Annotated in this window: 101 protein-coding genes, 3 tRNA genes and 19 pseudogenes (1 of these 123 only partly in view); 76 read left to right on the top strand and 47 right to left on the bottom strand. The window is 35.6% G+C overall.

What is annotated here, in order from left to right:
* Positions 1-52: 52 nt before the first annotated feature.
* The 21 genes and pseudogenes from ltrA to MWH06_06765 all read left to right on the top strand — a co-directional run bounded on the left by ltrA (position 53) and on the right by MWH06_06765 (position 16,636).
* The gene (gene ltrA, locus MWH06_06865) at positions 53-1,300 is read left to right on the top strand and encodes a group II intron reverse transcriptase/maturase (GenBank protein UPA54947.1); all 1,248 of its coding nucleotides are present in this window, start codon (positions 53-55) and stop codon (positions 1,298-1,300) included.
* Positions 1,301-1,439: 139 nt separating this feature from the next.
* The gene (locus MWH06_06860) at positions 1,440-2,198 is read left to right on the top strand and encodes a hypothetical protein (GenBank protein UPA54946.1); all 759 of its coding nucleotides are present in this window, start codon (positions 1,440-1,442) and stop codon (positions 2,196-2,198) included.
* Between the two features lie 194 nt (positions 2,199-2,392).
* Complete coding sequence (locus MWH06_06855; protein UPA54945.1) at positions 2,393-2,698, top strand: hypothetical protein; 306 nt, start codon at positions 2,393-2,395, stop codon at positions 2,696-2,698.
* Between the two features lies 1 nt (position 2,699).
* The gene (locus MWH06_06850) at positions 2,700-3,209 is read left to right on the top strand and encodes a phage tail protein (protein ID UPA54944.1); all 510 of its coding nucleotides are present in this window, start codon (positions 2,700-2,702) and stop codon (positions 3,207-3,209) included.
* Complete coding sequence (locus MWH06_06845) at positions 3,209-3,682, top strand: hypothetical protein (protein UPA54943.1); 474 nt, start codon at positions 3,209-3,211, stop codon at positions 3,680-3,682. The genes MWH06_06850 and MWH06_06845 overlap by 1 nt, the downstream gene beginning before the upstream one ends.
* The gene (locus MWH06_06840) at positions 3,669-4,133 is read left to right on the top strand and encodes a phage baseplate assembly protein V (protein ID UPA54942.1); all 465 of its coding nucleotides are present in this window, start codon (positions 3,669-3,671) and stop codon (positions 4,131-4,133) included. The genes MWH06_06845 and MWH06_06840 overlap by 14 nt, the downstream gene beginning before the upstream one ends.
* Before the next feature lie 3 nt (positions 4,134-4,136).
* Positions 4,137-4,391 carry a hypothetical protein gene (locus tag MWH06_06835; protein UPA54941.1) on the top strand — a complete coding sequence of 85 codons (255 nt, stop codon included), beginning with the start codon at positions 4,137-4,139 and terminating at the stop codon, positions 4,389-4,391.
* Positions 4,375-5,478, top strand: a complete 1,104-nt coding sequence (locus MWH06_06830; protein ID UPA54940.1) for a PDDEXK nuclease domain-containing protein — start codon at positions 4,375-4,377, stop codon at positions 5,476-5,478. Before MWH06_06835 ends, MWH06_06830 begins: the two co-directional genes overlap by 17 nt.
* 19 nt (positions 5,479-5,497) lie before the next feature.
* A complete protein-coding gene (locus tag MWH06_06825; protein UPA54939.1) occupies positions 5,498-5,833 on the top strand; it encodes a GPW/gp25 family protein in 336 nt (111 codons plus the stop codon).
* A gap of 2 nt (positions 5,834-5,835) precedes the next feature.
* Positions 5,836-6,627 (top strand): baseplate J/gp47 family protein, encoded by a 792-nt coding sequence (locus MWH06_06820; GenBank protein ID UPA54938.1) that lies wholly within the window; start codon positions 5,836-5,838, stop codon positions 6,625-6,627.
* Positions 6,627-7,787, top strand: coding sequence for a phage tail protein (locus MWH06_06815; GenBank protein UPA54937.1), 1,161 nt, complete (start codon positions 6,627-6,629; stop codon positions 7,785-7,787). Before MWH06_06820 ends, MWH06_06815 begins: the two co-directional genes overlap by 1 nt.
* A gap of 182 nt (positions 7,788-7,969) precedes the next feature.
* Positions 7,970-8,706, top strand: a pseudogene (locus MWH06_06810) (ankyrin repeat domain-containing protein).
* A 164-nt stretch (positions 8,707-8,870) separates the two neighbouring features.
* Complete coding sequence (locus MWH06_06805; GenBank protein UPA54936.1) at positions 8,871-9,434, top strand: ankyrin repeat domain-containing protein; 564 nt, start codon at positions 8,871-8,873, stop codon at positions 9,432-9,434.
* A gap of 197 nt (positions 9,435-9,631) precedes the next feature.
* A complete protein-coding gene (locus tag MWH06_06800) occupies positions 9,632-9,883 on the top strand; it encodes a hypothetical protein (protein ID UPA54935.1) in 252 nt (83 codons plus the stop codon).
* Positions 9,792-10,184 (top strand): annotated as a pseudogene (locus MWH06_06795) (recombinase family protein). Before MWH06_06800 ends, MWH06_06795 begins: the two are co-directional and overlap by 92 nt.
* 177 nt (positions 10,185-10,361) lie before the next feature.
* Complete coding sequence (locus MWH06_06790; GenBank protein ID UPA55771.1) at positions 10,362-11,408, top strand: recombinase family protein; 1,047 nt, start codon at positions 10,362-10,364, stop codon at positions 11,406-11,408.
* 214 nt (positions 11,409-11,622) lie between these two features.
* A pseudogene (locus tag MWH06_06785) lies at positions 11,623-12,012 on the top strand (recombinase family protein).
* A 180-nt stretch (positions 12,013-12,192) separates the two neighbouring features.
* The gene (locus MWH06_06780; GenBank protein ID UPA55770.1) at positions 12,193-12,732 is read left to right on the top strand and encodes a recombinase family protein; all 540 of its coding nucleotides are present in this window, start codon (positions 12,193-12,195) and stop codon (positions 12,730-12,732) included.
* 53 nt (positions 12,733-12,785) lie between these two features.
* Positions 12,786-13,991 carry a hypothetical protein gene (locus MWH06_06775; GenBank protein UPA54934.1) on the top strand — a complete coding sequence of 402 codons (1,206 nt, stop codon included), beginning with the start codon at positions 12,786-12,788 and terminating at the stop codon, positions 13,989-13,991.
* 150 nt (positions 13,992-14,141) lie between these two features.
* The gene (locus MWH06_06770) at positions 14,142-15,248 is read left to right on the top strand and encodes a hypothetical protein (GenBank protein UPA54933.1); all 1,107 of its coding nucleotides are present in this window, start codon (positions 14,142-14,144) and stop codon (positions 15,246-15,248) included.
* Positions 15,249-15,625: 377 nt separating this feature from the next.
* A complete protein-coding gene (locus MWH06_06765; GenBank protein ID UPA54932.1) occupies positions 15,626-16,636 on the top strand; it encodes a virulence RhuM family protein in 1,011 nt (336 codons plus the stop codon).
* Between the two features lie 1,238 nt (positions 16,637-17,874).
* Here the strand turns inward: MWH06_06765 and MWH06_06760 are convergent.
* The 6 genes and pseudogenes from MWH06_06760 to MWH06_06735 all read right to left on the bottom strand — a co-directional run bounded on the left by MWH06_06760 (position 17,875) and on the right by MWH06_06735 (position 23,916).
* Positions 17,875-19,966: pseudogene (locus tag MWH06_06760) on the bottom strand (AAA family ATPase).
* 39 nt (positions 19,967-20,005) lie between these two features.
* Positions 20,006-21,049 (bottom strand): AAA family ATPase, encoded by a 1,044-nt coding sequence (locus MWH06_06755; GenBank protein UPA54931.1) that lies wholly within the window; start codon positions 21,047-21,049, stop codon positions 20,006-20,008.
* 153 nt (positions 21,050-21,202) lie between these two features.
* Positions 21,203-21,703 carry a hypothetical protein gene (locus tag MWH06_06750; protein ID UPA54930.1) on the bottom strand — a complete coding sequence of 167 codons (501 nt, stop codon included), beginning with the start codon at positions 21,701-21,703 and terminating at the stop codon, positions 21,203-21,205.
* Between the two features lie 25 nt (positions 21,704-21,728).
* Positions 21,729-22,550 (bottom strand): helicase RepA family protein, encoded by an 822-nt coding sequence (locus MWH06_06745; protein UPA54929.1) that lies wholly within the window; start codon positions 22,548-22,550, stop codon positions 21,729-21,731.
* A 12-nt stretch (positions 22,551-22,562) separates the two neighbouring features.
* Positions 22,563-23,366 (bottom strand): ATP-binding protein, encoded by an 804-nt coding sequence (locus MWH06_06740; protein ID UPA54928.1) that lies wholly within the window; start codon positions 23,364-23,366, stop codon positions 22,563-22,565.
* 52 nt (positions 23,367-23,418) lie between these two features.
* Positions 23,419-23,916, bottom strand: a complete 498-nt coding sequence (locus tag MWH06_06735) for a sigma-70 family RNA polymerase sigma factor (protein UPA54927.1) — start codon at positions 23,914-23,916, stop codon at positions 23,419-23,421.
* A gap of 252 nt (positions 23,917-24,168) precedes the next feature.
* Here MWH06_06735 and MWH06_06730 point away from each other — a divergent pair, with 252 nt between their 5' ends.
* From MWH06_06730 to MWH06_06640, 19 genes and pseudogenes are all read left to right on the top strand, one after another.
* Positions 24,169-24,846, top strand: a complete 678-nt coding sequence (locus MWH06_06730) for a hypothetical protein (GenBank protein UPA54926.1) — start codon at positions 24,169-24,171, stop codon at positions 24,844-24,846.
* Positions 24,847-24,859: 13 nt separating this feature from the next.
* Positions 24,860-26,779: pseudogene (locus tag MWH06_06725) on the top strand (DUF4815 domain-containing protein).
* Positions 26,751-27,968 carry a hypothetical protein gene (locus MWH06_06720; GenBank protein UPA55769.1) on the top strand — a complete coding sequence of 406 codons (1,218 nt, stop codon included), beginning with the start codon at positions 26,751-26,753 and terminating at the stop codon, positions 27,966-27,968. The pseudogene MWH06_06725 and the gene MWH06_06720 overlap by 29 nt, the downstream one beginning before the upstream one ends.
* A gap of 2 nt (positions 27,969-27,970) precedes the next feature.
* On the top strand, positions 27,971-28,156 hold the full coding sequence (locus tag MWH06_06715; protein ID UPA54925.1) for a hypothetical protein: 186 nt from the start codon (positions 27,971-27,973) through the stop codon (positions 28,154-28,156).
* A complete protein-coding gene (locus tag MWH06_06710) occupies positions 28,153-29,664 on the top strand; it encodes a hypothetical protein (GenBank protein ID UPA54924.1) in 1,512 nt (503 codons plus the stop codon). The genes MWH06_06715 and MWH06_06710 overlap by 4 nt, the downstream gene beginning before the upstream one ends.
* 6 nt (positions 29,665-29,670) lie before the next feature.
* Positions 29,671-30,225, top strand: a complete 555-nt coding sequence (locus tag MWH06_06705) for a hypothetical protein (protein UPA54923.1) — start codon at positions 29,671-29,673, stop codon at positions 30,223-30,225.
* 13 nt (positions 30,226-30,238) lie between these two features.
* Positions 30,239-31,420 carry a phage tail sheath subtilisin-like domain-containing protein gene (locus MWH06_06700; protein ID UPA54922.1) on the top strand — a complete coding sequence of 394 codons (1,182 nt, stop codon included), beginning with the start codon at positions 30,239-30,241 and terminating at the stop codon, positions 31,418-31,420.
* Positions 31,421-31,461: 41 nt separating this feature from the next.
* A complete protein-coding gene (locus MWH06_06695; protein UPA54921.1) occupies positions 31,462-31,968 on the top strand; it encodes a phage major tail tube protein in 507 nt (168 codons plus the stop codon).
* 52 nt (positions 31,969-32,020) lie between these two features.
* Positions 32,021-32,230, top strand: a complete 210-nt coding sequence (locus tag MWH06_06690; GenBank protein UPA54920.1) for a hypothetical protein — start codon at positions 32,021-32,023, stop codon at positions 32,228-32,230.
* Positions 32,214-32,498, top strand: a complete 285-nt coding sequence (locus MWH06_06685) for a type II toxin-antitoxin system RelE/ParE family toxin (GenBank protein UPA54919.1) — start codon at positions 32,214-32,216, stop codon at positions 32,496-32,498. Before MWH06_06690 ends, MWH06_06685 begins: the two co-directional genes overlap by 17 nt.
* 69 nt (positions 32,499-32,567) lie before the next feature.
* Positions 32,568-32,822, top strand: coding sequence for a phage tail assembly protein (locus MWH06_06680; GenBank protein ID UPA54918.1), 255 nt, complete (start codon positions 32,568-32,570; stop codon positions 32,820-32,822).
* 115 nt (positions 32,823-32,937) lie between these two features.
* A pseudogene (locus tag MWH06_06675) lies at positions 32,938-35,230 on the top strand (phage tail tape measure protein).
* Positions 35,230-35,574, top strand: coding sequence for a phage tail protein (locus tag MWH06_06670; GenBank protein ID UPA54917.1), 345 nt, complete (start codon positions 35,230-35,232; stop codon positions 35,572-35,574). The pseudogene MWH06_06675 and the gene MWH06_06670 overlap by 1 nt, the downstream one beginning before the upstream one ends.
* Positions 35,571-35,780 carry a tail protein X gene (locus MWH06_06665; GenBank protein UPA54916.1) on the top strand — a complete coding sequence of 70 codons (210 nt, stop codon included), beginning with the start codon at positions 35,571-35,573 and terminating at the stop codon, positions 35,778-35,780. The genes MWH06_06670 and MWH06_06665 overlap by 4 nt, the downstream gene beginning before the upstream one ends.
* A gap of 58 nt (positions 35,781-35,838) precedes the next feature.
* Positions 35,839-36,729, top strand: coding sequence for a phage tail protein (locus MWH06_06660; protein UPA54915.1), 891 nt, complete (start codon positions 35,839-35,841; stop codon positions 36,727-36,729).
* Between the two features lie 135 nt (positions 36,730-36,864).
* The gene (locus tag MWH06_06655) at positions 36,865-37,248 is read left to right on the top strand and encodes an ankyrin repeat domain-containing protein (GenBank protein ID UPA54914.1); all 384 of its coding nucleotides are present in this window, start codon (positions 36,865-36,867) and stop codon (positions 37,246-37,248) included.
* Between the two features lie 55 nt (positions 37,249-37,303).
* A complete protein-coding gene (locus tag MWH06_06650) occupies positions 37,304-37,537 on the top strand; it encodes a hypothetical protein (GenBank protein UPA54913.1) in 234 nt (77 codons plus the stop codon).
* A gap of 27 nt (positions 37,538-37,564) precedes the next feature.
* Positions 37,565-37,951, top strand: a pseudogene (locus MWH06_06645) (patatin-like phospholipase family protein).
* Positions 37,952-38,281: 330 nt separating this feature from the next.
* Positions 38,282-39,210 (top strand): annotated as a pseudogene (locus tag MWH06_06640) (patatin-like phospholipase family protein).
* A gap of 45 nt (positions 39,211-39,255) precedes the next feature.
* Here the strand turns inward: MWH06_06640 and MWH06_06635 are convergent.
* A pseudogene (locus MWH06_06635) lies at positions 39,256-40,250 on the bottom strand (IS110 family transposase).
* Positions 40,251-40,472: 222 nt separating this feature from the next.
* On the opposite strand from MWH06_06635, the pseudogene MWH06_06630 reads away from it, so the two are divergent.
* From MWH06_06630 to MWH06_06610, 5 genes and pseudogenes are all read left to right on the top strand, one after another.
* Positions 40,473-41,012: pseudogene (locus tag MWH06_06630) on the top strand (patatin-like phospholipase family protein).
* Positions 40,994-41,644 carry a hypothetical protein gene (locus tag MWH06_06625; GenBank protein ID UPA54912.1) on the top strand — a complete coding sequence of 217 codons (651 nt, stop codon included), beginning with the start codon at positions 40,994-40,996 and terminating at the stop codon, positions 41,642-41,644. The pseudogene MWH06_06630 and the gene MWH06_06625 overlap by 19 nt, the downstream one beginning before the upstream one ends.
* 258 nt (positions 41,645-41,902) lie before the next feature.
* Complete coding sequence (locus tag MWH06_06620) at positions 41,903-42,121, top strand: hypothetical protein (protein ID UPA54911.1); 219 nt, start codon at positions 41,903-41,905, stop codon at positions 42,119-42,121.
* A 684-nt stretch (positions 42,122-42,805) separates the two neighbouring features.
* A complete protein-coding gene (locus tag MWH06_06615) occupies positions 42,806-43,615 on the top strand; it encodes an ankyrin repeat domain-containing protein (GenBank protein UPA54910.1) in 810 nt (269 codons plus the stop codon).
* A gap of 13 nt (positions 43,616-43,628) precedes the next feature.
* Positions 43,629-43,994: a hypothetical protein gene (locus MWH06_06610; GenBank protein ID UPA54909.1), complete on the top strand. Its 366-nt coding sequence runs from the start codon at positions 43,629-43,631 to the stop codon at positions 43,992-43,994.
* Positions 43,995-44,019: 25 nt separating this feature from the next.
* Here MWH06_06610 and MWH06_06605 read toward each other — a convergent pair whose 3' ends face one another.
* Both MWH06_06605 and MWH06_06600 read right to left on the bottom strand, forming a co-directional pair.
* Positions 44,020-44,430, bottom strand: a complete 411-nt coding sequence (locus tag MWH06_06605; protein ID UPA54908.1) for an ankyrin repeat domain-containing protein — start codon at positions 44,428-44,430, stop codon at positions 44,020-44,022.
* Between the two features lie 130 nt (positions 44,431-44,560).
* Positions 44,561-45,301: a transcriptional regulator gene (locus tag MWH06_06600; protein ID UPA54907.1), complete on the bottom strand. Its 741-nt coding sequence runs from the start codon at positions 45,299-45,301 to the stop codon at positions 44,561-44,563.
* A gap of 249 nt (positions 45,302-45,550) precedes the next feature.
* On the opposite strand from MWH06_06600, the pseudogene ligA reads away from it, so the two are divergent.
* Positions 45,551-47,468 (top strand): annotated as a pseudogene (gene ligA, locus MWH06_06595) (NAD-dependent DNA ligase LigA).
* Positions 47,469-47,745: 277 nt separating this feature from the next.
* The gene (locus tag MWH06_06590) at positions 47,746-48,678 is read left to right on the top strand and encodes an Rpn family recombination-promoting nuclease/putative transposase (GenBank protein ID UPA54906.1); all 933 of its coding nucleotides are present in this window, start codon (positions 47,746-47,748) and stop codon (positions 48,676-48,678) included.
* Here MWH06_06590 and MWH06_06585 read toward each other — a convergent pair.
* Positions 48,660-49,124: a hypothetical protein gene (locus tag MWH06_06585; GenBank protein UPA54905.1), complete on the bottom strand. Its 465-nt coding sequence runs from the start codon at positions 49,122-49,124 to the stop codon at positions 48,660-48,662. The two genes, MWH06_06590 and MWH06_06585, sit on opposite strands and share 19 nt — an antisense overlap.
* 609 nt (positions 49,125-49,733) lie before the next feature.
* Here MWH06_06585 and MWH06_06580 point away from each other — a divergent pair.
* Positions 49,734-50,357 (top strand): annotated as a pseudogene (locus MWH06_06580) (hypothetical protein).
* A gap of 339 nt (positions 50,358-50,696) precedes the next feature.
* A pseudogene (gene terL, locus MWH06_06575) lies at positions 50,697-51,609 on the top strand (phage terminase large subunit).
* Positions 51,610-51,690: 81 nt separating this feature from the next.
* Here terL and MWH06_06570 read toward each other — a convergent pair.
* From MWH06_06570 to MWH06_06555, 4 genes are all read right to left on the bottom strand, one after another.
* Complete coding sequence (locus tag MWH06_06570; protein UPA54904.1) at positions 51,691-51,990, bottom strand: hypothetical protein; 300 nt, start codon at positions 51,988-51,990, stop codon at positions 51,691-51,693.
* Complete coding sequence (locus MWH06_06565; GenBank protein UPA54903.1) at positions 51,954-54,260, bottom strand: hypothetical protein; 2,307 nt, start codon at positions 54,258-54,260, stop codon at positions 51,954-51,956. Before MWH06_06565 ends, MWH06_06570 begins: the two co-directional genes overlap by 37 nt.
* 30 nt (positions 54,261-54,290) lie before the next feature.
* On the bottom strand, positions 54,291-54,482 hold the full coding sequence (locus MWH06_06560) for a hypothetical protein (GenBank protein UPA54902.1): 192 nt from the start codon (positions 54,480-54,482) through the stop codon (positions 54,291-54,293).
* Positions 54,483-54,941: 459 nt separating this feature from the next.
* The gene (locus tag MWH06_06555; protein UPA54901.1) at positions 54,942-56,366 is read right to left on the bottom strand and encodes a hypothetical protein; all 1,425 of its coding nucleotides are present in this window, start codon (positions 56,364-56,366) and stop codon (positions 54,942-54,944) included.
* 609 nt (positions 56,367-56,975) lie between these two features.
* On the opposite strand from MWH06_06555, the gene MWH06_06550 reads away from it, so the two are divergent.
* Positions 56,976-57,440, top strand: a complete 465-nt coding sequence (locus MWH06_06550; GenBank protein ID UPA54900.1) for a hypothetical protein — start codon at positions 56,976-56,978, stop codon at positions 57,438-57,440.
* On the opposite strand, the gene MWH06_06545 is transcribed toward MWH06_06550, so the two are convergent.
* The 7 genes and pseudogenes from MWH06_06545 to MWH06_06515 all read right to left on the bottom strand — a co-directional run bounded on the left by MWH06_06545 (position 57,422) and on the right by MWH06_06515 (position 64,398).
* Positions 57,422-58,366: an Rpn family recombination-promoting nuclease/putative transposase gene (locus MWH06_06545; protein UPA54899.1), complete on the bottom strand. Its 945-nt coding sequence runs from the start codon at positions 58,364-58,366 to the stop codon at positions 57,422-57,424. The two genes, MWH06_06550 and MWH06_06545, sit on opposite strands and share 19 nt — an antisense overlap.
* 421 nt (positions 58,367-58,787) lie before the next feature.
* On the bottom strand, positions 58,788-59,645 hold the full coding sequence (locus MWH06_06540; GenBank protein ID UPA54898.1) for a helix-hairpin-helix domain-containing protein: 858 nt from the start codon (positions 59,643-59,645) through the stop codon (positions 58,788-58,790).
* 43 nt (positions 59,646-59,688) lie between these two features.
* Positions 59,689-60,503: pseudogene (locus MWH06_06535) on the bottom strand (transposase).
* A 228-nt stretch (positions 60,504-60,731) separates the two neighbouring features.
* Positions 60,732-62,216: a DegQ family serine endoprotease gene (locus tag MWH06_06530; protein UPA54897.1), complete on the bottom strand. Its 1,485-nt coding sequence runs from the start codon at positions 62,214-62,216 to the stop codon at positions 60,732-60,734.
* 3 nt (positions 62,217-62,219) lie between these two features.
* Positions 62,220-63,092 carry a protease modulator HflC gene (locus MWH06_06525; protein ID UPA54896.1) on the bottom strand — a complete coding sequence of 291 codons (873 nt, stop codon included), beginning with the start codon at positions 63,090-63,092 and terminating at the stop codon, positions 62,220-62,222.
* Positions 63,093-63,094: 2 nt separating this feature from the next.
* Entirely contained in the window at positions 63,095-64,129 is a 1,035-nt protein-coding gene (gene hflK, locus MWH06_06520) for an FtsH protease activity modulator HflK (protein UPA54895.1), read from the bottom strand.
* Positions 64,130-64,212: 83 nt separating this feature from the next.
* Complete coding sequence (locus MWH06_06515) at positions 64,213-64,398, bottom strand: hypothetical protein (GenBank protein UPA54894.1); 186 nt, start codon at positions 64,396-64,398, stop codon at positions 64,213-64,215.
* Between the two features lie 187 nt (positions 64,399-64,585).
* On the opposite strand from MWH06_06515, the gene MWH06_06510 reads away from it, so the two are divergent.
* The 5 genes from MWH06_06510 to MWH06_06490 all read left to right on the top strand — a co-directional run bounded on the left by MWH06_06510 (position 64,586) and on the right by MWH06_06490 (position 67,235).
* Entirely contained in the window at positions 64,586-65,794 is a 1,209-nt protein-coding gene (locus MWH06_06510; protein ID UPA54893.1) for a hypothetical protein, read from the top strand.
* 64 nt (positions 65,795-65,858) lie between these two features.
* Positions 65,859-66,215, top strand: coding sequence for a hypothetical protein (locus MWH06_06505; protein UPA54892.1), 357 nt, complete (start codon positions 65,859-65,861; stop codon positions 66,213-66,215).
* Positions 66,216-66,288: 73 nt separating this feature from the next.
* On the top strand, positions 66,289-66,585 hold the full coding sequence (locus MWH06_06500) for a divalent-cation tolerance protein CutA (GenBank protein UPA54891.1): 297 nt from the start codon (positions 66,289-66,291) through the stop codon (positions 66,583-66,585).
* Positions 66,576-66,650, top strand: a tRNA-Gln gene (locus tag MWH06_06495). Before MWH06_06500 ends, MWH06_06495 begins: the two co-directional genes overlap by 10 nt.
* Before the next feature lie 135 nt (positions 66,651-66,785).
* Positions 66,786-67,235, top strand: coding sequence for a hypothetical protein (locus tag MWH06_06490; GenBank protein ID UPA54890.1), 450 nt, complete (start codon positions 66,786-66,788; stop codon positions 67,233-67,235).
* A gap of 7 nt (positions 67,236-67,242) precedes the next feature.
* Here MWH06_06490 and MWH06_06485 read toward each other — a convergent pair whose 3' ends face one another.
* Positions 67,243-67,530, bottom strand: coding sequence for a hypothetical protein (locus MWH06_06485; protein ID UPA54889.1), 288 nt, complete (start codon positions 67,528-67,530; stop codon positions 67,243-67,245).
* Positions 67,531-67,721: 191 nt separating this feature from the next.
* Here MWH06_06485 and MWH06_06480 point away from each other — a divergent pair, with 191 nt between their 5' ends.
* Complete coding sequence (locus MWH06_06480) at positions 67,722-68,537, top strand: transposase (protein ID UPA54888.1); 816 nt, start codon at positions 67,722-67,724, stop codon at positions 68,535-68,537.
* Positions 68,538-69,018: 481 nt separating this feature from the next.
* On the opposite strand, the gene MWH06_06475 is transcribed toward MWH06_06480, so the two are convergent.
* Positions 69,019-69,666 carry a heme exporter protein CcmB gene (locus MWH06_06475; GenBank protein ID UPA54887.1) on the bottom strand — a complete coding sequence of 216 codons (648 nt, stop codon included), beginning with the start codon at positions 69,664-69,666 and terminating at the stop codon, positions 69,019-69,021.
* Between the two features lie 106 nt (positions 69,667-69,772).
* On the opposite strand from MWH06_06475, the gene MWH06_06470 reads away from it, so the two are divergent.
* Positions 69,773-70,165, top strand: coding sequence for a TraR/DksA family transcriptional regulator (locus tag MWH06_06470; GenBank protein ID UPA54886.1), 393 nt, complete (start codon positions 69,773-69,775; stop codon positions 70,163-70,165).
* 179 nt (positions 70,166-70,344) lie between these two features.
* Here the strand turns inward: MWH06_06470 and ubiB are convergent.
* Together ubiB and MWH06_06460 are read right to left on the bottom strand one after the other, a co-directional pair.
* Positions 70,345-71,776 (bottom strand): annotated as a pseudogene (gene ubiB / locus MWH06_06465) (2-polyprenylphenol 6-hydroxylase).
* Entirely contained in the window at positions 71,773-72,513 is a 741-nt protein-coding gene (locus MWH06_06460; protein UPA54885.1) for a metal ABC transporter ATP-binding protein, read from the bottom strand. Before MWH06_06460 ends, ubiB begins: the two are co-directional and overlap by 4 nt.
* 111 nt (positions 72,514-72,624) lie before the next feature.
* Between MWH06_06460 and MWH06_06455 the strand changes: the two genes are divergently transcribed.
* Positions 72,625-73,386 carry a metal ABC transporter substrate-binding protein gene (locus tag MWH06_06455; protein UPA54884.1) on the top strand — a complete coding sequence of 254 codons (762 nt, stop codon included), beginning with the start codon at positions 72,625-72,627 and terminating at the stop codon, positions 73,384-73,386.
* Between the two features lie 107 nt (positions 73,387-73,493).
* On the opposite strand, the gene MWH06_06450 is transcribed toward MWH06_06455, so the two are convergent.
* Positions 73,494-73,727 (bottom strand): helix-turn-helix domain-containing protein, encoded by a 234-nt coding sequence (locus MWH06_06450; GenBank protein ID UPA54883.1) that lies wholly within the window; start codon positions 73,725-73,727, stop codon positions 73,494-73,496.
* A gap of 25 nt (positions 73,728-73,752) precedes the next feature.
* Complete coding sequence (rpmG, locus tag MWH06_06445) at positions 73,753-73,953, bottom strand: 50S ribosomal protein L33 (protein UPA55768.1); 201 nt, start codon at positions 73,951-73,953, stop codon at positions 73,753-73,755.
* Between the two features lie 149 nt (positions 73,954-74,102).
* Here rpmG and MWH06_06440 point away from each other — a divergent pair, with 149 nt between their 5' ends.
* The 5 genes from MWH06_06440 to MWH06_06420 all read left to right on the top strand — a co-directional run bounded on the left by MWH06_06440 (position 74,103) and on the right by MWH06_06420 (position 80,906).
* On the top strand, positions 74,103-75,866 hold the full coding sequence (locus MWH06_06440; GenBank protein ID UPA54882.1) for an Rne/Rng family ribonuclease: 1,764 nt from the start codon (positions 74,103-74,105) through the stop codon (positions 75,864-75,866).
* Positions 75,867-75,953: 87 nt separating this feature from the next.
* Positions 75,954-77,876, top strand: a complete 1,923-nt coding sequence (gene dnaK, locus MWH06_06435) for a molecular chaperone DnaK (protein ID UPA54881.1) — start codon at positions 75,954-75,956, stop codon at positions 77,874-77,876.
* Positions 77,877-77,964: 88 nt separating this feature from the next.
* The gene (locus MWH06_06430; protein ID UPA54880.1) at positions 77,965-78,249 is read left to right on the top strand and encodes a BolA family transcriptional regulator; all 285 of its coding nucleotides are present in this window, start codon (positions 77,965-77,967) and stop codon (positions 78,247-78,249) included.
* Between the two features lie 7 nt (positions 78,250-78,256).
* Positions 78,257-79,498 carry a cystathionine beta-lyase gene (gene metC / locus MWH06_06425; GenBank protein ID UPA54879.1) on the top strand — a complete coding sequence of 414 codons (1,242 nt, stop codon included), beginning with the start codon at positions 78,257-78,259 and terminating at the stop codon, positions 79,496-79,498.
* Complete coding sequence (locus MWH06_06420; GenBank protein ID UPA54878.1) at positions 79,473-80,906, top strand: UDP-N-acetylmuramoyl-L-alanyl-D-glutamate--2,6-diaminopimelate ligase; 1,434 nt, start codon at positions 79,473-79,475, stop codon at positions 80,904-80,906. The genes metC and MWH06_06420 overlap by 26 nt, the downstream gene beginning before the upstream one ends.
* Here the strand turns inward: MWH06_06420 and MWH06_06415 are convergent.
* Positions 80,888-81,670, bottom strand: coding sequence for a ComF family protein (locus MWH06_06415; protein ID UPA54877.1), 783 nt, complete (start codon positions 81,668-81,670; stop codon positions 80,888-80,890). The two genes, MWH06_06420 and MWH06_06415, sit on opposite strands and share 19 nt — an antisense overlap.
* Positions 81,671-81,799: 129 nt before the next feature.
* Between MWH06_06415 and MWH06_06410 the strand changes: the two genes are divergently transcribed.
* Positions 81,800-82,615, top strand: a complete 816-nt coding sequence (locus tag MWH06_06410; protein ID UPA54876.1) for a transposase — start codon at positions 81,800-81,802, stop codon at positions 82,613-82,615.
* 269 nt (positions 82,616-82,884) lie between these two features.
* On the opposite strand, the gene MWH06_06405 is transcribed toward MWH06_06410, so the two are convergent.
* The 5 genes from MWH06_06405 to MWH06_06385 form a co-directional block, all read right to left on the bottom strand.
* Entirely contained in the window at positions 82,885-83,220 is a 336-nt protein-coding gene (locus MWH06_06405) for a hypothetical protein (GenBank protein UPA54875.1), read from the bottom strand.
* A gap of 120 nt (positions 83,221-83,340) precedes the next feature.
* Positions 83,341-83,487 (bottom strand): hypothetical protein, encoded by a 147-nt coding sequence (locus tag MWH06_06400; GenBank protein UPA54874.1) that lies wholly within the window; start codon positions 83,485-83,487, stop codon positions 83,341-83,343.
* An 83-nt stretch (positions 83,488-83,570) separates the two neighbouring features.
* Positions 83,571-86,366, bottom strand: a complete 2,796-nt coding sequence (gene uvrA, locus MWH06_06395; protein ID UPA54873.1) for an excinuclease ABC subunit UvrA — start codon at positions 86,364-86,366, stop codon at positions 83,571-83,573.
* A gap of 619 nt (positions 86,367-86,985) precedes the next feature.
* Positions 86,986-87,294: a hypothetical protein gene (locus tag MWH06_06390; protein UPA54872.1), complete on the bottom strand. Its 309-nt coding sequence runs from the start codon at positions 87,292-87,294 to the stop codon at positions 86,986-86,988.
* 394 nt (positions 87,295-87,688) lie between these two features.
* On the bottom strand, positions 87,689-90,004 hold the full coding sequence (locus tag MWH06_06385; GenBank protein UPA55767.1) for an AIR synthase-related protein: 2,316 nt from the start codon (positions 90,002-90,004) through the stop codon (positions 87,689-87,691).
* A 145-nt stretch (positions 90,005-90,149) separates the two neighbouring features.
* Here MWH06_06385 and MWH06_06380 point away from each other — a divergent pair, with 145 nt between their 5' ends.
* Together MWH06_06380 and MWH06_06375 are read left to right on the top strand one after the other, a co-directional pair.
* Positions 90,150-90,257 carry a hypothetical protein gene (locus MWH06_06380; protein UPA54871.1) on the top strand — a complete coding sequence of 36 codons (108 nt, stop codon included), beginning with the start codon at positions 90,150-90,152 and terminating at the stop codon, positions 90,255-90,257.
* 676 nt (positions 90,258-90,933) lie between these two features.
* Entirely contained in the window at positions 90,934-93,579 is a 2,646-nt protein-coding gene (locus MWH06_06375) for a PD-(D/E)XK nuclease family protein (protein ID UPA54870.1), read from the top strand.
* 335 nt (positions 93,580-93,914) lie between these two features.
* Here MWH06_06375 and MWH06_06370 read toward each other — a convergent pair.
* Positions 93,915-94,729 (bottom strand): annotated as a pseudogene (locus MWH06_06370) (transposase).
* A 584-nt stretch (positions 94,730-95,313) separates the two neighbouring features.
* The gene (gatA, locus tag MWH06_06365) at positions 95,314-96,783 is read right to left on the bottom strand and encodes an Asp-tRNA(Asn)/Glu-tRNA(Gln) amidotransferase subunit GatA (GenBank protein ID UPA54869.1); all 1,470 of its coding nucleotides are present in this window, start codon (positions 96,781-96,783) and stop codon (positions 95,314-95,316) included.
* A 230-nt stretch (positions 96,784-97,013) separates the two neighbouring features.
* Between gatA and MWH06_06360 the strand changes: the two genes are divergently transcribed.
* The 4 genes from MWH06_06360 to MWH06_06345 all read left to right on the top strand — a co-directional run bounded on the left by MWH06_06360 (position 97,014) and on the right by MWH06_06345 (position 100,290).
* Positions 97,014-97,205, top strand: a complete 192-nt coding sequence (locus MWH06_06360) for a hypothetical protein (protein UPA54868.1) — start codon at positions 97,014-97,016, stop codon at positions 97,203-97,205.
* A 19-nt stretch (positions 97,206-97,224) separates the two neighbouring features.
* Positions 97,225-97,295 (top strand) — tRNA-Asn (locus MWH06_06355).
* A gap of 33 nt (positions 97,296-97,328) precedes the next feature.
* Complete coding sequence (gene gpmI / locus MWH06_06350) at positions 97,329-98,825, top strand: 2,3-bisphosphoglycerate-independent phosphoglycerate mutase (GenBank protein ID UPA54867.1); 1,497 nt, start codon at positions 97,329-97,331, stop codon at positions 98,823-98,825.
* A 376-nt stretch (positions 98,826-99,201) separates the two neighbouring features.
* Positions 99,202-100,290 (top strand): IS481 family transposase, encoded by a 1,089-nt coding sequence (locus MWH06_06345; GenBank protein UPA54866.1) that lies wholly within the window; start codon positions 99,202-99,204, stop codon positions 100,288-100,290.
* A gap of 105 nt (positions 100,291-100,395) precedes the next feature.
* Here the strand turns inward: MWH06_06345 and MWH06_06340 are convergent.
* A pseudogene (locus MWH06_06340) lies at positions 100,396-101,370 on the bottom strand (IS110 family transposase).
* Between the two features lie 279 nt (positions 101,371-101,649).
* Complete coding sequence (gene fabD / locus MWH06_06335) at positions 101,650-102,612, bottom strand: ACP S-malonyltransferase (GenBank protein UPA54865.1); 963 nt, start codon at positions 102,610-102,612, stop codon at positions 101,650-101,652.
* Between the two features lie 127 nt (positions 102,613-102,739).
* On the opposite strand from fabD, the gene rpmE reads away from it, so the two are divergent.
* From rpmE to MWH06_06320, 3 genes are all read left to right on the top strand, one after another.
* A complete protein-coding gene (rpmE, locus tag MWH06_06330; GenBank protein ID UPA54864.1) occupies positions 102,740-102,952 on the top strand; it encodes a 50S ribosomal protein L31 in 213 nt (70 codons plus the stop codon).
* 19 nt (positions 102,953-102,971) lie between these two features.
* Positions 102,972-103,757 (top strand): NAD kinase, encoded by a 786-nt coding sequence (locus MWH06_06325; protein UPA54863.1) that lies wholly within the window; start codon positions 102,972-102,974, stop codon positions 103,755-103,757.
* 83 nt (positions 103,758-103,840) lie between these two features.
* Positions 103,841-105,277, top strand: a complete 1,437-nt coding sequence (locus tag MWH06_06320; GenBank protein UPA54862.1) for a hypothetical protein — start codon at positions 103,841-103,843, stop codon at positions 105,275-105,277.
* A gap of 275 nt (positions 105,278-105,552) precedes the next feature.
* On the opposite strand, the gene MWH06_06315 is transcribed toward MWH06_06320, so the two are convergent.
* The 4 genes and pseudogenes from MWH06_06315 to MWH06_06300 form a co-directional block, all read right to left on the bottom strand.
* Entirely contained in the window at positions 105,553-105,699 is a 147-nt protein-coding gene (locus MWH06_06315; GenBank protein ID UPA54861.1) for a hypothetical protein, read from the bottom strand.
* A gap of 6 nt (positions 105,700-105,705) precedes the next feature.
* Positions 105,706-106,520, bottom strand: a pseudogene (locus MWH06_06310) (transposase).
* Between the two features lie 67 nt (positions 106,521-106,587).
* Positions 106,588-106,914: a helix-turn-helix domain-containing protein gene (locus MWH06_06305; protein UPA54860.1), complete on the bottom strand. Its 327-nt coding sequence runs from the start codon at positions 106,912-106,914 to the stop codon at positions 106,588-106,590.
* A 51-nt stretch (positions 106,915-106,965) separates the two neighbouring features.
* Positions 106,966-107,889, bottom strand: a complete 924-nt coding sequence (locus MWH06_06300) for a hypothetical protein (protein UPA54859.1) — start codon at positions 107,887-107,889, stop codon at positions 106,966-106,968.
* Between the two features lie 198 nt (positions 107,890-108,087).
* Here MWH06_06300 and MWH06_06295 point away from each other — a divergent pair, with 198 nt between their 5' ends.
* Positions 108,088-109,161, top strand: coding sequence for a hypothetical protein (locus MWH06_06295; GenBank protein UPA54858.1), 1,074 nt, complete (start codon positions 108,088-108,090; stop codon positions 109,159-109,161).
* 299 nt (positions 109,162-109,460) lie between these two features.
* Here MWH06_06295 and MWH06_06290 read toward each other — a convergent pair whose 3' ends face one another.
* The 6 genes and pseudogenes from MWH06_06290 to mnmE form a co-directional block, all read right to left on the bottom strand.
* Positions 109,461-109,823 carry a helix-turn-helix domain-containing protein gene (locus MWH06_06290; protein UPA54857.1) on the bottom strand — a complete coding sequence of 121 codons (363 nt, stop codon included), beginning with the start codon at positions 109,821-109,823 and terminating at the stop codon, positions 109,461-109,463.
* A gap of 1 nt (position 109,824) precedes the next feature.
* Entirely contained in the window at positions 109,825-110,118 is a 294-nt protein-coding gene (locus MWH06_06285; GenBank protein UPA54856.1) for a helix-turn-helix domain-containing protein, read from the bottom strand.
* Positions 110,119-110,221: 103 nt separating this feature from the next.
* Positions 110,222-110,881 (bottom strand): DNA repair protein RadC, encoded by a 660-nt coding sequence (radC, locus tag MWH06_06280; GenBank protein ID UPA54855.1) that lies wholly within the window; start codon positions 110,879-110,881, stop codon positions 110,222-110,224.
* A gap of 645 nt (positions 110,882-111,526) precedes the next feature.
* Positions 111,527-112,543, bottom strand: coding sequence for an NAD(P)/FAD-dependent oxidoreductase (locus MWH06_06275; GenBank protein ID UPA54854.1), 1,017 nt, complete (start codon positions 112,541-112,543; stop codon positions 111,527-111,529).
* A 168-nt stretch (positions 112,544-112,711) separates the two neighbouring features.
* Positions 112,712-112,799: transfer RNA gene (locus MWH06_06270), tRNA-Ser, on the bottom strand.
* Between the two features lie 47 nt (positions 112,800-112,846).
* Positions 112,847-114,381, bottom strand: a pseudogene (gene mnmE, locus MWH06_06265) (tRNA uridine-5-carboxymethylaminomethyl(34) synthesis GTPase MnmE).
* A gap of 222 nt (positions 114,382-114,603) precedes the next feature.
* On the opposite strand from mnmE, the gene nuoI reads away from it, so the two are divergent.
* Positions 114,604-115,086, top strand: coding sequence for an NADH-quinone oxidoreductase subunit NuoI (nuoI, locus tag MWH06_06260; GenBank protein UPA54853.1), 483 nt, complete (start codon positions 114,604-114,606; stop codon positions 115,084-115,086).
* 245 nt (positions 115,087-115,331) lie between these two features.
* On the top strand, positions 115,332-115,343 hold the 5' portion of the coding sequence (gene thrS, locus MWH06_06255; GenBank protein UPA54852.1) for a threonine--tRNA ligase. The gene runs 1,890 nt beyond the window's last position; only the first 12 of its 1,902 coding nucleotides appear in the window; the start codon lies at positions 115,332-115,334; the stop codon falls past the right edge of the window.

Below are 115,343 nucleotides of genomic sequence, written 5' to 3'. Positions count from 1 at the left end.
AGGAGCTGAGTTATTTAGTTTTAATTATTTATCAACCGAAAGGGAGGAGTTAATGAATAAAACAAAGTCTTTTGATATGCCGAAGCAACTTGTTTGGAGAGCTTATAAACAAGTATCGAAGAATAAAGGAGCGGCTGGTGTAGACGAGGTTACGATAACAAAGTTTGAAGAAAATCTAAAAGATAATCTATACAAACTATGGAATCGGATGTCATCCGGAAGTTATTTTCCAGAGCCAGTAAAAGCTGTTGCAATACCGAAAGGTACAGGAGGAGGACAAAGAACTTTATGTGTTCCTTCAGTATCAGATAGGATAGCGCAAACAGCAGCTACAATGTATCTTGAACCGTTAGTAGAGCCGATATTTCATAAGGATTCATATGGTTATAGACCAAATAAGTCTGCATTGGATGCGGTATATACAGCACGGAAGAGATGTTGGAAAAATGATTGGACAATAGATCTTGATATATCTGGATTTTTTGACAATCTGGACCACGATTTAGCACTGCAGGCTATCAAGAAACACACAGACTGCAAATGGGTCATATTGTATGTTGAAAGGTGGATGAAAGTCCCGATTCAGCAAGCAGATGGCAACAAGGTAGCTAGGGATAAAGGAGTTCCGCAAGGAGGTTCAATAAGTCCAATCATCTCAAACATATTTATGCACCATGCATTTGATATGTGGATGAAACAAAATTACCCAACGGTACCATTTGAAAGATGTGTGGATGATGCGATAGTACACTGCAGAACTAAAAGACAGGCAGAGTTTATGAAAGCAATGATTGAAGAAAGATTGGCCAAGTGTAAATTGAAGTTGCGTCCTGAAAAGACACAGATTGTGTACAATAAGGACGACGACAGAAAAGAAGAATATCCCATACAAAGCTTTGATTTTCTAGGCTATACTTTCAGACCTAGAATAGCAAAGAATAAGATGAGGAATTATTTTGTCTCATTTCTACCAGCAATTTGTAACAAAGCCAAAAAGAAGATCAAGAAAACCATAAAGTCATGGAGAATACATCGGGTCACGTGGACCACATTAGAGGAAATATCGAAGAGAATAGATCCAATAGTCAGAGGCTGGTTTCAGTACTATGGCAGGTTTTATAAATCAGAGATGTATCCATCTCTCAGAAATATAGAGAGATACCTCATAAGATGGGTCAGAACCAAGTATAAGAAACTTCGAGATCACGGAAGGCTAGCAAAGCAATTTCTAGGAAAAGTGAGAAAGAGGTCTCCAAATATTTTCTATCACTGGACACTTGGGTTAGGATCAAAAGACTAAATAATGGGAGCTGTATAAACCGAGAGGTTTCCGTACAGTTCTGCGAGAGACTGGTGGGGAAGCTCCGCCGGTCTACTCTCCTTGTCATCATACATGAGAGTGAAGAAATTATTCTTAAGGCGAAAGTTCTGGTTGAAGAATGGTTAAAAACCATAGGTCTAGAGCTAAAGCCATCAAAAACAAGATAACTCATACTCTAAAGGGAGAAAAGCCAGGTTTTGACTTTCTGGGGTTTACGGTAAGACAATATCCAGTAAATCGTGGTAAGAGAAGCCATAAAACAATAATTATGCCAAGTCGCGAATCCGTGAAACAGCATACATGGGTCATCAAACACAAACTGAAGAAATTGCGTGGTGAATCGCAGGGAGCAGTAATAAAACACATTAACCCAATTATTAAAGGATGGTGTCAATATTACACTTCAGTAGTATCATGTAAGATATTTAGTTTGTTAGATCACATTATGTTTGGAAAACTTTGGAAATGGGCAGTATATAAACACCATAACAAAGGAAACCGCTGGATCAAGGAAAAATACTTTAAAAAGTATGGTAACGATAATTGGCGATTTATGACAAGTAATGGAGTAAATCTTACCAGACATGGAGATTACGTTATTAAACGGCATACCAAGGTGAAAGGAACCAAGACACCATATGATGGTGATTGGGTATACTGGAGTAATCGTCTGAAGAGAGTACCAGATAAGCCAACAAGAGTAACAAATTTATTGAAGTTACAACAAGGTAAGTGTGATTATTGTCAACTTTGGTTTAAAAATGATGATATTTTGGAAGTACATCACAAAGACCAAAATAAGAAAAACAATATAACCAAAAACTTATCTTTGTTACATGGACATTGCCATGATAATTTACACAGAAAGTGTGCATGACAAGCACTAAATTGCAGGGGAGCCGTATGACGGTAACCTGTCACGTACGGTTCTGCAGTCGAGTGGGGAGAGGTGACTTTCTCCACTTAGATAACGTCGTTGCAGCATAACAATACTAACTATAAAAGTAGTGAGGCTGAGACTGCTCTACCAGTATGCCCCTTCTTAGCGTGCATAGTGCATAAAGGTAAAATATGCAAGGAAAAATAGAAAGATTATTTGCAGATTGTTTTACACATCTGGGAGAGCAAGCATTGTATGAATCAAAGGATAAGTCATACATGGTTCAGGTGCTGAAACAACAACCAGATAAATTATATGGAATTGGTGAAGGCCAATTTGTCGGGGAGATGTTGATTTTGGAGGTGAGTGTGTTTGATGTATTGCAGCCAGTAGTAGGAGATACTTTTTCCATAGGTAGTTGTAGATACAGAGTACACACACCGCCACTTAGGGACAATTCGGGAATGATCTGGAAAATTCAAGCACCGGGGGTGTAAAATGTCTATTAATATAGAAGTTACCGATAATATTAATAAGGTAATTAAAAGTGTAAATGCTGAAAGGAAAAAAGTGGAAAAAGCGACGGTGAGGGCATTAAACAAAACAGCGCTGTGGGTAAGGTCACAAACTGTCAAACAAGTTAGCGAAGAAAAACAAATACCAAAGAAAGCGATGAGAAAAAAGTTAAGTGTGGATAAAGCAAATAGAAAGCGTTTGTGGTCTATAATAAAGCTGAGTTCGCAGTGGATAGGAGTAGCAAAATTTGGGAGTATAAAACAGACAAAGATAGGAGCAAAGGTAGGAAGCCGTACGTATGAAGGAGCATTCATAGCAACGATGAAAAATGGTCACATAGGAATATTCAGGCGAAGGTATACCACGTCTTTGCCAATAGATGAAATTAAAATAAATACCCATGCTCGGGAAACAATGAAAGAGTTAGTTGATAATGAAGTAGAGAGAGTATTTGAGAAGTATTTTGATCAGCAAATGAGTTATATGAAATAATGTTCTGGGGAAATTTACATCAGGCAATCTGTAATAAGCTCAGGGAAGAGATACCAGCAATACAGACATGTGAAGTGTATCCAACAATAAGAAGGGAAATAGTAGCGCCAGCGGTATTTGTAGAGCTTGTGAGTTTAGAAACGGGAAAAGATCCGGGAACAGAAGAATTAGCCCTGAAAGCAAGATTTGAGGCGAGAGTGGTAGTTGATGGAACAGTCGAGGATTCCTCGGTAGTTGTGAGAGAATTAGCAGCAGAAGTAGCAAGAGTAGTGAATAAAAATACTTGGGACGTGGAAAATGTTTCACCAGGAGAATTTATATCAGCAGGAGGGGATGATTTTAAACCAGAGTTGGATGCATATTTGGTGTGGTTGGTCGAATGGGTTCACGAGGTACATACAGGTCAATCAATGTGGTCAGAAACTGGTATTATACCGCATATAATAAGCGTGGGAGAAAATGTTGGAGCATAATTTTGCAATTTCAGAGCTGAATAGAAAATTAGCGAACATTGTCCGTATAGGAGTTGTAAAAGAAATAGATTATGAAAAGGCAAGAGTAAGAGTGAAAATAGGAGAAATTTTAACAGATTATTTGCCGTGGATAACGAGTAAAGCAGGAAAAGATAGAGATTGGTCTCCGCCAGATATCGATGAACAAGTTATGGTATTTTCTCCTCTTGGTGAAATATCATTAGGAGTGGTGTTAGCAGGAATATATCAGGAAAAATACCCTGCACCGGAGAATAAAAAGGAAATAAATAGTGTAAAATTTCAAGATGGGACAAAGTTATCATATAACCAAGAAAAGCACCATCTTAAGATAGATGTAGTAGATAAAATAACGTTGAAAGTAGGAGAATCAAGCATAGAGATGACAAAGGAAGGAATAAAACTCAAAGCAAAAAGAATAGATTTAAACTAAAATATGGGTAAAGCAATCGTTTGTATAGGGGATTATTGCAGTGGAATACCGGCACATGTTTGTATGAGTGGTAGTAACGACGTTTTTGTAAACGGTAGATCTGTTAGTCGAAAAGGAGATATCTTAACTCTAGGTGAGAAACTAACGCAAGGGTCAAACAGCGTATTTGTGAACGGTATGGGAGTAACGAGAACAGGAGACTTGGTATCGTGTGGTTTTAAAGCGATAAGTGGAAGTAGTAATGTTTTTTCAGAATAAAAATAAACCATGTGCTATACTTACCAAAAGTAAAATTATGAACATGGATATAACTACTAGCCTATTAGGAGACGTTAGTAATTTAATAGATAGAGCAAAGAATCATCTTTCTGTTCAATTCAATTATACTCTAGTATTGTTAAACTGGGAAATTGGCTCCAGAATTGATCAAGATATCCTAAAGCACAAACGTGCAGATTATGGGAAGCAAATCATCTCCCAACTTGCAAAAGAACTTCAGATGAAATATGGACGTGGATTTGATAGAGCTTCATTATTTCGGATGGTGCAATTTTCCAAATTCTTTCCCGATCAAGAAATTGTCGCGACACTGTCACAACAATTGAGTTGGTCACATTTTGTAGAAATTATTGCAATTTCTGATGAGCTGAAGCGTAATTATTATATAGAAATGTGTCGTATTGAAAGATGGAGTGTTAGAGCACTACGTAGTAGAATCGATACCATGTTGTATGAACGTACAGCACTAGCAAAAAAGCCTGAGGACTTCATAAGACAAAGCATCAAACAGTTACGTGAAGAAAATACGTTAGCCCCCGAATTCATTTTTCACGATCCATACTTCCTTAACTTTGTGGAATTGCCATCAAGTCATAGTGAGACTGATCTAGAAAATACGATTTTGGATGAATTGGTAAAATTTTTACAAGAGTTTGGTAATGATTTTTGTTTTGTGACACGTCAAAAAAGGATGAGTACCGAAAGAATTGATAGGTATTTAGACTTGCTATTTTTTCATAGGGGATTAAGGCGCCTTATTGCAATAGAACTAAAAATTGGTCGATTTGAACCATCTTATAAAGGGCAGATGGAATGGTATTTAAATTGGTTGGATAAAAATGAACGAAAACCAGGTGAAGAAAAACCGTTAGGGATTATTTTATGTGCTGATAAGGATCAAGAGGATATAGAATATCTTGAACTCGAAGGCTCTAATATTCATGTTGCACAGTATTTAACACAGTTGCCACCTAAGGAAATCCTTGAGGAGAAGTTGAGAAAAGCTATCTCTATAGCTCGTGAAAAATACGCAAGTACTAAGAAGAAAATGATTAAACAGATATAACACAAAAGGCAACGTGTTTATGCGAGGAATGGACGTTAATACTGGAAAAGAGCTTGAAGGAATAGAACATTTGAAACAATCAATAATTGATATATTAACCACACCGATAGGATCACGTATTATGCGGAGAAATTATGGGTCACGACTATTTGAATTAGTGGATAAGCCAATCAATAGGGACTTTACGCTGGAAATTTATGCGGCAACAGCAGAAGCACTGGAAAAATGGGAAACAAGATTTAAATTAGAAAAAGTAAAAATAACAGAAGTGAAAGAAGGAAAGGTCAATATTGCATTAGATGGTATTTATCTACCAAATGGGAAAAATATTCATTTTGAAGGAATTGTAGTATAAAGATGGAGCAGCCAAATATTATCGAACCACTGAACTTCGAAGAAATCTTTTCGCGAATGAAAGAGGAGTTGATACGTCGAGATGAAAGTTTTACAGCATTGGTAGAAAGTGATCCAGCAATAAAGATTTTAGAAGTAGCAGCATGGCGAGAACTTTTGCTCAGAGAAAGAATAAATGAAGCAGTAAAAAGTAATTTACTGAAGTTTGCAATGGGAAATGATCTTGATAATTTAGCTGAATTTTACGGAGTGGAAAGGGAGAACGGGGAAAATGATGAAAGTTTTAGGAAAAGAATCAAGGCAAAAATAGTTGGCTGGAGCACGGGAGGAAATTATCGGTTTCAAGCACTCTCAGCAGATAGTAGAGTAAAGGATGCGCTAGTTGAATCAAAAGTGCCAGGAAGTGTAGAGATCTCGATTTTATCCACGGAGTTATCCACAAATGGCATAGCGTCTGAAGAACTACTTGATATTGTAAGAAAGCGAGTCACCAGGGATGATATAAGGGTATTGACAGATACGATAACAGTAGTTGGTTGCAATATTATTGAAATAGATATCCACAGCAGAATTAGCATTAAAAGACCAGATATTATTGAAACGGTGAAGAAGAAATTTATCGAAAAATTTGAAACAACGAAAAGATTAGGATGGAAAGTAACGAAATCGTGGATTATAGCAAATTTGTTTGTGGAAGGAGTGGAAAACGTGGAATTAATCGAGCCAAGAGAGGATGTTGTGGTACTGGGGAATGAGTGCGCTTTCTTAAAAAGTTTAAATGTTGAGTTAAATTAATGCTATTACCGCCAAACGCAACAAAGCAAGAAAAAGCGCTGGTTGATGCAGTAGATTACAAAGTAGATCCTGGTTGTATCAGAGGGTTTAAATTTAGCCCAGGGGAAAAAGTATTACCATGGATAATAGAGGAATATGGGTTAGAAGAGATTCTACGTTGGGCAAAAGACAAAAGAAAAGCCGTAGAGGAAGGAATAAAATTTCAGCGTTTAAGAGGAACACTGGAATCACTGAAAATAGCATTAAAATGGGCAAATATAGAAGATATTACAATTATTGAAGAGCCACCCGGTAAACACTTTTTTGAGTTGCAGGTAGGGATAAGAGACGTACCAAATGATTTCTTTGTTGATGCAGTAGTAGAATTAGCAAAACTATCACTACCTGCAAGATCGAGACTAATGAGGATTTTTAACGATTATTATAATGCGCAGAGATTTATATTGGATGAGAGTTTATTTGGAGATCTTCTTTCTGACTATTCGGGGGTAAAAATAGAAAAAGATGGCCCAGTGTTATCATTTGGAAGAGTAAATTTTTTCATGTCTCATGGTCCAGTTATTAGGATTGTAGAAAACTATCTACGCGATCATTATGAACGAGCTTTAAGCAATGATATATATCGGTTGGATGTAGCAATCCTTGGAGAAACTGAGCCTCACACAAAGAATTATGACGGTATTTATGAAAGAAATCATGTGTGGTATAACTTCAAAGCGCTATATCCGCTACCACAGAGCTTATTACCTGAGATTAAGTTTGCGAAAGCGCAGATAGTATTATTGGACAGTTGGAGTTTAGGGGAAATAAATGCATGTTTTCCAGTAAGTAGTATAGAAGAGAGGGGAAAAAGGTTTTTACTAGGAAGTGATAAGCTATCTGAACAAGTGTGGAATTTAAAATATAAACCAATTTTAGAAAGATTTTTTGCCGTTCACCACTATCAAGTAAAGAATTTCTCTACCCCCAAAATAATAAGATTTAGCGTAGCAGAACACTACATTCATTTTGAAAACGAATTGGATTCAAAGCAAAAAAATGCAACATACGAGCTAGAAAATTACATTTTAGTATTGTACGGAGGTGTCTTAACTTGGCATGAACATCGTCATTTGAACAGGTCTTGGAAAGAAAGACAGCCCATATGCTTAATATACTAAATATATATATTTATATCTTCATATACTATATTAGTATTTAGTTAAAAAAGGTGTACTACGCAAAAAAGACTTGCCTTTTTATACTAAAACAGCTATAAATTAGGTAGGTGTAGGTAAACATAAGAAATAGATCTTGCACTGAAGTGAGCCAAATTGGCGTATGTTTTTATAGTGAGGTATGTATGAGGTTTAGCAAGGAAAAGAGAGAAGCTTTTAATAAGTCATTTTATGAATTATTAGAGAACTCGTTTAAGAATATTAACGAAAAAGATGAAAAAGGAGAAACAGTATTGCACCATGCAGTAGAAATCTCTGATCGCAAAACAGTGAGGTTATTAATACAAAAAGGAGCGGAGGTCAATGCAAGAGATAAAAATGGTTATACACCACTACACTGTGCAGTATTTGCGAAAAGCTTAGAAAATGTAAAGGTGCTGATAAGGTCGGGAGCGGAAGTAAATGCTACTCAATATGTCACTGGATGTACGCCACTGCACTCTGCGTGCAAAATAGGAGGAGCAGGAGTTGAAATAATAAAAGAGCTAGTAAAGGCAGGGGCTGAAGTTAATCAACTGAATAAGTATGGTGCAACACCAATGTACTATATCTGGGAAAGTGAAAAGTATCGTCTATGTGAGATAGCAAAGAGAGTGAAAAGGCGAGTAAATTCTTAAGAGAACAAGGAGGAATAACAAAAAGTAGAAAACTGACGTGCTATGGAATAGAGGGTCTAGTGGGAGAAATAGCAGATATGTTGGATAGGAGCTATTTACCTGAGTTAAAAATAATAGAGATAGAAGAAATAAGGAAGAGAGACAAATCATCAATAAAGAAAGAATGTCAAAATTTAGCAAGCAAGATAATGAGCCGAGTGAACGAAATGATAAATGAAGTGGTGGAGGCAGACTTAAGATATTAAGTATATAAATATATATTTTAATATAATATACGAAAAAATGTATATATTTTGTAAAAAAAACTTGCTTTTGATGGTAAAACAGGCATAGCTGAAATAGTGTTAGGTAAACAAAAAAAATTTACCAAGCACTAAAATTTTGTGGTTTTTATAGTGGGGTAACTAAAATGTTCAATTTAAATAAAAGAGTGGAAAAATTAAAGGAGAATTCATTTCATGGAATAAATGAAAAAGACGCAGAAGGTTGCACAATATTGCACCGAGCAGCACAAGTGTCAGAGCCAGAAGTGATAAAGTTACTGATAGAAAAGGGAGCGAAAACAAATATAGAAAACAAAAGCGGAGAAACACCATTACACCTAGCAGCATTCTATGGAAAGGTAGAGAATGTAAAAGTACTGTTGGAAAAAGAAGCAGATGTAAATGCTAGAAACGGTAAAAGAAATACGGCATTACATTATGCGAGCCTAATGGGGTATGAAGAAACGGTAAGGGAGCTAATAAAAGGAGGGTCAAATATTAATACTGGGAACTACATAGGAAGGACCCCCCTGCATGAAGCAGTATTTATGAGGGAAATAGGGAACGTGAGGGCAATATTAGAAGCGGGAGGTAATGTAAATGCGAGAGATCATAAAGGATATACACCAATAGATCTGGCATATATGGCAAAGACTAAGGAGATAATAAGAGAGTTAGTGGCGAAGCAGAAGGTTATGGAAGTTGATTGAGAAAAGGAAGGAAATGGTATTAGAGAGAAAACCGTTGAGGGAAAAGGGACAATTATTTGGAAGAGAGCTTAATGGATGAAAGATAGCGCTATGTGTTTCCAAAATTGTGCATAAAAGTAAAACAAAGGTTAACAGTTGCGTCTTTTTCGCAAGAGTAATGGATTTATGGAAAAAGGGAGTAGTAAGGCTCCTGAACTATGAAAACATTTACAGGAGAAACTATGAGAAAAAGAACGTTAACTGTGATCTGTCGATATGAGCCTGATGAGTTAGCAGATAAACGCTTATCGGATGTATACGGGCAACTGATAGAGAGATTAATAAAGAGAAAAAAAGAAAATAGAGAGAAAGAAAGAAATGAAAGTAGTGAGTTTATATGCGAGAGTATCATCAGAAAAGCAAGCACAGAAGGGAACAATAGAGAGTCAAATAGCGGAGTTGGAGCGTAGAATTAGTGAAGATGAGCACAAGCTACTAAATGAGTATAGATTCATAGACAATGGGTATAGTGGATCAGATTTAGAGCGTCCCGATTTAGATAGGTTACGCGATAAAGTAGGAAAAGGAGAAATTGATAAAATTTATATTCATTCACCAGATAGGTTATCACGAAAAACTGTATATTAAATGATCTTGCTCGAAGAATTTGAAAAAGCAGGAGTAGAGGTAATCTTTTTAAACTATAAAACGGATAAAAGTCCGGAGTCAAACTTACTATTGCAAATGCAGGGAGCAGTAGCGGAGTATGAACGAGCGAAGATGATGGAACGGTATCGGCGGGGAAAACTCCATGCGGCAAGAAGAGGCAGTGTCAGTGTAATAGGCAAAGCATCTTATGGTTATCGATACATAAAGAAGGGCACAATAGGTGAAGAAGGGAAACTTGAAATTAATGAAGAGGAAGCAAAAGTAGTGAGAGAATTGTTCATGTGGGTAGGGAAAGAAAGAATAGGAACTATAGAGGTAATATGTAGACTAAAAGAAAGGTCAATAAGGACACAAACAGGAGAAGAGAGGTGGAACAGAAGCACCATCAGTCAGATATTAAAAAATCCTGTATACAAAGGGCAAGCAGTGTATGGCAGGACTAAGGCAGGCCAAGTAAAACCAGAAATAAGGCCACAACGGAATGCTGGTAGGCAGAAAAGTTGTTCTAGGTACTCCCAAGATAAAGAGAATTGGATTTATATTGCAGTACCAAGAATAGTTGATGAAGAATTGTTTAATACAGTACAAGAGCAACTGGCTGAAAATAGAGAAAGAGTGAAAAGACAGAAAAGGAAAGTAGCGTACCTGCTACAAGGTTTAACTGTGTGTCAACGCTGTAGATATGCTTATTGCGGTGCATCTACTATAAATAGGAGGGGAACCTACTATCATTCTTATTATTGTTGTATTGCTCCAAGTTATAAGGAAGCATGCGGCAACAGACCGGTGCAAGCAGATGCATTAGAAACAACTATATGGAAAAAAGTAAAAGGTATATTGAAGAAACCAGAAAGGTTGATAAATGAATATCAACGGCACCTGCTAGGAAGTAAAGAGTTGCTATTGGAGGAAGGTCTTGAGAGGGAAGAAAGCAAATTAAAACGAGGTATTTCTGGGCTGATTGATAGTTATGCAAGTGGGTATATAAATCAAGAGGAATTCGAGTTAAGAATCAAAGGAATGAAACAGCGATTAAAAGAAAAGGAAGAGGAAAAGAAAAGGATAAAAGATAAGAAAGAGGTACAGGAAGAGTTGACTAATATAATAGGTAACATAAAGGAGTTTTATTCTGGGATAAAATTAGAGCTAGATCAATTGGATTGGTTAGATAAACGTAGTGTAATAAGGAAGTTAATTGAGAGAATAGAGATTAACGTTGATAATATAACTATAGTATTTCGAATAAAAGAATTTGTTACCCAAAATAAACAAAATCAAGATATACAAGCTATCAGAGAAAGAATTGCACGACCAGAAAGCGAGTAAGGTGCAGCAATTTATGATAGAAATAGGCGAGGTCAATAAAAAAGAATTGATATAGTAGACGGGGAAAACAAAAGGTGAATTTGTAGGAAAAATTGTAAGACAGAATGAGAATAGGTAGTTTTTCACAGAAGAGCTACTAACTGTAAGAACAACAAACTGTAAAAAGCTGTTATGAGTTTAGTGTGAGAAGTTAAAGGAGGAAAGAAAGGTGCAAATGAAAGTAGTGAGCTTATATGCAAGAGTTTCATCGAAGAGGCAAGTACAAGAAGGAACAATAGAAAGTCAAGTAGCTGAGTTGGAGCGTAGAATTAATGAGGATAAGCAAGAGCTACTAAATGAGCATAAATTCATAGATAATGGGTATAGTGGATCGAAATTAGAGTGACCTGGTTTAGATGAATTAAGAGATAAAGTAGCAGAAGGAAAAATTGATAAAGTGTATATTCACTCACCAGATAGGTTATCACGTAATTACGTACATCAGATGATATTGCTGGAAGAATTTCAAAAAGCAGGAGCCGAGGTGATCTTTTTAAACCATCAGGTTGGTAATAGTCCAGAATCTAATTTACTACTACAAATGCAAGGAGCAATAGCAGAGTATGAACGAGCAAAGATTATGGAGAGGAATCGCCGAGGAAGACTGCATGCGGCAAGAAAAGGCTGTATAAGTGTAATGGCTGTAGCGCCTTATGGTTATCGATATATAAAGAGTGGCACAACAGGTGAAGAAAGGAGATTTGAAATTAATGAAGAAGAGGCGAGAATAGTAAAAAAACTGTTCATGTGGATAGGTGAAGAAAGAGTAAGCATTAATGAAACAATACGTAGGCTAAAAGAAAGGTCAGTAAGGACACAAAAAGGAAGAGAGATGTGGAACCGAAGCACCATCCAGCAGATATTAAAAAATCCTGCGTATAAAGGGCAAGCAGCATTTGGTAAAACAAAGTCAAATCCAGCAAAACCAAGAATAAGACCACAAAGAAATGCTGGCAGCCAGCAAAAGCGTTCTCTTACTTATCCAAGTAAAGAGAATTGGATTTACATTCCAATACCAAGGATAGTAGATGAGGCATTATTTAATGCAGTGGAAGAACAACTGGCTGAAAATAGAGAAAGAGCGAGAATACAGAAAAGGAAAGCAGCGTACCTGCTACAAGGTTTAATTGTGTGTCAACACTGTAGATATGCTTATTGCGGTGTGCGTGGTGGGAGTAAAAAAAAGGAGGGATTAACTACTATTATCGTTGTAGCACCATATATGCTTTTAGCAGTAGTGTTAGGGGAATATGTAACAGTAAACCGGTCCATGCAGATGTATTAGAGATGGCTATATGGGAAAAAGTAAGAAGCATATTGAATGAGCCGGAAGGGATGATGAATGAATACCAACAAAGACTGGAGGGAAGCAAAGAGTCACCATTGGAGCAAGATCTTGAGAGGCAAGAAAGCAAATTAAAACGAGGCATTTCAAGGTTGATTGATAGTTATACTAACGAGTACATAAATCAAGAGGAATTTGAGTCAAGAATCACAGAAATGAAAGGACACTTAAAAGAAGTGGAAGAGGAAAAAGAAAGGATGAAAGATCAGAAAGAGACACAGCAAGAGTTTGCAATGATCATAAGCAGCATAAGGAAGTTTTCTTCTGGAATCGAGTCAGAGATTGATCAATATGATTGGTTAGAAAAGCGTAGTGTAATAAGGAAATTAGTTGAGAGGATAGAGGTTAACGTTGATGATATAACTATAGTATTTCGAATAAAGGAATTTGTTGCTCAGAGTAGGCAAAATCAAAATATGCAACATTGTCCTAGGGTTCCAAAGCTTGAAGCTACTGTCAGTGAAATTGCAAGATCTGCATTGACTGAGGAACTCATGAAATCCTACCTTCTAAAAGGTAACAATAAATACGACAAAAAGTCTTTGTTATTTCTATTGTTTCATGTAGATCACAACCTTTTAAAGTCTGTCTATCACTTTGAAAAAATACAAAGAAAAGGTTCTGTATCATTTGCTCTTCAAAAGACACCACGACAACCAAATGTTCCATTTAAAGACTTCATCTCTCAGGAAACCATAGTGCAGATACTGAAAGAAGACGACATTAAACGCAATGACGGTTTTGAAAATCAATTACAAGGTTTCTTCTACCATCAAAATCGTTTATATGTATTAGTTCGTAGAGCTAGTGGTATAGATTTACTACTAAACTCAAACAAGGTTATTCATGGTCATAAGCCAGATTGGATGATTTTGGATTTTCTAGTTAATGGTACTCAAGTAGATCTTACTGCCAAAAATATTGATCAAGCTACAGAGATAGCAAATAGCATTGCGAGTCGTTATTTTAGCTCTGAATGTGTTTTTGTAAACGCGCAGGATAAAAACTTTGCAGAGCAAGTATATAAATTCATTAAAGTTTGTGTTGATGGCTCTGATTCAAATATATTCACTTTTGAGTTAAAATTTCAGTCAAATCGTTTTAAATATAGCAACACTTGCATTACTTTACCGTTATACCACATGATCCTATTGCATCTGAGCTTTATATTTTACACCCTTCTATTGGTGATATACTAAAATCTATTGAATTGATGAAGATAATATTTCAAGGCAAAAAGATAGGATTATTTTTTAAGCAAAGTGATGAGTACATAGCAATTTACTACTCTGAACATCCGTTGAATAAAAAGGAAAGAGAGGATTTTAAAGCATACATGAAACAATTTTATGGTCTTACAATCTTGCCAAGAGCAAATTTCTGACATTTTTAGTTCTGGTAGTTCCTGGGTTAATTCAAATCAAAATTATATCAAAGCAGCAAAGTATTTGTCGAATCTTGAATTAATTAAGATGCAAGAGAGGGCCTATATTATCTGCTCTCATAGACAAGATAAATTAGATTGGCCAAATGTAGTTGATCCATACTGTAACAATGAGATTTTCATTGATAAGGATTTTGATGAAGTATGCGATAATATAATTTGTGAAAATTGCAACCGTGATATTTTACCTAATACCTACAGGAAACAAAGATTTCATCGCTTATCTGTATATTTAAACCCAGAGAAAATCATGCATTGGTTTGAAGGTCAGCTAAGTACTACGCATTTCATGTGGCAAAAGGTGGAAAGAGGAGTTTATTATATTGGTGGCCAAGGTGAATTTGTAAATCTCATTATTCTTGATTTTTGCACCAATCCAACATTCTTAACCATAGATAGGCTAAGAGTCAATCCAACCGTATTAGTAATACTGAGAAAAAATATACCAAACATACCTCTTGATTTGCCTATAGTAGAAATGGTTGACCTTTTCTGTCAGCGTAGGACTCTAATTGCAGTATTTCAAGAAGCAGTACAAAGAGGAGTACCAGAGTTAATACCAAATACTTCAATGCAAATTTTACATACTTCACTTGAGCAAATTGAACCTGCTAGAGAGAAAGAATTACTAGAGTTACAATTGGTAGAAGGCTCACTTTACGTAAACAATATAGAGATTCTGAATAAGAAAGCTGTAGCATGTATGAAAGTTTTTCGCATATTATTTGAACAATTTTTGCATGATTGTAAAAAAGAATTACCTCCTGAAAAACACACATTGCTTAGCATAACTCAAATAGAAAAACATCTAAATCTTGATCAAGAAGCAGATCCAGAACATCACATCAGAAAACCATTAAACACAATTCAAAGGACAATAAAAACCACCTTAGCTAAAAAGTTAGGACTAAACATCGAACGTAATGATGTGATTCAAACAGTTGGTTGGCCTGGATCATCGCGTAGAGATTATGGTTACCGTATTAACCCTTTTACTGTGGTAGTTCGTTAACTGTGTTGACGAAAAGTAAAAGTAGTATATTTTACCCTAAAGTCACATCTAGCTTTAAAATACAGTTTTTGTCTTATTTAAAAAAATATAAATTCTCAATTACGTAACTCACCAAAAACCTATCTCGTTTCTTTTGCTTTCTTCAATCTTTTCTACTCTGTTCGTTTGCCGGCTTTTGTGTTTGAAGCACATCTACACTCAATGCCCCTATACTAATATATACCGGATTTCTTACTACTTTTTCCGGGATTTTCTCAAAAAAAAGTTAAAATAATTTCAAAACTGCTTATCAGCTAAAGCTCTATTTTTAATGTTTCACATTTGCTTGTCTCTTTCACAAATAACCTATATACTACTTGAAGTAAGGTAGAGTAGATATGATAATAAATGGAAACGAAATTTTATTATATACAACTCCAGACGGAGACGTGAGAATTGATGTTTTGTATCAAGATGAAAACATCTGGCTTGCACAGAAAAAAATGGCAGAGTTGTTTGATGTTAATATCAGAACAATTAGTGAGCATTTACAGAACATATTTGCCAGTCAAGAGTTAGATAAAGATTCAGTTGTCCGGATTTTCCGGAATACTGCTGAAGATGGTAAACAGTATCCTACACAACTTTACAACTTAGATGCAATTATAGCTGTTGGTTATCGAGTTAATTCTAAAAAGGCTACATCTTTCAGAGTATGGGCTACAAAAGTTTTGAGGGATTTTATCATCAAAGGATTTGCATTGAATAGTGAACGGCTAAAAAACGGCCCAAAGTTTGGCAAAGACTACTTCAATGAATTACTTGAAAAAATCAGGGAAATACGAGCATCTGAACGTAGGTTCTACCAGAAGATTACCGACATTTATGCTGAATGCTCTGCAGATTATGATCCAAATTCGGATATAACAAGACAATTTTACGCAAAAGTACAAAATAAATTATATTGGGCAATTTATGGTTTAACTGCAGCAGAGTTGATATGTTCTCGAGTTGATCACGAAAAACCACATATGGGGCTAACTACATGGAAAGATGGTCCAGGTAACAAAATTCATAAGAGTGATGTAAGTATTGCGAAAAACTACTTGACTGAAAAAGAGTTAAGTGAACTAAATCACATTGTTTCGATGTATCTAGATTATGCAGAACTTCAAGCAAGAAAGCATCGGCTAATGAAAATGCAGGATTGGGTTGAAAAATTGGATGCATTTCTATTGTTCAATGATTATGAAGTACTTAAAGATGCTGGTAAAGTTAGTGCTGAAGTTGCAAAAGCCCTAGCCGAAGGAGAATACGAAAAGTACAGAGTTATACAGGACAAATTACATGAATCTGATTTTGATGAATTGATTAAAGCAAGTAAAGAAAGTGAGAAAATAACTATCTGACATAAAAATGAGCTACCGCAATGACATCCACTTTTTGCCTTTTTTAGAGAAGATTCACTACCCTTGGAGCCCTATATCTTTACTTTTTCAGTGCTGTCCGTCATATCACCTCTATGCACCATTTTCTGTTACATTGCAAACACAGTAGTTCCTACTTCCAAAGTCCAATAAAGGACACTATTTTTTAAATCAGAGTAAAGGAGAAGTAAATAAATAAATTTTGATCTTTGTCTCCATTTTAAGCGGGTTTTGTAGCTTATGTTTATGGCAGCAACTTCAAACTTTTTTTCTTTAGCTTCATCTATAAATTATTTATAGAGATTACCTAAACTTAGGAGTTTTAGATAAAAGTCGTTATATTTCCATAAGACCTCTAAAATAACCAGCTCTTGTTGCACCAAAATTACAAAAACTGTTCACTTTTTTTGAAAAAATATTTTACAACAAATAAAAAACGTGACAGACTAGACCAGGGTTTCTTCTACAAAGATAAAAGTTTGGAGTAGAGAATGACTTAGAGGTGCATCATAATCGAATTTTAAGGGCTATTATAAGCATTCTTTAGGTCGAGGGGGTTAATTGTACCCTGAAGTCACAGAATCGTCTCAAAACGCAATTATGAGCCATTTGTTCTTTCTTATTCAATTTAAATATCTTAATAAGTTTTGTAGTGGTCTTTTTGATCTTCTTTCTTTTTGATAAGTTTTATTTTTTGTAGTTTATATATTTATTAATTTATATTTATTACTATTGTTATTATATATATATAATATATAAGGGTTTTAGGAATAGCGAAATCAGCCATAATGGCTAACTTTAGATACATACCTTCTAGGAACACTGTTAGGAACGTAGGTAAAAAAGCTAGGTTTCATGCGTGGTTTAGCTTCCTTGATTTCTAACTATTTAGCTGATAACCTAGGAATTAGGAATATAATGCTACCTATAATAGATATCAATTTTTAATCAAGAGATTAATATCTGTTTGTAAAAATATTCTTGCATAGCTGTTGAAAAACCAATAGCCCATCTGGTATGGTTTTAGCTATTTCTAGTTGTTTCTCCATTCTACTATATATCTATCTATTGTAGTATTCAACGTAAACTAGCAACTGAATATTGTATATATCCACATATAGAAAAAGTATGGTTAGGAGCAGTGCAACAAAGCCTACAGAACAAGTATTTGAATAAGAGATCTATTAAAAATAGCTGTAAAGAATTTACCTACAGAAGTTTTATTTGCAGTTAAGATCTTCAGCTCCAGGGGTGAATTTTCCTATACCACAAGCAAAGGGGGCCTGTTGTAACGTCAAGCCACTTATCCTCTCTTGAACCTTTAGACATTCCTTTTACTAACTGTTTTACCTGTAAAAGTTCCTGTATCATACGTTCTAATTTATCTCTTCCCATATTGTGAAAAATTTCAGGCAGTCTATGCCGTTGTTTATATACTCCTGCACTTCCTGTATGAGTAAATGGATGCCCTGCAATAGCAGATCGTTTAATTGCATCGATAAGATATATCTTAAGACTTTTATCGCTAATGTTTTTAACTTTCAATTGTGCTGTTATATCTTCTAGTAGCCCTGTTTCTTGATTTCTTAGGTAAGTACGTACAGTGCGATCAGCTAACCCATTTGCCTTAACAACCGCCCCATAAAATAAAGCATTTTGTCTTGGAATCTCCCCCATTGACCTAAAGATCTCTGGCTTAGCTGTATCTTCCACTGGCCAAAAAGCATAGGAACATCTGACACCATTAACAAGAGCAGAGGTACCACGGATGGCATCTCGTGCTTGTTCAGCAGTTAATATAGGTTTCTCACTCTTTGGCTTTCTCATATGATGTGCAGTAATTACTGAAGCTCCAGTGCTATTTGCTAAATCAGATAATAAACACATTAAATAATCTCCTACAGCAGGATCAGCATTTATGTCTGCATGGATAAACGATGAAAGAGGATCAAATACAACTAACTTCAAATCTTTAATTTCCTCAAGCTGTTTCATTACAGATTCGAATTCAAGAGAGACTTCAACAATTTTACCACGAACATTTCTGAGTATTGTAAGTGATCCTCTAACGTTTGGCAGTGGTACAATAAATAGTTTGTCTTTATATTTTAATCTTTCACACTTAGGGTCAAGTCGTTCTAAGCGGCGGTGTACCTCACCTGCATCATCTTCTGCTGAAAAAATTACAACTGACCCATGCTCAGTAACAAACGAACCAAAGCCACACATCTGATCTTTGTCACTTACAACTTTAAGTGCAAGATCAAGAAGAAGCATACCCTTACCTGTATCGCTCATAGCAGCTACTATTGAGGTAACACCCAAGGGAAATAAACCCTCAACAAGAAACTTTTGTTCTGGTACTGGGCCTATAAAGCGCTCTGCAGTCCAGTCTAAAATATTTAGTGGTGGTTTGATAATTACTTTTTTTGCATTATTCTTGATAAAGTCAGAGACGTTTGTATTTTCTTGTAAATAATCAGCAGCATCCCAGCCTTTCGGTTTACCCTCTGGAATTTTAACCATAGAAAGTGATGCAATACCTAAGCTGATGAGTTTTGTAATAACATTTTCAGCATACTTCTGACCTGCCTCATCATTATCAGGCCAAATAGTAATATTTTTACCCTTTAGGGGTGACCAGTCTATTTTATCAGTTGGTGCATTTGCTCCAAACATCCCTGTTGTTGCAGTGATCCCCTGTTCTATAAGTGCCTCAGCGCATTTTTCTCCTTCAACCAGAACAACTTTATCGGACTTCAAAATACCTGGAATATTGTACAAAGGTCTGATTTCTGGTGCAGTAAAAGTAGATTTTTTCACATCAAAAGGACGATATTCTTTTCCTTCGGGAAGATCATAACGGTTGACTATGACAATAACTTGATTGTTTTCATCATAGTAGTTCCAACTGCATGTTAAAAATTGTTCTAGATTTTTATATTTCCTAGTATGTTTTTTTCCAAGCCATTCAGCTATAGAAGCCATTACTTCAGGAAACTCTGTTCTGACACTTCTTCCATGTACTGCTGCCCAAAGATCAATGATATCACCACCTTCATCTTTTTCGAAATCCTTCCAAAGTCCGGCTTTACTACCAGTTAATTCTACTACCGTACTTTTGCCTCTATTACCTTGTACATCACCCACATAAAACTTATCACCACGAAAAGTTCCCCTTGGTAATAGGTATGAAAGACAAGATCTGATATCTAGTAAAAGTTGATCTTTTAACTGCTCTTTCTCCTCTAATGGCTTATAATGTCCATTCTTTAGTGGAGCTGCAGTATTAAAATCACAATAGATATCCATAAAATCCTCTAAATATATTTTAAATTTAATTAATTGAAACTAAGCAGTAGCTATAGTTTTCCAACACCCATCAGTCCTGCTAATAAATTTTGCTGGTATTGGTTTTCTATTCCCAAGCTCATATGCCACCTGTAGGATATTTTTACCTCTATTTGGTTGAAACATCACTATACCAGATGTATAGAAACTTCTGAGCGCATTAGCTCCAACTAAAGCTTGAAATGGATTTTTTTCCAGTGTAGACGTGGATACTTTTTTAGTGTGATGGGTCATGATTATTCCACTGCTGATAGAGCGTAATTTTTCAATTCCATTCTGTAAAAACGACAGCATCATAAAGTGTGTTGTAAGCGAGTCTATTGCAATAAGGTCAACCGTCTTTGTTCCAAATTTTTTCATGATAGTATCTTTGATCCACTCTATTCCTTCATCATTTAACGTTATCTTGATTTCTGCAGTAATAACTAGGTTTTCTTTCACTAAGTCCATGAGCTTTTGGTTAATCTTGAGTTGCTGTACACGCCTTCTCACACCGTCACGATTCATTTCGTCCTGTAAATATAGTATCTTTAGTGGCTTTGCAGGCTTCATATTAAGAAATGATATTCCTCCTGCCATATGTGCTAACAGAGAGAGTAGAAAACTGGTTTTGCCAACCTTTGGAGTACCGCCTATAACTAAAAGCCCTCCTGATGTTAAGATCTCTGGACCTATGACATCTTTCGGCATTGGAGATTGATCACTTAAATACTGTCCTACAGAAAACGCCTTTCCCCCTTTTTTTATTGTCCCCTTTGCTTCTTTATTTTGTAATTTCTCAGTATTTTTAGTATTTAACCACTCCTTGGCAGAATCTATATTACCTTTAATTAAAGTCCAAAGATCAATAATGTCACCACTAGTCCCTGTGGTAAAATTACGCCAATTACCAGCTTTTTTACCTACTATTTTGACCATAATGGTATCTCCATTTAAGCTGCCAACATAAGTCTTCTCTTGGTAAAACTTACCATCTGGAATTAGATGAGATACACATCCCTTAATATTATCAATTAATAACGCTCTTATTTCCTTTTTAGACATAAAACCCCCATACATGTTTTTCATACGTTTAGAGCTTAGCTCACAAACAGTTTCAAAAGACTCCGCATTCAATTGCTTCTTTCTTTAGCTCTGCTGCTGCATCTTTGATAGCTCTCTCAATTACAGCAATCCAGAGCTTCTCTTCATCGTACTTCAAAACGGGATCCAATCAGACTCAATGCTATTGTTTTGTTCTAGAGTAACAACTGCAGTAATTCTGTTCCTGTCTCCGTATCTACTATCAGCTTCAATACCAACTTTTGCAGTAAACTCTAAACCGTTGAAATCAGCTATAGAGTTAATTTTTCTAGCAATAACTGCTTTTTCTGAAGTGTCATGTGGATGAATATTTCGGGCTGACTCCAAAATACTTCTAAGCATAGAACGCCCAGATTCTCCCCAGACATCTTCTTTTTCAACGTTTGCTTTACCACTTTTTATCCCAATTACTTGATAAATCTTGCGTTTTGCATATGGCCCTTCAGTGACAGTAAATTCAGCATTTAAATAGATGCTGCCAGTAGAAAGACTCCTAGTGAACCAACTTTCATATCCTTCCGGCTTTATTGCCATTTTTACCTTGACTATTGTACCTTTCGGTATTAAACTGCTTTGCAGTTTCACGTTGTTAAAATCAGTTAAATCCTGTAACATAAGTACTCCTATAATAAAGTTGAAATCAGTTATTCCATTGGTCAACAAACTGCCAGCGGCCATCTATCTTATCGACAGTCTTGCGCAGAACACGTTTTCCATTGCGTAACTCAAATACTATTTGACATGCGGTTTTTTCATCGTCACTTTCTTCATCCTTTCGGAACATCACCATTCCTGTGGTGTAAAACCCTCTTAAAGGTCCAGCACCACTTAAACCTTGAAATGGATCTTCTTCCAACATCTTTTTGGACAATTTTTTCGTGTGGTGAGTGAGTATTATACCGGCATCTGGATTGACAACATTACGAAGTCTTTCAAGTGTTTTTTGTAAAAAGAATAGCATAGCGCTGTTATCATTTTCGTTGCCATATTCACTGCTAAAGATGTTACGAAGAGGATCTATGGCGATAATATCAGGCTTAAAACATTTGTCCTCTAGAGAGTTTTTTATTTCATCTATCTCCTCACTACTAAACGATAGTTGTACTCTTGGCGTGATCATGAAGTTGTTTGCGCCAATATCCAAAAGCTCTTTATCGAGTTTTAACTCTTGTAGACGCTCTTTTAAATATCCATCATCAATTTCGGTCTGCAGACAGAGAACTTTCATAGGCTGATTGGGAATCATACCCAGAAATGAAACGCCTGCTGCCATGTGCATGAGCCATGAAATTAAAAAATCGCTTTTACCAATTTTAGGTGGCCCGCCAAATACCAACAAACCCCTTGGAGTTAATATTCTTGGGTAGATGATGTCTTCTGGGATTGGTGCTTTGTCACTTAAATACTCTTTTACGCTGAAAAAAGGGATTTTTTGACCAGTAGTAAAAATGTTTTGTAGCATAGTTATTCTCCATTAAGCAGCAGTAGAAAAGGCTTTAGCTTTGATTTTCGTTAGTAATTTACCCAGATGCGGTTCTTCAACCATATCAAGGCAACCACTTCGATCTTTAGCCGGGTATCCCCAGGAATTAATCGTCTGACAGACAAATGAACGCACCTCTGTTCCATCATCTTTCTTGAGGCCAACCATGCTGATTACTTCATCAACAATGCCGGGAATCTCACTGGCAGTTTTAGCCCCTTCACATTGAGGTAGCCAGGTCGGACGATTGAAGTCATCTAAATATTGACCTAAAGTACCAACGGTAATGATATCTTTATTTGGAATGTGCTGAAACTGATTGAGCCAAGCCATCATCTCTTGCGCAAGTAATCCATATGCAGCTCTCATATCCTGTTTTCCCGATCTCTCAGAAAAAGCTTCGGGTTGCATTTTTGCCCATAAGAGACACAAACGAGATGCAACAGTAATGCTATCAATGAAAATACATCGATATTTAGAAAACTCTTCATTGTATTTACTTGATACGTGCTCATAGTGTTTTTGACTATATGCTGAATCAGATTTTAGTGCAGGGTTTGGACCACCAATTAGGCAAGCAATATCACGAGCTTGATTCCAAGTACGAACACTAATAGAATCTCCCTGCCAATCTTGAACAGCAAGCAGACCTGCTTCAAAGTCAAGACAAAGTGTTGGTTCACTTATAGTCTTTAAGAGGCTGGTTTTACCAATACCGTAAGGACCAAAAATTACTACTTTTATGCCTGTGGTTGTTTTCAGTCTTTCATTATTGTTTAAAATTTTAAAAGTCATTTATTCACCTCAATGTTATATGTTATATATTCAGGAAAGGTAGAATTTATGTTCAATTTTTCTTTTTGCCCTTGTAGTAAATGGAAGAGAGTTTTGTACGTATTTTTCTTATCATAGTATTTAAAGTAGTTCTTGATATGTTGTTCATCTTAGCAACTTCATATAAGTTAAAGTGCTTGAGTTGCTCACATATCTTTTGCATCTTTCTTGGTAGCGTTGAAATCATGTAATCTACATCAGTACGTTTCGCTACTTCATCTTCAAAAGCTTCTATTTTCTCAATATTGATGTGGTTATTAATATTGCGTTTTATACATAGTTGTTTCTCTAATAAGTTGTTAGCACGACGTTCAGTTAATCTTGCTACAAAAGTGTTAAAGCTACCTTTACTTTCATCATATCTATCAAGATAAGTCCAAATTTCACAGAAGAGTTCTTGCTCAAGATCTTGATGAGTCTCATGAGTAAAGCATTCAAAAAATTTTAACCTTTTAACTTGGTACTGTATGTTTTGAACAACTATAGGATCAACACCTGAATAACGTTTCATAACTTCTCCTTAAAACAATGAATAGCTTTAAGGATGAGAACTTATAGGTACACTTTGTAGGACAGGAACAAAAATAAATAATACAGATGTGATTTTTAACCTATTGATATTCTATTGTTTTTTTTCGAGAATAATACAGTTCGATTTTTAAATAATACTGCAACAAAAAATTAGGCAAAAATTCATTTTTTTTGGACAAAAATTTTCCAAATCCTGAATATATATTATATAAGCCTTTCAAACTTATCACAGGTGTCAATTCTCACACAATCAGGTCGAGCAGCAATAGCAGCAAGTATAAAAGAGCAAGTTATACATCTTGCTTGGGGAAGTGGTGATGCAGGCTGGGAAAGTCACCATAAAGTAGAAAAATTTTTTACCCTTGATGGCGAAATAAAACTTGATCACACCACCATTAAAAACGTAAAAGTTTTTACAGGAGAGACAACTTATCAGCCGAGTACAGACTATACGGTTGCTGGTGTCATTAAACGAGTAGAAAATGGCTCAATTGCAGAAAGTGATGTAGTGACTATAGAGTACATTCAAAGCACACCACCTGAACCTATAAATTCTATAAAGCTCTTGAATGAAGTTGGCAGACGTATTGTTGATGAGATGCTCTTCTGCAGCGGAGACGAGAACGGTGAGCTTATTACTCCCTCCGGAAGGTTTAAATCTTCCGCTGTACCAACCAATAATTTGTACCTTAAATTTACTTTCGATTTCACGGACGCAGCAAATCAAGTGATCAGGGAACTAGGGGTTATGGTTGGTACTAAAGTAAAAGAAGGATTACCTACAGGACAGAGATATTTCGAGCCAAAAGATATAGAAGATCCGGGAATCTTGTTAGTTTTAGAACACACGGTACCACTTATCAGAACTGCAGCAACTCGGGAAACTTTTTCATTTGTGGTTACATTCTGAAGAGGGGAAAAGAATGACTTTGAATAACTATTACAATCGCTTTAATCCCGATAAAGAATATGAAAAAAGCTTGTTCCTTGCAGGAAGGGGTTTGCAGTCAGCAGAATTAAATGAGATTCAAGATTATGCTCTTTTGAGGCTCAAAGGCATAGGAGATGCGATATTCCGCGATGGTGATATCATAACTGGAGCTGATTGTATCATAGATGGGGAAAAAGTCACGCTTGAAGCTGGAAAAATCTATCTTCGTGGTGCGGTTAGAAAGGTCGAGGGGCAAAAGTTTATTATTCCACTAAATACTACAGTTCGCATAGGTGTTTTTTTTGCCCTTTCCACCATTACGGAACTTGAGGACGAAAATCTTCGTGATCCTGCAGTTGATACGCGTAATTACCAGGAAGTAGGGGCAGCAAGGCTTAAAGTTTCCACCATTTGGGGTTATCAAGCAGAGAGTGTTTCTTCCCCTTTTTCTGCAAGTGGAGAATTTTATCCAATTTATAACATTGAAAACGGTGTTCTTGTTCAGTATTCACCGCCACCACAAGCAAATATAGTAACCACTGCACTTGCTCGTTATGACAAGGAGGCAAATGGTTCCTACGTCGTAAACGGTCTAGAAGTAATGTGTTTGCAGAGAGAAGAAGGGGACGAAAAGGGATTTGTGATTAATGAGGGAAAAGCTCATGTTGACGGCTATGAGATTGAGCTACCTCACAGTATTCGTGTTTCTTTTGATGAAGATCCAGATATAAAAACAGTTGCATCAGAACCCCATACTTTTCAGCCAAACAGCCAAAGAGTAATGGAACTAAAAGTTAATGATTTTCCAATAAGTGAAATCAAAAAAGTAGATATAACTGTTCAAAAAACAATTGCCGTTACTCACGGTTCATACTCTGGAGCTATTGATCCGATACCTGACTCTGCAGTACTTGAGATTATTCAGATGAAGCAAGGAGACGTTATTTATGAAAATAGTGTAGATTATAAACTAAACGCAGGAAACGTTGATTGGTCATTGGCAGGGAAAGAACCAGCGCCTGGGAGTAGTTATCAAATAACTTATCGCTGTCGTACTCAGGTGAGCCCTGAAGATATAAGTGAAGAGGGATGCAAAGTAAAAGGAGCAGTTGATAATAGTCTGGTTTTGATAGATTACACCTGGAAGATGCCCCGCTTTGATTTAATTACTCTAGATGCAAAAGGGGTGGTAAGAAGAATCAAGGGAATTGCCCACCCTTGGAAACCATCAATGCCAAAAGCACCTAGCGGACAACTTTTGCTCTGCTACATTCATTAGACGTGGAAAAACGGGGAAAAGGTGAAAGTAATGAATAATGCTATCCATGTAGTACCGATGAATGAACTCGAAGCAATGAAGAGTGGAATAAGAGATCTTTATGCGCTAGTTGCAGAGGAGCGTCTACGCAATGATGCAAATTCAAGAGAGCCAACCACGAAAAAAGGAGTATTTGTTGATCCATTCTTTGATGATGATATGCGTGATCAGGGTGTTTCCCAAACTGCAGCAATAGTAAATAAGGAACTAATTTTACCAATAGACGTGGAAATTATTGATGTTGAAAGAGGCAAAGGACCTTATTTATTGCCGTATGAACTTGAGCCGGTATTGGAGCAGCTTTTACAGACTAAAAGTGAAAAAATTAATCCTTATCAAGCATTTGATCCGATACCTGCAAAAGTTACCATGAACAAAAACATCGATCACTGGCCCGAGGTTACCACGATTTGGAAAAGTCCAGTGACAGGACAATTTAATACTAGAGAAACAACAGAGCTACTGTCAAGTAATTCATATGAAGCTGAATTTATGAGAGAAGCAGTACAAGATTTTGAGATCGAAGGTTTTGAGCCGGGTGAAAGGCTTAAGGAAGTAAAATTTGATGGCATTTCTATTACACCTATGGCATAGAGAAAAAAAAGTGGAAAATCAAGGACGAATAAGTGGAAAAATAAAAATCCCAGCAAATATTCCAGCAGGTACTAAATTAGTACAGTTTTACGGGGATAAAGGAAGCTACGGAGAAGCAACATATACTGGTAAAAAAACTATTACCATAGAAGAGCGAAGAAGAGTTTTTTCCAGCAAACGTGTTGATCCTTTAGCGCAAACATTTACTTTAAATGAGAGTAGGCACATAGGAGGTGTAGAGCTATGGTTTGTAAATAAAGGCAAAAAACGTGTTGTTGTGCAGATTAGGGAAACAACAGTTGGAGTGCCTTCTCAGATTGTCATTGCTGAAAATTCCATCGAGCCAGCTAAGATCAATACTGATAGCACAGCAACACGTATAATTTGGTCGCCAGTATTTTGCCATGCAGGGCAGGAATATGCAATAGTATTACTTACCGATGACGGGGAAAATGCGGTCAAAGTAGCAGAACTTGGCAAATATGATGCAGTAAATAGCCGTTGGGTAACCAGTCAGCCTTATCAAGTAGGAGTATTACTCTCATCGAGCAATGCAAGTACGTGGACTCCACATCAAAATTTAGATTTAACGTTTCGACTACTAGCTGCAAAATTTAGCGAAAATTCTCACGTTGTTGATCTTGGTAAAGTTACTGCAAATAACGTATCAGATTTAATAGTTTTGACAAATGTTGAAAAGGTAGCATTTGATACCAATGTAGAATTTATCTTAACAGATAAAGAGGGAAAAGAAAATTTTCTGTCTGATAATTTGCCATTAGCTTTGCGCGCAAGAATAAGTGGGGAATTAACGGTAAAAGTAGCGCTCAAAGGATCGGGGGAAAAAAGTCCAGTGCTATATCCTGGGTTACAGCTAGTTATGGGTAATCTTTCAGAGTCCGGAGATTATGTAACTAGAAGCATTACCGCAGGGGCTAACACTAAAATTACCATAACATATGATGCGCTGATACCCGGCACTGCAGATGTTAAAGCGTATGTGCAAAAAAGCGTGGAAGAATGGCAGTTAGTTAATTTAACATCAGGAAAACCAATCGGAGACAATTGGGTAGAGGGAACTCACGTGCTATCAAATTTTAATGGTAATGAGACAAGGATAAAATTGGTTTTAAGCGGAACGGTTGTCTATCGGCCAAAAGTCAAAAATCTACGAGTTATTGTAACGTAGAAATGCCAGATGACCAAACCAAAAGAGGATATCCTTTGCCACATCCAGAGAACATCGCTGCACAAGATGTAGTACGTATCCGCACAAGCATAGAAAAAATAGATGAAGATATGAGTGAAAGAGAAGATGAACTTAAAAATAATTTTGAACGATTTAGATTTGAAACTTTTTTGAATTTTTGGGAATGAAAGAAGCAATAGAAGCATTACACCAAAGGATAAAGGATTTAGCAGCAAGTAGCACACCTGATCAACTGGCGTATCTTGCGAAATCGCTGGAATTAATAATAGATAAAAAAGTTATTTCCAACGTTGTGCAAATGACTAAAGTAAAAGAAATAATTGATGCAATACAAAAGAGACTTAAGGATTTAGCAGCAAATAGTACACCAGATCAACTAGCATATCTTGCTAAAGCATTGGAATCAATAGTTGACAAAAGTGCAGTGTCTGATATTGTACAGATGACAGATGGTAAGCTAAAAGAACTTCTTGATAGTGCAAAAAAACACTTGAATGAGATAAACAGCAATAAGGAAGATTCAATATCGGCGATAACTGCAGCAAAGACAGAGTCTGTAAATGAGATCAATACGCTAAAAACTAATACCTTGGATACTTTAAAAGCGTCATCAGATTCACATATATCACTACTTGACACGAGAAAGGATGCCAATATTGCGGCAATAAACAGTATTAGCAACAGTCATAAAGATGGTCTTAAAGGTTTAGTAGAAGATTTTCGTGCTATTAATAATGTACCACCTGGTTCATCAATTATAGGAGAAATAGAAACTCGAGATGAGCAATTAAAAGCATCCCTTACAAACGAGATAAAAATTAGGGAAAATCAGCTAAGAACACTGACAACCAAATTTAACTCCATCAATGATGTGCCTAGCAGTTCATCAATTATGAAAGAAGTGAAAAAGAGGAATATGGTTGAACCAGGGTCATTACCTTTCTTGTTTGGAGTACTAAGTAGAAAAAATAATTACCTTGGCCACGGAACTTTTATGACAGAGCTTGGAAAGTGGAGTAGCGATATAACAAAAACCGACTGTATGTTGCAACTACTAGCAGGTAGCCATACATACGATACAGATTACGTTAGTTTTTATCGGGCAAGACAACTGAGTTTTATAGAGGGAAATAAAGGAACATTTATTTACGGAGAGTCATATACAAGCAGTGATTCCGTGAGTCGTGATCAGATATATTACTACCCGTATGCTGCACTTGGAGTGATGTTTGTAAAAAACACCACAAGTAGTGATATAACAAGAACATTAAACTTTGTTGGTACATCTTATTGGAGTTCAGGATACGAAGGAGCAGGAGCATTTGTGGGAACCCCTGATAATACCAATAAATCGAGGATTTCAAAAATAACATGGAAAAATGTTTACCAATACACGAGTTCGAGTAGAGGATTTGCTGCATCAGGGAATGTAGAAATTCCAGCAGGAAAAACAGTTGCAGTGTTACTGTATACATCATCTTATCTAGATAGCAGAGGAAAAGTTAGTGAAGGTATGCTTTCAGGTGACGTATATATCTATGGTCAGTTTATCCAGTGGGGAATTTATAACATACGTAACAACTTTTTAACTGCAGGGCTTGAAATCGATGTAGAGAGAACGCTAAAAGCTTGGCAATGTCCAGGATTATCTAACACGTATGAGCTCTGGAGGTAACAAACAATGTCTATCTACATTAGATTTGAGAATGATAAACAAGTAGAAACAACAACACTTGAAAGCAAGCCAAAAGGTAAAAACTGGTATGAAGCGCCAGAAGATTTTGAATGGCAAAAGAGTTATTGTTTAACAGAAGGAGGGAAAATTGTTGAAAGGAGTCAAGAAGATATTGAGCTGGAATTACTGGAAACTGCGAAACTTTCTGCATTTTCTAGTCTTCGTGCTTATTATGATAACTATACTCACGAATACGCAGGATATTCTCATCAGAAGTCTAAGTCGTACGAAATACAAGCAAAAGCCGCAGAAAGCATTTTAGCAGCACCAGAATCGATAGATGAAAAAGATGCAGAAATTATAGAGCCATTAGCAAAAGTCCGTGATATTACGGTTATTGAAATGGCAAAGATAATCGAGGAAAAAGCCAAAAAAGCAGTAAAAGCAATAATCAAATGCGAAGAATTGGTGGATATAGCTGAAAGGGAAATCGGTGAAGCTAAAAGTAAAGAAGAGCTGCAAACTTTGCTAGATAACAAAAAATGCAAGAGAGCTAAATAAGGGGCAAAAAGAAATGACAGAACAGTTTCTACATGGAGTAAATGTTATCGAGGTTACCTCAGGAGCAAGGACGGTACGCACAGCTAAATCATCAGTGATAGGAGTAATTGGTACTGCACCTGATGCTGACGGGCAAAAATTTCCACTGAGTAGTCCAGTATTAATAGCAGGGAGTTTAAAAGAAGCAGCAAAGCTTGGGAAAAGAGGAACTTTGCCTTCTGCAGTAAATGGAATATTTTCCCAGGTTGGTGCAACAGTAGTAGTTATTCGAGTTGAAGAAAGTGAAAACAGCGATCCAAAGCTTAAAGAAAGTGAAACTATTCAAAATATAATTGGTGGAGTTAACGAAGAAACTGGGGAATATCAGGGAATTCAAGCGTTCTTAAGCAGTGAAAGCATAGTACATGTTGCGCCAAGAATACTAATTGCCCCTCAATTTACTCATCAATTGCCCGAAGGGTCTGTGAATCCAGTGGTTAGCGCTTTAATTCCTATAGCAGAAAAGCTGAGAAGCATAATAGTAGCAGATGGGCCAAATACCAATGATGAAGAAGCAATAAAGTGGAGAAAAAGTGTAGGCAGTAGCAGAGTTTACGTCGTTGATCCATGGGTAAAGGTATTTACTGAAGGGAAAGAAGAAACTTTGCCGTCTAGCCCATTTGTAGCTGGTTTAATAGCCAAAGTAGATAGCGAACAAGGATTTTGGCATTCGCCCTCAAATAAAGAGATAAACGGTATTGTTGGGACAAGTAGAGCTATTGATTTTACGCTCGGTGATACAAGTTGTAGAGCAAATTACTTAAATGAGAATGAAGTCACGACAATCATTCATCAAAATGGCTACAGACTCTGGGGAAATAGAACATGTTCAAACGATGAAAGGTGGGCTTTTCTGCCTGTTAGGCGTACTGCAGATCTAATCAATGATAGTCTACTTCGGGCTCATCTATGGGCAGTTGATCGAAATATCACCAAAACTTATATAGATGAAGTGATAGAGAGTGTTAATTCCTACCTAGCAAGTTTAAAAGCACAAGGAGCGATTATCAGTGGAAAATGTTATGCAACTCCAGAACTCAATACACCGGCAAATATTGCAAACGGCAAAGTGTATTTTGACTTTGAGTTTACACCACCATATCCAGCAGAACAGATTACTTTCAGATCTCACTTAGTGAACAACCAAATACTTTAAAAGGCTTCTAAACAAAATTCAACAGATAAACGAGGAGAAAAATGCTGCCAAAAATCTTAAAGAATTTCAATGTATTTGTAGACGGTAGAGGTTACGCAGGAAAAATAGATGAAGTAACCTTGCCAAAACTTACCATAAAAACAGAGGAATACAGAGCTGGTGGTATGGATATTCCAATAAATATTGATATGGGGATGGAAAAGCTTGAAGCTGATTTTACTTTTGCCGAATATGATTCAGAGCTATTTAGGCTGTTTGGTTTAATAGATGGAAATTCGGTATCTTTGACGCTCAGGGGCGGATTACAAGGCAGTGGAAGCAATGATATCGAAGGAGTAATTATCAACCTTAGGGGCATATTCAGAGAATTTGATTTTGGTAGCTGGAAACCTGCTGAGAAAGCAACGCTGAAGTGTACCGTAGCTGCGCATTATTATAAACTTACTATCGGTGCTAGAGAACTTATCGAAATCGATGCTGAAAATATGATTCGCAAGATTAATGGTGTTGATCAGATGGCTTTGTTACAAACGATTTTAGGTATTTGATGTAGTTGACAAAGTTACATAAAAATGTTAGAATGTAATAAGTTGTAGGTATATGGCTGCTATGGATTCTAAAGCTCATGTAAATTCTGAAGATCAGTTGACTAGTTTACTCACTAGTGTAGCTCAATCTCAAAACAAGTCCGTTTTAAAACTATTAGCTGAGTTAATGGAAGAAGAAATTGAAGATATGGAATTATCTAAGATTGCTGACGAACGCTACAAAGAAAAGAGGGTTAAACATCAAGATGCCTTCTGGGTATAATATAGAATATTCAGAATCTGTCATAGAAAGAGACATTCCAGCACTTCCAGTCAAAGTGAAGTCAATGGTCAAAAAGGCGATACTCGAGCGTTTAACAGTAGATCCAATTGGACTTGGCAAGCCATTAAAGCACAACTTAAGTGGGCAACGTAGTCTACGCGTAAGGTATACTTTATTACATAGATGTACCAGAACATACAGTAGTTATTACCTCCATAGAACACAGAAAAGATTCTTATCAAAGCTAATCCTATTTATAGCACCATAATCATAATAAAAAAATTAGTTATGTAAAAGCCGATACAGACTTTTATTTAATTAACTTTTAGGGGGAAACATGACAACAGTAAAACTTGATAATCCAATAACAGTAGATGGTATTTCTGTTTCAGAATTACCTATGCGTGAGCCTACAGTGGGAGACCTGCTGGCTATTGAATGTGTAGAAGGTGAAGCGAGAAAAGAAGTAGCTTTAGCTGCTAACCTGACATCTATGCCAAGGGAGGAAATAGAGAAATTACTTATCAAAGATTATGTAAAAATACAAAAGGTACTCAAAGATTTTTTGTCGCCTTTAGAACAGAGGACTTAAGATTCAATGTTTTAAAGCTTAGTTCAATAACAGGAAGTGGAATTGAGCAGATTATTAATATGGGTATAAAAGAATTTCTAAAATGGTTAGAAGTAAGTAAAGGAGTAACAAACAAATGTCAATGCTTTCAATAAAGATAGGTGCTGCATTAGATGGTAGCTTTAATAGCGCAATGATAGGTAGTACAGCTAAGCTTTCTAAGCTGGGTGATAGTATAAGGCAGCTTGATTCGTCAATGAAATCAGTTTCCAAATTTAAGCAATTAAATCATGATGCCCTTGAAGCCATGAAGAATTGGAAGGAAGCAGAGAAGAAAGCAAAAGAATCAGCTACAGCAATTGCTAAAGAGAAGAAGGAAAAAAAGAACCAAGCAAAGCATTGAAAAATGAATTTGAAAAATTGAAAGCATTGGCATCAAAGGCAAAAGAGGCTTATATCAAAAAGAGAGATGCACTTCACATATTAAATGAAGAAGTAAGGAAAAGTGGAAAGGATATTAAATCCTTAGTGAGAGATCAAACTAAACTTGGTTCATCTATTGAAGCACTAAAAGGGAAATACAGTAAACTAGGATCTGTAATACAAAAACAGCAAAATGCTTTAGCAAGAAAAGCACATTATAAATCACAAGTAATGGAGACTATAGGGCTAGGGCTTTCACTTGCAGCTCCAATTAAAGTTGCGATTGACTTTGAATCTGCCATGGCTGATGTTAAAAAAGTAGTGAGATTTGCTAAGGATGATGCAGCCCATAACCAAGGAGCCGCAGAATTTGGCCAGAAATTAAAGGAATTATCCCGTACGATACCACTATCGGCTGCTGAGTTAGCTCAAATTGCTGCAAGTGGTGGCCAACTTGGTATTAAAAAAGAGAAACTGCTTTCATTCACAGAAACAGTAGCTAAAATGTCTACAGCATTCGATATGTCTGCAGAAGAAGCAGGTGATTCTATAGCTAAGCTTGCCAATGTTTATGGAATTGAAGTAGCAGGCATGGAAAGGGTAGGTAATATTATAAATCACCTTTCAGATAATAGTGCTGCTAAAGCAGGAGATATGGTTAAAGCACTTGCTATAGTGGGTGGTAGTGCAAAACAGTTTGGTCTTGATATTAAGGAAACAAGTAGTTTAGTAAATGCCTTTATTAGTTTAGGTAAGCAACCAGCAAAAGCTGCTACTGCAATAAATGCTCTACTTAGCAAACTTCAAACCGCAGAGGGACAGAGCAAAGAGTTCAAAGCAGCATTGGAAGACATGGGAATAACTGCAGAAGAGATGACACAAAGGATTAGCGAAAATGGCCAAGACACACTACTTTATTTTTTTGAAACTCTGGAGAAGGTAGATAAACAGGAACGTTCGCAAATCCTTCTTGATCTGTTTGGTCAAGAGTATCAAGATGATATTGCATTACTAGTTGGAAGCTTAAAGAATTATAAAGATGCCATAAATAATTTAGCTGATGAGGAAGAATTTAAACAGTCTATGCAAGAAGAGTTTAACAATCGTGCAGCAACTACAGCAAATAATTTACGACTACTGAGAAATGCGATAGCAGAAGTAGGAATGAACCTGGGCTCAGTAATGCTACCTCCTTTAAAGTGGATAAGTAGTCTTTTAAGAGAGATAACTAACCCCATAGCTCGGTTTGCAGAAAAGTTTCCAGTTATCACTACAGGAATAATGAGTATAATTTCAGCTCTTATTATTGGTAAGATTGCAGTAGTAGGTTTTGGTTATGCATTTGCATTAGTTGGAGGTGGAATACTAACTTTTAAGGCTATTTTGCATGGAACACTTTTGCCAGTATTAACTTCATTATCAGCACGGGTAATTCCAGCAGTAATTATGGGACTGAAGGCTTTAACGCTAACTAATCCTATAGGAGCTGTTGTTGCTGGACTATCAGTTGGTGCAGCGCTTGTAATCGCTAATTGGCAAAAGGTAAAGGACTTTTTTCTAGCATCTGGAAATCAATTGTAAAACCTATAGGAGAATTTTTCAATTGGATTGGTATAGGAAAATTGTTTAATGATAGTCCGCTAAAAGCATTTGAAACACCATTAGAAACAAAAATTGGCAAGGTAGTTGCTGAAAGTAATGTTTTGAGTAACGAAAACCCTTTATTAAGTAATAAGGAAATTTCTGAAAGCGGAAAGAGTATTATTGGAAATACTAAAATTGGTAGCGTTGTTGAGGAAAAAAGTTCTGTAGCAGATGACTTAGAGAAAGTTTTAAAAGACTGTGAAAAGTGTGAACAAAAAATTTTCAATCAAACTTTCACATTTAATATAAGCATAAAAGCAGAACCTAACCAAGATGTCCGTAGCCTTGCAGATGAAGTAATAAAAAGGATAAGAGAAAAATCAAGAGATGTTATGTTTGATACGGTAGATTACATATACTAATGTTATCATTTGGTCCATATAAAATTTCCCCAACAAGCTTAAAGTACAGCAAGGAGAAGCGTTGGAGTGTGGTCGAATGTATTGGCAAACCATTGCTACAGAATATTGGTCAAGGGGCAGAAAATATAGATATAGAAGGGGTTATTTATCTCAATAATTTAAGTGAATTAAAGAATATGAAAGAAGCAGAAGCAAATCAAATACCCCGCACTTTAGTTGATGGCATGGGAAATATTTGGGGACAATTTGTAATTACTCGTTTTGAAGAAAAGCTAACGTCATTTTTCCCTTGCGGGTTGCCAAAAAAAGTTGAATTTAATTTAAGTTTAAGGTGCTATTCATGACTATATATTACTTGACAAAAGAGAAGGACATGTTGGACTATATTTGCTGGCAACACTATGGATTTACTTCAGGAGCAGTAGAAATAGTATTAGAAGAAAACCCTGGACTTGCAGAATATGGCAGTTTTTTGCCTGCAGGGTTGAAAATTAAGTTGCCTGTAATTGAGAAACCTCTACAAAAATCAACTTTAAAGATTTGGGGATAAGATACAACCAGAGTTTATCATTGAAGGATATGAACTAGCAAAAGATCGCTTGGTGTCAATGCATATTACTGATGAATCAGGGACTATAGAAGATATAGCTGAAATATGTGTTGATTACAGGGATGATAACATAAAAGTTCCAAAAGAGCTGAAGATTGCTTTGGGATATAGAGAAACAGGAATACTACCCATAGGTGTATATACAGTCAATGAAATTACAGTACAAAGTCCACCAAAAACCCTAACAATCAAAGCTCATGCAACAAATTTGATGATCTCACTAAAGGAAAAAGTATCTAAAGAATGGCATCAGATTACACTAGGTGATTTAGTCAAAGAAATAGCAAATAAACATGGGTATGGGTACAAAGTTGCTGAAGAATTTAAAGACATATTGATATCACATATTGATCAGACTGAGGAAAGTGATATAAATTTATTAACTAGGATAGCTATAGAGCGCGAAGCTATGGCAAAATTAGCAGGAGGATATATATTATTTATTCCAAAAGGTGCAGCAAAATCAGCAACAGGAAAAGCTTTAGGAACAACGACTATTAGACCTCAAGATACAATCAATTGGAAAGTGCATTTTACTGTACGTGATAAATATAATTCAGTGATAGCAAAATGGCATAGCTATGAGAAGGGAGAACCAATATCAGAAACAGTAGGTAGCGGTGAACCAAGTTACCCTATACAAACAATTTACCCAAATGCAGAATCAGCAATTAGTGCAGCAAAAGCAAGATTTAAACAACTACAGCGTAACAATGAGACTTTAGAGGTAACAATACCAGGAAATCCAGAGTTATGTGCAGAGGCAAAACTTAATCTTGTAGGGTTCAATCAAGACATAGATGGTGAATGGGTGGTTGATAAAGCAGAACATACTTTAAATAGTTCAGGTTATCTTACTACATTATCAGCGTCTTTGAGTAAGTATTAAGAGAAAATAAGTAAATTGCTGATTTAATGCTGAACATGAGCAAGAAACAAGTTTTTGTGGTGTATAATAGCAATAGTATTTATTGTTATTACGTATTACTATCAAAAATCTAAGGCTGCTGAAGATCATCAGAAAATGTTGGAAGTGTCAGCTAAGAACTGTGACTTAGACACTCTGAAATTATTAATAAAAAAGAGTAGAGGTGATTCAAGAGTTAGTGAAAGAGCATTATATGATGCCGCAGAGAAAGGATGCTTAGAAGTTGTCAAATTTCTGCTCGATGAAGGAGTAGATATAAATACTAGTTTAGCGCTACTTAGTGCTGCTGACAGTGGCCAATTAGAGGTTGTGAAACTTTTACTAGAAAGAGGAGCTAACCCTCATGTTGAAGGCCGGAAAAGAAGAACTGCAAAAACTATAGCAATGAAGAGGTCATCTTATAGTGGAAATAAGAAGTCTTATAGAGAAATCGTAGACTTACTTGATGAAGCAGAAAAGCAATACAAGCCAGAGCAATAAACCGCACGCGTACAACATACAGTTTCAACAATTATCCACAATAAATCATTACATTATGCAAAATCAAAAGATCCCAATTGCAGTAATATTAACGATGGTAATACAGACTGTGGCAGCGATATGGTGGCTTGCCAAGCTAGATTTACGGGTTCACATGCATGATAAATTTATAGAGCAGAACAACGGATTGACCGTTACGGTATACCGGCTTGAGGAGAGAATAAAAAATCTTTCTGAGGAGTTAGATGAGTTTAAATTACAAGTTTTAAGCGGAAAAATTAAACCTTAATATCTTTATCTAAATTTTCATTTCACAATGACTAAATATATCTTGTCCGTTGACGGCGGAGGCATAAGAGGAATAATACCAGCCATAATATTAGCAGAAATAGAAAAAAGAACAAGAAAACCGATAGCTGAAATCTTTGATCTAATGGCTGGTACTTCAACCGGTGGAATTGTTGTAGCAGGACTCTGTAAGAAAGATGAGCGGGGAAATCCTCAATACTCTGCAAATGATTTAGTTGAGCTTTACCAAGAGTACGGAGCATATATTTTCAAGTCTTCGTTTTTTAGGCGATCAATATTATCTTGGTTTAACTGCGCACAATACCCACACAAAAACATCGAATCGATATTGGAAAAATATTTTGGTGAAGATATTCTAAAAAACACTTTAAGTAAGGTGTTGGTTACAAGACACCGTTTTTATTGTCAACAAATTATTTAGCTAAAAAGAATAAAAAATAACAAAAAGTTTTAATTTAGGCTGATACCTTCTATAAATTAGTGTAACTGTGTATAAGTACTTTCAGTTTGTGTGGCGTACTTATACACAGTTACACCAATTTTTTACTGTGCCTTCTTATTTTATGAGAATTGTTTTACAAAGTTACTAAGCAACTCTGTTAAAGTCAATGTGAGAGGCAGTGCATCAGTTATACGTTCAGCGAATCTATCTCTTATAAAACAAGCAGCAATTTTGAGTAACCAGGTAATAAAGATACTCAAAAACATCTAAAGTTTAGTACAAATGACAAAATATATTCTCTCAATTGATGGTGGTGGAATAAGAGGAATTATTCCAGCAATGATATTATCCAGAATAGAGCAAAAAACGGGTAAACCTATTTCTCAAATTTTTGATTTATTGGTGGGTACTTCAACTGGTGCTACTATTGTAGCAGGACTATGTAAAAAAGATAGCAAAGGAAAGCTACAATATTCAGCTGATGACTTGGTTAATCTTTATCAGGAGTACGGACCTTATATTTTTAAGTCTTCATTTCTAAGAAGATCAATATTTTCTTGGATTAACGGTGCACAATACCCCAGTAAAAATATTGAGTATGTACTTCATAAATATTTTGGCGATGATATCCTTAAAAACACTTTAAGTAATGTGTTGATTACGAGTTACGATATTCACAATAACTGCCCATTTTTCTTCAAAAGCTGGAAAGAGGATAGAAATTTTATTAAATTAAGGGATGTATTGAGAGCAGCAACTGCAGCACCTACTTACTTTGCACCTAAATATTTAAAAGTCAACCAAAAGGAAATGGTATTAATAGATGGAGGAGTTTTTGCCAATAATCCAGCAGCATGTAGCTATGCAAGCAGCAGAAAGCTATTTCCTAACGATGATGTAGTACTTCTTTCCATCGGTACTGGCAGATCGTCTCATTCCATTAAATACCTCAGATCGAAAAGATTTGGCAAAATATCCTGGATTAAGCCATTGATAAACGTAATGTTTGCCTCTGGACTAGATTGTGTAAATTATCAGTTAGACCAGATTATTAACAATAGCTATATCAGAATTCAATCGCAGCTAAAAGTAGCATCAACGGAGATGGACAATACAACATACGAAAATATCAAGTGTTAAAAAAAGAAGCACAAACGATGATTGAATGTAATCAAAAAGCAATAGATAAATTCTGTACAGTAGTATCATAAACTTTAACCTTTTAATCTAGAACTTGCATTTTTGAACGTTTCCTTTTAAGCTTCAGTAAACCTCCTAACTCTATAGTTCTTGATATGATCTGGATTAAAAGCCTTCCTTGAACTTAAAACACCAAAAACTATATGGAGTAATTTACGCATTGCAGCTCCCACAACGGCCATATTATGCTTGCCTTTTTCCTTTAATCTTTCGCAGTAAGTCTTAATAATAGAGTTGTGATTTTTAGCTACTATAGCAGGAAAATAAAGAGCCTTACGCAATGTCCGTGAACCTGATTTACTTAGCTTAGGCTTGGCATATACAGATGAACCTGATGTAATATTTTTTGGTATAGTTCCTGCATATGCTGCTAATTGTCTAGCATTTATAAAGGCTTTTATATCAGGAATTTCAGCTAAAATAGCTATTGCTGATTCCTCTCCTATTCCTGGAATAGTCAATAGGAGTTGAAAATCTTCCAACAATTCTTTGTGTTGTTTTAATAGTTCACACGTGGAGTTTTTTATTGTTTCTATTGATTGTTCTATAGTCATTGCTAGATTTTCCCAAACATTTACAACTTCTTCAGGCAGTCTCTCTTTCTTTTCCAAATGATTATTTACTAATGTTAATTCATCTTTTAACGCATCTGAACAACGATAAAGATGTTTTAATTTTCTCTTTTCAGGAGGAGGTGGTGCCCAATGAGAAGGTTCCTGTCTTTGACAATAATCTCTGCATCAGACTGGTCATTCTTTTGCCGTGCGAGCTTACTTTTTGCATAAAAATTTATGCGAGCTGGACTAACAAAATATCCAGCCTTGTAAAGGAATTCAGCTAAAGCTTCACTATAACAACCGGTGGATTCCATGCAAGCTTTTACTTCTTCTACGTTATGTTTTTGTAGAAAGTCCAGCAGACCTTGAAATCCAGTATCATCATTTTTAAATTTCCTTTTCCTAGCTTCACGTTTTCCTTTTTTACTTATAAACGAAAGAAAAACATCAAAGCGTTCTTTTGAAACATCTATACCAAGAAAGTTGTTGATCATATATAACTCCATACGTTACTATTTAAAATGAAAAGTAAGGCTTACCTTATGAATACAGAATTAGAACCATTGAGGTCTTTCTATGATACCGTCCAGCCTAAACTTTTGAGAAGGGGGCTCTTATCTTGTAAACAGATTTTATATCTAAGTTACGATTCAGAGTTCTTCCCTTCTCCACCTAATGCTTAAGCTTAAAACACTAGATGCTTTTTACAAGATATAAGTTATGATATTCACAATAATTGCCCATTTTTCTTTAAGAGCTGGAAGAAAGATAAAAATTTTATCAAGTTGAAAGACGCACTAAGAGCCACAACAGCAGCCCCAACATACTTTGCACCTAAGTACTTAGAAGTTAACCAAGAAAAAAGAGTATTAGTCGATGGAGGAGTATTTGCCAATAATCCAGCAGCTTGTGCGTATGCAAATAGTAAGAAACTTTTCCCTAATGAAGAAATCGTTCTGGTGTCAATTGGCACAGGTCGGTTATCTAATCGAATAAAGTACAGAAAATTAGGAAAGATAGCATGGATAAAGCCCCTATTAAATGTGATGTTTGCATCGAGCCTTGATGTAGTGAATTATCAACTAGGTAATGTAATGGACGACAGATACATCAGGATACAATCACAACTGACAATAGCGTCGGCTGAGATGGATAATGTAACACCTAAAAATATCAAATGTCTTCAGCAGGAGGCAAATGCAATGATAGAAGGTAATCAAAAAGTAATCGATAAATTTTGCGATATCGTATCTTAATTTACATAAAAATGCCAAGCAAACTAAAGAAATTATACCACAAAGCAAAGAAAGGTTTAAAAAACATAGTTTCGCCCAAAAAACATACTAAGGGGCAAGAAGCTAAAATTTCAAACGATAAGCCAAAACCGCTCTCTGAAATTGTGGCACTAGAACAGAAAACCTCTAAAGTAAAAAAAGATAAAAAAGGGATAAAAGAAAAAATAAAAAGCTTAAAAACAAAACCCGTAGAAAAAGAGCTGAAAAAGGGTAGCATATTCAAAAAAGGCTTCAAAAAGCTAAAAGGGAAAATAAAAAAATTAAACCCAATAAAGGTTAAGAAGAATAAAATAATCGGGAGCAAGAAGTTAGCGTTTTTACTGACATCTGGCACGATTGTGGCAATTTTGCCGATGTTCAATTTAGCTCCTCTTTCAGCATTAGCCATAACTTCGGCATGTGTTTTCAGTATTAATTTTATTGCAGTCAAGACATTAAAGAAGTTTATCAAACAACGCAAATTAGCAGCAGAATCTAAAGAGGTAGCAATTCAAGAAGAAGCTATAGCTGAAGCAGGAAAGCCGGAAGAAGAAATTCAAGATGTATCGATTCAGCAAGTAGCGGAAAATTCTAAACAAAATTCCAGAGAATAAATTATAACCTCTAATGCTTGCTAGTGTAGAAAAAAATCCAAAAAAAGGGAGCAAGTTTCGTTTGTAAAGTCTCCTCTTCGTTACCCTGGCGGTAAGAGTCGCGCCGTTTCTCAAATTATTAATAAATATATTCCAAAAGGGTTATCTACGCTTTGCTCTCCCTTTATAGGTGGAGGATCAATAGAATTAGCGTTAGCCAGCAGAGGAACAAAAGTTTATGGCTATGACGCCTTTGAACCATTAGTAAGCTTTTGGCAGGTGCTTTTAAAAGATGCTTCTTACCTTGCAGAGGTAGTGCGGAAATACCAAAATATGACATCTACCATGTTCTATAGCCTACAAAAAACATTTTTCACCCTAAGAGATAGAATTGAAATCGCTGCAGCATTTTTTGCATTAAATCGTTCATCTTTCAATGGCACAACATTGTCTGGGGGTATGTCTCCAGCCACCCACGTTTTACGCCAAGTTCAATAGAAAGATTAGCAAAGTTTTCAATTAAAAATCTTACTGTAGATTTAGCCGACTTCAAAAAAAGCATTCCTAAACACGCAAATGATTTCTTATACTGTGATCCTCCTTACTTGATTGACCAAAAACTATATGGAAAAAGAGGTACAGATTTTGACCATGAAGGACTTGCCAAACTTTTAGCGACTCGTGATGGATGGGTTTTATCGTATAATGATTGTGAGGAAATACGGGACATATATACAGGGTATCGTATCATTACACCCAAGTGGACGTATGGAATGGGTAACTCTAAAAAATCAAATGAGATTTTAATCTTGAGTAAAGACTATAGGAATTTCAGTATCGCAGTCAAAACACTAAAGAAATTAACGTAAATTAGCAGCAGAATCTAAAGAAGTAGCAATTCAAGAAGAAGCTATAGCTGAAGCAGGAAAGCCGGAAGAAGAAATTCAAAGTCGAATCAATAAAAGAAGAATCCAAGCAAGTTTCCAAAGAATAGATTTCTATATTAATATATTTGCTTAAATATCTTTTTATTTCTATTTAAATATTATATATTTAATAAAAAACACTAGCAAAGCGGAAATTTTGTTCGTAAAATAACACAAAAGTGAGTGCGCGAGTTAATAATTTAAAAATGTTTGTCGCTGCATACTTATATACAAACACATTTTTTGTGAGGTTGTTATGACAATAGAAAAGATGTTAAAAAAGACTGCAAAGAAAATTTATCACTTCAGACATCCTAGTCTCCTTTCATTGATCGTTTTCGAGACTATCAAAACTATTATTAATACTAGACTTGGTACTAAAATCTTATATTTCTCTGCAAAACACAATCTTTACAACTTATTTCTATCCTTCGTTAGATACGATGCTAATGTTGATTTAGCAGATAGAAAAGGTAATACAGTACTACACGTTGCCTCTCAATATGGATCCACAGCAATAGCAGAGGTTATTATAGCAATAAGCAAAAATGTTAATGCTCAGAATATCGATGGCGACACTCCTTTGCATTATTCAGTAAAGCATGGATGTATGGACGTTATGCAAAAGTTATTACAATCTGGTGCAGACATCAATTGCCAAAATCATCTAGGTGAATCACCGCTACATATTGCAGCTCAATGCTCTGATGGTGTAATATTGGGATTACTAGCAAAAGGAGGATCTTGTATCAACATTGAAAATAAAGATGGATATACACCTTTGCACCTTGCAGCTTCATCCAATTGTAAAGATTTTGTGGAGATCTTATTGCGAAACGGGGCAAATATTAACACAATCGGAAAAGGTGGTTGTACACCTCTACATCTTGCTGTTATGAATGGCAATAAAGAAATTGTTGAGTTATTACTACGTCATAAGGCAAACGCTCATCTGGAATGTTCTTATAACTCTAATGAAGGTTATACAGCACTAGAAATCGCTGTAGCAAATCGAAACAAAAAAATTGTAGCATTGTTTCTGCTTCATGGAATAACCTTAGAATAGTGGAATACGAAAAATGTCTATCGTTATATATGGTATAATATTAATTGTTGCTATTAAAATATTCCTCTTTTTTAGGAGAATATACACAAACTTCGTCAGAAGAAGGTATCTGAGAGAGAGTGAAAAGAAAACAGAACATATATATCAAGAAAACAAACTTCACCTTGAGAATCAAAGCCAGGTTTATAAAGAGAATCTGGAAATAGTTGCTATTGCAAAACCAGTGGGTAAGTGGACAAAAATGGTTATACTGAGTGATGGATTGATGCAGCGTTTGGCGCAATTGATACAGAAAGAAGGCGATGAGAAGGGATACTGGCAGTTATTTGTGAAAGCTCAAGCTTCAACTCAAGGTAAGTATAAGGGAAGAGGGCGGTAGCTCCGTTTGGTAGCAAATTCCCGAATTACATACGGTTATTTCGGGAATCCATATCATGTTTCAATCCCTGTGTAACAACTTGTACTCCAACTTCTCTTTCGTTGGCAAATAGCCTTTGCACTGAAGCTTTATCTTTAGACAAATCGTATGCTGTTTCGCCTTTTTTATTTTTTATAAAAAGCTTTGCACAGTTGGTTAGTAATAATCTCACAACAGGTATATTTTCCAACATGATAGCTTTGTGCAAAGGTGTATTGCCATTACTGCTGCATTCATTAAGATCAACACCACTTTCTACCAATGACTTTATTTTTTCCAAATCACAATCTTTGCTTGAAACAGCTTGGTATAATTCAGGTTCACAAAATAACGTATCACTGAATCTGCCTATGGAGACACCCTTTATAGCCCTTGTTATTTTCCATAACTTCCTCATCTTTATCCCCTCTCTATTTACAGAAAAAAGTTTCCTTAAATTTAAGGCATATATATAAAGTTTTTGTTAAAAATGCTACATATAATGCTTATAAAGGTATACCTTGTCTATAAAAATATTGAATAAAGTTTCAAGCCTTCTCTTCACTAATCTTTACAACCTCAGACAAAAACGAATACCATAAATCTTTTAACTTTTGATTATCAATTTTTTGGTATTCCCTCATTATACTCAATATCTTCTTTTCTCCTTCACCATCCTCATCTTCACAATACCTCTCTGCTTTTGATGTAGGCAGTAGAACTCCATAATGCAATGATAATCCCTCTGCAATTTTGGGTGCTATTTTGAACGATACCTCCCCTTGCTCATACCTGACTACTTGTCCATGGGGCATTCCACTTTTATCCGCTAATTCCATCTGTGTACGCCCTCTTGCAAACCGCCAATCTTTTGCCTTTTGCACCATTTGGTAGCTTATAGGTCTTATCTCTTCTGTAACCTTACTAATTTGAATTCCTTCTGACAAAAATCTAGTTAGTACACACACCGCATCACGAACCTTCCAGTCCTTAATTCTTTTTAGGGTTTGCACTAAATCAAATGACTTCTTATCTTCGCTACTAATACAATTTGTTGATTCAGGGAAGAATTTTTCGATATCTTTCGATAATTTTTTTGCCATCTCCTCGAGCGTTTTAGGTGGAATACTGTGTACCCCTCGCTCATACTTTTCTATTAGTGACTTTGCTACACCAGTTTTTTCTGCGAAATCCGCTTGAGTGCATTTTAGCTCTAGCCTAACATCTTTTACCTTTTGAATTATATGGTAGCATAAAGAATCAGTATCTATCTTCTTTTCAGTACTCATGTTTTTATTCAATTGCAGTACAAATATATATATACCATTTTATAAAATTTTATTAAAGTCCTTCACAGAAAGTTCAATCTAAGTCAGCTACATAAAATTCTGTTAATATTAAATACTTTTCTATCTTTACTTAAATATTATCTTTTTAATAAAAAACACTAGTAAAGCGGGAATTTTGTTTGTAAAATACCACGAAAGTGAGTGCGCGAGTCAATAATTTATTTACAATTGACGCTGTATACTGAAACAGTGGTTGAGGTAAAAATTATGACTGAAAATACATTAAAACTACAAAAGGAAATAAAACGCCACAACGAGCTATACTATCGGAAAAATAAACCAGAAATCACTGATGCAGAATACGATGAGCTGGTGAAAAAAGTAGATATTCAAACCATTGGTACTGCGCCTGATAGAAGATTTTTAGAGGTGGGTACCAATGCTCTCGTTGGACAAGGCTCACGGACGAGATGAAGTTGAAGAGTTTCTTAAAAAACTTCTGAATGTGCATGAGTTGGAAATCATATGTGAGCCAAAAATTGATGGATTGTCGTTTTCTGCAATTTATGAAGATGGAAGGTTTGTTAGAGCCGCAACTCGGGGAGATGGCTTTGTGGGGGAAGACGTCACTCACAATGTTGCAACAATAAAAGGCTTTCCTAAATTTTTGCAAGGTGTGCAAGGAAGGCTGGAAGTAAGAGGTGAGGTATACATAAGTAATGACGACTTTTTAAAATTAAATAAGAATTTCTCAAATCCACGCAACACAGTGTCAGGTTCATTAAGGCAATTGGACCCAGAAGTTACCGCTAGTAGACCACTTAGGTATTTCGCATATTCTTTAATTGGTGGAAGAGAGAATACCCAATTTGAAGTATTAAATAGACTGAAAGAACTTGGCTTTTGTGTTAATGAGTATAAATTTTTAGCAAACAATACAGATGAAATGTTGGAGTTCTACAATCAAATCTATAGTAATCGTCATAATTTAGGCTATGATACCGATGGCATAGTTTACAAGGTTAATGATTTGAAACTACATGATAAATTAGGAAACACCAACAAAGCACCACGTTGGGCAATGGCACATAAATTCCCTGCAGCGCGTGGAAAAACCAAGATAAAGAAGATATCAGTACAAGTGGGCAAAACTGGTGTACTCACTCCAATCGCTGAATTAGTGCCAATAAACATAGGTGGTGTGGTCGTTACTAGAGCAACTTTACATAATAAGGATGAAATTGAACGTAAGGACATAAGAGAAGGAGACGTAGTGGTAGTAGAGCGGGCAGGAGACGTCATTCCAAAGATTGTAGAAGTTGATAAAAGTTCTCGCCCTGAAAACACACCTAAATTTAAATTTCCTAAGATTTGTCCAGAGTGTGGCAGTTCAGTATACAAAGTTCCAGAAGAAGCAGCAATAAGATGTTCAAGGGTTACCTGTAAAGCTCAAATCATAGAAAGGTTAAAATATTTTGTTTCCAATGATGCTTTTGACATTACTGGCTTTGGTGACAAACAACTGGAATCTCTCTATAATCTTGGTTTAGTAAAACAGATCCCTGATATTTTTACTCTGGAAGAAAAACTAAAAAATTTCAACTTAAGTGAACAAAAGGGGTGGGATGAAAAATTAATATCTAATTTATTGAATTCTATCAATAGTAGAAAAACCATAACCCTTGACAGATTTATATCTTCTCTAGGGATTCGATACGTCGGACCACATGTAGCAAAATTACTAGCAAAGCATTATGGCTCATATGAAAATTGGTATTCTGCTGATGAAGAAGAATTAATGAGCATAATAGGTGTAGGAGAAAAGATTATAGATTCATTAATATCCTTCTTCTCTGAAAAGGATAATGTTGAAATGGTAAAGAATCTCGCCTCTCAACTAAAGATTGAGCCTGTAAGTGCTAATACTAGTAATTCCCCTCTTAGCGGAAAAATAGTGGTTTTTACTGGAACCCTATTAAAAATGGATAGGAAGACAGCACAAGCAGAAGCAGAATCTTTAGGCGGAATTGTGAGTTCAAGTGTATCGCCTAAAACAGACTTTTTGATTGTCGGCGAAAAACCTGGGTCAAAGTATAAAAAAGCGATGGAACTGGGCATTAGAATTTTAACTGAAGAAGAATGGGTCGCTGCTTTGCCTTCATTTTAACCAAGCTGTAGCTAAAAGGTTTCCCCATAGGTGTTTTTAGGTCATAATTACGCGGGAAATTTGCTATATCCATTCAGGGGGGTTTTGAGGTGTATTATAGAAGTATTCACAAAAAGATGACCTAAGAGACGCCCAACATCTCAAATGCCTTTGTAAGCTCTTCTGTGGAGGTCGGTTTTTATATTCAAAATTTAAAAAAATAGACCTAAAATATAAAAACGTTGAATATTTCTTCAGAATTGTGTATAATTATTAATGCTTTTTAGGTTGACTTCTTATGGCTTTATCTAAATTCCTTGATCCAAAAAATGATATATCGTTCAAGCGCATCTTTGGTACTGAAAAGAATAAAGACATCCTCATTCACTTCCTTAATGATATCCTCGGCTTCACTGGCAAAAGTACAATAAAGGATATAGAGTTCTTAAGTACTATTCAAGACCCTGATATTGCTTCTAAAAAACAAAGCATTGTTGATGTTCTTTGTAGAGATAAAAATGGGCTGCAAGTGATAGTTGAAATGCAGGTCGCTAAAACCAAAGGCTTCGAAAAACGTGCCCAATACTATGCTGCTAAAGCCTATTCAAGACAAGCTGATAAGGGTGATCAATATCACGACCTTAAAGAAATTATCTTTATTGCTATAGCAGATTGTGTCCTATTTCCAAATAAGCCTGAGTATAAATCAAAGCATACTATTCGGGATGAAGATACTAATGAGCATGATTTAAAAGATTTTTACTTCATATTTATTGAATTGCCAAAATTTCCAAAAACTAAGGAAGATCAGTTGGAGAATATAGTTGAAAAGTGGGCCTATTTCTTTAGGTATGCAGAGGAAACCAGTGAAGAGAAGCTGGAAAAAATAATAGGGAGTGATTTTATAATCAAAAAAGCCTATGAAGAGCTAAATAGATTTAACTGGTCAGAGAAAGAATTTATTGCCTACGAACAGGAAATAAAACGTATTCTTGATGAACAGGCTGTCCTCGCTCAAAAACTTGATGATGCTGCTGCAAAAGGTAGGGAAGAAGGTAGAGAAGAAGGTATCCAAATCGGCCATGAAAAAGGCAGAGAAGAGGGTCGAAAAGAAGAAAAAATTGAAGTCGCAAAAAACCTACTTAAAGCTGGTGTATCTGTCGATTTAATAGCTGAATCTACTGGTCTCCCTCAAGCTAAAATTAAACAACTTCAGAAGGAAATAGCCTGAAATAGTGGTTGGCTGTCCACTGTTGGATCATTTAAACAGGTTCTAGGTTTGTCGTCTGCTTTTCCTGGCAAATGACTTTTTAATCGACTAGCGTTAGTAAGAAAAACAGCAGCAAGTATAGAATTAATTGTTCCTTTAGCCAACTCTAATAAAGATTGTTTCGGCCTGCGTGTTTGCTCTGCTTCTTCAATTTCACGGTTTGAACCTATAAAAGGAATTAATTTGGTTGCTTGTACCACTTCTTCTACATTTTTGCTATTTCTCAAGCTATCAAGATATTCTCTAGCTGTCATGCTTACTTCTTTTTTACCTAGATAATCTTGGAACTTTTTGCTACTTAAATTCATATCAGCGTTAATAAGTAACGGTACACTACCTTCCACATTAATTTTAGTTCCAAAGTCATACAACTGTACTCTGTTGACCATTAATCTTAATGAGACCAAGCTCATTATCTTGTTCTGCTAGAAGTTGACGTTCTGTTTTAATTTCTTTTGTGAAAATTTGCTTATCTTCATCAGATAGTAATTTATTAGCTTTAGCAATATTAAAGTGTTCAACAAGAAAACCTTTCTCATCTATTTTATAGCCAGCAAGCGCGAGAAGAGTTTTTCTTGGAATCTTATGGTCTAGAGTTAAGATCTTGGATATTTTTGAGCACCTTTAGTAAGTAAGCGTTTCCTCCATTTTCAAGTTCGAGGTTTAGTCACTATTTGTATTCTCTGCCTCTGGTGCTCTCTCCTTTGATGGTAATTTTTATATCATTACACTCCAAGTATAATATGTTGTGTTGCACAATGTTATGCAAAAGAGTATAATAAACAAATACTTTATAAGAAAAAGTGGTAGTAGAGGCAAAAGTGAACATTAAAAGGAAAGCGCATGCTAGAGCTTGAAAAAGCAGCAAGAATAAAAAATATTATTGAAAGGTTAAATGGTGCGTGATATAATATAGTGTAAAAATGTAAATAATTTTATTGACATCTTTACGTTAACACTTCTTAAATGTTTAGTACTGTAGAATTAAATTATTAAGTTTTATGAGTGGAGTAAAAATGGTAGAAAGCTTTTTAGGTCAAGATAAAGACAATAATTTAATTGAGGAGGAAAAAATAATGGAAGATTTTTTAAATAATAACGGAAACGGTAGCTCAATCTTCCAAGGAAAAATCAGAGAGGAAGATTTCTCTGCGGAGCAGAAGTTAAATGAACTGAAAGCCGCCATAGAAGAGCTTGACAGACAAGATTTGCTCAGAAGGCTCGAGTGTGAGCGTCAGGCCTCTAGTTGTGTCAATGAAATATCATCTCAAGCAGAGCTACATATCGGAGAAGGAGATAATGAGGATTACTTCAATGGTGAAAGAGAAAGAGTACTCGGAGATTTCTGGAATTTCTTTGAATCTCTCTTCAACCTCTTTGAAGTAAATGTAGATGATCCGAAAATCTACAAAATGCTCAAGGAGAAGAAAGAAAAGAACCTGATTGCTGCGATAATGAAGTTCTTGCGTGACAAGCTTAAGGAGTTAATCAAGAAGATTTTCACAAGTAATTTAGATTTGAGTTGGGACAAGAGGTTGGACAAAGAGATAAAAGAATTGCAGGAGAAATTAGGCAGTGGTGAGTTGTCAGAAGAAGAGTTTGCAAGGATGTTCGAAAGGCTCAGTTTGTTGCAGGATCTAACGCCTACGACAATGTTACAAAAAATAATATAGAGTTCAAAAGCGTGATTTCTAGGGGGTTTCTGTGCTCAAAGACAAATTGAAAGATTGAACCTAGAAGCTATACGAAAAGCCTCAAAAACTTATTTTCGGATCTTATACATAAAAAGGAGTCGGCCCAATTTCTCAGCTATTTTTATTGCAACAATTGTAGATATTTTCGTAAACCCAAAAACTCACCGCTTATTTCAGAGTTGTATCGCGAGCTCCTCAATCCAATCAAATTGGAAGAATTTTTATATTCTTCAAAATATTCACAGATTTTACAAGATTTAAGTTTTTTACTGCACAACTATCATAGGAGTAATTGTGCTTGTGATGCATAGGCTCCACCTGGAAGACTTAACTGGGCACCTCTTATCCAAGCCAAAAAACATATGGCATCACATTTGTTTGCCAATGATTTCTGAAAATAAGGAGGTTATTTATTCAATTAATAACCATACTGGTGTCATTCCAACCCCCCTCCTGTCATCCCAGTGCCCAGACACTGGGATCCAGAAAATTCAACCGCAAAAGACTGGATTCCAGCATCAAGTGCTGGAATGACACTACCTGCAAGAGTATTATACTCAAGAGAAGAGAATGAGTTATTATATCCCCTGGAGGGAGGAAGAGAAGAAGTTGAGATGATAAAAGTTGAACTCGGGAGTTACGCTTTTGCTGCTCAGTATCAACAAAACCCCCTGCCGCTTTCAAGTGGTATAATTAAACAAGAGTGGTTGAAGCGCTATAAAAATCTCCCTGATAATCTCTCACATGTAACTCAAAGCTGGGACACTGCAGTTTCAACAAACGATTCCAGCGACTTTAGCGTCTGCACCACCTGGGCAAAAATAGATAATAAATTCTATCTACTTGATGTATATCGAGCAAAGCTTGAGTATCCAAAGCTTAAAGAGCAAGTTCTGTCACTAGCTGCAAGATGGGCACCACATGCAATTTTGATTGAAGCAAAAATGAGTGGTCAACAATTAATACAAGAGCTAAAGGCAAATAGCGATCTACCCATTATTGAAATTGTGCCACACAATGACAAACTCACTCGATTTTACCAAATTGTTCCAATTATAGAGTCTGGCAGGGTTTTTTTGCCGCATCAAGCGGTATGGCTCAATGATTTGAGTATGAGATTTTAATGTTCCCAGAAGCCCGTTATGATGATCAGGTGGATAGTATGGTACAATATTTACAATGGACAAGAAAAACCACCGACAGCATCCCCAGGATCAGGGACTTTGGCCCCAACCCTAATAAAACACTTGGGTGGCTGAGAGCAGTGAAATTAATAAGCCTAACACTTACCTATTTGATGAGAGGAACTACTCAAACTTAACGACTCCAGCCTTGAAAGTGGTAAAGAATCTCTTTTCGGAGATTTTCTTGGATTACCTCCATCTTCAGGCGATGGAGACTTACGTTTTGGCGATCCTCCTCTAGTATTCTCACAATCCGTAGACTCATAACCACTTGTTGTTGCCTCAGCTTTAGAGCTTACGTTTTCAGCATCAGTTACGAACCCGGAAGAGTAACCGCTATCTTTATTATCTTCGGACTTCACCTTTCCAGCTTTTGATTTACCTTTAGCAGCCATCGCTCTTCCCTAAACGACTTTACTTCCGAAGCATCATAATTACGGTCAATCCAGTGTCCACCTTCGCCTTTTGTAATTGAAATATATCCTAATGCGCTTTCATCGGGACAACAGGTTTCAATTGCTGTTTTAGGGGATAACCCATGTTCTCGCACATAAAAATTTACCCATTTGTCCTTTTTAGATTTCACTGCCTTTTTGACGATGTTAATGTCGATATCTTTTATTTCTACTTTTCCCTCATGCTCCTGACTAAAAAGTTCTTTTAAGTTAAGTAAGGCACCACGACTTATATTAGCAACAACTGTTGTTTCTTGGTTTTTCTCACAATTAGAAAGAAACTTAAATGGAAACTCATTGAGATCATAGGCCTCTTTCTTATTGACACAATACCCTTCTTTCGTTCTATCTATTATCTCCTGTAAATATTCTTTTACATCAACACTATCATCAATTAAACTAGCAATCTTCCCATTTTTTACAATAAAGTTAGTATGAGGAGGATCCAAAGCATAATTATTTAAGTTAAACCAATAAAGCAATGCTTTAGACAACTTTTCTTCTTCCTCGGTAAGAGGTTTATCACTAGTTCTCCGTTCACTAGCACCTTTCCATGATGAAGGTCCACTCTGTGGCAATGACCATAATCCTGCACTTGGAGCCGGTGATGACCAATAGCCTATTGGCTGACTAGTCCATGCTGATCCACTTTCATTAGCACCTTTCCTTGATAAAGGTCTACTCGGTTGCCATAACGAGGGTTCTGCACTTGGAGTCGGTGATGACCAAAAGCCTATTAGCTGAAACGAAGCACTAGTACCTGCTTGCACATTTTGAACAGCACCTACACATTTCGATGAATGTGGATTAGTCACAGAAGAACTCAGATGTGACCGTGGCAGGAACTCTCTACTCGCTCCAGAAACATCCAACTGATTTACCGGAAGCAACACAGGGAACTTTTCCGACTCTCGCCTGGGAGAATCCTTTAATACTACATTCTGATCCCGTGTGGGAAACTCCTGTGTCGGTGATAATGATTCAGTGAAGTAAGAACTTGGACCACCACTTGAAGAACCAGAATCCTTAGGTTTCGGAGGTGACTCACCAATACCACTATCTCTGTTTCTTTTTCTTGGGTTGGGCGGTGTTCTTAGTCCACTCGGTTCTGCATGTGTAGGAGAATTGAGTGGCGACTGTGCAGGCGACAATGCTAGCTCAGGGTCAATGGCCAGTTCATGTTTTGCATTGATTACAGAGCTTTCTATTATTTTGGTTATCATACAATGAGAAATTTCTGGATTAGAAAAGTCTATGCCATATATCCCACTGCTTCCATTTACTTTGAATGTTGCTTGAGTTTTATTACTAATATCAGCAAGTACAGCACTATTAAATTTATGATTTATATCACATGCTTCTTTCTTTGTTAAAAACCTAGCTCCTCTATTACTTAGTATAACAGGTATAAGAATTGAGGCTTCCTCTCTATTTAAAGGAGGGGCACATAAAAAGGCATTTGTCACCACACGTGTTGATGGATCAAGAATTTCCATTATCAAATCTTTAAATGCTTTTACATCATCACGAACTTTGCTATCAGCCTGGAGACCCATACCTTTAAGCCATGCAATATATCGCGTTACGCTATCAATAAAACGAGCGTCATCAAAAACATCTTTGATATATACACTATTGCCTTCAATCTTCAGAGGGTTCTTAGGAGCATTTTCATATCTTTCTCTCATCCTGAATAAAAACTCACTCTCAAATTGCTTACGTAATTCTTTATTATCAAATTCACCGCGCCACAAATACTTTTTCTTGCCAAACGGTTGAGAAGTTATATAAGTTAACATATCTTCTTGGACATCTTTTTTAAGTGAAAAAGCCAAATGAGACTTTAGATTAAAAATTACACCTTTATCTACAGGTGTTACAAACTTAAGCCCATGCTGTTTATCCCAAGACCAGTCTCTATCACTGATATCAAACGGGAAAGAATTAACATCAAAAATTAGCTTAGCTGTATCCAATATTTCTGCATCATTACTTTCTTCAATGCCGTAGAACTCACGTATTATCTTCCTCTTTATACTGTCCAGATATTCGCTACACTGATACGTATCCATACTCTTATCAAATGAGACTACGATATAGTTCTTCTTGCCCTCGCTTCGCAGCGTAAAATTAGTTTTAACTGTATCACGAGCATAATTATGTACATTAAAAGCACTAACCAATGCTCTTACTGTTTTTGTATTAGGCATACCACCCTCCCTATTTTTAAATTACAACAATTACCTTTTACTTACAGAACTACCAGATTGCTCAGACTGACGCCTCCTTTTTTCTTCTATCTCCTTGCCTTTTTCACGATGATCATCAAGCCTTGCTCCTTTAACCCCCAGCAATTGTCCACCACCTGGGCCTGGATTCTCACGCTTCCACTTTTCAGCATCAAAACCTTTTTTATCATTACCACTATGCATGTTGACTCCCAAGTAAAAATATTATGTAACTAATATACTAAAAATAAATTGTAGTGCAAGTACTTTTTTTATATTTTTTAGCATAAAATTTTATTCATTCTTTATTCATAAAATTCAATTTTCTAGATTCCGCTAACACGTAGCGGAATGACGAACTGTCGACATCTATCTATATGTCCCTGGATTCCAGTGTCACGCACTGGAATGACAAGTCATTGGCAACCCTAAGTTCCCTACGTCATACCGCCGCGGATAGATTCCGCTAACACGTAGCGGAATGACGAACTGTCGACACCTATCTATATGCCCCTGGATTCCAGTGTCACGCACTGGAATGACAAGGTCATGGGTGTTCATCCCATGCCTCCTCTTCCTGTCATCCCAGTGCCCAGACACTGGGATCTATGAACCCTAGACACATGACAAAAAGAAATCACTGTAATCTAACTATTTTCATGATTATGTCTTCCCTACTGACGGACCTTCTACACATTTCTCAACTTTTACATCATTAGTCAATCCTTTTGGTGGTTGAGCATCACCCACAGAACCTTCATTCTCAGCACCATTCCAAACACCAACTGCAAAATCGTATTCATAATCAGCAATAGAACTTTTAACGGATTGTTTTGTTGCAGATTCCTGAACAAATTTTCCTGGAGCACTTCCGTTAAGTTGCCCTAGAGTTTCTCCATTAGCGACAGGACTCCCAGCAGATTGCTTTAAAGTAGATGGGTTTGGATATAAGTTTTTATCACTTTCCCAATTACTACCGCATCCATAAACCTCTTTTCTCCCCATTCCCGCTGTATTCGTTGCAGTCTTTGGAGCAGGTGAATACCCAGCCACCTTCGGCTCCTTAGGCTCCGCTTTTCCCTTTTCTTTGTCCACTTTTTCTAGTTTTTGTGAATTTTCATGAGATTTTCTTTCAAGCTCAGTAAGACGCAATAGATGTTTCAAAGGATCTGACATAATTTCAAGTTCCAGTTTGCTCAGAACAACCGGTCTTACAAATCCAGGTGAAACGTCAAAAAGGGAAACTGGCACTTTAGGTTTTTCTCTTTCATCCACTTTTATTTCTACGTCTTTACGAACTTCTTTATTTTCTTCTTCCTTTAATGATGTTTTTTCTGCTTTTTTATCTTCTGCTTTAGCTGTTTCTTCTGTAGATGCCTCTACTATAGCTGCTAGCTCAACTCCAAACATCTCTGCAAACATTGTAATAATCCATCCGGTAACGGCGAGCTGTAACTTGAATTTGAGATCCTGCAACAAACTGAGCCTTTCGAACATCCTTGCAAACTCTTCTTCTGACAACTCACCACTGCCTAATTTCTCCTGCAATTCTTTTATCTCTTTGTCCAACCTCTTGTCCCAACTCAAATCTAAATTACTTGTGAAAATCTTCTTGATTAACTCCTTAAGCTTGTCACGCAAGAACTTCATTATCGCAGCAATCAGGTTCTTTTCTTTCTTCTCCTTGAGCATTTTGTAGATTTTCGGATCATCTACATTTACTTCAAAGAGGTTGAAGAGAGATTCAAAGAAATTCCAGAAATCTCCGAGTACTCTTTCTCTTTCACCATTGAAGTAATCCTCATTATCTCCTTCTCCGATATGTAGCTCTGCTTGAGATGATATTTCATTGACACAACTAGAGGCCTGACGCTCACACTCGAGCCTTCTGAGCAAATCTTGTCTGTCAAGCTCTTCTATGGCGGCTTTCAGTTCATTTAACTTCTGCTCCGCAGAGAAATCTTCCTCTCTGATTTTTCCTTGGAAGATTGAGCTACCGTTTCCGTTATTATTTAAAAAATCTTCCATTATTTTTTCCTCCTCAATTAAATTATTGTCTTTATCTTGACCTAAAAAGCTTTCTACCATTTTTACTCCACTCATAAAACTTAATAATTTAATTCTACAGTACTAAACATTTAAGAAGTGTTAACGTAAAGATGTCAATAAAATTATTTACATTTTTACACTATATTATATCACGCACCATTTAACCTTTCAATAATATTTTTTATTCTTGCTGCTTTTTCAAGCTCTAGCATGCGCTTTCCTTTTAATGTTCACTTTTGCCTCTACTACCACTTTTTCTTATAAAGTATTTGTTTATTATACTCTTTTGCATAACATTGTGCAACACAACATATTATACTTGGAGTGTAATGATATAAAAATTACCATCAAAGGAGAGAGCACCAGAGGCAGAGAATACAAATAGTGACTAAACCTCGAACTTGAAAATGGAGGAAACGCTTACTTACTAAAGGTGCTCAAAAATATCCAAGATCTTAACTCTAGACCATAAGATTCCAAGAAAAACTCTTCTCGCGCTTGCTGGCTATAAAATAGATGAGAAAGGTTTTCTTGTTGAACACTTTAATATTGCTAAAGCTAATAAATTACTATCTGATGAAGATAAGCAAATTTTCACAAAAGAAATTAAAACAGAACGTCAACTTCTAGCAGAACAAGATAATGAGCTTGGTCTCATTAAGATTAATGGTCAACAGAGTACAGTTGTATGACTTTGGAACTAAAATTAATGTGGAAGGTAGTGTACCGTTACTTATTAACGCTGATATGAATTTAAGTAGCAAAAAGTTCCAAGATTATCTAGGTAAAAAAGAAGTAAGCATGACAGCTAGAGAATATCTTGATAGCTTGAGAAATAGCAAAAATGTAGAAGAAGTGGTACAAGCAACCAAATTAATTCCTTTTATAGGTTCAAACCGTGAAATTGAAGAAGCAGAGCAAACACGCAGGCCGAAACAATCTTTATTAGAGTTGGCTAAAGGAACAATTAATTCTATACTTGCTGCTGTTTTTCTTACTAACGCTAGTCGATTAAAAAGTCATTTGCCAGGAAAAGCAGACGACAAACCTAGAACCTGTTTAAATGATCCAACAGTGGACAGCCAACCACTATTTCAGGCTATTTCCTTCTGAAGTTGTTTAATTTTAGCTTGAGGGAGACCAGTAGATTCAGCTATTAAATCGACAGATACACCAGCTTTAAGTAGGTTTTTTGCGACTTCAATTTTTTCTTCTTTTCGACCCTCTTCTCTGCCTTTTTCATGGCCGATTTGGATACCCTCTTCTCTACCTTCTTCTCTACCTTCTTCCCTACCTTTTGCAGCAGCATCATCAAGTTTTTGAGCGAGGACAGCCTGTTCATCAAGAATACGTTTTATTTCCTGTTCGTAGGCAATAAATTCTTTCTCTGACCAGTTAAATCTATTTAGCTCTTCATAGGCTTTTTTGATTATAAAATCACTCCCTATTATTTTTTCCAGCTTCTCTTCACTGGTTTCCTCTGCATACCTAAAGAAATAGGCCCACTTTTCAACTATATTCTCCAACTGATCTTCCTTAGTTTTTGGAAATTTTGGCAATTCAATAAATATGAAGTAAAAATCTTTTAAATCATGCTCATTAGTATCTTCATCCCGAATAGTATGCTTTGATTTATACTCAGGCTTATTTGGAAATAGGACACAATCTGCTATAGCAATAAAGATAATTTCTTTAAGGTCGTGATATTGATCACCCTTATCAGCTTGTCTTGAATAGGCTTTAGCAGCATAGTATTGGGCACGTTTTTCGAAGCCTTTGGTTTTAGCGACCTGCATTTCAACTATCACTTGCAGCCCATTTTTATCTCTACAAAGAACATCAACAATGCTTTGTTTTTTAGAAGCAATATCAGGGTCTTGAATAGTACTTAAGAACTCTATATCCTTTATTGTACTTTTGCCAGTGAAGCCGAGGATATCATTAAGGAAGTGAATGAGGATGTCTTTATTCTTTTCAGTACCAAAGATGCGCTTGAACGATATATCATTTTTTGGATCAAGGAATTTAGATAAAGCCATAAGAAGTCAACCTAAAAAGCATTAATAATTATACACAATTCTGAAGAAATATTCAACGTTTTTATATTGGGTTTACTAAATCTTGTTTTTTTAGCTTCGAGAAAAAATGACCTTCATAGATGGCCTAAGAATAGCATCCTCTGCTTTAGACGTCCTTTTCTAAGTAAGTATAGAAAAGCTGAGGATCAAAAATCAGTAGCTATATTAGATGGGTTAGTAAAATCTTTATCTGAAAGTATAGAAATTGACAAAGAAAAGGTTAAAAAAGCAGAAGGTTGCAAAAAGTCTACTTAGATTAGGCATTTCTACCGATGTTATCACCAAAATAACTGGTATATCTGGCGATGAAATTTCAAGTGATTAAGAAAGTTATGCTGCCGATGAAATTATGCAGTAGATACAAGAATTGATCGAGAAGGGCTTATTCTTCTCCAAAGATTAATTTATTAAATTTTTCCTCGGTTAAAATTTTAATACTCAGCTTTTTAGCCTTTTCGAGCTTTGACCCAGGTTTTTCGCCGACAACCAAGAAGGCCGTTTTAGGCGATACACTTGAACTCACAATTCCGCCTAAAGATTCTGCTTCTGCTTGTGCTGTCTTCCTATCCATTTTTAATAGGGTTCCAGTAAAAAGCACTATTTTTCCGCTAAGAGGGGGATTACTAGTATTAGCACTTACAGGCTCAATCTTTAATTGAGAGGCGAGATTCTTTACCATTTCAACATTATCCTTTTCAGAGAAGAAGGATATTAATGAATCTATAATCTTTTCTCCTACACCTATTATGCTCATTAATTCTTCTTCATTAGCAGAATACCAATTTTCATATGAGCCATAATGTTTTGCTAGTAATTTTGCTGCATGTGGTCCGACGTGTAGAATCCCTAAAGAAGATATAAGTGTGTCGAGAGTTATGGTTCTTCTGCTATTGATAGCGTTCAATAAGTTAGATACGGATTTTTTATCCCACCCCTTGAGCTGACTTAAGTCAAAATTTTCAAGTTTTTCTTCGAGAGTAAAAATGTCAGGAATTTGTTTTATCAGTCCAAGGTCGTAAAAGAACTCTATTTGCTTATTGCCAAGACCTTTAATGTCAAGAGCTTTTGCAGAATATTTTAATTTTGCTATTTGCTGTGCTGGGCAATCATTTCCTCCAGAACATATAGCCCAGTCATCAATACTACTCCCGCATTCGTAGCAAGTGTCAGGAAAAACAAACTTTGGTGCATTGCGAGAACGGGCACTTTTATCAACATCTATAGACCTGCTGCGAATCAAGCGATAAAAAAAAGGAAAGGAGGGTGACTAAAATCAAGGTTAACTAAAAGGCGTGCTTAAGATTTACAATACCAGCAATAATATTGAACCTCAGGTTATATTTTTTCTGAAAATTGCGATAAACATTCGACATAATCTTAAATATCTTTATCTCTCGGATCTTGTTTTCTACTCTCATTCTAAATGATGCTAATCTTCTATTATGCTCTGGAGTTAATGGCTTTTTACGATACTTTTTATATGGAATTATAACATTGCTTTGCAATTTTTGCCAACCTTGATATCCAGAATCGGCATGTTTTATGCTATCAAGTGGTAAATATTTTTCTTGTTTCCTTATGCGGAAATTACTAATTCTACCACGGTATGACTTTGACACTGATAAAATTCTTCCTCCTTCTTCGATAATAATCTCAGTTTTCATAGTGTTGGTTCTTTTTTTCCTGAATATGATTTCTTCCGTTTTTTACTATCTTCTGGTCTCTGTATTTGCTGTTCTGTAACATCAGCCAAAATCTTCAGTATTTTTTCTGGCGTCATACTTCTATCTTTTGTTATAGTCACTTTTTTGGCGAGTAATGGCTCTATTCTCTTAAGTAACCTACATACATTTGCGTTGTGTACATTGAATAGGCATCCTAAAAATCTATGTGTTATGTAAGTGCGATAGTACAAAATTACGCAAAACAACTTATCTTCCAGAGTTGGTAGTTTTGATCTTCTACCATGACACTTTTTCTGTTTTTCGCATCCAGACCTCACTTTTTCCACTACTTTTTCGAACTCCTCTATAGTTAAACCTGTTATATTACGAAAGTTTCTTGGGTATTTTTTCATATTATAGTAACTAAAGCTCATTTTTTTTCCTTACTTGATCTGCTTATTCTTCTTCTACCTCTCTCACATCATTTTTTTAATCACCTTTTGCAGCAGGTCTATTGAATTTTAGAAAATTTATATTATCCATATGTATATTTTAGTGAATGGAATGTAGACTTTAATAGTTTTGATTTGTCTTATAAGATTGAGGTGTTACAATGGCAGGCTTACAATGCTGCTAATTTAGTAAATAACCTACGAAAAGTGCTATTTCTTTAACTTTATTGAAGTAAAAAACTGATTTCCATTGCGGTAAATGAGCAACATTATTGAATCTTTACCGTTTTTCTTTACTGCTGAATCAACTTGTTTTTGAAAATCATTAGTATTTTCTATATCGGTTCCATCTAATTGGATAATGATGTCTCCTTTTTTGATACCACGCAGCGTTGCGTTACTGTTACTATCTACATTAGTAACTATCACACCTTTTGTAGGATTACTTTCTTTTGATTCTTTTGGCAGGTTTGAAACAGTTAAACCGGTTATGTAACCGGATGTTGATTTATTTTCTTCTTGATTATTACCTTGACCATCATTTGCAGATTCTTCAATCACAACCTTAATATTGACCTCTTTGCCTTTTCTAAGTAACTTAACTTGTACTTTTTTCTCAGGTTCAGTTCTTGAAACCATTTGAGGCAGTTGTGTCATCCTATCGATTTTTTTACCATCGAATTCTAATAATATATCACCTACTTTAATACCACCTTTTTCTGCAGGGCTATCCTTTACTATACTTGCAACCAGTGCACCTTTTGTATCTTTTAAACCCAAAGACTCAGCAAATTCTTTCGTTATAGGCTGAACTTGCACACCAAGCCAACCATGTTTTATTTTTTTGCCACTTTTTAATGTGTCAATAATTGACATAGCTAAATTAGATGGTATAGCAAAGCCTATACCCACGTTACCGCAAGACTCAGATGGGGAATAGATAGCGGTGTTAATGCCTATAACTTTTCCATTTAAATCAAATAATGGCCCTCCAGAGTTGCCTCTATTAATTGCAGCGTCGGTTTGAATAAATTCATTCATAGTGCCGATACTAATGTCCCTGGACCTTGCAGATATAATTCCTGTGCTTACAGAGCTACCCAAACCAAATGGGTTACCTATTGCAATAACTGTATCGCCAACCCTTGCTGTATCAGAATTGCCAAATGCAACAAAAGGAAGATCTTTATTAGAATGAACCTTAAGCACAGCAAGATCAGTTCTTGCATCATAGCCTAAAACTTCTGCTTTGAAATAAGTATTATCGTTCATAGTAACTGTGATATCTTGGGCGTTTTTAATAACGTGATAATTGGTTACTATAGTTCCACCTTTATCTATAATAAACCCAGAACCAAGCAACACCACCTCTCTGTTAACACTAGGGCCCCTATCCATAAAAAACTGATCAAAATGCTCAAAAAATTCTCTAAAATCATCAAAGAAATTATTTCTTGGCATAAAAGGGATTTTAGTTCTATTGTTACTTTCTTGTTTGATTATTTGTTCGCTTGAAATATTTACAACCGCAGGAATGAGTTCTTCCACTAAATCGGCAAGTCCTTGATTACAGTTACATGCAGTAGTGCTAGCATCAACGACCTTTTTTGCATTCCAATCAAACATATTAGCGTATGAAGAAAACGCAATTAGAAAATATGCAAATATAGATAAAATAAATGCCTTACTTTTCATAAATTATTTCCATCCTTTGTTTAAAATATCTAAAAAGTTATTGTTTGATGAAAGTACAAATTTAGTATTATTTTCGGCAAATGATTTACTGTAAGCGCTCATAGAGCGATAAAAGTTAAAAAACTCTTCATCAACCTTAAATGCCTCATTATAAATTCTAGTTGCTTCAGCATAACCACGGCCCCTTATTTCATATGATTCTTTTACTGCACTGGAGATAATTTCCCTTTTTAATTTATCAGCTTTTGATCTAACTTCCTGCCCAGCTTGCTCTCCTTCTGCTCTAATTTCTTTTGCTTCTTTTTCCCTTTCAGTTTGCATACGGCGAAATATTGCAGAACTATTTTCTTCTGGTAAATCTGCTCTCTTAATTCTTACGTCTATTATTTCTATGCCAAATTTTTCAGCTTCAGAATAAACTCCACGCTGAATCAATTGCATAACCTCTGATCTTTTTTCGTTCAACAAACTAATCAACGAAAATCTGCCTATATTTTCTCTTATGTGTGCTTCTATAACCGGATATAACCTTCTAACCAGCCCTGATTCATTCCTCACAGCCTGGTAAAAAGTAACAGGATTTGTTATTTTATATTTTGCATACGCATCTACTATAATACGTTTTTGATCCGCTGTTATCACTTCCCTTGGGATCTTATCAGGACTTAAATCTAAAACTCTTTTATCAAGAAACTCTACACTATTTATGAATGGTAACTTAAAATATAAGCCACTTTCCCTAACATCTCTTACAACTTTACCGAGTTGTATAACTATCGCTTGCTTTGTTTCTTGCACAACAAATATTGAATTAAATAAAACAATCAATAAAACAACAAATACAGAAACAAAAACAATTTTAATATTACTACTCATGGTTATTTCCCTAAATTTGTAAGAGGTAAATAAGAAAACATACCTTTCAGATCATCAGTTACAACAACTTTGTCTACCTTACTGAAAATATTTTCCATAGTTTCAAGATAAATACGATTCTTAACGAGAGAAGGATTCTGTCTATATTCCTCATAAAGAGATAAAAAGCGATTTGCATTACCTTTTGCTTCATTTATTACTTCATTCTCATATGCCTCTGCATCTAATTTTATCTTTATCGCTTCACCCTTTGCTCGAGGTATAATATCGTTATTATAAGCATATGCTTCGTTTATAGTACGCTCTTTGTCTGCACGAGCACTTTGTACATCTCTAAACGAACTGATTACTTTTTCTGGTGGATCAATTTTTTTCATTTGAACAGATAAAATCTCTATGCCCATTTGGTATCCATCAAGAATCTGCTGCAATAGAATTCTAGTATCTCTAGAAATTTCTGGTCTGCCTTGACCAAGTGCAAAAGAGATCGTGTTTTTACCTATTATTTCTCTCATGGCACTTTCAGCAGCATTTTTAACACTGAAACCGGGTTTGTAATCCCGCACTTTGAATAAATAGTCCTTAGCATCTCTAACGCGCCACTGAACCTCGAAGTTAACGTTGACTATATTTTCATCTCCAGTTAGCATCACACCTTCACCGCGATCTGTATCTCGCCCATAAGAACTACTTACCCCAATTTCTTCACGGTTTACTTCCTTAACGTTCACTTTAAAAACCTTGCCAATAGGGTAGGGGAAGTGATAACGCAAACCAGGTGTTTCTGTATTAGAATATTTACCAAAAGTAAGTTCTATACTTTCCTCACTAGGATGGACAATATAAAAGCCAGTGCAAGCATAGAGTAGCAAAATAATGAAAATGATAAAATAAGGTTTTTTGCCCCTATTCCTGGTTAAGCCAGTAAAAAAACACCTTATATCAGACATGGCTTTACTTAAAATATCTTCACTATTGGGAGTTTTGCTCCCTACCGGTTTCTTTCCCAAATTCCAAGGATTATTATCATCAAACATAATGATTGGTTCTATAATTAATACGCTAATATTACTTATTTAAATAAGAAAATGCAAATATAAATTACTATTTCATTTACAAATTAATTGTCAGAGTGAAAAACATGATCATACACTTCCTTTTCTCTATGTAATATCGTTGACTCTATGGAATTTTCTGGCTTTTTTTTGAATTCTTTATTGTCACTCTTTAAGTGCACTACGTCTTCGTGAAAATGGGAATTATACCTAAATAGTAAAGCTATTATTATTAAAGTTATAACAGCCAAAAAGATGAGTGCCCTTTTTCTATACCTCATAAATTGCTGCAGCTTCTTAACCTAATTTTCTATGTTACCAAAAAACACGTCAAGCAAAATTATTCTCAAATAAATAAACGTTAGCAGTCAAATTAACACTAACTTAAGGATCGAGGGTGTACAATATGAATATATTTAATTAATAGTGAGGTTTAAAATGTTAGCCAGTGAACAAACAAATTCAAGTCCTGTTAAAAAAAATTCTCCTTTCATGGAAACTGTGCAGGATAAACTAAAAGATATAAAAAATTTCTCTAATTGGTCTGCAAAAGAGCAAATGATTGCAGTAGGTGCAGTAGGTGTGATGGTTGGTGCATTACTTCCATTTGTGGCAGTTGCTTTACCGGTTGCTGCAACAGGTGCAATAGTTGCCCTTACTCTATTTTTTGCTGTGAAAGCAGTTGAATACACATTCAAAGGGCTCAAATGGTCAGCAGAAAAGACAGTTGATGGGGCGAAATATACTGCCGGGAAAGTTAAGGATGCGTCAACATACGCTGCAGAAAAAGCAAGAGAAGGTTATTATTCAGTAAAAGGAGCTATAAGTTCTGTGGGACGAGCAGCAAGAGAGGGAACTGGTGCTACGTTAGGAAAAATGGGGCGCAGTTTAAGTAATTTAAGTGAAAGTATGTCTAGTTTAGACGCCATTCCATATTCAATAGGTAACGAAGGTCAAACTGTTGTTTTGAAAACAGAAGAAAAAACAAGGAATTTCAATAGTGTAAAGGAGATGTTTATTGAGGAAGTTCTTAAAGGCGAAGCCGTGAATAGCTCTGCTTTAACTAAGGAAATATTTTCTAAGCTGGGAGAAAAAATATTAGAGAAAGCTTATTCTGTTGGTGGTCCACAAGGTGCCAAAAAGGACCAGTTGATCAATCAGTTGAAACAGCAAGCAGATTTTGTCAATAAATTATACGCTAAGAAGTTGCAAAATTTGTTAGCTGAAGATAATAACAGCCTCTATGAAATTTTCTCTGACCATCATGATGAAATTAAGAAGATTATTAAAGAGTGCAAAATTAGAGCGAGTAACGTAGAAAAACAACTTCACGAACCTTGTAGTTCTGATCTTGGGGTGCTTGACAAAACTGCAACAATAGGACAAAAACCTTCTGGTAAGCAGTCTATTCCAGTTGCTCTACCAAAAGTACCTGAAAGTCCAACTCGCAGTGGTTCTCCTGATGGTGGCATAAGTTCTGGTCCTTCTACGCCAACAAAAGAACAAAGCCCCTTTATTAATTTGGACCCCTTCGGCAGTATTGATAGTAGAGGTTTATCTGATCCTCTTATACCAAAGAAGCCTCGTACTTATAAGTCTGAGGTTCACATTAGTCCACAGCAGCCTGGAGTTACAGCTAGTAAGTAGCATAAACAAAACTACTTGCTTTCTCCAAAGGATGTTACTCATTGAGTAACATCCTTTTTTGTTTTTGACTATAGTCGACTTAAATTTACAATTAGACTTTTTACATTATCCTCTGTTATCCCAGCACCCTCTCTTGTCATCCCAGTGCCCTCTCTTGTCATCCCAGTGCGTGACACTGGGATCTAGCCATTTCACACAATCCCATCGAAAACGCTGTGTTTTAAAAAATGTTAGCCACTTTCATGTTTACCAACTTAGTAAAATTCCTAGATCCCAGTGTCTGGGCACTGGGATGGCAGGGGAAGGAAGCACTGGAATGACAGAAGAGGGTGCTGGGATGACATGGGAAGGAGGTACTGAAATGACAGAAGAGAGTGCTGGAATAACAGAAAAATCTCATCTATTTTCTCTTGATGAATAAATCTCGGTAGAGTATAGTAGCAATGTGTTTATGTAAATTCTAATGAATAGTTTAGTTTTTAACTTTTTCAAATTTGAAGGAGGCTAAAACTGTTTCTGAAGAATTGTTAAACGAGAAGTTAATTGTATGTGTAAATATATTTCCCGAAGTGAATTCTCTGTATTTATGGGAAGGTAAAATTAGTAATAGTTGTGAAGTAGTGGCAATTATGAAGAGCAGAAATGATCAAGTTGATAAAATTGTAGAAAAAATCGAAGCAATGCATTCTTATGATCAGCCAGCTATTGCTGTGATGCCCATAGAAAAAGCAAATAAATCTTTTACTAATTGGGCTAATAGTGTTATTGATGTAAGTAGTATTGGGGTGTAGCCAAGTGGTAAGGCAGCGGTTTTTGATACCGCCACGCGAAGGTTCGAATCCTTCCACCCCAGCCATATTGAAGTGGGTGTGAAATGATATCACTTTTCTATAAATTAAGATTATTGAATTATATATTAGGTAGTCTAAAAGATATAGTTGTAAAGCTGTTTCTCTGCACAATGTATCTTTACACGTTCAGCATTGTGCTCATGTTTCTCAGCAATGGTTTTTGGTATGCTGTAGAATTTGGCTCTTTCAAAAATGCGTTTTACCATTTATTTCAATATTGCAAGTGGTATTATGAAAATAGGGAAGACCTCGGTTACGGAATTTCTATTCGAATATTAGTAGCATTCCTTACTCCGCATTTTCTCTATAAGTTGTTCCTTAGCACAGGCTGGAAGTCTTTTTTAAAGGAAAAGATAGTGCAGATACTCAGCACAAGAAGAAAAAAGGGTAGTGAGTTCAGTAACAGTAGTAAACCAAGTGGCGATAGTTATAGTGATAAGAATAATTACAGCAATAACAGTGAGCATCACGCTCAAGATGCAAAGCGGAAAGTAAACATGATAAAGCAGCTATTAATCAAAGATATAGAGGAAACTATAGATAGGAGATTGCATGATATTTTTTTCGGTAAAAGGAGTAAACCTCATTAAAAAGGCTTTATCTAGTAAGGCTTTTTAAAATTGGCTGTATTTTGTTTTTTACGTATACCGGATCACAGTCAGCCAATATACATGTGTGCACAAAATCTTGACTAAAGTCTGACAACCAAGAAATCGCCTTACGTTTTTCTACCAAGCTTTCTGTTTTTTTGCAGTGACTTGCTGCATCAATCATTGCCTGCGCTATTACTGATTTCCACAGCAAATAATACCTTTGTATATCATCTGACGTACTATTTGTTTCATAGTGGTTAAAAAATTCTTTAAAATTGAAGTTGTTTGACATAATGATACCTCTTTGGATTGAAATTTGAAGTGATTTGAGTTTATGCCGCCACAGCAGATCCCGCTAACAAGTAGCGGAATGACGAGTTACTTAACCGTCATACCTTAACATAAGACCTGCTGAAAAAGGTGATTGAAAAAATGATGTGAGAGAGGTAGAAGAAGAATAAGCAGATCAAGTAAGGAAAAAAAATGAGCTTTAGTTACTATAATATGAAAAAACACCCAAGAAACTTTCGTAATATAACAGGTTTAACTATAGAGGAGTTCGAAAAAGTAGTGGAAAAAGTGAGGTCTGGATGGGAAAAACAGAAAAAGTGTCATGGTAGAAGATCAAAACTACCAACTCTGGAAGATAAGTTGTTTTGCGTAATTTTGTACTATCGCACTTACATAACACATAGATTTTTAGGATGCCTATTCAATGTACACAACGCAAATGTATGTAGGTTACTTAAGAGAATAGAGCCATTACTCGCCAAAAAAGTGACTATAACAAAAGATAGAAGTATGACGCCAGAAAAAATACTGAAGATTTTGGCTGATGTTACAGAACAGCAAATACAGAGACCAGAAGATAGTAAAAAACGGAAGAAATCATATTCAGGAAAAAAAAGAACCAACACTATGAAAACTGAGATTATTATCGAAGAAGGAGGAAGAATTTTATCAGTGTCAAAGTCATACCGTGGTAGAATTAGTGATTTCCGCATAAGGAAACAAGAAAAATATTTACCACTTGATAGCATAAAACATGCCGATTCTGGATATCAAGGTTGGCAAAAATTGCAAAGCAATGTTATAATTCCATATAAAAAGTATCGTAAAAAGCCATTAACTCCAGAGCATAATAGAAGATTAGCATCATTTAGAATGAGAGTAGAAAACAAGATCCGAGAGATAAAGATATTTAAGATTATGTCGAATGTTTATCGCAATTTTCAGAAAAAATATAACCTGAGGTTCAATATTATTGCTGGTATTGTAAATCTTAAGCACGCCTTTTAGTTAACCTTGATTGCAGCGGGATGACGGTTGTCGTTTAGTTACAAATATTAAGAAATTTACCAAACGAAAAAAAGGCAAAAGAAGCCCCGAGTAGCGAGTTTTGACTCTATATTACTGTAAGTGGCGCTGTAATAATGTGCTAACGCTTAAAATAAGCGCGATTTGGCTGAATGTAGAAAAAATAAAAAAGACATGCAGCCACTATAATTTTATGTAATCCGCCAATAAATACCTGAGTTTTTTACTGAATTTTGTCATTGAGCCTGCAGGTCAAAAACAAGTTTTTCGTCATAAATACCCTTACTACCATAATAAGTGGGCTGGCGGAGTTTGTCAAGTAAGTTTTTTCGTTTCTGTGTTGTCAGCTACTTGCATGACACCATTTGTTGTAAACTCACTTTTTCTTGATTTTTTGGTTTATCTTGTCTACCTGTTTTGCCACTCTGCGAAACGGATACCTACTGAATAACAGTAAGATTTTTCAATCCTGTTCCACAGCAAATTTTAATGCCATGTGAGTAGTTATAGTGCTGTTAACAATCAAAACGACAAAAATTAACATGGTGATTAGTAGTGTATAAATATTCAAGGACAAATTTTCAAATTGAGTTAGCATTTTAAAATACACAAAGGTTGGCATTATCATTGGCAAAACAAGAATTTGCGATACTCCTGATGCTAAGTTGTTTCGACCAATCATCAATGCATTTCCAGTAGCTGAAATATTAATGATTATCAGCGTATTAAATAATAAAGACACTCCAACTGCTATTGAGTGTTCAACACTATTGCCTAGAATTGCAAAGCTGAATATGGAAGAAATTACTGAAATCGGTAACCCAAATAATAACCAGTGAGCGAAAATTTTATAAGCAACTGTAAGCCTAGAAGAGAGTGGCTGTACAAAGATTTGCTCTAATATTCCATCATGATAATCAGATGTAAACAAATTATTTGTAGAGATCTGCAAAACAAATGTAGCACATATCCATGTTAATGTTAACATAACTTCTTGTTTATTGTTGTTTTCAAGTGTAAATGAAGATAAACTTAACATTATGATAAAAATACATACTATATAGGTAAAGTTCTTATCATCTGTTACTAATTTTTTTACTGAGTCGATCATACTAGGCTTTTAAATGTTTATTATAAATTATAGTGTTTACTTTGAGGTAGTATAATTTTTTGTTCATAAGTTATATAGGTTTTATTATTTTTTTGATAATGCAATTATGGAAAAGTTACCAAAAATAAAGTCACCAGAAGATTACACTCCTTCAAAAGATGAAGAATATATGAGCGTAAAACAACTGGAATACTTCAGCTTAAAGTTACAGTCAATACTTGCTGAGTTGGAGAAACAAGAACTAGAAGAGAATAGTATTGATACATACTATTCTGATGGAGATAGTGGAAACGAGGAATTAATCAAGCGTCGAAAAGATAGAAAAGAAAAAATTAAGGAGGCGTTAGAAAAAATAAAATTAGGCACTTATGGTTACTGCGATGGAACAGGAGAAGAAATAGGAGTCGAAAGACTTAAAGCTAATCCGCTTGCTATATATTGTATTGAAGAGCAAGAGAGAGTAGAAAAAGAAAAGAACGTGTACAACATTAACGATTAATTTACACATAAGTGGTGAGCCATGATTTATTAGACTTCAGGGTATTCTTAAAGAGCAAGAGGCGCTGAAGTATGTTATGCTATAAAGAAAGTGGAAAATTGGACATTCTCAACTCGACTCCTGCAGATTAAAAATTAAGTTGAATAAAAATTGGGTTTGACGAGTTTTTTTTCCATAGTTTAAGAAATTAAAAATTTAATGATTAGAATTATAATTACAAACCACAATAAAAAATAGACTTTTCCATTTGATTTATTTTTAACTTGGATGTTTTCTAATTTTTTATCAGCTATTAGGTTTAATTTTTCTATAAGGCTAAATATCCCTTGGATTGTTTTTACAGGATAAGAATTTCTAATTTTTTCCCTATACCCTATTTTACTTTCATGTTGACTGCTTATCCACGCTTCAACTACTTTCCACATATTGATTTCTGGGTAGATCTTTCTACATGTCCCTTCTAGTAAAATCATAGTTTTCTGCAGCAATAACAATTGTGTTTGAACTTTCATATCAAAATCACCAGTTATTTTTAATAGCTGAGCAAGTAAACTAGCAAATGAAATCTTCTGTATAGGCTGCCCAATAACAGGTTCACCTATTGCTCTGCAAGCTGTGACAAAATTTCTATGCTGTGATGAAACGTAACCAGCTTTAAAGTGCATTTTTGCAACGTGATCATAATCCCGATTTAAAAAGCCTTTGAGTATCTCTATAACGTAATAGCATGTCTCACGATCTATTCTACCCATGATTCCACAATCCAGGGCAATAATATTGTTATTACTATCAACCATTAGATTTCCAGGATGCATATCAGCATGAAAAAAACAATCCCTGTATACCTGATGACAAAACGATTCTATAAGGTTGATAGCTATTTGCTTATGATTATTCAGTTTTTCAACTTCGTATATTGGAGTTGCTTCTATCCATTCTAATGTTAAAACCTTTTTTGCAGTTCTATTCCAATCTATTTCAGGTACATAAAAACCTCTGTCATTTTTTGTGTTTTCCTTTAGTTCTGAAGAGTGAGCAGCTTCAAAACGTAGATCTAACTCTAATCGGCAAATTTCAGCAAAAGTTTTGACTAATTCAATTGGCTCTCAGCCTTTTTGATTGTTCGCTAAATTTTTCTGCAATTTCTGCAAGCCAAGAAAGCATTTTTATATCCCTTGAGAATGTTTTCTCAATATTTGGCCTTAAAACCTTCACAGCAACTTCCTTACCCTCAGTTGTAACCGCTCTATGCACCTGAGAAATCGATGCTGCTGCAATTGGCTTTTCAAAAAAGCTTGAAAAAATGTCGCTCAATTTACAATTAAACTCACTTTCTATAGTTTTAACTGCTATTTTATGTGAAAATGATGGCAATCTATCACATATCAATAACAAGTTATTTGTTATATCCTCATTTAAAACATCAGTACGTGATGAGATAGACTGCCCAAACTTAATGAACACCGGACCTAATTTTTCAAGAGCACACTTTAGCTTATGGCCTTGTATTTTATTTATTGATTTCTTTGATGGTGGAAGTAAATAAGGTAATATATTGTAACGTGTCAGCACTGTAGTTATGTGCAGAAGACGCAAAATATTTTGAATCATTTTGCTGCGTAACTGCTAAATATTTCATTTAGGGTTCTATTTTTCATAATCTCATCGGGCTTGCCTTGGCAATAGATAGTATTATTTATACAAATTACGTAATCTGAGGATGGTAGAGCAGAGTTAAGATCATGAGAAGTCATAAGAATCGATACCAATCGTTTTTTTGCTATTTTATTTATAATATCATAAAATTTAGCCCGCGCGTTAATATCCATTGCACTGACTGGTTCATCTAAAATGATCAAGTCAGGCTCTGCAATTAAACAACGTGCAAGCAGTAGTAGTTGTGTTTGCCCTGCAGAAATTTCTAACACTTGATTCTTCAAAATGTTACCGATACCAACCAACTCTATCGCTTCTGTAATAATGGATTGATTTTTCTTTAGTCTTTTCAAGGAGCTATTTAAAAGGAAATATTCAACTGTTATTGGCATCAAATTACTAATACTAAAATTTTGCGGCATATAGCCAATTTTTATGTTGTCAGCAAATACGATACTACCGGTACAGCTTTTATTTATGCCAGCAATTGCTTTCACTAAAGAGGTTTTACCTCCACCATTTGGACCAAGTATTGTAATTACGTCTCCTCTTTCCATGAACATATTGATATTGTCAAGAATTCTTTTACCATCATATGTGAGAGCAAGATTTTCTATTTTTAGAACACGATTATTGACATTATTTAACTTTTTGGCAAAATTTAACTTCTTCTCAACGTTTATATGAGACATTTACTGGCTTTTTTTCTATTACTTTCATTTACACTATACTATAATATTGCCTTTTCATCCAATTTAAAAGTTGTAGCTACAATTAAACCTATCCACTCACTTGTAGCTTCTGTGACAGAAGGGATTTTAGAACCGGGATTGCTTGGCTATGCAACATCTGCGCATAATTATATATTAAAGCCGTCTGATGCGAGTAATTTGGAATCAAGTGATGTCATATTTTACACTGACGATAACTTAGAGACGTTTGTTCAAACTTTCGCCAAAAATAATAAAGAACTAGTGCAGTTGTCACAGGTAATCAACCTACTTCCTGCTCGGCCACATTCATTTTCTAGAAAAATTACCAATACTCAAGATGAAAAAGACCTACACATTTGGCTGAGTCCCGAAAATGCAAAGAGCATGATACTTTTTATAAGTGCAACGTTGTCTAACATAGATAAAGAAAATTCCCATCGATACAACTCTAATGCAACAAAAGCTATAAAAAAAATAGACCAAGAAGTAAAAGAAATCGTGAAAGAACTGAATGATTTTAAAAATCAAAAATACATCGTCACTCACGATGCTTATCAATATTTTGAAAAATATTTCGGTCTAAATCACCCAAACGCCATTCTTTCTATAGAAGAGGATTCTTACATAGGTATGAAGAGTTTTATGAAGCTAAAAAAGATAATGAAGGAAGAAAACGTTAAATGTATATTTGCTCATTCACAGGAAGATAGCATAAAGCCTAATGCTCTTTCTAATGACGCAAAAATGGTAGTTCTTGATCCTATTGGATCAGACATAGAGCCTGGAAAAGATGCATATCTAGCCATAATCAATAGCATTGCACAAAATTTTAAGTCTTGTTTTGTTGAGTAATAAGCTCCCTTTTAGCTTACTGTTTTATTGTTCTGCAATTTAAATTACCATTTGTCCTTTACATATTATGCAGGTTTAGAATTATGCTTTATTCTTACGTTTATGTCTTAGCCCAATGCAATCAATAAGTTAAGCAAGTATTCTAAGGAGAACCCTTCGATTTTTGACCTATTGATTTGAGATACTTTAGGTTGATCAATCTTTAGAGCGTTTGCTGCTTTTTTCTGTGTTTTGTACCTCTTACTTATTAATTGTGCAATGACCTTTATTAATTTCAGTTTTGTATCTTTTACATCCTCCAACTCTACTATTATAGGATAACTTAATTGTAAATTTTGCATAATAATAAAATTCCTTATAAAAAAACTACTTTAATTTTTCTTCTTTAAATAATACGTGCCTTCTGACTACTGGGTCATACTTCCTAAACTCCAGTTTTCTGGTGAGCTTTTTTGGATTACGCTTTTTTACATAAAAATAGCCAGTTGATTTTTCTTCACCAGTTTTTGTTATCTTGATTGCAGTGCTGACTAACTTAACGAGCAAAGAAGCATTTTTTTTCGCCATACTTATAATGATATAATAGATTCTATGCGAGTTTATTACGCAAAACACTAAAAGTCAACCGAATAATGCAGATCGTAAAATTCTTGACAATCAACAGTGCATTAAGTAGCATGAAGTTAACTTCAGAATGAAAAGCAAACGGTAAATAAGTGGCAAATAGTGGCAAAAGGTTATTATTGATAGAAAATTCTGCCTGTTCTAATGAGGTAAGAGTTGCCTTATCAGTTAATAATAAGGTTGTAGAATTTGAACAAGAATTCAAGGAAAAAAAACAATTAAGAGGTAATATATACGTTGCTTATGTAAAGCGTATAGAGCCTTCTTTGCAAGCTGTATTTATTGAATATGGAAAAAACAAGCAAGGTTTTTTATCTTTTTCCGAGATATCTCTAGATTACTTCAATATTTCAGAAAAAGAAAAGGAAACTATCTTTGAGGGCTACTCAAATGACGATTGTACAGAAGAAGCACCAGCAAATGTTTCTTCAGATTTTGCAGCTAGTAAGAATGTTAACGAGTCAGGTAGTGGTTTTGTAAGAGAGGTACCTTTATATAAAAAATACAAATTACAAGATGTTATTTCAGTAAATCAAAAAGTATTGGTTCAGCTAACTAAAGAGGAACGAGGCAATAAAGGAGCTTCATTTACAACATATATAACTTTAGTGGGTAGATACTGTGTTTTCATGCCAAATTCCATGAGTAAAGGTGGGGTGTCTCGCAGAATTGAAGATGCTAATGTCAGAAAGCAGTTAAAGGATATACTGAGTTCAATAAACTTGCCAAAAAGATCAGGTTTAATAGTAAGAACTGTTGGTTCAGGAAAAGATAAGAAAGAAATTGAGCAGGATTACAATTACTTATCCTCATTATGGCAGAGCATTCAAAAAAATGCCTTCTCTGTAAATGCTCCATCATTAATTTACAACGAAGCAGATGTAATTATGAGATCTGTTCGTGATTTTTGTAGCGATGGTATAGAAGTCATAGTATCTGGGAAGGAAGCTTTTGAAGCAGTGAGACAATATACTAAAAATGCATTAAAAGGTAGTAAGTTGCGTTACAGATTGTATAGAGGTTCTATCCCAATCTTTACTTACTATGGAATCGAAGATCAAATTTCTGAGTTATATAGCAATAGGGTAGAGTTGCCATCTGGTGGGTCTTTGGTAATAACTTTAACTGAGGCGTTTGTTTCAATAGACGTAAATTCAGGAAAGATGACAGGAGAAGATAGCATAGAAGAAACAGCTTATAGAACCAATATGGAAGCAGTACCTGAAATATCAAGACAGGTGAATCTTAGGGGCCTATCAGGATTAATAGTAGTCGATTTTATTGACATGTTGAAATATCAGTATTGCAGAGCTGTTGAGTCTGCTATAAAGCAAGCGTTTAAAGACGATAAAGCTAAAGTTCAATTTAGCTACATAAATGACTTTGGTTTAATGGTATTTTCAAGACAAAGAATTAAACCAAACATACAAGAAATTAATACTACAGAGTGTTTACACTGCAAGGGTATTGGAAGAGTAAAATCGAACGAAGTAATTGTTGCATCGATACTAAGGGATTTACAACACATTGCTCATAGGAACCAAAATAAGTCTTTTGATTTAATAGCGCATAGTGCGGTTATAGCGCATATTTTTAATAATAAACGGAATACAGTTTCTACAATCGAAAAAGAGTTTAATATTACATTGAACATTAGTACTGATAACAGTTTAGATGTAAATACATTTGTTTTAAAACAAGGAGATGATGTTAATTCAAACGGTTATAAGCCGTTACAGAACTCTGGATACCAAATTGAGGATAGCAGCAATGAAGAAGTTGATAATTCAAATAAACTACGAGGCAATTTTTGGCTGACTAAGTGGCTTTCGCGCTTTTTAAGTTCTAATAACTAATTAGAAACCCTAAATTGGGCTTGTAATTAATAAGTCCTATACTTATATATTCTTATATCAGATAATATTTACAATGGGGTATTCATTATGGGAAGAGCAATAGGCATAGATCTCGGAACAACAAATTCTTGTGTTGCAATAATGCAGGGCAAGGATACAAAGGTAATAGAAAATAAAGAAGGGGCAAGAACTACTCCATCTATAGTTGCATTTACTTCGTCAGGAGAAAGGTTGATTGGCGCTCCAGCAAAAAGGCAAGCAACCACCAATGCAAGTAATACCTTTTTTGCTACTAAGAGATTAATAGGCCGTCAATACGGTGATTCTGAAATGAAAAATCTAAACGTGCCGTATAAAGTGTTTGCAGCAAAAAATGGTGACGCATGGGTTAAAACCACTGATAATAAAGAATACTCTCCTAGTCAAATTGGTGCATTCATACTACAAAACATGAAAGAAGCAGCAGAAGCTTATCTTGGAGAGGAAGTAAAAGATGCTGTGATAACAGTGCCAGCATACTTCAACGACTCTCAACGTCAAGCAACAAAAGATGCAGGAAAAATCGCCGGATTAAATGTACTCAGAATAGTAAATGAACCGACTGCTGCAGCGCTTGCTTATGGTCTTGATAAGAAACATGGGCACACAATAGTGGTATATGACCTTGGTGGTGGTACATTTGATGTCTCAATACTTGAAATAGGTGAAGGGGTTTTTGAAGTAAAGGCTACAAATGGTGACACTCATCTTGGAGGTGAAGACTTTGATAACGCAATAGTGAGTTATTTACTAGATGAATTCAAGAAAAGTAATGGCATTGATTTGAAAAATGATCCAATGGCTATGCAAAGAATCAAAGAAGCTGCTGAAAAAGCGAAAATTGAATTATCAAGTGCAATGGAAACGGAAATAAATCTACCGTTTATTACAGCTGATGCAAGTGGTCCAAAACACTTAAATATGAAATTAACGAGAGCAAAACTTGAAAGCTTAGTGAATGGTTTAATCGAAAGAACTATGGCTCCTTGTAAAAAAGCTCTTGAGGATGCTGGTTTGTCTGCTAGTCAAATTGGCGAAGTGGTTCTCGTTGGTGGCATGACTCGTATGCCAAAAGTCATAGAGAAAGTTAAAGAATTCTTTGGCAAAGATCCACATAGAGGAGTGAATCCTGATGAAGTTGTAGCAATTGGAGCTGCAATACAGGCGGGAATCATTCAAGGTGATGTAAGAGATGTGTTACTACTTGACGTGACTCCACTTTCTCTTGGTATTGAGACTCTAGGAGGAGTATTCACTCCACTTATTGAACGTAATACTACTATTCCCACTAAAAAATCTCAGGTGTTTTCAACTGCAGAAGATAACCAAACAGCCGTTACAATTAAGGTACATCAAGGTGAAAGAAAATTGGCGGTTGATAACAAGCTACTTGGTCAGTTTAGTTTGGAAGGGATACCTCCTGCTCCTCGTGGAGTTCCTCAGATCGAAGTAACATTTGACATAGATGCAAATGGAATAGCACATGTTTCTGCAAAAGATAAAGCTACTGGAAAAGAGCAAAAAATACGCATTCAATCTTCAGGTGGTCTATCTGATGATGAAATAAATCGCATGGTGAAAGAAGCTGAAGAAAAAGCACAAGAAGATGAGAAGCGCAAAAAGTTTATTGAGGTGAAAAACCAAGCAGATAGTTTAGTTCATTCTACAGAAAAGTCTCTGACAGAGTATGGTGATAAAGTTTCACCAGAAGATAAATCTGCTATTGAAAATGCAGTTAACGAATTAAAAGAAGTTAGTAAATCTGATAACATTGATGACACTGATTCAATCCAGCAGAAAGTTACTAATCTTTCTCAATTATCTATGAAACTTGGAGAAGCTATGTATAATGCCTCACAACAAAATAGTGCTGGAAATGGCTTTTCATCAGAAGGGAATCCAAATGATAAAGAAGAAAAAGTAGTAGATTCTGATTATCAAGACATAGATAATAAGGAAGAGAATAAGTAATTGTGTATTGTTATATCACTTTTCCTGTCATTCCAGTATCAGCTACTTGGATGACAAGAGGAGCATATTGTTGCTTAAAGAAACCATTATGGATATTATTAAAACGATAGAAGAAAAGATACGCGATTCGATAGATGTAATTGATATCAACATTATCGATGAATCAGTAAAGCATGCTGATCATTATTTTGCTTCATCTTCAACATTACCTTCGCACATTAAATTAATATTAATATCTGACGGCTTTATTAGAATGAGCATTCTAAAAAGACATAAGTTAATTTATGAGTTATTGAAGGGTGAGATAGAGCTAATACATGCAATTTCTCTTCACTTGTATACGCAAAACGAGTACAATTTAAAAAATAAATAATAAAAATGTGAAGGAAGAGTCTATATTAGTTAAAGCAGGAAGAAAATTTAATGACTATAAAGGTTCTATGAACCCGCCAGTTTATCATTCTTCTACCATATTATTTCCTACTTACAAGGACTACTTAAATGCAGCAAATGGAGAAAGTATATACGATGTAATCAACGATGGTGTTGCAAGGGATTATAGCTACAGTAATGTTGGTACTCCTACTGTTCATTATCTTTCAAATGCACTTGCTGAAATTGAAGGGAGTGGACAAGCGCTTATTTATCCTTCCGGACTATTTGCACTTACTTTTGCTATTTTGACTTTCACTAAAGCGGGTTCGCATGTCTTGATACAAGATAATAGTTATTACCGACTTAAGAGATTTGCCGAAAATGAGCTACCAAAAAGAGGAACAGAAGTAACTTTTTATGATCCAACACAGGATATAGCTGATTTAATTCAGAGTAATACTTCATTGATAATGATCGAGACTCCTGGTTCTGTAGCGTTTGAGATTTCGAATGTAGAGCATATAGTAAAAGTTGCTAAAGAACGTGGAATCGTAACCGTTTGCGACAATTCATGGGCCACACCTTTGTTATTTAAGCCGCTTGATTATGGAATTGATGTTGCACTATATGCGGTGACAAAGTATCTAGCCGGTCACTCAGACTTATTGATGGGGGCTATTATTGCTGAAGGTGAAATTTTTAAATTGCTTTATGAGAGCTATAAAAATTATGGAGTAACCATTCAATCGCACGACTGCTACCTTGTACACAGGGGACTAAGAACACTGCACACACGTATGAAAAGGCACCAAAATACAGCAATGGAAGTGGCAAAGTGGCTAGAAAAACATTCAAAAATCAAAAAAGTTTTGTATCCAGCACTTCCCTCCCATCCTCAACACGAATTATGGAAAAGTTATTTCAAAGGAGCAAGCGGCACATTCAGTATAGTACTAGATAGAGAATATTCATGTGAAGAACTAAGCTGCATGGTTGATCATATGAAAATTTTTAGTATTGGTGCTTCTTGGGGAGGGTGCGATAGTTTAATATTACCAATAGATCGTAGATCTATGTCAAGATCTGTAATGAATTCAGATTATGGTGGAAGTTTTATACGGATATTTTGTGGACTGGAAGATCCTGAAGATTTAATCTTTGACCTTAATGATGCACTAAAAAGGTTATCATGCTTAGACTTTCAAAACGATGAAGTAGGACATGAAACTGAGAGAATTACTGCATGATGTTGTTGATGTTAACTTTGGCGTTGAAATCAAGGGCGTTACATGTAATCCCAAAAGAGTCAAGGGAGGTTATCTTTTCGTTTGTGTGTCAGAAAGGGATAGGATTTACATAGATCAGATATTATCTTGTGGAGCTAAAGCGATAATTGCAAGTGATTGCATAACAAATGGTATCATTCCAGCGCGTGACGCTGGAATTCATATTTTCCACCCAAACCCTCAAGAAATATACAGCGAAATAGTCAGCAGATTTTATCAGTTCAAACAGCCCAAATATGTTGCTGCTGTAACTGGTACGAATGGTAAAACTTCAGTAGTAGAATTTTGCCGTCAGATCTGGCAGAATGCTGGCTATAATGCTGCGTCTATTGGAACACTTGGAACATGCATCAATAATGGTAGAAAAGGTAATAGCAACAGTCTTACCACTCCAGGTGCAGATGACCTTTACGCAGCATTACGTGATATAGATAATAAAAACGTAGAGCACTTAGTGTTAGAAGCATCAAGTCATGGGGTTGATCAATATAGAATCCATGGACTTAGGCTCACTGCTGCAGTTTTTACCAACTTCTCACAAGACCATTTAGATTATCATAAGGATATCAACAAGTATTTTGAAGTTAAAAAAAAGTTATTTTATGAGGTATTACCAAAAGGGGAAACAGCAGTGTTAAATGCAGACATAAGTGAGTATGATGCGCTGCTTAAAATAGCTGAAAAACGCAGCAACAAAGTTATCACCTATGGGAAAAAAGGCTCTGATATTACTTTGTTAAAGCAAACACCAGCACCAAACGGTCAACACCTGACAATTAAAATTGGTGATGAAATTTATGAGACGTTTTTTCCGATTCTGGGGCAATTCCAAGCATATAATCTGTTGTGTGCAATGGGTATAGTTACCTCGTCTGGACTGAATTACAGAGAAATATGCGTAGATAAACTCATTTTTCCAGCAGGAAGAATGGAAAAAGTGAAACCTTTTGCATTTGTGGATTACGCTCATACTCCAAGTGCGCTTAAACAAGCCCTATTGTCTTTAAAATGGCACTTCAATAAAAAAATAATTCTAGTTTTTGGTTGTGGTGGCAATCGTGATCAAACAAAACGCGCAGAAATGGGTAAAGTAGCACAAATGTATGCAGACAGAGTGATAATCACGGATGACAATCCGCGTGATGAGAATCCTGCAGAAATTCGTCGTGGTATTTTACTACATTGCCCTAATGCGCTAGAGATAGAAGATAGAAGAGAAGCTATAGAGAAAGGAGTAGATATTGCCTATAACAAGGGTATGATTCTGCTAGTTGCAGGAAAGGGGCACGAAAGATTTCAAATCATAGGGAATCAAACCTTTGAGTTTAGTGATGTTGAGGTTATTAAAAATCACGTTTTAACATGCTGATTTTTACAATCATTCACCGTTCTTGCAAGCGATAGCACTCTCACTTCTTTTGCACCGGAGTTTAAAATTTCTTGAGAGCAAGATCTTACAGTTGCTCCGGTTGTTACCACATCATCAACTAATATCACGATTTTATTTTTGATAATTTCTTTGTTGCTTGTTTTAAAAGCCTTCTTTAAGTTTTTTTCACGCTGTTTAAGTGAAAGACCAGCTTGAGGCGCAGTATGGCGAAGACGTTTTATTGCAAATGGCGTATAGGATAAATTGGACAACTTACTCAACTCTTTTGCAAGTAGTGCTGCTTGATTATATTTACGTTTAAACAAACGCATTTTATGTAACGGTATAGGAATTATGGCCTCTGCGTTCTGAAACGTATCCTGATTAGCTTGGTGTATCCACTTTGCATAGATTTTTACGTAATTCAAATTATCAAAAAATTTGAAATTTATAATCATGTTTCTACTATGTTGATCATAAGCAAAAACTGATCTTAATACTTTAAACGGTGGAGGATTGGTAATGCACTTACCACACGTATGAATATTGTCTGAGATTACTACTCCACAAACATTGCAGTAATGCTTAGTTAGAAAATTGATTTTTTTATTGCATTCACTACACAGATAATGCTTAGTTAGAAAATTGATTTTTTTATTGCATTCACTACACAGATTAAGATTTTCATCAATGATACACTCGCAACTTACGCATACGTTTGGAAATATGAGATTTGTAGCTTTTTTTAGTAAGAGAAGATTCACAATTCATTAGATATATTATAAAATTTATATAGTATAGCTAAAGTAACATAAGACCTGCTGAAAAAGGTGATTGAAAAAATGATGTGAGAGAGGTAGAAGAAGAATAAGCAGATCAAGTAAGGAAAAAAAATGAGCTTTAGTTACTATAATATGAAAAAACACCCAAGAAACTTTCGTAATATAACAGGTTTAACTATAGAGGAGTTCGAAAAAGTAGTGGAAAAAGTGAGGTCTGGATGGGAAAAACAGAAAAAGTGTCATGGTAGAAGATCAAAACTACCAACTCTGGAAGATAAGTTGTTTTGCGTAATTTTGTACTATCGCACTTACATAACACATAGATTTTTAGGATGCCTATTCAATGTACACAACGCAAATGTATGTAGGTTACTTAAGAGAATAGAGCCATTACTCGCCAAAAAAGTGACTATAACAAAAGATAGAAGTATGACGCCAGAAAAAATACTGAAGATTTTGGCTGATGTTACAGAACAGCAAATACAGAGACCAGAAGATAGTAAAAAACGGAAGAAATCATATTCAGGAAAAAAAAGAACCAACACTATGAAAACTGAGATTATTATCGAAGAAGGAGGAAGAATTTTATCAGTGTCAAAGTCATACCGTGGTAGAATTAGTGATTTCCGCATAAGGAAACAAGAAAAATATTTACCACTTGATAGCATAAAACATGCCGATTCTGGATATCAAGGTTGGCAAAAATTGCAAAGCAATGTTATAATTCCATATAAAAAGTATCGTAAAAAGCCATTAACTCCAGAGCATAATAGAAGATTAGCATCATTTAGAATGAGAGTAGAAAACAAGATCCGAGAGATAAAGATATTTAAGATTATGTCGAATGTTTATCGCAATTTTCAGAAAAAATATAACCTGAGGTTCAATATTATTGCTGGTATTGTAAATCTTAAGCACGCCTTTTAGTTAACCTTGATTTTAGTCACCCTCCTTTCCTTTTTTTTATCGCTTGATTCGCAGCAGGTCTTTAAGCTTACACCCTTTCACTTTTTATTTCATTTCAATATAGTTCATACTGCTGAGTGCTGTAGCTAGTGCAAGTCAGGTTTTCCTACGTCATACCGCGATTTATTTGCGGTATCTCTAGATCCCGCTAACAAGCAGCGGGATGACGAATTTGTCGTTTATCAAATCGTCGGTAAACCTAAGTTACTTTAGCTATATAAAAGCAGAACTTATAACTCAGTTTGCGGTATACTATTGGCTAAAGTAGCCTCCGAATCACTCCAATGAGATAAACGCTGATATTTTTCTGGCTCCTGTATTTCACTTAACTTACTTTGCACTTTGTTGCAAGCCCACACAAGTGGCGTTATCATTGACGCGGCAGCCAAAATGATAGCAGCGCAAGCATAACTTACAATCTTGTTGAATACTTCAGCTACTGCACTAGCACAATCTTGCCCAGCACTTAAAAATGCATTTGAATGATCAACTAATGATTTTGTACTTGCTTTTAAACAATAGTCCCCTGTTATTTTTGACAATAACTTGGCTGGAAAGTATGACAAATATGCCACCATCAAAAATAAAGGTTGCAATATTATGTTGGCTGCTAAAGTAGCACCCAGTGCACACAATGAATACACTTTCTCTGCTCTGTAACCTACATACTCACAATTTTTTATATATTAATCATTATAACCGTTCTTACTCTCAACTCCGCAAATTATATCTTTCACAGGGCCTAATATATTATCAACATAATGTACAGACTTATAGAAACTATTTTCTGGAACTAGTGTAATCTCCTGTTCTCTTAGCAGGTACAACTCCATATTCAACGTACCTTCTAAAGTATCGATATTCTTATCTCCAAACCATAAATATGCAACCTAGCCTAATATAATTAAGAAATAGTTTATAATAAATATGTTTTAAGATGCCTGCCTGTAACACTTTCTGGAATTTTTACCACTTCTTCTGGAGTTCCAGTAGCAATCACTTCTCCGCCTTTTATTCCGCCCTCTGGTCCGATGTCTATTATATAATCTGCAGTTTTTATAACATGCAAATTGTGCTCAATAACTATAACAGTGTTTCCCAGATCGACTAATCTATGGAGTATTTTTAGTAAGTTATTTATATCTTCAAAGTGTAATCCAGTTGTTGGCTCATCAAGAATATACAATGTTCTTCCGGTAAATCGTTTTGATAGCTCTTTGGACAGCTTTATTCGTTGTGCTTCACCCCCAGACAACGTTGTTGACGACTGTCCGAGTTTTATATAGCCAAGCCCCACTTCCTGCAAAGAAACCAACTTTTCTTTTACCATTGGAAGGTTTTCAAAAAAATCACAAGCCTGATCTATCGTCATATCAAGCACATCAGAGATTGATTTTCCTTTATAAGTAACTTCCAATGTTTCACGATTATACCTTCGCCCTTTACACTGCTCACACTTCACATAAACGTCCGATAGAAAATGCATCTCTATCTTTAAGTGCCCATCACCTTTACAAGCCTCACACCTTCCCCCTCTGGTGTTAAATGAAAACCGGCCTATATTGTATCCCCTTGCTTTTGACTCCGAAAGACCTGCAAACCAATTTCTTATATGAGTAAACATACCGACATATGTTGCTGGATTTGACGCAGGAGTTCTACCAATTGGCAACTGATCAACTTCTATAATTTTATCTACATATTCAAGACCTTCTATTCTATCACACCGACCATACCGTGCAGACGAATGATGTATCTTATGTGCTGAATATTTATATAACGTTTCTATGACTAAACTTGATTTTCCCCCTCCTGATATTCCAGTAACACAAATAAGATTCCCTATAGGAAATTTAACGTTCACATTTTTTAAGTTATTTTCACATGCATTTATTACTTTTATGAACTGAGTTGCTTGCTTTCTTCTCCTTGGAATTAAAATTTTTTTCTCTCCACTCAAATATTGCCCTGTTATGCTCCCTGAATTTCTTTGCACCTGGTCTGGTGTTCCTTCTGCAACAACTTTTCCACCATTTACACCAGCTCCAGGACCAATATCAATCGCGTAATCAGCAGACATTATTGTATCTTCATCATGCTCAACAACGATTACAGTGTTACCCATGTCTCTCAAGTCTTTCAGTGTAGCAATTAACTGATCATTATCGCATTGATGAAGGCCTATCGAGGGTTCATCAAGCACATACAGCACTCCTGTTAAACCAGAGCCAATTTGCGAAGCAAGTCTGATCCTCTGACTCTCACCGCCAGAGAGAGTGCTAGATTCTCGATCGAGCGTTAGGTAATTCAACCCTACATTCTTTAGAAATGCTAGCCTCTTGATTATTTCATTTAATATTTTACTTGAGATCTGCTTCTGTTGTTCTGTGAGCTTGTCTGGCAAATTTTCAAACCACTTAAGGGATTTATCGATGCTGAGCCCTGATATTTCACCTATATGGTTGCTATCAATTTTTACTGTAAGTGCTTCTTTTTTCAATCTATAGCCAGTGCATTCCTTACAGTGAGTGACAGAGCAATATCGCTCGACAAGTGTTTCATCATAATCCATCTGACGTTCTAGGATACTGACCAAACCTTGAAATTTATCGGAGCCAAAGAGTATCATATCTTTTATTTCTTGATCTATGTTCTTCCACGGAACATCAAGACTGAATTTACAATTTTCAGCCAGTGATAGAATTGCACTTTTTAGAAATCCATAACTTGTGTGCACTTGACGGAACATTGGTCCTACTGGCTTTAAAGCACCCTCAGATATTGAAAGAGTTTCATCTGGCACTATTAGCTTTACATCAACAGCCAGCTTTTTACCAAGCCCATTACACGAACCACATGCACCGTAAGGGCTGTTAAAAGAAAATAATCTTGGTTCTATTTCCTCAAGAGTGAAACCAGACTCTGGGCATGCAAAATTCTCTGAAAAAGTCAGAATTTGACCATTTTTATATTCGGAATTATGGTTGTCAGGTAGGTTTACTACTTCTACATACATTAGACCATTACCAAGTTTTAGTGCGGATTCTATACTACTTGGCAGTCGATTTCCTATATCGCCCGATATTGATATTCTATCTGCAACCACAAAAATGTCGTGTTTTTTGTTCTTATCGAGTTTAGGCAAGTCATCTACATTGTACACTTCACCATCTATTTTGAACCTTACGTAACCTTGTCTTTTAATTTCCAATATCTCTTTGAGATGTTCTCCCTTTCTACCACGCACAACAGGGGCAAGTATATATATTTTAGTTTCTAAAGGTAACGCAATTATAGTATCTACAATTTGAGATACAGTTTGCTTTGTTATCGGTAACCCAGTTGCAGGTGAATAAGGAACCCCTATTCGTGCATATACTAAGCGCAAGTAATCGTAAATTTCGGTAACAGTTCCAACTGTTGACCTTGGATTTTTTGAGATCGATTTCTGGTTGATAGATATTGCAGGGGAAAGACCTGTAATCGACTCAACATCTGGTTTATCCTGAATGTTGAGAAATTGACGCGCGTAAGCTGATAGGCTTTCAACGTATCGGCGTTGGCCTTCTGCATAAATCGTATCAAATGCGAGACTAGATTTACCAGAACCACTTAGCCCAGTTATAACAATTAGCTTATTTTTCGGTATATTGACATCTACACCTTGCAGATTATGTTCCCTTGCACCCTTAACTCTTATAAAATCGTCCATATTATACTATATAACGTATTTTAACTATTATAGCCTTAAAATACATGAATTTACAGTGATATGTTGATTTTCTATTGATTTTTCAACTGTTACGGAAAATTAGGCAGCGTTTGATAAATCGTCATTCCGCTACTTGTTAGCGGCTGAGATACCGCGACGGTATGACGGTTAAGTAGACCAGTGCCCCTATGATGTCATCCCAGTGTCAAGCACACAACTGTACGAACGTTGTAGTTTGGGCCATCAGTGGGACAGTGCCCAGACTACTTGGATCCAGCTTCTATGCAACTTAATTAAAAGCGTTTGTTTTAGCGTAAGACAACTACCTTTAGCTCATCAGCTCAGTTATAAGCAAAATTTCTGGATTCCAGACTGGAATGACACCATTTGCTGTCTTCAAAAATGAATGTTCGTACAGCTATGTGTCAAGCACTGGGATGACACCATTCTTTTTTCTGGATTCCAGTGTCTGGGCACTGGAATGACACCCCCCTGATAGGCTCAAATCATAATGTTTGTACAGTTGTGGGTTTAGGCTACCTATAAATTCTAAACTTGTTGTTACGCACCAAATACATCCCCAGGACCCAAAGTCAGTTTAGCTATATCAGAAAACAGGTTATGTGGAAATCTTAAAATACTTCTTGTTCGCCAAGCAAAATAAATACATTCCTACAAACAAGCAGATGCTTAATACTGACGCATAAGAAAACTTAAAAATTAAATCTCTAATATATATTGATAAGCATTTACCTGCAGAAAATTTGTATAGTAATCCAACACATACAACGGCACTATCAATTACTGATGCAATAATTAAAGTAATGAAATTTGCCATATGAAAATTCAACTTGGACTTCAATTTTTCAAAAACAATTATGCTTGAGAGAAGAGATACTAAAATTGCAGTATATGAAATCAATATCATCAAATTAAAAATTTGCCATTTAAAAACATAACATAGCGCTGTACACACTATTAAGCTGTACTTAGCTTTGCTTTTGCCATAAAATTCAACCATTGAATTTATAACTAAAGCAGCTCCCACAAATAAGGCAGCACATATCATTAATTTATTTGAAGTGTTGAGTAAAGAAAGACTTATAAACAGGAGTATCGATAAAATAGACATAATCAAATTTAATAACATACATTTATTTTAAGTAAATATTGCACATAGTGAAAGAGTTATTTAACCTAATGGAAAACAAAAAACATTTTGAACTGACATGCTATAGCTACCCAAGAAAGGTTTTCCTACGTCATACCGCCGCGGCCGCTAACAAGCAGCGGGATGACGGTTTATCAAATCGTCTGTAAACCTAAGTTACTTTAGCTATATAATAACTATTTCCCAAATCTTTCAGATTTACTTTTAAAACATCCTTTATGTTTAGCACCTTTTTCTCTGTTACTTTGCCAATACATGAATAAGCAGCATCTTCAAACAACGCTTCAAACCTCTGCTGATTTTGTGGTGCAATAGTAACCAAAATTCTACTTTGCGACTCAGAAAACATTATTATCTTGTTTATTATGTCTGTATTTTGTGTTTTTCCTATTGGTACTAGTGAAAGATCGATTTCAGCACCAAGGTCTCCTGCAATTAGCGATTTTGCCAGAGCAATAATTAAGCCGCCTAAGTTTGGTGCAATTGCAGAGGCAATTATGCCATCTTTTATTGCCTGGTTGTAACGCTCATACAACTTCCTAGCGCTCTTTGCATCAACTTTTGGCACGTTGTTATTATCTATTCCACTATATAACTGATATTCAGATCTGCCAAGCTCATCGTGGGTTGTACCAAGCACATATATCAAGTCTCCTGGCATCTTTACGTCAAGCGATACCGCATTTTCAATATTGTCTATAACTCCAATTGCTGAAATGAGTAATGAAGGTGGTGCAGATATCATCACTTTCTCGCCATTTTCGTCATATCCCTTGAAGTCATTGAACATACTGTCTTTTCCGGATATGAATGGTGTTTTAAATGCAGTTGCAAAGTCATAACAAGTTTCTGCAGCTCTCTTTAGTTGCCACAACCTTTCTGGATTATAAGCATCGCACCAGCAAAAATTGTCGAGCAACGCTAGATGATTTATATTTCCTCCTGCAGCTACGTAGTTGCGTATGGCAGTGTCAATTGCACATGCTGCCATGTGATAAGTGTCAATTTCTCCATAACTTGAGCCAAATCCCTGCGATTTTACAACACCTTTGTTTGAAGAAAGAACTGGCCTTGAGACGATAGCTTCGCTGCATACTCTTCCCTTGCCTTGCAGTGGTTTCAGTATTGACGATCCTTGAACCTCATGGTCATATTGCACCACTATAAACTCTTTGCTGCGTATGTTTGGTCTGCTTAGCATTTCTTTTAGCTCGACTTCTAAAAAAGACGGATTTCTAGCGCATGACGCTGGCTGGTCAGCTACTTGAATGAAAGGGGAGGGGGCTTTAGACCATGGCTTTGTTTGTAAATGCACTGTGGGATTACCGTCATGCAAAAATTCAGTTTCCATATCCATTATTACTGTCCCTTCAGGACATTTAACAACAGCTTTACCACTTTCGTTAAACTCTCCAATCACACAAACCTCCACATCATGTTTTTTCATGATTTGCTTAAACATAGGAAGATTTTCTTCTGGCACTGCTAAGGTCATTCTCTCTTGTGATTCTGATATCCATATTTCCCACGGAGCCATACCATCGTTTTTAAGGAGAACCTTGCTCAAATCAACTTCAAATCCGTCTTTTCCCATTTCACCAATGGACGATGATAGACCGCCTGCTCCATTATCCGTTATTGCATTATAAAGACCAAGATCTCTTGCTTTTATGACGGCATTGGATAGTTTTTTTTGTGTTATGGGGTCGCCAATTTGCACAATCGTTGAAGGGCTGTTTCCCGACAAAGCCTCTGAAGAAACCGTTGCGCCGTGAATTCCATCTCTTCCAACTCTTCCGCCAATAATTACGATCTTATCGCCATTTTTTGGTCCTTTAATGTGTGAAGGTGCGTTATTTATGTTGCGTGGAATAATTCCAACGCTTCCGACAAAAACTAATGGCTTGCCACAAAATCTATCGTCAAAATATACTGATCCAAGTTGCGTTGGAATACCAGAGCAGTTACCAGCAACATTAACGCCATGAATCACTTCTTTCATTATATATTTTGGCGGTAAGATCTCATTAGTACGCTCTTTATCCCTATAGAATTTGCCTTTTGCTTCTTTGGCAAAGCAAAAGTAATAGGTATTCATTATAGGCTCCGCGCCTTTCCCGAAACCCACTATATCACGATTAACTCCAAGCACTCCGGTCATTGCTCCACCAAATGGATCAAGAGCTGAAGGGCTATTGTGAGTTTCAACTTTATCTACAATCAAGTAATCGTCATCAAAAATTATTCCTCCTGCGTTGTCGGAGAAAACTGACACGCATATGTCAGAATTTATCTCACGCGTTGCACGCTTAATATAATGAGCATATAGACCGTCTTTTATTTCATCAATAGGGGAGCAAAAAATATTGTGTTTACAATGTTCAGACCAAGTCTGTGCCAGAGACTCAAGTTCAATATCATATGGATTTCTACCGAGTTTTTTAAAGTAATCCTTTATAGCTTTCATTGCTGCCAGCGAGAGCCCTAAAGTGCCATTACCATTGATTCCATCTCTGCTGATCTTTTCAAGCTCTTGGTCACTCACATTGAGGTCAACAGATTTCGCCCCATTACTACCTGATGTCATCCCAGTGCCCTCTTCTGTCATCCCAGTGCCCCGACACTGGGATCCAGAAAATTTCAAGCAGTTGTATAATGAAAACTGGATTCCAGTGTCAAGCACTGGAATGACACCAGGTGTTGTATTCGATTTACCATAATATTTCCAGCTATAGTTCTTACAGATAAGTGTGCAATACTCAGTGATAGGGTTGAATTCTTGTTTTATATCATCTTCAGTTGGCAAATTCCCTTGACTTAGAATCAATTTTGAACTTCTTGCTTTTATCTCAATTGATGTCATTCCAGTCCTTTCGTCCGTCATCCCAGTGCCCTGACACTGGGATCTATAGATTCCAGCGTCACGCGCTGGAATGACAGAGGGGGAAATTTGCATGACAGATGGATCGATATAGCCTTTGCTTATTAAATATTCTGTAATAATTTGTTTTGCTGTGTTGCCTACATTGTCGGTCATGCCAGGTAAAAAGCTTATCTCCAAGCCCCACTTTGCTTGTGGTTCTATGAAGTTATATTGAACTTCTTCAAGGTTTTCATTATAGAAATAATAACGGCAATCTTGTATGATCTTATTATAAAATAGCCCACAAATTTCTTCATATAACTTTGGTGGTAATTCTTTGTGTATATAAATCGAGTAAACGTTGACTAACCATCTGCGGCCAACTTGTTCACATTTATTAAAAACTTCTATTCTGATGTTTGCCATGTAATATTGTGAAAGACTTTAATATATCATAGCATAAGAAACTGCAAGCACATTTATATTTTGAGTGATTTCTATATAATAAAATATTGTATTAATTGTTACTGTTAGTGGGAAGAGTTTTTACCGTTAACGTGGATGAGTCCTTTTTCAATGTATTGGTTCAGCACATATTTTCTGAATATGAAAGAGAAAAAATTCCCGAGATAAAGATCATACTTCCCTGCAAAAGGGATGTAATAGCGTTGCTGAGTGCGTTCAAGAATTATAACGCTAAAAAATGCATAATTTTGCCAGAGATAGTTTCGCTAGAGAACATCGATGAGGAGGATTTAATATTAAATCTTGATAGAGTTAAGGTTATCAATCCAACAAAGAGGATGCTGCTACTCATTCAATTCATATTGGAGTGGAATAGAAAAAATAATGATAATTTCCCAATTGATTTAGCTTATAGCCTGCCATCATTGCTTCAATCTACCCAAACAATGAATTGTTATCAATTCGATGAACATTCAAAAAAAATAGAGAATTTCATAAGCTTACTCATTGAGAGTTGGAATAAAATTTTAAAAGATTTAGGAGTAGTAGATATATTAGAACATAAGAGTGATTACATAAACAATATGATAATCTCTTTACAAAAAGACCAACATATAATCTTTGTTGGAATTGGAAGGGATAAGTCGTTAATTAAGGCTATATATGACCTGCCGTTTGGAAAAATAATTTTGCCTAATCTGAATTTGAAAATTAAAGAGAAAGATTGGCAATCACTTGATAAAAAACATTATCAATATTGCCTGAAAGATCTGCTCGATTATTTAAAAGTGGATAGAAGGGATGTTAGCTGCTTGAACACTATAGAGAGTGAAGTAACTGACTATGTTTTTGATACAACTGCCGAACTGAGCAAAGTTGGTGATAGATCAATTGGCAATATTGAAGTCATCACTTGTGATTCCAGAGAGGAAGAAGCACAAGTGACATCATTAATTATAGAGAATGAAGGTTATGAAAACGTTTCTTTGGTTGTCTTTGATAAATTACTTGCAGCTCGTATAGCATGTTTATCAAGGCAACACAGTGCCATACCGGAAAATTATCCTTATATAACACTCCTACTTTATAGTATCGAAGTTTTGACCTCAAATTGGAGCAGTGTGTCATTACTTTCGCTCCTTAAACATAGGCTAGTGACTTTTGATTACACTCAAGAAGAGTACTCTCAGATTTTATCTGAATTTGAAATAGAGATATTACGCAACTTTAGTACAAATGGCCTTAAAGATATTATAGATGCTATCAATGCCCATAAAAAGCTAAAATATAAAGAAGATATATTACTTATTATCAGTAAGTTAGAGGCTATACTTAATCTTTTGCTTAACTCTATAAATTGCCCTATTTCTGATGTGGTGGCAACTCATTTGCAGTGTATTAATATATTATCTGGTATAAATTTTTCAGAGCTAAATAGTGAAATAGGTAATTTTACCTGTAATTTCTCAAATGCATGTGAAGGTATAGAAATTAAGTGCTCCTTAGAGTTATATAGCCAAATTCTGACCTTATTTTTAGAGAAAGAGTTTTTCTCTGTAGCAAATGACTTGAATAAATTCAGCTTATATCACAACAAGGTTGTAATACTCGCTGGATTTAATGAAGCGCCAAGCTTTCAAGGGCCGCTTTTGAATGCACTTACGAGAGAAAAATTTAACCTTCCTTCTGCGCAAGAAGAGCAGGGGTATTTTTTTTATACTTTACACAATTTGTTTTGTGCAAGTAAGGTTTATATTACAAGATCGCTAAGCCATAGAAAACCAATTCTATTGCAGCGTTTGGAAATTCTGCTTAAGGAGGGGAAACAGCCGTATCGTGATTGGTTGAGGGTATTAAATACGCCTGAATGTACTGTTCCATATACTCAGCCTATGCCAAAACCTCAAACCGAAGTTAGAAAAGAAAAAATGCAGGTGATGTCTTGCAGTGCAATAGAAAAGCTAATTCGTAATCCTTATTCATTTTACGTTGAATATATACTGGGCCTTAAACAATTAAGAGACTTGAATTTTAAGCCATCGATATTGGAATTTGGCACTATGGTACACAACATTCTTGCAAGATATTTACGCAACAAAAAGTCGCTGATGAGCATTGTACGAGAAGCATTCTCGACTAGTCAGTTTAATTTTTCAAATATGTGGTGGGTAAGACTGCAAAGGATAATTCAATCTTTTGTCGAATTTGATAAGACTCGAAGCAATTATGTTGAGTTGGAAAAGAGCTTTTCCTGTCCGATATTTCATATTCCAGCGCGTGACGCTAGTTCTTGTGATCAGTATGAAACTGCTTGGATGACGAATAGGCCACAAGAAATTTTACTGACAGCAAGATGTGATAGAGTTGAGTATCTACCAAGTGGGCAAATAGCAATTATAGACTATAAACTTGGTTCACCACCTTCCAATGAAGAAGTGATGTCGGGGTTTTTTCCGCAATTAATTTTACAAGCCTTAGCGGTAGAACATATAACAAAAAGAAAAGTCTCAGAACTTGCTTATTGGAAACTTGATTATGATAAAATAAAAGTTGTTTCTATACAAAATTATAGATACAAAATGCAAGAATTAAAAAATGATCTGCCTGGTTTTTTATCTAATTATTTAAGTAATTCCACACCTTTTATTGCCTCTCCATATTTTCTGAGATTTAACAGCTATAAACAGCTAGAAAGGGTAGGGGAGTGGTTGTAAATCTAAGTAGCTGACACTGGTTCCTTTATGACGGCAGTGCCACTATGATGTCATTCCAGTCTGGAATCCAGCCTTTCCATCCAAGACGGTGTCATCCGAGTAGCCCCTTTTTTGTCATCCCAGTGCTCCTAATAATGTCATCCCAGTGCGTGACACTGGGATCTAGTCTTTATCGTACAGCCACTTATTTAAAGTTAAGTTTTCTGGATTCCAGACTGGAATGACAAGTTCTCGGCAACCCCTACATCATACCACCGCGGTATCTCTTAACATAAGACCTGCTGCGAATCAAGCGATAAAAAAAAGGAAAGGAGGGTGACTAAAATCAAGGTTAACTAAAAGGCGTGCTTAAGATTTACAATACCAGCAATAATATTGAACCTCAGGTTATATTTTTTCTGAAAATTGCGATAAACATTCGACATAATCTTAAATATCTTTATCTCTCGGATCTTGTTTTCTACTCTCATTCTAAATGATGCTAATCTTCTATTATGCTCTGGAGTTAATGGCTTTTTACGATACTTTTTATATGGAATTATAACATTGCTTTGCAATTTTTGCCAACCTTGATATCCAGAATCGGCATGTTTTATGCTATCAAGTGGTAAATATTTTTCTTGTTTCCTTATGCGGAAATCACTAATTCTACCACGGTATGACTTTGACACTGATAAAATTCTTCCTCCTTCTTCGATAATAATCTCAGTTTTCATAGTGTTGGTTCTTTTTTTCCTGAATATGATTTCTTCCGTTTTTTACTATCTTCTGGTCTCTGTATTTGCTGTTCTGTAACATCAGCCAAAATCTTCAGTATTTTTTCTGGCGTCATACTTCTATCTTTTGTTATAGTCACTTTTTTGGCGAGTAATGGCTCTATTCTCTTAAGTAACCTACATACATTTGCGTTGTGTACATTGAATAGGCATCCTAAAAATCTATGTGTTATGTAAGTGCGATAGTACAAAATTACGCAAAACAACTTATCTTCCAGAGTTGGTAGTTTTGATCTTCTACCATGACACTTTTTCTGTTTTTCCCATCCAGACCTCACTTTTTCCACTACTTTTTCGAACTCCTCTATAGTTAAACCTGTTATATTACGAAAGTTTCTTGGGTATTTTTTCATATTATAGTAACTAAAGCTCATTTTTTTTCCTTACTTGATCTGCTTATTCTTCTTCTACCTCTCTCACATCATTTTTTCAATCACCTTTTTCAGCAGGTCTTAAGTTACTTTAGCTACAAACATTAAGAAATTTATCAAACGAAAAAAAAGGCAAAAGAAGCCCTAGTCATTGTCTATTTTCAGTATTGGCGTTTTTTAAGTCTTAAACGCTGCAATTTAGCTGCTTTTAAACGGCAACTAACCTTAGCTTTAATATTTAAGAAATTTACTAGGCAGAAAAAAAAGGCATAGAAAACCCGTGGTAGCTAGTCATTACACTCTCTATTTTAAAATTTGACGTTGGGTGATGTCTTGAACGCTTTATAAGCGCGTTTCAGCTTATGTAGGTAAAAACCTAGAAATTTTATAAAGACATACGGTGCACATAGTGCAAAAAATTAAACAATAGTACGCCAAATACAAGTTTTCTTGTCATTTTAATCTGCTGCAGAGATTGCGAAGTTAAATAAAATAGCTTCACTTTCATGATAAGGGGGCTGGCGGGGTTTGTCAAGGAAGTTTTTTCGTTAGCAAATTTTAATGTAAAATTACTATCAGAAAACAGATTATGTAAGAGAGCTAATTGTTCTGCCACAATTTTGCTCTATCACACTTGCCACATTTAATATTCCAGCTTCGTCATAATAATTTCCAATCACTTGCAAGGCAAGTGGTAAACCCTCATTGGAAAGCCCAACAGGAACAGAAATAGCAGGCAATCCTGCAAGACTTGCTGGCACGGTAAACACATCATTGATGCACATAATTAGCGGATCTGGCTTTTCATTTAAGCCAAAAGCTTCTGTTGGAGCAGATGGCACAAGTATGTAATCTATTTTTTCAAACGCTTTTATAAAATCATTTCTGATTAATGCTCTAATGCACTGCGCTTTTTCGTAATATTCATTATAATGACCTGAAGAAAGCGCATAAGCGCCAATTAAAATTCTTCTTTTCACCTCTTTACCAAAACCTTCTGCTCTTGTTAGTGAATACATTTCTTCAAGGGTATCAGTATCAACCCTTAATCCATAACGCACACCATCGTAACGAGCAAGATTGGATGAAGTTTCAGCAGAACAGATTAAATAATAAACCGGTATTGCATATTTAGTATGTGGCAGAGTAATGTCAACAACTTCAGCGCCATTTTCTTTTAAATAGGAAGCAACTCTTTCCCAATTATGAACTATTTCCTCTGAAATTCCATCCATCCTATATTCTTTTGGTATACCAATACACTTACCCTTGACATCACCATTTATAAAGCTAGAAAATTCAGGTACTGGCTTTTTGCTCGATATTGAATCTTTTTTATCATAGCCACAAATTACTTCCAGCATTAATGCTGAATCAGAGACAGAACGAGTAATGACTCCTGCTTGATCCAGAGAACTCGCAAATGCAATCATACCAAAACGCGAGCACCTTCCATAAGTTGGTTTTATTCCAACTACTCCACAATAAGCTGCTGGTTGGCGTACAGATCCACCGGTGTCGCTTCCTAACGCTCCAGCGCATAAAAATCCAGCAACCGATGCTGCAGATCCACCAGATGATCCACCAGGAACAACTTTTTCTTCGTCACTTTTTCTAACCCACACATTTTCAACAGGACCAAAATAGCTATTGGTGTTCGCAGAACCCATAGCAAATTCATCCATATTAAGCTTACCGAGCATGGCTGCTCCACTTTTTAAAAGCAAGTCAGACACTGTAGATTCGTAAGTCGGAACAAAATTTTCCAGCATTCTTGAGCATGCTGTTGTTTTGATTCCTTTTGTACAGAATAGATCTTTGATGCCAACTGGTATACCCATGAGCGGCAAGATTAAATCATCTTTTTGCCTAGAGAAATATTCATCTGCAACTTTAGCAGCTTTCATTGCTATCTCTGGGGTTTTTGTTATAAATGCATTTAACTCTTCATTTTCAACTGCATCGATGTGTGCTTCTATAAGCTCAACAGCAGAAAAATTCCTCTTTTTAAGCCCATCATGCATTTGTGTAATGCTTAACTTTCTTAATTCATTCATCAATATTTAATTTTTAGCAAGACATTAATTATAACATGGCACGATAAAAAATCCATACATTTATAGTTACAGCTAAATCTGTACATAATTGATGCTCAGAGTGTAAAGAACGCAGATACTGCTGAAGAAAAAGGCTAGACGCTAGTAAAAAAATCTCAGGGCCATATCGCAGTTGATACTCAAGACATGCAATTTATGTAGCAACTGCAGGAACAACTAGTGCTGTGAGAATGGTCAACAATGCAAAAGAAAACCTTTCTGGAGTTAAGAATATACTGGTTGATGCGGGCTATACAGGAGGGAATTTTGCAACGCAAATAAAAGATATTATTGGTGCAACTGTTGAAGTAATAAAGCGAAGTGAATTTGAACAGGCTCTTACAAAGTATACAAAAAACGTTTACAATCAACGTTCAACGTGATAAATTAAAGACGGTTTATTCCTCGGTAGCTCAGTGGTAGAGCAGTTGGCTGTTAACCAATTGGTCGCTGGTTCGAATCCGGCTCGGGAGCTCTTCTCTATGAAATTCTAGTGTTAATCTTATATGGGCATTAAATCAATCGTTTTATGCATACTAGATGGCTGGGGAAATGGAGTAGAAAGCAGTAAATATAATGCTATTAGCAACGCAAATCCACCCTGTTGGCAATATATTAGCTCTAATTATCCAAAATGCAGTTTGTCCGCCTGTGGAACTGATGTTGGGTTACCTGGTGGTCAAATAGGTAATTCAGAAGTTGGCCATATGAATATTGGCAGTGGTAGAGTAGTAATGCAAAGCCTTCAGTGCATTAATCAAGAGATTGGAACAATAGAAAACAATGTAAATCTACAAAGTTTTATTAGTAATCTAAAAAGTAAGAACGGAGTATGCCATATAATGGGATTAGTGTCAGATGGCGGTGTTCATTCGCATCAAAAGCATATTTCGACTTTAGCAAATAAAATATCACAGCATGGAATCAAAGTGGTGATACATGCATTTTTAGATGGCAGAGACACATTACCAAATTCAGGAAAAAAATGCATTCAAGAATTTATAAAGAGTATAAAGGGAAATGACATAAGAATTGCTACTGTTTCTGGGCGTTACTATGCTATGGACCGTGATAACAGGTGGGAGAGAACAATTGAAGCTTATGAGGCTATCGCATTTGCAAAGGCACCTCGTCATGATAATGCAGTATCGTTGATTGATGAAAGTTATCAAAATAACATAACTGATGAGTTTGTCAGGCCCGCAGTAATAGGTGACCATCAAGGTATAAAACCAGAAGATGGAGTGCTGTTGGCTAACTTTCGTGCTGATCGAATGATACAATTAGCAAGTATTTTGCTTAGTAAAACAAACCATACTGAAATAGCAAAACTCTCTTCAATTTTAAGCATGATGAAATATAAAGAAGATCTCAAAATTCCTTATATTTTTCCTTCTATATCTTTTGCTAACACTTTAGGACAGGTAATAGCAGACAATAAATTGCAACAATTACGCATCGCCGAAACCGAAAAATACGCTCATGTGACTTTCTTTTTCAATTGTGGAAAAGAAGAACCTTTCTCTGGTGAAGAAAGAATACTCATTCCCTCACCGAAAGTTCAAACTTACGATTTGCAGCCCGAAATGTCAGCCTTTGAGCTCACAGAAAAGCTTGTAGAAAAAATTCACTCCCAAGAATTCGCACTGATAGTTGTAAATTACGCTAATCCTGATATGGTAGGGCATACAGGTAATATAAAAGCAGCCGGGAAAGCTGTGCTAGCTGTAGATGATTGTCTTGCGAAAGTGCTGAGTGCTGTTAAAAAGTCAAGTAACACTGCATTAATTGTTACTGCAGACCATGGTAATGTGGAATGTATGTTCGATGAAGAAAATAATACACCTCATACAGCGCACACTCTAAATAAAGTGCCATTTATTGTGTCTTGCGATAATCTAAAACTAAGAGACGGAAGGTTATCTGATATTGCCCCTACTATTTTACAGCTACTTGGAATTAAGAAACCTGATGAGATGACAGGTAGTTCGTTGATTGTATAATTTTTCGCATTACTCTCTAACTGGATATGCACAGCTGTTGTAGTTTGAGACACCGGAAAGGTGTCATTCCAGTGCTTGACATTGGAATCCAGATTAAAGATTAAGTTGTAATCTTATATTAAAAATAATATCTTTGATAGTGAAAGATTAGATTCCAGTGTCAAGCACTGGAATGACATCATAGGAGTTATCCGATATTGCCCCTACTATTTTACAGCTACTTGGAATTAAGAAACCTGATGAAATGACAGGAAGATACCGTCTCGTCAGTCAAAAAAAAATTATAAAAATTGAACCTTAAGCTGTATTAAATAAGACTTGATCTGACACTTTAAAAAAGTAAGTTATAAAATAATAAAAGAAAGGAGTGTTAGAAATGAGTACAATACAAACAAAAATACTAAAACCAAAGCTAGGGTTATTAGAACTAGCAAAACAACTAGGAAATGTATCTCAAGCATGTAAAGTGATGGGATACTCAAGAGATACATTTTATCGATTTAAGGAGTTATATGAAAATGGAGGAGAGGGAGCATTACATGAAATAAGTAAGAAAAAACCGCTATTAGCGAACAGAGTTTCCGATAATATAGAAAGAACAGTGATTGGTATAGCAACAGAATTTCCAGCATATGGGCAAGAAAGAGCTGCAAATGAACTGAGAAAAAGAGGTATAATAATTTCTCAGGGAGGAGTAAGGTCTGTATGGCTAAGAAATGACCTTGAAACTCTCAAAAAGAGACTTAAAGCACTAGAGACAAAAGTAGCTCAAGACGGAATCATTTTAACTGAAGAACAACTTGCAGCTTTAGAAAAAATGAAAGAACAAAAGGAAGCTCATGGTGAAATTGAGACGCAACATCCAGGTTATTTGGGTTCTCAAGATACCTATTATGTGGGCAATATCAAAGGTATAGGGCGAATTTATCAGCAGACTTTTGTTGACACTTATTCCAGGGTTGCAATGGTTAAACTTTACACGGACAGAACAGCTATTACAGCTGAAGATCTTCTCAATGATAGGGTTATTCCATTTTTTGATGAGCAGAAAATTCCATTATTACGCATTCTAACTGATAGGGGTACGGAATATTGTGGCAAGCCAGAAAATCACGCTTATCAGCTATATTTGGGAATCGAAAATATCGACCATTCTAGAACCAAAGCCAACTCTCCACAAACTAATGGCATATGTGAAAGATTTCATAGAACTATGCAAGATGAGTGTTACAATATTATCTTTAGAAAGAAAATCTACAATTCTTTGGAAGATCTACAGATTGATGTTGATTGTTGGTTGCATTCTTATAATGATACAAGACCTCACTCTGGTAAGTACTGCTATGGAAAAACACCTATGCAGACTTTTCTTGATAGCAAACATATTGCTTTTCAGAAAAATATTAGTAGCATTAAACAAGAGACTGATATTAGTTTTAACTACCTCAATTCTTCTGTCAGTTAATTCTTGTCTGTCAGATTAAGTCTTATCTTTTACAAACCAACTACATTCAATAAATTCGTGTAAGATGCCATTTTATATGAGATGGCTTAGAAGCATTTTTTGATTTTAAACTCCAGTCAACCTCTTAGCCCTATAGTTTTTCTGGATCAAAAGCCTTCTTTGAGCTTAGAACACCAAAAACAATATGGAGTAACTTACGCATCGCAGCTCCCACAATGGCCATATTATGCTTGCCTTTTTCTTTTAATCTCTTGCAAAAAGTTATAATAATAGGATTGTGATTTTTAGCTACTATAGCAGGAAAATACATTGCCTTACGTAGTGTTCGTGAACCTGATTTACTTAATCTGGGCTTGGCATATACAGATGAACCTGATGTTATATTTCGTGCCAGCGTATGCTGCCAATTGCCTGGCATGTATAAAAGCCTTTATGTCAGGAATTTCCGCTAAAATAGCTATTCTCTCCTATACCTGAATAGGAGTTGAAAATCTTCCAACAATTCTTTGTGTTGTTTTAATAGTTCACGTATGGAGTTTTTTATTGTTTCTATTTTTTGCTCTATGTTGATTGCGAGGTCTTCCCAAGCATTTGCAACTTCTTTAGGTAGCCTCTCTTTTTTTTCTAGGTGGTTATTTACTAATGTCAATTCATCTTTTAATGCAGCCGAGCAACGATAAAGATGTTTCAATTTTTTTAACTCAGGAGCAGGTGGTGTCCAGCGAGTTGGTTCTTGTCTTTGGCAATAATCAGCAATAATTTCTGCATCAGTCTGATCATTTTTTTGTCGTATAAGCTTACTCCTCGCATAAGATTTTATGCAATAAGAACACTAACAAAATGTCCAGCGTTGTGCAGAAACTCAGCCAAAGCTTCGCTATAACAACCAGTAGCCTCCATGCAGGCTTTTACTTCTTCTACATTATGTTTTTGTAGAAAGCTAAGTAGACCTTGAAACCCAGAATCCTCGTTTTTAAAACTCCTTTTTCTAGTTTCATGTCTTCCTTTTTTGCTTATAAATGAGAGAAAAACATCAAAGCGATCTTTCGATACGTCTATGCCTAAAAAGTTGTTGATCATATATACGTTACCATTAAAAATGAAAAGTAAGGCTAGTCTTGTGAATACAGAATTAGAACCATTTAGGTTTTTCTACGATACCGTCCAGCCTGTACTCTTGAGAAGGGAACTCTTATCTACCTCACAGATTCTATATCTAAGACCGCTGACAGAGTTCTTCCCTTCTCCATCTAATGCTTAAGCTTAAAACATTAGATGCTTTTTACAAGATACAAGTTCGTTGATTTCTTGCATTACCCTCTGTCATTCCAGCTAGACGCGCTGGCAAATAGATGTGTTTTAACTTAACCCAACTTTTAAATTCTCTGCTGTCAATATTAACGACTCATTAAAGAAGTTATCCATATCACCAATACTACCTACGCTTTTTGTACTGATAATTCTTTTAACTAGATTAGATAAAACTTTATTAGGGCCAATTTCAACAAATTTGTTAATGCCACGGCTTGCCATATACAAAACCATTTCTCTCCATTTCACTCTGCTTATGACTTGTTTAGCAAGTAAAGCTTTTATAACTTTGGGATCATTCTCCTCTTTAGCTGTAACATTTGATATCAAAGGAACTATAGGACGGGTTATTTTAATACCCTCCAAAAATTTCAAAACTTTTTCATCAGCAGGTTTCATAAGAGATGAGTGAAAAGGTCCACTAACTTGCAATTTAATTATTTTCTTTACACTTGAGTTTTTAAATAAGTCAGGTAACATTTCAAGGGCTTCTGCAGTACCACTTATAACTACCTGCCCACCGCCATTATCGTTTGCAATTTCACAAACTCCATCAATTTGGGTTGATTTCAATATATCTTCTACTTCGCTTATCTCTGCTCCAAGCAATGCGACCATTCCACCTTTACATTTCAAAGAAGCTTCATGCATTGCTTCGCTGCGAACTTTCAGCAGCTTGACTGCAGACTCAAGAGTCAATGCTCCTGTAGCACACAGCGCTGTATACTCGCCAACTGAATGCCCACAAACATATTTAACATTATGACTAGGAAAAAGAGATTTATGCTCCATAACACGTAGCGTCGCAATTGACACTGCCATTATAGCTGGCTGAGCGTTTTCTGTAATGGTTAATTCTTCAATAGGACCGTTGAAGATTAAATGAGACAGCTTTCTACCCAATATGCTATCTACTTCATCAAAGACTTGTCTTGCAACGGAAAACTCACTATATAAGCTCTTTCCCATTCCTACAAACTGAGAGCCCTGACCAGGGAAAGCGAAAATCATGATAACTATTATTTATTCCTTATTAAATATACTACTTTATTTATTTTTTGTCAATATTTTAGAATAATGATTGACTTAGTGAATTAAGTTCACTAGAATGTTAACTGACTAAAAGTTGTAAGCAACAATGACAGAAATCAATTATCATAAAGTTACCATCGTTATGACAGACGGTCAAGAGTTTGAAACTCGTTCCACTTATGGAAAGGAGGGAGATAGGATAAAACTCGATAGGGATCCTCTCACTCACCCTGCATGGACTGGAAGTTTGACAAGCGGGTCAGCAAGTAAAACTAGCAAATTAGCTAAGTTTAACGATAAATATGGGGATATTTTCTAGTTTTTCGCTTCTTTTTTAGATGCATAAATACAAAAATATAGGCTATATCGCTTCTGAGTCACTAAAATCGCAGGAAGTATCTAAACTATTAAAGAAACTTAATTTTATCAATATAACAGAAGAAAATAAGTCCGAAATTGATCTACTGATAGTTGTTGGCGGTGATGGCTTTATGCTGCGTACCTTGCATAATTACGTCATAGAAAATAAAAACATGCATGTGTATGGGATAAATACCGGCAATGTTGGATTTTTGATGAATAAATGCTTTAAAGATTTAATTGATCATATAGAGCACGCAACTTCAACTCAGTTAACTTTACTAAAAATGGAAGCCACAGACACAAGTGGCAAGAAATACCACTATATAGCGGTAAACGAAGTATATGTTTTTAGGAAAGCAAACCAAATAGTAGAGATGAATATCACTATTAATGATAAGCTAAAAGTAGAAAAATTTAGAGGGGACGGAGTAATATTATCTACTCCCACAGGCAGCACTGCATATAACTTCTCTGCCGGTGGCCCAATCTTGCCGCTAAATTCAAATTTACTTGCATTAACCTCTATCAATAGCTATTACCCAAGGCATTGGAATGGAGCGTTAATATCAAACGATACAATCGTACAAATTGACATTAACGACACAAAAAATCGTCCAGCGCTTGTAGTATCAGATTACAAAGAGTTTCATGATATATCGCAGATAAAAATACAGAAAGATCACGAAAATACAATCACTCTGCTCTTTGACAAAGATTACCCTCTGAATGAAAGGATCTTTGATAGACAATTTCTATACTAATAATTATCCGTAAATTGGTATTTACTACATCTTAATAACTATAGCGTAATCAATGCAGCATAGTAATTAATTTTGGAGTGAATATGCATGGGTCAGTCGAAGAATCAACAGTAAAATTAACTTCTTACGAACAAACAGGTGAAAATAGCAAGATAACACTAAAAGATCCACCATCGCCTGAAGTAGCAGGAAATCTTGAAAAGTCACGACAGACGCAGGAAGGGTTATATGGAAAAGAATCAAGTGATGAAGAAACGGATCCTACTTATACATCTATAAATCGACAGAAAGATGGTGATGGAGCACCACCAGTTCCGCCAAAAAATCCAGCTTTACTAGACAGAAATTCGCTTAATCTTAATACTCAAGTACCACCATCCCCTTTTTCACCACAACCAAAAGATGAGGTTTGTGTTGACGCGCCACAAAATTCAACTCTAAGCAGATCACTTTCTCAAGACACAGTATTTGATAACCCTGAGAATCTTGATCTTGATAAAACATCCACACGGTTAAGCGGAGAATTGAGTGACAAACTTAGCAATACGTCTTCAACTACTTTACCATCATATAAAAGCAAAGATGGCTCTGAGAAGTCTTTGCTCTCAGAGAGTGAATTTGGCATAAACAGCAATGCAACTTCAGAAAACAAAAAAACAAACAGAATCTGGCCAAGGGCAAAATATGCTATTCAGCAGAAGGGCTTCATAATTTTCAGTGCAGCTGCTATTATGTTTAGCGCATCCGCAGCTTTAGTATATTTACAAGATAAAGCAAAATTTGCTGCACTTTTTGCAAACGGTTCACTCTATGTCACTATACCGGTTATCGCACTTGCTGCGTTGCTTGCAATTAGTCCAATACTTTTTGCAATAAAGCAATTTAGAAATACTGCAGAGCATAAAACTCAAGAAAAAAATGCGGATGGAATTTTAGCTGAGGTGTTGGAGCATCAGCCAAAAGATAAAGCTATAAAATCTGTAAGACTGGAATATAGCAATGGCACTCATTCAAATTTTGTATTTAATGCTTGGGAAGCTAAAAACAACTTCATTAACATTGACGAAAAAGTAGTTAGTAGAACTAATAAAATAGAATCAGTAATTAACAATAGGCCACTATTTACTGCATTACTGACCGGTGTAGTTGCTGCAAATATAGCACTTCCTTTATTGCTGTACGCGGAAGGCGGTGTTAATAACGTACAAAAATTTTATCAAAACCCTTTGACTAATGACATAGGACTATCATTACTTATAGGCTCAGGTATACTTGCATTATCAATTATATGTCTTGGCGTGCATTATTATAGAAAAACAAATTGCACTAACCTTATATATTCTCAGGAAAAGATTGACACTAAAAGCGTTAACAAGAAATTCATTGAAGAGATAAAACAAGAAAGAACAGAGGTTCTTGGAGAAAACCACAGTAAAGACGCTAAACGCAGCAGCTTAACGCTTGAGCAAGTTGTGGTTCAATCTCATAATTGTAAGGACGCTGTTTATAGTGTCGGTTAATAAAATGCATGATATAGCTAGTGCAACCCTGTCATACCGCGATTCATTCGCGGTATCTCTTGGCATAGATCCCGCTAACACGTAGCGGGATGACGGTTGTCATGGTGTCATCCGAGTAGCCTCTTTTTTGTCATCCCAGTGCCCTGACTACTTGGATCCAGAAAAAAGAATGGTGTCATGAAAGTAGCCTCCTTCTCCTGTCATTCCAGTGCCTCCTTCTCCTGTCATCCGAGTAGCTGACACTGGTTCCTTTATGACGGCAGTGCCCAAAGGTGTCATCCGAGTAGCCCCTTTTTTGTCATCCCAGTGCCTATTCCTTTGTCATCCAAGTAGCCTCCTTTTTTTGTCATTCCAGTGCCTATTTCTTTAGACCTGCTGCGAATCAAGCGATAAAAAAAGGAAAGGAGGGTGACTAAAATCAAGGTTAACTAAAAGGCGTGCTTAAGATTTACAATACCAGCAATAATATTGAACCTCAGGTTATATTTTTTCTGAAAATTGCGATAAACATTCGACATAATCTTAAATATCTTTATCTCTCGGATCTTGTTTTCTACTCTCATTCTAAATGATGCTAATCTTCTATTATGCTCTGGAGTTAATGGCTTTTTACGATACTTTTTATATGGAATTATAACATTGCTTTGCAATTTTTGCCAACCTTGATATCCAGAATCGGCATGTTTTATGCTATCAAGTGGTAAATATTTTTCTTGTTTCCTTATGCGGAAATCACTAATTCTACCACGGTATGACTTTGACACTGATAAAATTCTTCCTCCTTCTTCGATAATAATCTCAGTTTTCATAGTGTTGGTTCTTTTTTTCCTGAATATGATTTCTTCCGTTTTTTACTATCTTCTGGTCTCTGTATTTGCTGTTCTGTAACATCAGCCAAAATCTTCAGTATTTTTTCTGGCGTCATACTTCTATCTTTTGTTATAGTCACTTTTTTGGCGAGTAATGGCTCTATTCTCTTAAGTAACCTACATACATTTGCGTTGTGTACATTGAATAGGCATCCTAAAAATCTATGTGTTATGTAAGTGCGATAGTACAAAATTACGCAAAACAACTTATCTTCCAGAGTTGGTAGTTTTGATCTTCTACCATGACACTTTTTCTGTTTTTCCCATCCAGACCTCACTTTTTCCACTACTTTTTCGAACTCCTCTATAGTTAAACCTGTTATATTACGAAAGTTTCTTGGGTATTTTTTCATATTATAGTAACTAAAGCTCATTTTTTTCCTTACTTGATCTGCTTATTCTTCTTCTACCTCTCTCACATCATTTTTTCAATCACCTTTTTCAGCAGGTCTTTTGAGAAAAAGATTTTACTAATATATAAACCGCACTACGTAACCTTTTGCTCTTAATCTCATTATATCCTTTGACTAGCTTTAACACCTCTTCATCGTAAACTTCATGTGAGCCGGCATGCACATCAGTAAAAAAGTTAGCAACATCAATCGATAGGGCTTTTGCTAAATCATATAATCTACTAGCCAAAACACAATTTGAGCCATTTTCGTACCTTTGTATCTGTCTATATGAGACACCTATTCTTTTTCCCAATTCGGTCTGCGTTAAACCATGATCTAGCCTTAATTGTTTTATCTTTTTACCTAATTGCACTTTTCACCTCTTATTCAAATTTACAACAAATTTTATGAAGTGGAAAAAAAGCTAGCAAAGTAATTGCTTTAATAATTTCTGCCTCTCGCTAATTAAATTGTTTGGCCTTACGTATTTTTTCTCAATTTCCCTCATCTCTTTTTCTCGTTCTGCAATGCTATTTCGTATTACTTCAGCCGAATATCTGCTTTTGCCAGATGCAAACTCTGATCTTAATCTTCTAACCTTATATTCGAGCTCAGCAAATCTTTCATGCTGCTCAAGAAGCTCTATCATGTGTTTGATTTCAGAATTTAGCTTTTTTTCCTCAACATCTCTCACAATAAAAGAAAGCAGAAGCTTATCTATTTGGTAATCAATATTTGGTTGAGTAGCAAATAGATTGATCATAGCTTTTACATCAGTAGGATTTGCAACTAATAAGCTAAAATTACTACATAAAAAACTATAGAACTTTATCGTCTTTACAAGATAATTTTTCATATCTTGTGATAATTGCAATTCTTTGTGAATTCCTGACAGCAATATTTTCAATTCTTCCAAGTATTCTACATCAAAATTACCTACTTCTGTAGGTAAAAGGATCATTAGCAGCTTTTTTACAAGCTCAACATCATTTGATTTTACTGCATTATAAAGAGCTTTATCCTTATCTTCTTTTAAATCATAAAGCTCTGACGAGTTATCTATGCTGAATAGATGTTCAGTATTTCCCTGAGGAGAGTAGATTAAAATGTCCACTTCTCTTAGCGGGTGGTCATCATTAAACTTTTCTAGTAACTGCTGATCGGTGGTTTCCTCTATTGCTACAGCAGCTTTACTGATCTTTTTCAGTTCAGAAACATTATCTCTTGAATTTTCAAGTATGTCTTTAGCCTTGTCTAGCAGCTGCTCATATAGAATTACTTTTTCTTCATCATCAAGTAGCTGACAATGCTTCTTCAGCTTTGCAGTGGAATAAGACAGGAGATCCATTTCTTTCAATTTTACAATCACAGTACCCAACTTTTATTGAAATTGAAATAATTTTTACGAGATATGTTTTTCTAGCGTAAATGCCCGTAAAGTTTGTTACTATAATTTATAGTAAATCAACAAGTCGTATAGTGTTAACAATTAAATAACATTTATCACGTTATGATCGAATAGTAATGAAATTAAGTGAGGGTTACAATGAAAAAAATAAATAGTAAAAAATTGTCTAGTAAAATGTTAAAAGCGGTAGAGCGAATAGCAAAAGAAGGGTTGTTACCTAATTTTATAAAAGCTGCTCCAACAGCAAATAAAAAGATTAGTAAATTACCTGTCTTAACATATCCTGAGGAGCTCAATCCATTTCAATCAGCTTTATGCAAAATAAGGCTAAGTGAATATGAAAATATGAAACTAAATGAATTTTTGGAAAAAGCTATTGCAGCTAAAAATATAAACGAGTTAAGTAAAGTTGTCGATGAAGCTTTGGATTTAGGAATAAGAATAAATGCTGCCAATAAAAATGGCTTTAGCTTCGCTAACGTTACAATGTTTAAGATGTATCGTGATGAATTCAAAGAAAATAAACAAGAAGATATAATCAGAAAGTTAGCCTTACATGGAGCAGATTTTAATGTACAAGTTGATAAGAAAATAGCTGAAAAAGTGCAAAAAGAAATTGAGCCACAAATATATAGTAGGCTCAAGAAACTTAGGGAAGTTGGAGAAGACGCTACTATAGAAGGAACTGTTGAAGATGTAGAAATTGATAATAAGACCTTCTATATTGAATTTTCACATAGCTGCATAGTTGATGTTGCCAAAGTTGTAGAAGGTGCAAAAAATTTGGGCTTAAGTAAAGGAGACTTAAACCTTGGCGGTAATATCATAAAAATAGGTGATGGTGAAGTTGAGGTCAAAACCGGGAAAGACGGTAAAAGAAATTATGTAGATATATCCGATAACAGCGCTTTTACAGTAACACTTTGCACTAGCCTAGGAGAGCTAAATTTAATGGTATATCACGATACAGAAGACTATCATCAAGTACAAGTTGAGGTGGAAGATGAAGAAATGTGGAATGAGTTGCAAAAAATAGGAGAAATCATAGGACAGGGGTGTTTATTTGGTGGAATGTCTGTTAAAGAAGCAGTAGAAAGAGGCAGTTTTACTAGGTGTGGAAGGTGGGGTGACCAAAATTCTAAAAGTAGTGAGACTTTTTCTTGGGTAAACAAATTAAAAGATACCAAAACGACATCTGTAGGACGTTCTTAATTGGAGGCTATGTAAAACATAGCCTTGAGGAATAAGCTATTGCAAAGACTTATATAAAGTGGTTCTTGAATTTTGATTAAAATTAGGGAATGTTAGATAATAAGATTAATAGCTTAAAGATTTTTCGTGAAAAACTTACCATAACTTGGTCAAGATTCTCCTTGAAAGACAAGAACTAACCTTTACTCCCTGAATTTGCTTTTAACTTGACACTTATGAACACTTCCCAAAATCACCATAAAAATTTACCTTGATTAGTATTGCTTGTAGAAGTGGGTTAGAGATGCATTTAGATATTATTATTTATTGGCAAGCGCTTTTGTTACTGAATGAACTATGTTACACAATGTTTCATCTTTAATTTTTCTATATTCTCTTACTAATCTTGATATTTCTTCGCTGCCCACATCGCTACGGAAGGCATTATCATGCAAGTCTTCAGAGGCTTTGGTAAAAAAATATGACATATCAACGGACAGTGCTTCTGCTAACTTATATAGCCTATCAACTATAAGCCTTACCTCTCCAGTTTCATATCCTTGTATATGCTGAAATGAAATTCCAAGCTTTTTTCCTAAGTCCCTTTGGCTAAAACCACACATTAGCCTTCTTTTCCTTATCCTTTCACCTATTTGCTTATCGATAGGATGTTGTATGGTCATTTTACGTATCAGAACTACGTAACCTTTTGCTCTTAATTTCGTTATATCCTTTGACTAGTTTTAGTATTTCTTCATCGTAACTTTCATGTGAGTCAGCATGCATACTGGTAAAGAAATCAGCAACATCAATCGATAGGGCTTTTGCTAAGTCATATAGTCTACTGGCTAAAATGTAATTTGAACCATTTTCGTACCTTTGTATCTGTCTATATGAAACACCTATTCTTTTTCCTAATTCAGTTTGTGTCAAACCACAGTATAACCTAAGTTCCTTTATTTTTTTGCCTAATTCCACCTTTCATTACTAATTCTAGCTGTTCAAGCTTACATTAAATTTTTTAATTTATGAAGTAGAAAAAAAGAAGGAAAGTTAGAGAACTTTCCTTCTGGTTTACAGATTACAATAAACCACTGTCATAAAAACTAAAGTGGCTCTTTTGTGTTACGATTATATGATCTATCAATTTCATTCCTACATTTTCACAGGTTGCAGCTAATGTAAGTGTGTTATCTTCATCCTCCTTTGATGGCTCTATATCTCCGCTTGGATGATTATGTGAAATTGCAATAGATGCTGCATCAATCAGTAATCCCTGTTTTATTATTTCCCTCACATACAGAGGTACTCTGTCTATAGTTCCACAGTCTTGAATATACTCATATATTAAATGACCACTTCTATCTAAGTATATCACTCGTAAGCTTTCCTTTCTTGACTGCCCTATTGCTGCTTTAAAGTATTTTAGTAGCTCTTCTCTATTATCAAGAATCGACAGCTTTTTTAACTTACCTTTCAATATCCTATCAAAAATCTCTTTCAGGCAAAAGATACTTGCTATTGCTCCATCGTTCATTCCTGTAACATTTTTTAGCTCATGAAAATCAGCATTAATTACTCTCCCTAAACTACTAAAGAGCTCCATTAGCTTTTTGGCAACTTCTCTTCCTTCTGTGTATGCAGATAGATTACGTTCCAGTAGCTCATAGTCAAGCAAAGATCTACCTCTGCTTGATAGAATACGAGTTTCTAATTTCTCTTTTCTCTCACTATTATTCATAAAAACCTCCAAGATCAACATTATATACAAATTCAACGCCAGCTTTCTGACGCAGTAGTTCTCGAGGAATAACCCTTTTGAACTCTAAATTTGCAATGTTGTCCTTGTTGCTTGGGCACTGGGATGACACCCTACTTAACCGTCATACCGCCGCGGTATCTCTTAACATAGATCCCGCTAACACGTAGCGGGATGACGGTTGTCGTTTAGCTATAAACATTAAGAAATTTATCAAACGAAAAAAAAGGCAAAAGAAGCCCTAGTCATTGTCTATTTTCAGTATTGGCGTTTTTTAAGTCTTAAACGCTGCAATTTAGCTGCTTTTAAATGCAACTAACCTTAGCTTTAATATTTAAGAAATTTACTAGGCAGAAAAAAAAGGCATAGAAAACCCGTGGTAGCTAGTTATTACACTCTCTATTTTAAAATTTGACGTTGGGTGATGTCTTGAACGCTCTATAAGCGCGTTTCAGCTTATGTAGGTAAAAACCTAGAAATTTTATAAAGACATACGGTGCACATAGTGCAAAAAATTAAACAATAGTACGCCAAATACAAGTTTTCTTGTCATTTTAATCTGCTGCAGAGATTGCGAAGTTAAATGAAATAGCTTCACTTTCATGATAAGGGGGCTGGTGGAGTTTGTCAAGCAAGTTTTTCTTTCCCGTGAATTCCCTTTGAAGTTGAATATTGAAAATTGACTGGAGAGTTGTGGATTACTTTGTATATGTCATAACAAGCCATGGCACTCTCGGCAAAACCACTTAGTATCAACTTGAGTTTGCCTGGATAAGTAGCTATATCTCCGATTGCATATATTCTATCTCTACTGGTTCTAAGTGTAGCTGGGTCGACAATTATGCGGCCATGTTCTAACTCTATACCCCAACTGTTTATTGGCCCAAGATTCATTGACAATCCAAAAAATGGCAGCAAAAAATCAGCGGATATTTCTTTTTCTTCCTTAGAGGCAATGTTTTTTACTATCACTGCGCTCAACTGCCCATTACCTCCTGCTAGTTCGTGTAATTGATATGGCACTACCAGTTCTATCTTTCCATTATTTTCAAGTGATTCTAATTTATTTCTAGTTTCAGGAGTGCAGCGAAATTCCTTTCTTCTATGTATCACATAAATTTTCTTTGCAACTTTAGAAAGTTCTACAGTCCAATCAGCTGCAGAATCACCCCCCCCTGCAATGACTATAGTTTTGTCCTGAAAATCAGAAATTTTATTTACACTGTAAAATACAGATTTATTTTCGTATTCTAATATACCACTTAAGGGTGGACGGTTAGGTTCAAACATTCCGTTACCTGCAGCAACAATAACAGCCTTACATTTTACCTCTGTACCTGTGTTAGTTATGATAGTAAAGCTTTGATCACAGTTATTCGAAATCTTTTCCACTTTTTGACTTAAATGGTAAACAGGCTCAAATGGTGAAGCTTGCTCCATTAATTGCTCAATTAATTTTTGGGCAGTAATTACAGGATAACCAGGTATATCATATATTGGCTTTTCTGGGTAAAGAGCTGTGCATTGTCCTCCTGCTTGATCCAAAACATCTATTATATGACATCTCATATCAAGCATTCCCGCTTGAAAAGCAGTGAATATTCCAATAGGCCCTGCACCTATTATTACTATATCGGTTTTCATATTCAGATGGTAATCTATTTATAGATATTAGCTTTCTTCGCTAATAAGGTCAATTTACAAAGGGATGTATTTTTAAAAGATGTGGCTAGATTAGATAAGATTTCCAGCGTTATGAACCACATAGTCCAAATAAGCTCTAAAAATCAGCTAACATCGCGGGATGCTGTGCGGACGGAATGGGATTCGAACCCATGGTACGCTCATCACGTACGTCAGTTTTCAAGACTGGTGCCTTAAACCGCTCGGCCATCCGTCCGTTTCTTTTCTATCACAACATTTGATTTTAAGCAATCTATAAAAGCTTTACTTGCCCACGCAAAAGTTGCTAAATATACTGTCCAATATTTCCTCAACATTAATAATTCCAATCACCGCACCAAGTTCAAATGCAGCAAGCCTCAAATCTTCAGATATCAACTCAATTGGATTATCGATATTAAAACGTTGTAAATGTTCCAGTGCTTTCTGCATGTGACTCCTATGTCTTTGCCGAGTAATCACAGGAGTGTCTCTATCACGCCCAAATTTTTCCTCTGCCTTCTTTTTTATGAGAGAGATCAACTTGTTTGTACCTATTCCCTTTAAAATAGAAATAGGTAGAAAATCTATGCCATTAACTTTTATATTGTGATCATTGATAACATCGTCAGCTTTGCTCAGAACATAAATGGTGTCATTTTGGTCTGATGTCATGCAAGTAGCTGACACTGGAATCCAGCTATGAACATTGTTTTCAGCACATGTTTCTAGAATCCATTGTCTATTGCATAATTTGCAAGTATTTTTATATCTGGATCCCAGTGTCACGCACTGGGATGACACCGTTTGTTGATTACAATATTTGCATAGTTGTGTGTCAAGCACTGGTACGACAGATGGTATATTGCCTGTGGCTTGATAATTGACATCGTGTCGTTGTTCAAAAGGAAATAGTTCTATTCTTAGATCAGCTTCAAAAGACCTCTTTTTTGCTCGACTTATGCCTTCTGATTCTATCGGGTCTGAACTCTCACGAATTCCAGCAGTATCAGAGAGAATGATTGGGTATCCGCCAATGTCAATATGAGCTTCAAGCACGTCTCTTGTTGTGCCTGCATATTCAGAAACAATAGCAATATCACGCTTGGCTAAGAAATTAAACAGAGTTGATTTACCGACATTTGGTTCACCAGTTATTACAATATGTAAACCCTCACGCAACCTTTCGCCCCGTCTATTATCATTTAAATGCTCTTGTATCAACTGCACGAGAGATTGCACTTCATTATTAATTTTTTCCAATTCACTTTTTTCTGCCAAAATGTCCTCTGGAAAGTCTATATATGCTTCGATTTTGGATTGTATCGTTATTAATCTTTGCCTCCAATTGCTGTATAGTCTCTCCAATTCTCCAGATATCTGCTTAATCGCTTGTTTAGCTTGCATTTTCGTCTCAGCATCAATTAAGTCTGCAATCCCTTCTATTTGCGTTAAGTCAAATTTACCATTTAGAAAAGCCCTAAGTGAGAATTCTCCAGGCTGGCCATAACAAAAATTTTTGATAATTCCTCCAAGATGATTTTTATGACTGCCTTGCTTCCATGCACTTGTAACTCTATAACGTCCTCGCCAGTGAAACTGTTTGGAGCAGGGAAATAGATGATTATTCCATTATCTATCAATTGATTGGAATCATCATATAGATCAACTAAAGTAGCAAATCTTGGTTTAATTTCTTTCTTAATATGAAAATGATTTAAAGCTTTAAACGCGTAGTTGCCTGAAATTCTGATTACTGCAACTCCTGACTTACCCAATACGGTCGATAAAGCGAAAATAGTTTCATTTGTGCTTGTCATTATTTATATAAACTGCTTAGCAATATTACACTTAAGAAACCAAAATACCTAATTTGAAAATATTCGAAATTTTTATCTATCTTGCTAGTTTATATTAATGCAGTACTATCATACTAGTGAATGTATTATATAGAAAAGCTGTAAAAGTCACTCAGGTGAAAATATTTATTTTGAAAACTGATAATATAATTTATAATTATCAACATAAGTTTTAAATATTTTATGCTCAAGAAATTAGCTTGGTATTGGTCTTTTGTAGAGTTAATTAAAGGGTTTGTTATTACATTAAAATATATGTTTAAGCCAAAGGTTACTTTGAAGTATCCTATGGAGAAGGGCCTTTTAAGTCCAAGGTTTCGTGGTGAGCATGCGTTGCGTAGGTATCCAAACGGTGAAGAACGATGCATAGCTTGTAAATTATGCGAAGTTATCTGCCCTGCTCAAGCAATAGTTATTGAAGCAGAGGAAAGAGAAGACGGTAGTCGTCGCACCACGCGCTATGATATTGATATGACAAAATGCATATACTGCGGACTTTGCCAAGAGGCATGTCCAGTTGATGCAATTGTGGAGGGTCCTAACTTTGAATTTGCTACTGAAACAAGAGAGGAGTTAATGTACAATAAAGAAAAGTTATTGCGTAATGGTGAAATTTGGGAAGACGCAATTGCACTCAGGTTAAAAAAGAATAGACCTTATTATTAATGTTCAGAGCTTATAACCCTGTTATCCATTATGATTTAGGGGCAGTGCCCACTAGGGGTGGTGTCATCCCAGTGCTTGACACTGGGATCTATCTTATTTTCATCATGGACATTATTTTAACATATGTTCCTAGAATCTGTTGTCCATTGCATAACTTGCGAATATTTTTATACTTAGATCCCAGTGTCAAGCACTGGAATGAACACCAGGTATTGGCTTTACTGATTATACAGGAGGTATGACAAATGATTAAAGTC

The sequence above is a fragment of the Wolbachia pipientis genome (assembly GCA_023052945.1).
Lineage (GTDB): Bacteria > Pseudomonadota > Alphaproteobacteria > Rickettsiales > Anaplasmataceae > Wolbachia.
Note: the sequence above shows the minus strand (reverse complement) of the source record. Positions and strands in the feature narration are given on the sequence as shown.

Excerpts from the sequence above, each read along its gene's own strand:
- ltrA (UPA54947.1), top strand. The coding sequence starts at position 53 with ATGAATAAAACAAAGTCTTTTGATATGCCGAAGCAACTTGTTTGGAGA.
- MWH06_06860 (UPA54946.1), top strand. The coding sequence starts at position 1,440 with ATGGTTAAAAACCATAGGTCTAGAGCTAAAGCCATCAAAAACAAGATA.
- MWH06_06855 (UPA54945.1), top strand. The coding sequence starts at position 2,393 with ATGCAAGGAAAAATAGAAAGATTATTTGCAGATTGTTTTACACATCTG.
- MWH06_06850 (UPA54944.1), top strand. The coding sequence starts at position 2,700 with ATGTCTATTAATATAGAAGTTACCGATAATATTAATAAGGTAATTAAA.
- MWH06_06845 (UPA54943.1), top strand. The coding sequence starts at position 3,209 with ATGTTCTGGGGAAATTTACATCAGGCAATCTGTAATAAGCTCAGGGAA.
- MWH06_06840 (UPA54942.1), top strand. The coding sequence starts at position 3,669 with ATGTTGGAGCATAATTTTGCAATTTCAGAGCTGAATAGAAAATTAGCG.
- MWH06_06835 (UPA54941.1), top strand. The coding sequence starts at position 4,137 with ATGGGTAAAGCAATCGTTTGTATAGGGGATTATTGCAGTGGAATACCG.
- MWH06_06830 (UPA54940.1), top strand. The coding sequence starts at position 4,375 with ATGTTTTTTCAGAATAAAAATAAACCATGTGCTATACTTACCAAAAGT.
- MWH06_06825 (UPA54939.1), top strand. The coding sequence starts at position 5,498 with ATGCGAGGAATGGACGTTAATACTGGAAAAGAGCTTGAAGGAATAGAA.
- MWH06_06820 (UPA54938.1), top strand. The coding sequence starts at position 5,836 with ATGGAGCAGCCAAATATTATCGAACCACTGAACTTCGAAGAAATCTTT.
- MWH06_06815 (UPA54937.1), top strand. The coding sequence starts at position 6,627 with ATGCTATTACCGCCAAACGCAACAAAGCAAGAAAAAGCGCTGGTTGAT.
- MWH06_06805 (UPA54936.1), top strand. The coding sequence starts at position 8,871 with ATGTTCAATTTAAATAAAAGAGTGGAAAAATTAAAGGAGAATTCATTT.
- MWH06_06800 (UPA54935.1), top strand. The coding sequence starts at position 9,632 with ATGAAAACATTTACAGGAGAAACTATGAGAAAAAGAACGTTAACTGTG.
- MWH06_06790 (UPA55771.1), top strand. The coding sequence starts at position 10,362 with ATGTGGGTAGGGAAAGAAAGAATAGGAACTATAGAGGTAATATGTAGA.
- MWH06_06780 (UPA55770.1), top strand. The coding sequence starts at position 12,193 with ATGTGGATAGGTGAAGAAAGAGTAAGCATTAATGAAACAATACGTAGG.
- MWH06_06775 (UPA54934.1), top strand. The coding sequence starts at position 12,786 with ATGAATGAATACCAACAAAGACTGGAGGGAAGCAAAGAGTCACCATTG.
- MWH06_06770 (UPA54933.1), top strand. The coding sequence starts at position 14,142 with ATGGTCTTACAATCTTGCCAAGAGCAAATTTCTGACATTTTTAGTTCT.
- MWH06_06765 (UPA54932.1), top strand. The coding sequence starts at position 15,626 with ATGATAATAAATGGAAACGAAATTTTATTATATACAACTCCAGACGGA.
- MWH06_06755 (UPA54931.1), bottom strand. The coding sequence starts at position 21,049 with ATGTCTAAAAAGGAAATAAGAGCGTTATTAATTGATAATATTAAGGGA.
- MWH06_06750 (UPA54930.1), bottom strand. The coding sequence starts at position 21,703 with ATGTTACAGGATTTAACTGATTTTAACAACGTGAAACTGCAAAGCAGT.
- MWH06_06745 (UPA54929.1), bottom strand. The coding sequence starts at position 22,550 with ATGCTACAAAACATTTTTACTACTGGTCAAAAAATCCCTTTTTTCAGC.
- MWH06_06740 (UPA54928.1), bottom strand. The coding sequence starts at position 23,366 with ATGACTTTTAAAATTTTAAACAATAATGAAAGACTGAAAACAACCACA.
- MWH06_06735 (UPA54927.1), bottom strand. The coding sequence starts at position 23,916 with ATGAAACGTTATTCAGGTGTTGATCCTATAGTTGTTCAAAACATACAG.
- MWH06_06720 (UPA55769.1), top strand. The coding sequence starts at position 26,751 with ATGGCATTTCTATTACACCTATGGCATAGAGAAAAAAAAGTGGAAAAT.
- MWH06_06715 (UPA54925.1), top strand. The coding sequence starts at position 27,971 with ATGCCAGATGACCAAACCAAAAGAGGATATCCTTTGCCACATCCAGAG.
- MWH06_06710 (UPA54924.1), top strand. The coding sequence starts at position 28,153 with ATGAAAGAAGCAATAGAAGCATTACACCAAAGGATAAAGGATTTAGCA.
- MWH06_06705 (UPA54923.1), top strand. The coding sequence starts at position 29,671 with ATGTCTATCTACATTAGATTTGAGAATGATAAACAAGTAGAAACAACA.
- MWH06_06700 (UPA54922.1), top strand. The coding sequence starts at position 30,239 with ATGACAGAACAGTTTCTACATGGAGTAAATGTTATCGAGGTTACCTCA.
- MWH06_06695 (UPA54921.1), top strand. The coding sequence starts at position 31,462 with ATGCTGCCAAAAATCTTAAAGAATTTCAATGTATTTGTAGACGGTAGA.
- MWH06_06690 (UPA54920.1), top strand. The coding sequence starts at position 32,021 with ATGGCTGCTATGGATTCTAAAGCTCATGTAAATTCTGAAGATCAGTTG.
- MWH06_06685 (UPA54919.1), top strand. The coding sequence starts at position 32,214 with ATGCCTTCTGGGTATAATATAGAATATTCAGAATCTGTCATAGAAAGA.
- MWH06_06680 (UPA54918.1), top strand. The coding sequence starts at position 32,568 with ATGACAACAGTAAAACTTGATAATCCAATAACAGTAGATGGTATTTCT.
- MWH06_06670 (UPA54917.1), top strand. The coding sequence starts at position 35,230 with ATGTTATCATTTGGTCCATATAAAATTTCCCCAACAAGCTTAAAGTAC.
- MWH06_06665 (UPA54916.1), top strand. The coding sequence starts at position 35,571 with ATGACTATATATTACTTGACAAAAGAGAAGGACATGTTGGACTATATT.
- MWH06_06660 (UPA54915.1), top strand. The coding sequence starts at position 35,839 with ATGCATATTACTGATGAATCAGGGACTATAGAAGATATAGCTGAAATA.
- MWH06_06655 (UPA54914.1), top strand. The coding sequence starts at position 36,865 with ATGTTGGAAGTGTCAGCTAAGAACTGTGACTTAGACACTCTGAAATTA.
- MWH06_06650 (UPA54913.1), top strand. The coding sequence starts at position 37,304 with ATGCAAAATCAAAAGATCCCAATTGCAGTAATATTAACGATGGTAATA.
- MWH06_06615 (UPA54910.1), top strand. The coding sequence starts at position 42,806 with ATGACAATAGAAAAGATGTTAAAAAAGACTGCAAAGAAAATTTATCAC.
- MWH06_06610 (UPA54909.1), top strand. The coding sequence starts at position 43,629 with ATGTCTATCGTTATATATGGTATAATATTAATTGTTGCTATTAAAATA.
- MWH06_06605 (UPA54908.1), bottom strand. The coding sequence starts at position 44,430 with ATGAGGAAGTTATGGAAAATAACAAGGGCTATAAAGGGTGTCTCCATA.
- MWH06_06600 (UPA54907.1), bottom strand. The coding sequence starts at position 45,301 with ATGAGTACTGAAAAGAAGATAGATACTGATTCTTTATGCTACCATATA.
- MWH06_06590 (UPA54906.1), top strand. The coding sequence starts at position 47,746 with ATGGCTTTATCTAAATTCCTTGATCCAAAAAATGATATATCGTTCAAG.
- MWH06_06570 (UPA54904.1), bottom strand. The coding sequence starts at position 51,990 with ATGGCTGCTAAAGGTAAATCAAAAGCTGGAAAGGTGAAGTCCGAAGAT.
- MWH06_06565 (UPA54903.1), bottom strand. The coding sequence starts at position 54,260 with ATGCCTAATACAAAAACAGTAAGAGCATTGGTTAGTGCTTTTAATGTA.
- MWH06_06560 (UPA54902.1), bottom strand. The coding sequence starts at position 54,482 with ATGCATAGTGGTAATGATAAAAAAGGTTTTGATGCTGAAAAGTGGAAG.
- MWH06_06555 (UPA54901.1), bottom strand. The coding sequence starts at position 56,366 with ATGGTAGAAAGCTTTTTAGGTCAAGATAAAGACAATAATTTAATTGAG.
- MWH06_06545 (UPA54899.1), bottom strand. The coding sequence starts at position 58,366 with ATGGCTTTATCTAAATTCCTTGATCCAAAAAATGATATATCGTTCAAG.
- MWH06_06530 (UPA54897.1), bottom strand. The coding sequence starts at position 62,216 with ATGAAAAGTAAGGCATTTATTTTATCTATATTTGCATATTTTCTAATT.
- MWH06_06525 (UPA54896.1), bottom strand. The coding sequence starts at position 63,092 with ATGAGTAGTAATATTAAAATTGTTTTTGTTTCTGTATTTGTTGTTTTA.
- hflK (UPA54895.1), bottom strand. The coding sequence starts at position 64,129 with ATGTTTGATGATAATAATCCTTGGAATTTGGGAAAGAAACCGGTAGGG.
- MWH06_06510 (UPA54893.1), top strand. The coding sequence starts at position 64,586 with ATGTTAGCCAGTGAACAAACAAATTCAAGTCCTGTTAAAAAAAATTCT.
- MWH06_06490 (UPA54890.1), top strand. The coding sequence starts at position 66,786 with ATGTTTCTCAGCAATGGTTTTTGGTATGCTGTAGAATTTGGCTCTTTC.
- MWH06_06485 (UPA54889.1), bottom strand. The coding sequence starts at position 67,530 with ATGTCAAACAACTTCAATTTTAAAGAATTTTTTAACCACTATGAAACA.
- MWH06_06480 (UPA54888.1), top strand. The coding sequence starts at position 67,722 with ATGAGCTTTAGTTACTATAATATGAAAAAACACCCAAGAAACTTTCGT.
- MWH06_06475 (UPA54887.1), bottom strand. The coding sequence starts at position 69,666 with ATGATCGACTCAGTAAAAAAATTAGTAACAGATGATAAGAACTTTACC.
- MWH06_06470 (UPA54886.1), top strand. The coding sequence starts at position 69,773 with ATGGAAAAGTTACCAAAAATAAAGTCACCAGAAGATTACACTCCTTCA.
- MWH06_06460 (UPA54885.1), bottom strand. The coding sequence starts at position 72,513 with ATGTCTCATATAAACGTTGAGAAGAAGTTAAATTTTGCCAAAAAGTTA.
- MWH06_06450 (UPA54883.1), bottom strand. The coding sequence starts at position 73,727 with ATGCAAAATTTACAATTAAGTTATCCTATAATAGTAGAGTTGGAGGAT.
- rpmG (UPA55768.1), bottom strand. The coding sequence starts at position 73,953 with ATGGCGAAAAAAAATGCTTCTTTGCTCGTTAAGTTAGTCAGCACTGCA.
- dnaK (UPA54881.1), top strand. The coding sequence starts at position 75,954 with ATGGGAAGAGCAATAGGCATAGATCTCGGAACAACAAATTCTTGTGTT.
- MWH06_06430 (UPA54880.1), top strand. The coding sequence starts at position 77,965 with ATGGATATTATTAAAACGATAGAAGAAAAGATACGCGATTCGATAGAT.
- MWH06_06420 (UPA54878.1), top strand. The coding sequence starts at position 79,473 with ATGAAACTGAGAGAATTACTGCATGATGTTGTTGATGTTAACTTTGGC.
- MWH06_06410 (UPA54876.1), top strand. The coding sequence starts at position 81,800 with ATGAGCTTTAGTTACTATAATATGAAAAAACACCCAAGAAACTTTCGT.
- MWH06_06400 (UPA54874.1), bottom strand. The coding sequence starts at position 83,487 with ATGGAGTTGTACCTGCTAAGAGAACAGGAGATTACACTAGTTCCAGAA.
- uvrA (UPA54873.1), bottom strand. The coding sequence starts at position 86,366 with ATGGACGATTTTATAAGAGTTAAGGGTGCAAGGGAACATAATCTGCAA.
- MWH06_06390 (UPA54872.1), bottom strand. The coding sequence starts at position 87,294 with ATGATATTGATTTCATATACTGCAATTTTAGTATCTCTTCTCTCAAGC.
- MWH06_06385 (UPA55767.1), bottom strand. The coding sequence starts at position 90,004 with ATGAAAGCTATAAAGGATTACTTTAAAAAACTCGGTAGAAATCCATAT.
- gatA (UPA54869.1), bottom strand. The coding sequence starts at position 96,783 with ATGAATGAATTAAGAAAGTTAAGCATTACACAAATGCATGATGGGCTT.
- MWH06_06360 (UPA54868.1), top strand. The coding sequence starts at position 97,014 with ATGGTCAACAATGCAAAAGAAAACCTTTCTGGAGTTAAGAATATACTG.
- gpmI (UPA54867.1), top strand. The coding sequence starts at position 97,329 with ATGGGCATTAAATCAATCGTTTTATGCATACTAGATGGCTGGGGAAAT.
- MWH06_06345 (UPA54866.1), top strand. The coding sequence starts at position 99,202 with ATGAGTACAATACAAACAAAAATACTAAAACCAAAGCTAGGGTTATTA.
- fabD (UPA54865.1), bottom strand. The coding sequence starts at position 102,612 with ATGATTTTCGCTTTCCCTGGTCAGGGCTCTCAGTTTGTAGGAATGGGA.
- rpmE (UPA54864.1), top strand. The coding sequence starts at position 102,740 with ATGACAGAAATCAATTATCATAAAGTTACCATCGTTATGACAGACGGT.
- MWH06_06325 (UPA54863.1), top strand. The coding sequence starts at position 102,972 with ATGCATAAATACAAAAATATAGGCTATATCGCTTCTGAGTCACTAAAA.
- MWH06_06320 (UPA54862.1), top strand. The coding sequence starts at position 103,841 with ATGCATGGGTCAGTCGAAGAATCAACAGTAAAATTAACTTCTTACGAA.
- MWH06_06300 (UPA54859.1), bottom strand. The coding sequence starts at position 107,889 with ATGGATCTCCTGTCTTATTCCACTGCAAAGCTGAAGAAGCATTGTCAG.
- MWH06_06295 (UPA54858.1), top strand. The coding sequence starts at position 108,088 with ATGAAAAAAATAAATAGTAAAAAATTGTCTAGTAAAATGTTAAAAGCG.
- MWH06_06290 (UPA54857.1), bottom strand. The coding sequence starts at position 109,823 with ATGACCATACAACATCCTATCGATAAGCAAATAGGTGAAAGGATAAGG.
- radC (UPA54855.1), bottom strand. The coding sequence starts at position 110,881 with ATGAATAATAGTGAGAGAAAAGAGAAATTAGAAACTCGTATTCTATCA.
- MWH06_06275 (UPA54854.1), bottom strand. The coding sequence starts at position 112,543 with ATGAAAACCGATATAGTAATAATAGGTGCAGGGCCTATTGGAATATTC.
- nuoI (UPA54853.1), top strand. The coding sequence starts at position 114,604 with ATGCTCAAGAAATTAGCTTGGTATTGGTCTTTTGTAGAGTTAATTAAA.